This is a genomic window from Okibacterium fritillariae, assembly GCF_052783725.1.
The window spans coordinates 114,557-225,541 of sequence record NZ_CP199917.1 but is presented as its reverse complement, the minus strand read 5'-3'; the positions used below and the strand labels follow the sequence as shown (position 1 = coordinate 225,541).

The 110,985-nt window shown below is 67.4% G+C and carries 112 protein-coding genes and 1 pseudogene (2 of these 113 only partly in view); 59 read left to right on the top strand and 54 right to left on the bottom strand.

Annotated elements, in window-relative coordinates:
• Both ACUWEX_RS01110 and ACUWEX_RS01105 read right to left on the bottom strand, forming a co-directional pair.
• Positions 1-280, bottom strand: partial view of a helix-turn-helix domain-containing protein gene (locus tag ACUWEX_RS01110; protein WP_079726446.1) — the 5' portion only. The gene continues 206 nt to the left of window position 1, outside the view; only the first 280 of its 486 coding nucleotides appear in the window; the start codon lies at positions 278-280; the stop codon falls past the left edge of the window.
• Between the two features lie 178 nt (positions 281-458).
• Positions 459-1,328: an RCC1 domain-containing protein gene (locus ACUWEX_RS01105; protein WP_234990928.1), complete on the bottom strand. Its 870-nt coding sequence runs from the start codon at positions 1,326-1,328 to the stop codon at positions 459-461.
• Between the two features lie 322 nt (positions 1,329-1,650).
• Between ACUWEX_RS01105 and ACUWEX_RS01100 the strand changes: the two genes are divergently transcribed.
• The 6 genes from ACUWEX_RS01100 (at position 1,651) to eno (ending at position 5,645) form a co-directional block, all read left to right on the top strand.
• Positions 1,651-2,157 (top strand): universal stress protein, encoded by a 507-nt coding sequence (locus ACUWEX_RS01100; RefSeq protein WP_060915497.1) that lies wholly within the window; start codon positions 1,651-1,653, stop codon positions 2,155-2,157.
• Positions 2,154-2,897 (top strand): 2,3-bisphosphoglycerate-dependent phosphoglycerate mutase, encoded by a 744-nt coding sequence (locus ACUWEX_RS01095; RefSeq protein WP_055960826.1) that lies wholly within the window; start codon positions 2,154-2,156, stop codon positions 2,895-2,897. The genes ACUWEX_RS01100 and ACUWEX_RS01095 overlap by 4 nt, the downstream gene beginning before the upstream one ends.
• An 89-nt stretch (positions 2,898-2,986) precedes the next feature.
• The gene (locus ACUWEX_RS01090; RefSeq protein ID WP_445997592.1) at positions 2,987-3,397 is read left to right on the top strand and encodes a CrcB family protein; all 411 of its coding nucleotides are present in this window, start codon (positions 2,987-2,989) and stop codon (positions 3,395-3,397) included.
• Entirely contained in the window at positions 3,394-3,765 is a 372-nt protein-coding gene (locus tag ACUWEX_RS01085) for a fluoride efflux transporter FluC (protein WP_055960823.1), read from the top strand. The genes ACUWEX_RS01090 and ACUWEX_RS01085 overlap by 4 nt, the downstream gene beginning before the upstream one ends.
• A gap of 26 nt (positions 3,766-3,791) precedes the next feature.
• Entirely contained in the window at positions 3,792-4,277 is a 486-nt protein-coding gene (locus ACUWEX_RS01080; protein WP_445996821.1) for an inorganic diphosphatase, read from the top strand.
• Positions 4,278-4,310: 33 nt separating this feature from the next.
• Positions 4,311-5,645, top strand: coding sequence for a phosphopyruvate hydratase (gene eno / locus ACUWEX_RS01075; RefSeq protein WP_445996820.1), 1,335 nt, complete (start codon positions 4,311-4,313; stop codon positions 5,643-5,645).
• On the opposite strand, the gene ACUWEX_RS01070 is transcribed toward eno, so the two are convergent.
• Complete coding sequence (locus ACUWEX_RS01070; RefSeq protein ID WP_445996819.1) at positions 5,630-6,556, bottom strand: LysR family transcriptional regulator; 927 nt, start codon at positions 6,554-6,556, stop codon at positions 5,630-5,632. The genes eno and ACUWEX_RS01070 overlap by 16 nt on opposite strands.
• A gap of 69 nt (positions 6,557-6,625) precedes the next feature.
• Between ACUWEX_RS01070 and ACUWEX_RS01065 the strand changes: the two genes are divergently transcribed.
• The 5 genes from ACUWEX_RS01065 to ACUWEX_RS01045 all read left to right on the top strand — a co-directional run bounded on the left by ACUWEX_RS01065 (position 6,626) and on the right by ACUWEX_RS01045 (position 11,323).
• Positions 6,626-7,792, top strand: a complete 1,167-nt coding sequence (locus tag ACUWEX_RS01065; protein ID WP_445996818.1) for a TDT family transporter — start codon at positions 6,626-6,628, stop codon at positions 7,790-7,792.
• A gap of 140 nt (positions 7,793-7,932) precedes the next feature.
• On the top strand, positions 7,933-8,361 hold the full coding sequence (locus ACUWEX_RS01060) for a uracil-DNA glycosylase (RefSeq protein WP_228506156.1): 429 nt from the start codon (positions 7,933-7,935) through the stop codon (positions 8,359-8,361).
• Positions 8,362-8,501: 140 nt separating this feature from the next.
• Positions 8,502-9,104, top strand: coding sequence for a recombinase family protein (locus tag ACUWEX_RS01055; protein ID WP_055960814.1), 603 nt, complete (start codon positions 8,502-8,504; stop codon positions 9,102-9,104).
• Positions 9,105-9,110: 6 nt separating this feature from the next.
• Positions 9,111-10,514 carry a Mu transposase C-terminal domain-containing protein gene (locus ACUWEX_RS01050; protein ID WP_071301383.1) on the top strand — a complete coding sequence of 468 codons (1,404 nt, stop codon included), beginning with the start codon at positions 9,111-9,113 and terminating at the stop codon, positions 10,512-10,514.
• Positions 10,511-11,323 (top strand): AAA family ATPase, encoded by an 813-nt coding sequence (locus ACUWEX_RS01045; RefSeq protein WP_055960810.1) that lies wholly within the window; start codon positions 10,511-10,513, stop codon positions 11,321-11,323. Before ACUWEX_RS01050 ends, ACUWEX_RS01045 begins: the two co-directional genes overlap by 4 nt.
• A 391-nt stretch (positions 11,324-11,714) precedes the next feature.
• On the opposite strand, the gene ACUWEX_RS01040 is transcribed toward ACUWEX_RS01045, so the two are convergent.
• The gene (locus tag ACUWEX_RS01040) at positions 11,715-12,317 is read right to left on the bottom strand and encodes a TetR/AcrR family transcriptional regulator (RefSeq protein ID WP_200811459.1); all 603 of its coding nucleotides are present in this window, start codon (positions 12,315-12,317) and stop codon (positions 11,715-11,717) included.
• Between the two features lie 133 nt (positions 12,318-12,450).
• On the opposite strand from ACUWEX_RS01040, the gene ACUWEX_RS01035 reads away from it, so the two are divergent.
• Positions 12,451-13,419: an NAD(P)-dependent alcohol dehydrogenase gene (locus ACUWEX_RS01035; RefSeq protein WP_445996817.1), complete on the top strand. Its 969-nt coding sequence runs from the start codon at positions 12,451-12,453 to the stop codon at positions 13,417-13,419.
• Positions 13,420-13,729: 310 nt separating this feature from the next.
• On the opposite strand, the gene ACUWEX_RS01030 is transcribed toward ACUWEX_RS01035, so the two are convergent.
• From ACUWEX_RS01030 to ACUWEX_RS01015, 4 genes are all read right to left on the bottom strand, one after another.
• Positions 13,730-14,104, bottom strand: a complete 375-nt coding sequence (locus tag ACUWEX_RS01030) for a DUF6578 domain-containing protein (RefSeq protein WP_079726443.1) — start codon at positions 14,102-14,104, stop codon at positions 13,730-13,732.
• On the bottom strand, positions 14,101-14,823 hold the full coding sequence (locus tag ACUWEX_RS01025; RefSeq protein ID WP_445996816.1) for a hypothetical protein: 723 nt from the start codon (positions 14,821-14,823) through the stop codon (positions 14,101-14,103). Before ACUWEX_RS01025 ends, ACUWEX_RS01030 begins: the two co-directional genes overlap by 4 nt.
• The gene (locus ACUWEX_RS01020; protein WP_079726441.1) at positions 14,823-15,221 is read right to left on the bottom strand and encodes a hypothetical protein; all 399 of its coding nucleotides are present in this window, start codon (positions 15,219-15,221) and stop codon (positions 14,823-14,825) included. The genes ACUWEX_RS01025 and ACUWEX_RS01020 overlap by 1 nt, the downstream gene beginning before the upstream one ends.
• Before the next feature lie 637 nt (positions 15,222-15,858).
• The gene (locus ACUWEX_RS01015) at positions 15,859-16,470 is read right to left on the bottom strand and encodes a hypothetical protein (protein WP_159449449.1); all 612 of its coding nucleotides are present in this window, start codon (positions 16,468-16,470) and stop codon (positions 15,859-15,861) included.
• 166 nt (positions 16,471-16,636) lie between these two features.
• Here ACUWEX_RS01015 and ACUWEX_RS01010 point away from each other — a divergent pair, with 166 nt between their 5' ends.
• Positions 16,637-17,146, top strand: a complete 510-nt coding sequence (locus tag ACUWEX_RS01010; protein ID WP_079726438.1) for a hypothetical protein — start codon at positions 16,637-16,639, stop codon at positions 17,144-17,146.
• Between the two features lie 109 nt (positions 17,147-17,255).
• Entirely contained in the window at positions 17,256-17,798 is a 543-nt protein-coding gene (locus ACUWEX_RS01005) for a hypothetical protein (RefSeq protein ID WP_445996815.1), read from the top strand.
• A gap of 149 nt (positions 17,799-17,947) precedes the next feature.
• On the opposite strand, the gene ACUWEX_RS01000 is transcribed toward ACUWEX_RS01005, so the two are convergent.
• The gene (locus ACUWEX_RS01000) at positions 17,948-18,154 is read right to left on the bottom strand and encodes a hypothetical protein (protein ID WP_143785258.1); all 207 of its coding nucleotides are present in this window, start codon (positions 18,152-18,154) and stop codon (positions 17,948-17,950) included.
• Positions 18,155-18,463: 309 nt separating this feature from the next.
• Between ACUWEX_RS01000 and ACUWEX_RS00995 the strand changes: the two genes are divergently transcribed.
• Both ACUWEX_RS00995 and ACUWEX_RS00990 read left to right on the top strand, forming a co-directional pair.
• Entirely contained in the window at positions 18,464-19,162 is a 699-nt protein-coding gene (locus tag ACUWEX_RS00995) for a hypothetical protein (protein ID WP_445996814.1), read from the top strand.
• 500 nt (positions 19,163-19,662) lie between these two features.
• Positions 19,663-20,538 carry a LysR family transcriptional regulator gene (locus ACUWEX_RS00990; RefSeq protein ID WP_445996813.1) on the top strand — a complete coding sequence of 292 codons (876 nt, stop codon included), beginning with the start codon at positions 19,663-19,665 and terminating at the stop codon, positions 20,536-20,538.
• A 7-nt stretch (positions 20,539-20,545) separates the two neighbouring features.
• Here ACUWEX_RS00990 and ACUWEX_RS00985 read toward each other — a convergent pair whose 3' ends face one another.
• From ACUWEX_RS00985 to ACUWEX_RS00970, 4 genes are all read right to left on the bottom strand, one after another.
• Positions 20,546-21,262, bottom strand: coding sequence for an SDR family oxidoreductase (locus tag ACUWEX_RS00985; RefSeq protein WP_079726433.1), 717 nt, complete (start codon positions 21,260-21,262; stop codon positions 20,546-20,548).
• A gap of 511 nt (positions 21,263-21,773) precedes the next feature.
• Positions 21,774-23,873, bottom strand: a complete 2,100-nt coding sequence (locus ACUWEX_RS00980) for a serine hydrolase domain-containing protein (protein ID WP_445996812.1) — start codon at positions 23,871-23,873, stop codon at positions 21,774-21,776.
• 163 nt (positions 23,874-24,036) lie between these two features.
• Entirely contained in the window at positions 24,037-24,279 is a 243-nt protein-coding gene (locus tag ACUWEX_RS00975) for a hypothetical protein (RefSeq protein WP_445996811.1), read from the bottom strand.
• Positions 24,267-24,893 (bottom strand): TetR/AcrR family transcriptional regulator, encoded by a 627-nt coding sequence (locus ACUWEX_RS00970; protein ID WP_445996810.1) that lies wholly within the window; start codon positions 24,891-24,893, stop codon positions 24,267-24,269. The genes ACUWEX_RS00975 and ACUWEX_RS00970 overlap by 13 nt, the downstream gene beginning before the upstream one ends.
• Before the next feature lie 117 nt (positions 24,894-25,010).
• On the opposite strand from ACUWEX_RS00970, the gene ACUWEX_RS00965 reads away from it, so the two are divergent.
• Positions 25,011-25,955 (top strand): alpha/beta hydrolase family protein, encoded by a 945-nt coding sequence (locus ACUWEX_RS00965; RefSeq protein ID WP_445996809.1) that lies wholly within the window; start codon positions 25,011-25,013, stop codon positions 25,953-25,955.
• A 137-nt stretch (positions 25,956-26,092) separates the two neighbouring features.
• Here the strand turns inward: ACUWEX_RS00965 and ACUWEX_RS00960 are convergent, their stop codons facing one another.
• The 3 genes from ACUWEX_RS00960 to ACUWEX_RS00950 all read right to left on the bottom strand — a co-directional run bounded on the left by ACUWEX_RS00960 (position 26,093) and on the right by ACUWEX_RS00950 (position 27,972).
• Positions 26,093-26,716, bottom strand: coding sequence for an RNA polymerase sigma factor (locus ACUWEX_RS00960; RefSeq protein WP_445996808.1), 624 nt, complete (start codon positions 26,714-26,716; stop codon positions 26,093-26,095).
• Complete coding sequence (locus tag ACUWEX_RS00955; RefSeq protein WP_445996807.1) at positions 26,713-27,330, bottom strand: hypothetical protein; 618 nt, start codon at positions 27,328-27,330, stop codon at positions 26,713-26,715. Before ACUWEX_RS00955 ends, ACUWEX_RS00960 begins: the two co-directional genes overlap by 4 nt.
• Before the next feature lie 108 nt (positions 27,331-27,438).
• Positions 27,439-27,972, bottom strand: coding sequence for a helix-turn-helix domain-containing protein (locus tag ACUWEX_RS00950; protein WP_077054483.1), 534 nt, complete (start codon positions 27,970-27,972; stop codon positions 27,439-27,441).
• Positions 27,973-28,254: 282 nt separating this feature from the next.
• Here ACUWEX_RS00950 and ACUWEX_RS00945 point away from each other — a divergent pair, with 282 nt between their 5' ends.
• Positions 28,255-28,500: a hypothetical protein gene (locus tag ACUWEX_RS00945; RefSeq protein WP_079726426.1), complete on the top strand. Its 246-nt coding sequence runs from the start codon at positions 28,255-28,257 to the stop codon at positions 28,498-28,500.
• On the top strand, positions 28,497-29,495 hold the full coding sequence (locus tag ACUWEX_RS00940; protein ID WP_445996806.1) for a Clp protease N-terminal domain-containing protein: 999 nt from the start codon (positions 28,497-28,499) through the stop codon (positions 29,493-29,495). The genes ACUWEX_RS00945 and ACUWEX_RS00940 overlap by 4 nt, the downstream gene beginning before the upstream one ends.
• A gap of 35 nt (positions 29,496-29,530) precedes the next feature.
• Here ACUWEX_RS00940 and ACUWEX_RS00935 read toward each other — a convergent pair whose 3' ends face one another.
• The 3 genes from ACUWEX_RS00935 to ACUWEX_RS00925 all read right to left on the bottom strand — a co-directional run bounded on the left by ACUWEX_RS00935 (position 29,531) and on the right by ACUWEX_RS00925 (position 31,506).
• A complete protein-coding gene (locus ACUWEX_RS00935) occupies positions 29,531-29,905 on the bottom strand; it encodes a VOC family protein (protein ID WP_079726424.1) in 375 nt (124 codons plus the stop codon).
• Positions 29,906-29,981: 76 nt separating this feature from the next.
• Positions 29,982-30,689 carry a helix-turn-helix transcriptional regulator gene (locus ACUWEX_RS00930; RefSeq protein WP_079726423.1) on the bottom strand — a complete coding sequence of 236 codons (708 nt, stop codon included), beginning with the start codon at positions 30,687-30,689 and terminating at the stop codon, positions 29,982-29,984.
• Between the two features lie 163 nt (positions 30,690-30,852).
• Entirely contained in the window at positions 30,853-31,506 is a 654-nt protein-coding gene (locus tag ACUWEX_RS00925) for an FMN-dependent NADH-azoreductase (protein ID WP_445996805.1), read from the bottom strand.
• Between the two features lie 123 nt (positions 31,507-31,629).
• Here ACUWEX_RS00925 and ACUWEX_RS00920 point away from each other — a divergent pair, with 123 nt between their 5' ends.
• The gene (locus ACUWEX_RS00920) at positions 31,630-32,124 is read left to right on the top strand and encodes a winged helix-turn-helix transcriptional regulator (RefSeq protein ID WP_445996804.1); all 495 of its coding nucleotides are present in this window, start codon (positions 31,630-31,632) and stop codon (positions 32,122-32,124) included.
• A gap of 44 nt (positions 32,125-32,168) precedes the next feature.
• On the opposite strand, the gene ACUWEX_RS00915 is transcribed toward ACUWEX_RS00920, so the two are convergent.
• Complete coding sequence (locus ACUWEX_RS00915; RefSeq protein WP_445996803.1) at positions 32,169-32,795, bottom strand: 2'-5' RNA ligase family protein; 627 nt, start codon at positions 32,793-32,795, stop codon at positions 32,169-32,171.
• Positions 32,796-32,959: 164 nt separating this feature from the next.
• Here ACUWEX_RS00915 and ACUWEX_RS00910 point away from each other — a divergent pair, with 164 nt between their 5' ends.
• The gene (locus tag ACUWEX_RS00910) at positions 32,960-33,712 is read left to right on the top strand and encodes a cyclase family protein (protein ID WP_445996802.1); all 753 of its coding nucleotides are present in this window, start codon (positions 32,960-32,962) and stop codon (positions 33,710-33,712) included.
• Between the two features lie 10 nt (positions 33,713-33,722).
• Here ACUWEX_RS00910 and ACUWEX_RS00905 read toward each other — a convergent pair whose 3' ends face one another.
• Both ACUWEX_RS00905 and ACUWEX_RS00900 read right to left on the bottom strand, forming a co-directional pair.
• Complete coding sequence (locus tag ACUWEX_RS00905) at positions 33,723-34,049, bottom strand: hypothetical protein (protein ID WP_445996801.1); 327 nt, start codon at positions 34,047-34,049, stop codon at positions 33,723-33,725.
• A 78-nt stretch (positions 34,050-34,127) separates the two neighbouring features.
• The gene (locus tag ACUWEX_RS00900; protein ID WP_445996800.1) at positions 34,128-34,334 is read right to left on the bottom strand and encodes a type II toxin-antitoxin system HicA family toxin; all 207 of its coding nucleotides are present in this window, start codon (positions 34,332-34,334) and stop codon (positions 34,128-34,130) included.
• A 107-nt stretch (positions 34,335-34,441) separates the two neighbouring features.
• On the opposite strand from ACUWEX_RS00900, the gene ACUWEX_RS00895 reads away from it, so the two are divergent.
• Positions 34,442-35,095, top strand: coding sequence for a Pr6Pr family membrane protein (locus ACUWEX_RS00895; protein ID WP_445996799.1), 654 nt, complete (start codon positions 34,442-34,444; stop codon positions 35,093-35,095).
• On the opposite strand, the gene ACUWEX_RS00890 is transcribed toward ACUWEX_RS00895, so the two are convergent.
• A complete protein-coding gene (locus ACUWEX_RS00890) occupies positions 35,092-35,820 on the bottom strand; it encodes a LuxR C-terminal-related transcriptional regulator (RefSeq protein WP_445996798.1) in 729 nt (242 codons plus the stop codon). The genes ACUWEX_RS00895 and ACUWEX_RS00890 overlap by 4 nt on opposite strands.
• A 383-nt stretch (positions 35,821-36,203) precedes the next feature.
• Here ACUWEX_RS00890 and ACUWEX_RS00885 point away from each other — a divergent pair, with 383 nt between their 5' ends.
• The 3 genes from ACUWEX_RS00885 (at position 36,204) to ACUWEX_RS00875 (ending at position 38,017) form a co-directional block, all read left to right on the top strand.
• Positions 36,204-36,734 (top strand): hypothetical protein, encoded by a 531-nt coding sequence (locus ACUWEX_RS00885; protein ID WP_445996797.1) that lies wholly within the window; start codon positions 36,204-36,206, stop codon positions 36,732-36,734.
• 115 nt (positions 36,735-36,849) lie between these two features.
• Positions 36,850-37,284, top strand: a complete 435-nt coding sequence (locus ACUWEX_RS00880; RefSeq protein WP_445996796.1) for a DUF2510 domain-containing protein — start codon at positions 36,850-36,852, stop codon at positions 37,282-37,284.
• A 298-nt stretch (positions 37,285-37,582) separates the two neighbouring features.
• Entirely contained in the window at positions 37,583-38,017 is a 435-nt protein-coding gene (locus tag ACUWEX_RS00875; RefSeq protein WP_445996795.1) for a hypothetical protein, read from the top strand.
• Positions 38,018-38,107: 90 nt separating this feature from the next.
• Here the strand turns inward: ACUWEX_RS00875 and ACUWEX_RS00870 are convergent, their stop codons facing one another.
• A complete protein-coding gene (locus ACUWEX_RS00870) occupies positions 38,108-38,401 on the bottom strand; it encodes a hypothetical protein (RefSeq protein ID WP_445996794.1) in 294 nt (97 codons plus the stop codon).
• A 164-nt stretch (positions 38,402-38,565) separates the two neighbouring features.
• On the opposite strand from ACUWEX_RS00870, the gene ACUWEX_RS00865 reads away from it, so the two are divergent.
• The 4 genes from ACUWEX_RS00865 to ACUWEX_RS00850 all read left to right on the top strand — a co-directional run bounded on the left by ACUWEX_RS00865 (position 38,566) and on the right by ACUWEX_RS00850 (position 41,449).
• Positions 38,566-39,222, top strand: coding sequence for a hypothetical protein (locus ACUWEX_RS00865; protein ID WP_445996793.1), 657 nt, complete (start codon positions 38,566-38,568; stop codon positions 39,220-39,222).
• A complete protein-coding gene (locus ACUWEX_RS00860; RefSeq protein ID WP_445996792.1) occupies positions 39,209-39,589 on the top strand; it encodes a hypothetical protein in 381 nt (126 codons plus the stop codon). Before ACUWEX_RS00865 ends, ACUWEX_RS00860 begins: the two co-directional genes overlap by 14 nt.
• Positions 39,590-39,864: 275 nt before the next feature.
• Positions 39,865-40,404, top strand: coding sequence for a hypothetical protein (locus tag ACUWEX_RS00855; protein ID WP_445996791.1), 540 nt, complete (start codon positions 39,865-39,867; stop codon positions 40,402-40,404).
• A 196-nt stretch (positions 40,405-40,600) separates the two neighbouring features.
• Complete coding sequence (locus ACUWEX_RS00850) at positions 40,601-41,449, top strand: TetR/AcrR family transcriptional regulator (RefSeq protein ID WP_445996790.1); 849 nt, start codon at positions 40,601-40,603, stop codon at positions 41,447-41,449.
• 91 nt (positions 41,450-41,540) lie between these two features.
• Here ACUWEX_RS00850 and ACUWEX_RS00845 read toward each other — a convergent pair whose 3' ends face one another.
• Together ACUWEX_RS00845 and ACUWEX_RS00840 are read right to left on the bottom strand one after the other, a co-directional pair.
• Positions 41,541-41,867 (bottom strand): hypothetical protein, encoded by a 327-nt coding sequence (locus tag ACUWEX_RS00845; RefSeq protein WP_445996789.1) that lies wholly within the window; start codon positions 41,865-41,867, stop codon positions 41,541-41,543.
• Positions 41,868-41,974: 107 nt separating this feature from the next.
• Entirely contained in the window at positions 41,975-42,697 is a 723-nt protein-coding gene (locus ACUWEX_RS00840) for a FadR/GntR family transcriptional regulator (protein WP_159449447.1), read from the bottom strand.
• A gap of 193 nt (positions 42,698-42,890) precedes the next feature.
• On the opposite strand from ACUWEX_RS00840, the gene ACUWEX_RS00835 reads away from it, so the two are divergent.
• From ACUWEX_RS00835 to ACUWEX_RS00765, 15 genes are all read left to right on the top strand, one after another.
• A complete protein-coding gene (locus ACUWEX_RS00835) occupies positions 42,891-44,273 on the top strand; it encodes a GntP family permease (RefSeq protein WP_445996788.1) in 1,383 nt (460 codons plus the stop codon).
• Between the two features lie 73 nt (positions 44,274-44,346).
• Positions 44,347-44,934: a gluconokinase gene (locus ACUWEX_RS00830; RefSeq protein ID WP_445996787.1), complete on the top strand. Its 588-nt coding sequence runs from the start codon at positions 44,347-44,349 to the stop codon at positions 44,932-44,934.
• A gap of 115 nt (positions 44,935-45,049) precedes the next feature.
• A complete protein-coding gene (locus ACUWEX_RS00825) occupies positions 45,050-46,792 on the top strand; it encodes a cation:proton antiporter (RefSeq protein ID WP_445996786.1) in 1,743 nt (580 codons plus the stop codon).
• Between the two features lie 219 nt (positions 46,793-47,011).
• Entirely contained in the window at positions 47,012-48,034 is a 1,023-nt protein-coding gene (locus tag ACUWEX_RS00820) for an iron-siderophore ABC transporter substrate-binding protein (protein ID WP_445996785.1), read from the top strand.
• On the top strand, positions 48,034-49,077 hold the full coding sequence (locus ACUWEX_RS00815) for a FecCD family ABC transporter permease (RefSeq protein WP_445996784.1): 1,044 nt from the start codon (positions 48,034-48,036) through the stop codon (positions 49,075-49,077). The genes ACUWEX_RS00820 and ACUWEX_RS00815 overlap by 1 nt, the downstream gene beginning before the upstream one ends.
• Positions 49,074-50,165 (top strand): FecCD family ABC transporter permease, encoded by a 1,092-nt coding sequence (locus tag ACUWEX_RS00810; protein ID WP_445996783.1) that lies wholly within the window; start codon positions 49,074-49,076, stop codon positions 50,163-50,165. Before ACUWEX_RS00815 ends, ACUWEX_RS00810 begins: the two co-directional genes overlap by 4 nt.
• On the top strand, positions 50,162-50,965 hold the full coding sequence (locus ACUWEX_RS00805) for an ABC transporter ATP-binding protein (RefSeq protein WP_077054503.1): 804 nt from the start codon (positions 50,162-50,164) through the stop codon (positions 50,963-50,965). Before ACUWEX_RS00810 ends, ACUWEX_RS00805 begins: the two co-directional genes overlap by 4 nt.
• A 309-nt stretch (positions 50,966-51,274) precedes the next feature.
• Positions 51,275-51,781: a hypothetical protein gene (locus tag ACUWEX_RS00800; RefSeq protein WP_445996782.1), complete on the top strand. Its 507-nt coding sequence runs from the start codon at positions 51,275-51,277 to the stop codon at positions 51,779-51,781.
• Between the two features lie 65 nt (positions 51,782-51,846).
• On the top strand, positions 51,847-52,587 hold the full coding sequence (locus ACUWEX_RS00795) for a TetR/AcrR family transcriptional regulator (protein ID WP_079726408.1): 741 nt from the start codon (positions 51,847-51,849) through the stop codon (positions 52,585-52,587).
• A complete protein-coding gene (locus ACUWEX_RS00790) occupies positions 52,584-53,438 on the top strand; it encodes a 3-hydroxyacyl-CoA dehydrogenase (RefSeq protein WP_445996781.1) in 855 nt (284 codons plus the stop codon). The genes ACUWEX_RS00795 and ACUWEX_RS00790 overlap by 4 nt, the downstream gene beginning before the upstream one ends.
• A 408-nt stretch (positions 53,439-53,846) precedes the next feature.
• Positions 53,847-55,931 (top strand): DUF7927 domain-containing protein, encoded by a 2,085-nt coding sequence (locus ACUWEX_RS00785; RefSeq protein ID WP_445996780.1) that lies wholly within the window; start codon positions 53,847-53,849, stop codon positions 55,929-55,931.
• Between the two features lie 279 nt (positions 55,932-56,210).
• Positions 56,211-56,636 (top strand): iron chaperone, encoded by a 426-nt coding sequence (locus tag ACUWEX_RS00780; protein ID WP_445996779.1) that lies wholly within the window; start codon positions 56,211-56,213, stop codon positions 56,634-56,636.
• Between the two features lie 9 nt (positions 56,637-56,645).
• On the top strand, positions 56,646-57,518 hold the full coding sequence (locus ACUWEX_RS00775; RefSeq protein ID WP_445996778.1) for an SDR family NAD(P)-dependent oxidoreductase: 873 nt from the start codon (positions 56,646-56,648) through the stop codon (positions 57,516-57,518).
• A gap of 92 nt (positions 57,519-57,610) precedes the next feature.
• Positions 57,611-58,330, top strand: a complete 720-nt coding sequence (locus ACUWEX_RS00770; RefSeq protein ID WP_445996777.1) for a GAP family protein — start codon at positions 57,611-57,613, stop codon at positions 58,328-58,330.
• 68 nt (positions 58,331-58,398) lie between these two features.
• Entirely contained in the window at positions 58,399-59,163 is a 765-nt protein-coding gene (locus ACUWEX_RS00765; RefSeq protein WP_445996776.1) for a mechanosensitive ion channel family protein, read from the top strand.
• Here ACUWEX_RS00765 and ACUWEX_RS00760 read toward each other — a convergent pair.
• Positions 59,141-60,046 carry an EamA family transporter gene (locus tag ACUWEX_RS00760; RefSeq protein ID WP_445996775.1) on the bottom strand — a complete coding sequence of 302 codons (906 nt, stop codon included), beginning with the start codon at positions 60,044-60,046 and terminating at the stop codon, positions 59,141-59,143. The genes ACUWEX_RS00765 and ACUWEX_RS00760 overlap by 23 nt on opposite strands.
• Positions 60,047-60,114: 68 nt before the next feature.
• On the opposite strand from ACUWEX_RS00760, the gene ACUWEX_RS00755 reads away from it, so the two are divergent.
• Positions 60,115-60,990, top strand: a complete 876-nt coding sequence (locus tag ACUWEX_RS00755) for a LysR family transcriptional regulator (RefSeq protein WP_079726399.1) — start codon at positions 60,115-60,117, stop codon at positions 60,988-60,990.
• A 24-nt stretch (positions 60,991-61,014) separates the two neighbouring features.
• On the opposite strand, the gene ACUWEX_RS00750 is transcribed toward ACUWEX_RS00755, so the two are convergent.
• From ACUWEX_RS00750 to ACUWEX_RS00705, 10 genes are all read right to left on the bottom strand, one after another.
• Complete coding sequence (locus ACUWEX_RS00750; RefSeq protein ID WP_445996774.1) at positions 61,015-62,589, bottom strand: aldehyde dehydrogenase (NADP(+)); 1,575 nt, start codon at positions 62,587-62,589, stop codon at positions 61,015-61,017.
• Positions 62,580-63,722, bottom strand: coding sequence for a mandelate racemase/muconate lactonizing enzyme family protein (locus ACUWEX_RS00745; protein WP_445996773.1), 1,143 nt, complete (start codon positions 63,720-63,722; stop codon positions 62,580-62,582). The genes ACUWEX_RS00750 and ACUWEX_RS00745 overlap by 10 nt, the downstream gene beginning before the upstream one ends.
• Positions 63,719-64,735, bottom strand: a complete 1,017-nt coding sequence (locus ACUWEX_RS00740) for a dihydrodipicolinate synthase family protein (RefSeq protein WP_445996772.1) — start codon at positions 64,733-64,735, stop codon at positions 63,719-63,721. Before ACUWEX_RS00740 ends, ACUWEX_RS00745 begins: the two co-directional genes overlap by 4 nt.
• The gene (locus ACUWEX_RS00735) at positions 64,732-66,099 is read right to left on the bottom strand and encodes an MFS transporter (RefSeq protein ID WP_079726396.1); all 1,368 of its coding nucleotides are present in this window, start codon (positions 66,097-66,099) and stop codon (positions 64,732-64,734) included. Before ACUWEX_RS00735 ends, ACUWEX_RS00740 begins: the two co-directional genes overlap by 4 nt.
• 138 nt (positions 66,100-66,237) lie before the next feature.
• Positions 66,238-66,876 (bottom strand): GntR family transcriptional regulator, encoded by a 639-nt coding sequence (locus ACUWEX_RS00730; protein WP_079726395.1) that lies wholly within the window; start codon positions 66,874-66,876, stop codon positions 66,238-66,240.
• A 98-nt stretch (positions 66,877-66,974) separates the two neighbouring features.
• Complete coding sequence (locus ACUWEX_RS00725; RefSeq protein WP_445996771.1) at positions 66,975-67,436, bottom strand: hypothetical protein; 462 nt, start codon at positions 67,434-67,436, stop codon at positions 66,975-66,977.
• 837 nt (positions 67,437-68,273) lie between these two features.
• On the bottom strand, positions 68,274-69,860 hold the full coding sequence (locus ACUWEX_RS00720; RefSeq protein WP_445996770.1) for a Na+/H+ antiporter: 1,587 nt from the start codon (positions 69,858-69,860) through the stop codon (positions 68,274-68,276).
• A 167-nt stretch (positions 69,861-70,027) separates the two neighbouring features.
• Positions 70,028-70,246: a hypothetical protein gene (locus ACUWEX_RS00715; RefSeq protein ID WP_445996769.1), complete on the bottom strand. Its 219-nt coding sequence runs from the start codon at positions 70,244-70,246 to the stop codon at positions 70,028-70,030.
• 84 nt (positions 70,247-70,330) lie between these two features.
• Positions 70,331-71,773, bottom strand: coding sequence for an MATE family efflux transporter (locus tag ACUWEX_RS00710; RefSeq protein WP_445996768.1), 1,443 nt, complete (start codon positions 71,771-71,773; stop codon positions 70,331-70,333).
• A 211-nt stretch (positions 71,774-71,984) separates the two neighbouring features.
• Positions 71,985-72,431, bottom strand: a complete 447-nt coding sequence (locus ACUWEX_RS00705; protein WP_079726390.1) for a MarR family winged helix-turn-helix transcriptional regulator — start codon at positions 72,429-72,431, stop codon at positions 71,985-71,987.
• 99 nt (positions 72,432-72,530) lie between these two features.
• Between ACUWEX_RS00705 and ACUWEX_RS00700 the strand changes: the two genes are divergently transcribed.
• Positions 72,531-72,986 carry a MarR family winged helix-turn-helix transcriptional regulator gene (locus tag ACUWEX_RS00700; RefSeq protein WP_445996767.1) on the top strand — a complete coding sequence of 152 codons (456 nt, stop codon included), beginning with the start codon at positions 72,531-72,533 and terminating at the stop codon, positions 72,984-72,986.
• A gap of 77 nt (positions 72,987-73,063) precedes the next feature.
• Here ACUWEX_RS00700 and ACUWEX_RS00695 read toward each other — a convergent pair whose 3' ends face one another.
• From ACUWEX_RS00695 to ACUWEX_RS00655, 9 genes are all read right to left on the bottom strand, one after another.
• Complete coding sequence (locus ACUWEX_RS00695) at positions 73,064-75,151, bottom strand: ABC transporter ATP-binding protein (RefSeq protein WP_445997591.1); 2,088 nt, start codon at positions 75,149-75,151, stop codon at positions 73,064-73,066.
• Positions 75,151-76,887, bottom strand: a complete 1,737-nt coding sequence (locus ACUWEX_RS00690; protein ID WP_445996766.1) for an ABC transporter ATP-binding protein — start codon at positions 76,885-76,887, stop codon at positions 75,151-75,153. The genes ACUWEX_RS00695 and ACUWEX_RS00690 overlap by 1 nt, the downstream gene beginning before the upstream one ends.
• A gap of 183 nt (positions 76,888-77,070) precedes the next feature.
• Positions 77,071-78,045, bottom strand: a complete 975-nt coding sequence (locus ACUWEX_RS00685; RefSeq protein ID WP_445996765.1) for an NAD-dependent epimerase/dehydratase family protein — start codon at positions 78,043-78,045, stop codon at positions 77,071-77,073.
• The gene (locus ACUWEX_RS00680) at positions 78,042-80,969 is read right to left on the bottom strand and encodes an alpha/beta fold hydrolase (protein WP_445997590.1); all 2,928 of its coding nucleotides are present in this window, start codon (positions 80,967-80,969) and stop codon (positions 78,042-78,044) included. Before ACUWEX_RS00680 ends, ACUWEX_RS00685 begins: the two co-directional genes overlap by 4 nt.
• Positions 80,970-80,977: 8 nt before the next feature.
• Entirely contained in the window at positions 80,978-82,000 is a 1,023-nt protein-coding gene (locus ACUWEX_RS00675) for a 3-oxoacyl-ACP synthase III (RefSeq protein WP_079726385.1), read from the bottom strand.
• 176 nt (positions 82,001-82,176) lie between these two features.
• Positions 82,177-82,797, bottom strand: coding sequence for a response regulator transcription factor (locus ACUWEX_RS00670; protein WP_079727860.1), 621 nt, complete (start codon positions 82,795-82,797; stop codon positions 82,177-82,179).
• Between the two features lie 11 nt (positions 82,798-82,808).
• Positions 82,809-83,912, bottom strand: a complete 1,104-nt coding sequence (locus ACUWEX_RS00665; protein WP_445996764.1) for a sensor histidine kinase — start codon at positions 83,910-83,912, stop codon at positions 82,809-82,811.
• 433 nt (positions 83,913-84,345) lie between these two features.
• On the bottom strand, positions 84,346-85,260 hold the full coding sequence (locus tag ACUWEX_RS00660) for an aldo/keto reductase (protein ID WP_079726383.1): 915 nt from the start codon (positions 85,258-85,260) through the stop codon (positions 84,346-84,348).
• Positions 85,257-86,291, bottom strand: a complete 1,035-nt coding sequence (locus ACUWEX_RS00655) for an NADPH:quinone reductase (protein WP_445996763.1) — start codon at positions 86,289-86,291, stop codon at positions 85,257-85,259. The genes ACUWEX_RS00660 and ACUWEX_RS00655 overlap by 4 nt, the downstream gene beginning before the upstream one ends.
• Positions 86,292-86,465: 174 nt before the next feature.
• On the opposite strand from ACUWEX_RS00655, the gene ACUWEX_RS00650 reads away from it, so the two are divergent.
• From ACUWEX_RS00650 to manA, 3 genes are all read left to right on the top strand, one after another.
• Complete coding sequence (locus ACUWEX_RS00650; RefSeq protein WP_445996762.1) at positions 86,466-87,248, top strand: isocitrate lyase/PEP mutase family protein; 783 nt, start codon at positions 86,466-86,468, stop codon at positions 87,246-87,248.
• A 74-nt stretch (positions 87,249-87,322) separates the two neighbouring features.
• Positions 87,323-88,159, top strand: a complete 837-nt coding sequence (locus ACUWEX_RS00645) for an alpha/beta fold hydrolase (RefSeq protein ID WP_445996761.1) — start codon at positions 87,323-87,325, stop codon at positions 88,157-88,159.
• Between the two features lie 173 nt (positions 88,160-88,332).
• The gene (gene manA, locus ACUWEX_RS00640; RefSeq protein WP_445996760.1) at positions 88,333-89,550 is read left to right on the top strand and encodes a mannose-6-phosphate isomerase, class I; all 1,218 of its coding nucleotides are present in this window, start codon (positions 88,333-88,335) and stop codon (positions 89,548-89,550) included.
• Between the two features lie 13 nt (positions 89,551-89,563).
• Here the strand turns inward: manA and ACUWEX_RS00635 are convergent, their stop codons facing one another.
• The 3 genes from ACUWEX_RS00635 to ACUWEX_RS00625 all read right to left on the bottom strand — a co-directional run bounded on the left by ACUWEX_RS00635 (position 89,564) and on the right by ACUWEX_RS00625 (position 91,569).
• Positions 89,564-90,130 (bottom strand): TetR/AcrR family transcriptional regulator, encoded by a 567-nt coding sequence (locus tag ACUWEX_RS00635; protein WP_445996759.1) that lies wholly within the window; start codon positions 90,128-90,130, stop codon positions 89,564-89,566.
• The gene (locus tag ACUWEX_RS00630) at positions 90,123-90,974 is read right to left on the bottom strand and encodes an alpha/beta fold hydrolase (RefSeq protein ID WP_445996758.1); all 852 of its coding nucleotides are present in this window, start codon (positions 90,972-90,974) and stop codon (positions 90,123-90,125) included. The genes ACUWEX_RS00635 and ACUWEX_RS00630 overlap by 8 nt, the downstream gene beginning before the upstream one ends.
• Positions 90,975-91,071: 97 nt before the next feature.
• Positions 91,072-91,569, bottom strand: coding sequence for a DUF6328 family protein (locus ACUWEX_RS00625; protein WP_079726376.1), 498 nt, complete (start codon positions 91,567-91,569; stop codon positions 91,072-91,074).
• Between the two features lie 176 nt (positions 91,570-91,745).
• Between ACUWEX_RS00625 and ACUWEX_RS00620 the strand changes: the two genes are divergently transcribed.
• Both ACUWEX_RS00620 and crcB read left to right on the top strand, forming a co-directional pair.
• The gene (locus ACUWEX_RS00620) at positions 91,746-92,417 is read left to right on the top strand and encodes a fluoride efflux transporter FluC (protein ID WP_234990922.1); all 672 of its coding nucleotides are present in this window, start codon (positions 91,746-91,748) and stop codon (positions 92,415-92,417) included.
• Entirely contained in the window at positions 92,414-92,797 is a 384-nt protein-coding gene (gene crcB / locus ACUWEX_RS00615; protein WP_079726375.1) for a fluoride efflux transporter CrcB, read from the top strand. Before ACUWEX_RS00620 ends, crcB begins: the two co-directional genes overlap by 4 nt.
• A gap of 17 nt (positions 92,798-92,814) precedes the next feature.
• On the opposite strand, the gene ACUWEX_RS00610 is transcribed toward crcB, so the two are convergent.
• The gene (locus tag ACUWEX_RS00610) at positions 92,815-93,831 is read right to left on the bottom strand and encodes a putative RNA methyltransferase (protein WP_445996757.1); all 1,017 of its coding nucleotides are present in this window, start codon (positions 93,829-93,831) and stop codon (positions 92,815-92,817) included.
• Between ACUWEX_RS00610 and ACUWEX_RS00605 the strand changes: the two are divergent.
• A pseudogene (locus ACUWEX_RS00605) lies at positions 93,825-95,645 on the top strand (alkyl sulfatase dimerization domain-containing protein); the annotation flags it as partial. The gene ACUWEX_RS00610 and the pseudogene ACUWEX_RS00605 overlap by 7 nt on opposite strands.
• 195 nt (positions 95,646-95,840) lie before the next feature.
• On the opposite strand, the gene ACUWEX_RS00600 reads toward ACUWEX_RS00605, so the two are convergent.
• The 3 genes from ACUWEX_RS00600 to ACUWEX_RS00590 form a co-directional block, all read right to left on the bottom strand.
• On the bottom strand, positions 95,841-96,014 hold the full coding sequence (locus ACUWEX_RS00600) for a hypothetical protein (protein ID WP_445997589.1): 174 nt from the start codon (positions 96,012-96,014) through the stop codon (positions 95,841-95,843).
• Between the two features lie 84 nt (positions 96,015-96,098).
• Positions 96,099-96,986 (bottom strand): KPN_02809 family neutral zinc metallopeptidase, encoded by an 888-nt coding sequence (gene ypfJ, locus ACUWEX_RS00595; protein ID WP_445996756.1) that lies wholly within the window; start codon positions 96,984-96,986, stop codon positions 96,099-96,101.
• 204 nt (positions 96,987-97,190) lie between these two features.
• The gene (locus tag ACUWEX_RS00590) at positions 97,191-98,555 is read right to left on the bottom strand and encodes an ABC transporter substrate-binding protein (RefSeq protein ID WP_445996755.1); all 1,365 of its coding nucleotides are present in this window, start codon (positions 98,553-98,555) and stop codon (positions 97,191-97,193) included.
• A 209-nt stretch (positions 98,556-98,764) separates the two neighbouring features.
• Here ACUWEX_RS00590 and ACUWEX_RS00585 point away from each other — a divergent pair, with 209 nt between their 5' ends.
• On the top strand, positions 98,765-100,159 hold the full coding sequence (locus tag ACUWEX_RS00585; RefSeq protein ID WP_445996754.1) for an APC family permease: 1,395 nt from the start codon (positions 98,765-98,767) through the stop codon (positions 100,157-100,159).
• Between the two features lie 59 nt (positions 100,160-100,218).
• Here ACUWEX_RS00585 and ACUWEX_RS00580 read toward each other — a convergent pair whose 3' ends face one another.
• Positions 100,219-102,861 (bottom strand): LuxR C-terminal-related transcriptional regulator, encoded by a 2,643-nt coding sequence (locus tag ACUWEX_RS00580; RefSeq protein ID WP_445996753.1) that lies wholly within the window; start codon positions 102,859-102,861, stop codon positions 100,219-100,221.
• A gap of 476 nt (positions 102,862-103,337) precedes the next feature.
• On the opposite strand from ACUWEX_RS00580, the gene ACUWEX_RS00575 reads away from it, so the two are divergent.
• From ACUWEX_RS00575 to ACUWEX_RS00550, 6 genes are all read left to right on the top strand, one after another.
• On the top strand, positions 103,338-104,027 hold the full coding sequence (locus ACUWEX_RS00575; protein ID WP_079726368.1) for a SipW-dependent-type signal peptide-containing protein: 690 nt from the start codon (positions 103,338-103,340) through the stop codon (positions 104,025-104,027).
• A gap of 61 nt (positions 104,028-104,088) precedes the next feature.
• Positions 104,089-104,745 (top strand): signal peptidase I, encoded by a 657-nt coding sequence (locus ACUWEX_RS00570; protein WP_445996752.1) that lies wholly within the window; start codon positions 104,089-104,091, stop codon positions 104,743-104,745.
• A gap of 9 nt (positions 104,746-104,754) precedes the next feature.
• Positions 104,755-105,663 (top strand): collagen-like protein, encoded by a 909-nt coding sequence (locus ACUWEX_RS00565; RefSeq protein ID WP_079726366.1) that lies wholly within the window; start codon positions 104,755-104,757, stop codon positions 105,661-105,663.
• Positions 105,660-107,522, top strand: a complete 1,863-nt coding sequence (locus ACUWEX_RS00560; RefSeq protein ID WP_445996751.1) for a choice-of-anchor G family protein — start codon at positions 105,660-105,662, stop codon at positions 107,520-107,522. The genes ACUWEX_RS00565 and ACUWEX_RS00560 overlap by 4 nt, the downstream gene beginning before the upstream one ends.
• Positions 107,523-107,814: 292 nt before the next feature.
• On the top strand, positions 107,815-109,950 hold the full coding sequence (locus tag ACUWEX_RS00555) for a glucose PTS transporter subunit IIA (RefSeq protein WP_079726364.1): 2,136 nt from the start codon (positions 107,815-107,817) through the stop codon (positions 109,948-109,950).
• Positions 109,937-110,985 carry the 5' portion of a glycoside hydrolase family 1 protein gene (locus ACUWEX_RS00550; RefSeq protein ID WP_079726363.1) on the top strand. 403 nt of this gene lie beyond the right edge of the window, so the window shows 1,049 of its 1,452 coding nt (coding positions 1-1,049); the start codon lies at positions 109,937-109,939; the stop codon falls past the right edge of the window. The genes ACUWEX_RS00555 and ACUWEX_RS00550 overlap by 14 nt, the downstream gene beginning before the upstream one ends.

Here is a 110,985-nt window from a genome sequence, read left to right as displayed (position 1 = left end):
CGAGGCCCTTGGTGATCGTTCGCCGCCTTTCCTGTTGCAGCGCGGTCCGCCTGTCAAGGTTGGTGACGGCATCATCGAGCGTGGCGTCCTGGATGTCAGCGAAAAGGTCACGCACAGGCACCTGCAGGGCGCGAGCCAAGAGAGTCAGGGTCTCGAGACTGGCGTCGCTGCCGGCCTCCAACCGCTGAATGGTGCGCACCGTCACCGAACTCATCTCGGCCAACTTCTCTTGAGTCCATCCACGAGCTTTTCGCAGCTCCACGATTCGTGTCTCATTCATAGCCCCAACCCTACGAACCGAGAGGGTTTCGGGCCACGACACCAACCCGACATCTCCCCGACAGCGAACCTCCAACCCAATCCTTTGCGAAAGTGGCTGGTTCTCCGCGCCCACTATGCCCGGCCGCACGGTCGACCTCTCGCCTAATGACTTACCTCATGGATGGTACGAGCCCCGATCACATGATGCTTGCCGCGTGCCACCCCGCGACATCGCATTGTCCATCGTCGTTGTTGCCGGTGGCGAGCACCGATCCATCCGAACGAAGACCGAGGGTATGCGTCGACCCTGCCGCCACGGCCACGACCTCGGTCCATGCGGCCACGTCACACTGACCTCGACTGTTGTCCCCCGCCGCGCGCACGCGACCCGTTTTCAGAACCGCGACCGTGTGAGCACTGCCCGCAGAGATCGCGACGACATCCCGCCACGCAGTGACGTCCGAGATTCCCGCCATCCGATCGCCGACGGCAAGCACCCGATGGTCGCGAGTGAGACCAACCGTATGGAGGTAACCGGCGCTGATCGCCCGCAGCCCGCGCCATCCGTCGACTGCGCATTGCCCTCGACGGCCGTTGCCGACGGCGACGGCCGTCCCATCGCCACGAATCGCGGCAGTATGCCAGTCCCCCGCACTGATGGCGACCAGATCACTCCAATCGCCGATGGCGTTCGCGCCTTCACTCTGCCGACCGGCTGCCACAGCCGTTCCGTCGGCACGCACAGCCACGGTGCGCCGCCAGCCGGCCGCGACCTTCACGACGTCGGTCCAACCGTCGGTGTCGCACTGTCCGTCCGAGTTCCACCCGACGGCGACCACCGTGCCGTCACCACGCAGACCGACCGTATGGGAGCGCCCTGTGTTAGAGGCCGTGTGTACGTTGCCGGCCGCCACGGCGACGATGTCGCGCCACTCCGCCACGTCGCGCTCTCCCGATGACCCCCGGCCGGCCGTCAGAACCACTCCCCCTGACGCCACCGCGACGGAGTGCCGCCGGCCCGCCGCAATACGTGCCCGAGCCTGGCCCATCGCGTTATCTCCGGTCATCTCTGCATCCTCTCAAAGGGTCAGCACTGCGTGATGCCAAAGATGACGCAAGAGCAAAGCCTTGAATGAACGGGTCACCGGCCGCGGAGCGAAAACCAAGCGGCACGTGTGGGCAGCTTCGCTCCGTGTCGTCGGAATCGCTTCCTTCGGTGTCGGGACGTCGCGGGTGCGCGAGACGGCCCGCGTGACTTGGGGTTCGCGTGCATAATGGTGGTGTCTTCGGACCCGGTAGTGGGGCTTGCCGGACCCAACCTCGACAGTTGTCGACAACAGTCCCTATCTCAGCTGGTCGCGCTTCTGCGCGCCTGAGGTAGGGAGTGTCATGACAGCACCAATCGGTTCCGGACCGGTCGTCGTCGGCGTCCTGCCCGGCCTCGCTCCGGGGGTCATCGAGGTTGCGTCGTCTATCGCGCGGCGCTTCGGTACGACGCTGGTGTGCGTCAGCGTGGATGCATCGCTCTTCGATGCCGGTACGCGCTCGGACGGGTCGGTGATGGTGGAACCGATCGACCCTGACACCGCTGACACGACACCGCAGGGCTTGTCGGACAGTGACAAGGCGGCAGTACGTGCTGCCGCAACGACCTACGGCGTCGACGTCACGTTCGTCCCGGGTGTCGGGGATCCGAGCCGGGCACTGTCGCAAGTGGCCGAAGACCGCGACGCGGCGATGCTGGTCGTCGGGGCCAGGACGGGAGCGGGTCGAATCGCGGAGTTCTTCACGGGGTCGGTCGCGGTACGGCTGACCCATCAGCAGCACCGTTCAGTGCTCGTAGTGCCCGTTGATCCGGTCGGGTTCGATGCCCCACTGCCGTGGGACACCCCGTGACCGGCCAGCTTGTTCTGCTCCGCCACGGACAGAGCACTGCGAACGCTGCCGGTACCTTCACCGGCTTGCGAGACGTCGCGCTGACCGAACAGGGCAGCGCCGAAGCGAATCGGGCTGGGTTGCTACTTCTGCATGCCGGCATCCGACCGGACCTCGTGCTCACGTCGACGCTCGAGCGGGCGCTCCACACGGCGGAGCTCGTCACCGACGTCCTCGGACGTGATGCGCCGATCGAGTCGACGTGGCGGTTGAACGAGCGGAACTACGGCGCCCTCACCGGCATGTCCAAGCAGAATGCGCAAGCGGCGTTGGGGGCGGAGCAGTTCTTCGCTGTTCGTCGGACCCGCACGGGACGGCCACCACGCATGTCGATCCGCGCGTGGCTGGCGCTCCGGCGGACGCCGGCGCTTCGTGGACTGCCGTGGGCGGCACTTCGTCGAACCGAAACACTCTCCGACGTCATCCGCCGGGTCCAACCCGTCCTGTCGCACAGCATCACCCCGGCACTCCGCGACGGGCAGACAGTGCTCGTCGTCGCGCACGGCAACTCTTTGCGGGCACTGTGTGCCTGCATGGACGGCCTAACCGACGGTGAGCTCGCGGACCTGAACCTCCCCACGGGCGAACCCCTGATCTACCGGTTCGACGGCGACGGTGGGTTCTGTCCGCGGGGTGGGGAGTACCTGCATCCGGCAGCACGAGCAGCAGCGGCAGCGGTCGCTGCGGAAGGTGGAACATGACCTCCCGAACGGACACGCACCTGCCCGATGGGCAGCTCCCGCCCGACCCGGACATCGACGCCAACGACCCGGAACGTATCGACCGGCCAGTGCATCTGCGGTGGCGGTACCTCGGTGTCGTCGCACTCGGCGGCGCCATCGGTACCGCCGCACGCGACGGACTCAGCACCGCGTTCCCCGCTCAGCACGGAGTGTCCTGGGCGATCTTCTGGATCAACATCGCCGGCGCGCTCCTACTCGGTGTGCTGCTGGAACACCTCGCGCATCGCGGACCTGACGAGGGTCGCCGCCGGACACTGCGCCTGCTTCTGGGAACCGGTGTCCTCGGCGGGTTCACCACCTACAGCACCCTCGCGACCAGCACCGCGGTGTTGTTCCTCGCCGGCCGCGGGTTGGCCGGCACCGGGTACGGGCTCCTGACGGTCCTCGCCGGCGCGATCGCCACCGGTAGCGGCCTCGCGATCGCGGGCTTGGTCCGACCGAACGGAGCCACATCATGAGCGCCCTGGCCTTCCTCAGCGTCGCTGTCGCTGGCGGTGTCGGCGCGGCCGCACGGTTCTTCGTGGATGGTGCGATCAACCGGGGTCGGCAGTTCCGGCTCCCGGTCGGGACGCTGACGATCAACATCACCGGCTCGTTCCTGCTGGGCTTGATCACCGGCGCCGCCGGTCACCTCGGCGCTACCCCCGTCGCGGTGCTCGGAACAGGGCTCATGGGTGGCTACACCACGTTCAGCACCGCCAGCTTCGAGACCGTCCGCCTCGCACGCACCGGCCGCACCACCGCGGCTGCCGTGAACGGGCTCGGGATGCTCGTCGTCTCCGTCGCCGCAGCCGCCGGGGGCGTCACCCTCGGCACCCTCACTTGACCATCCGACTGGGAGAAGAACAGCTCATGCACTTCGACATCACGATCGAGATCCCCCGCGGCAGCGGCAACAAGTACGAGGTCGACCACGCCACCGGACGGATCCGCCTGGACCGGGCGGTGTTCACCAGCATGGTGTTCCCGCAGGACTACGGCTCGATCGACGACACTCTCGGCGATGACGGCGACCCCCTCGACGCGCTCGTGCTGCTGCCCCGGCCCACGTTCCCCGGCGTCGTCATCGACGTCCGCCCGGTCGGGATGCTCCGTATGGTCGACGAAAACGGCGGCGATGACAAGATCCTCACCGTCCCCGCCGGAGACGTCCGCTTCGACCACGTCCAGGACATCTCCGACGTCGCCGAGCCGGTCTTGGCGGAGATCGAGCACTTCTTCGCCCACTACAAAGAGGTCGAGCACGGCAAGCACGTCACCACCAACGGGTGGGCGAACCGTGTCGACGCCGAAGCCATCATCCGCTCCGCACAGGAACGGTTCACCCCGCACCCCTGACCCGCACGACCAACCCGAAAGGCGACAACCTCCATGAACGACTACATCAGCAACGTCCACCACACCACCCACCATCAGGGCGAGTACGTGACCCACACCAGCCGCCCCGTCACCATCAGCAGCCTGCACGGCTCCCGGATCCTCGACTCCCGCGGCTACCCAACGATCCAGGTGCGTCTCGAGCTCGAGGACGGCACCGTCGTCACCGGTGACGCCCCCGCAGGCGCATCCACTGGCGCGCATGAGGCTGTCGAGCTTCGCGACGGCGGCAGCAGCTACGGCGGCCGCGACGTGAGCCAGGCACTGCGCCTCATCACGACGGACGTCGCACCGATGATCACCGGCCAGTCGTGGACCTCGATCGGGCAGGCCGACGCCGCCCTCGCTGCCCTCGACGGCACCCCGAACTACCGCCGGCTCGGCGCGAACAGTGTCGTCGCGACCTCGATCGCGATGGCACGCGCTCTCGCCGCCGCAGCGGAGCTGCCGCTCTGGCGTTGGATCGCAGACGTCACCGGCAGCACGCCCCGCCTGCCCGTCCCGCACTTCAACGTGCTCAACGGCGGAGCGCACGCAGCGAACGCGCTCGACTTCCAGGAGTTCATGATCGCCCCGGTGAACGCCGAGACCATGACCGACGCGGTTCGGATCGGGTCGGACGTCTACCACGCACTGGCGGCACTGGTCCGGGAACGGTTCGGCAGTCTCGGTCTCGGGGACGAAGGCGGCTTCGCCCCATCGATCGCCGCGCCCGAGGAGGCCCTCGACCTCCTCGTCGCCGCGATCAGTGCCGCTGGCTACGAGCCCGGCGTGGACACCGTCGCGATCGCACTCGACCCGGCGGCGAACGAGTTCGCGCTCGGTGACGGTAGCTACCGGGTCGTGGACCGCCGGCTCGACCGCGCAGGCATGGTCGACTACTACCGCGACCTCATCAGCCGGTATCCGATCCGGAGCATCGAAGACGGCTTCTCCGAAGATGACCACGGCGGATGGAAGGCGATGTCGTTCGCGCTCGGCGACATGCTCCAGATCGTCGGCGATGATCTCTACGTCACCGATCCGCAGCGCATCCGCGACGGCGGGAAGGACGGGCTCTCGAACGCAGCGCTCATCAAGCCGAACCAGATCGGCACCGTCTCCCAGACCCTCGACGCGATCGGCGTCGCACGCTCGCTCGGGATGCGGAGCATGGTGTCGCACCGGTCCGGCGAGACCACCGACACGTTCATCGCGGACCTCGTCGTCGGCAGCGGAACCGGACAGATCAAGTCCGGCGCCCCCGCCCGCGGAGAACGCGTCTCGAAGTACAACCGGCTCACCGAGATCGCGGAGAACAATCCGGAGCTGCCCTACGGGCTGCGCTGACCCCGACCGGCCACCTCGTGGGCGACGCGCAGGAAAGCAGAACCAGCTGGCTGGGGCTCTCCCGACCAGATCGCCCGCAACGGCCGGGTAAGTGGCGGCCCAGAGAGCGGGACCCGCACCAGCGACCCGTCGTTGATGTCGGCGGCGACCGTGCGAAGGCTCATCACCGCCGGTGCAATTCCAGCCTGCGCGTTCGCCCGGATGATGCTCGTGGTCTCCAGCACCGCGGCCGGAACCGACATGCTCAAACCGGCCTCCCTGAGCCATGCGGCGAGGGTCGCGCGAGTCCCGGAACCTTCTTCCCGCAGGAGCAGAGCCGTCGCCGCCAGGACCTCCGCAGTGATCCCGGTCGACCGAGCCCAGGGATGGTCCGGCGCGACGACGACCGCGAGCTCATCGTCCGCGATCACCTGCGCGGACACACCTGCTGCCGTCACCGGGGTTTCCGTGAACCCGAGGTTCGCGCCACCCGACTGCACGAGGTCCGTCACCGCGGCGGAATTGCCCGCGATCAGACGCACCCGCACGTCGGGTTCACGGCGTCGAAATTCGAGCAGCCAGCCCGGCAGCAGCAGCTCCGCGATCGTCTGTGACGCTGCGACGACGAGCGAACCCGTGGGAGCCCGCAGCGCAGCCACTCCTGCCTCGAGGTGGCGAGACCCTTCGAGGACCGGTCCGGCCAGCCCGACGACGAGCCGGCCGGTCTCGGTCAGCACCGACCCCGTGGTCGAGCGGTGCACCAACAAGTGACCGACCATGCGCTCGGCGACCCGGATCCGAGCAGACACTGCCTGTTGCGTGACGCCGAGCGTTCCAGCGGCAGCGGAGAGGGAGCCGGTCTCGGCGACGCGTGCGAGCACGTCGAGTGTGTCGAGGTCGAGCGTTCGGTCCGTGAGTCGCCGTAGTGCCACAACCAACGATTGTACCCCGCCAAGAGGTTCCCGGTACCGCCAGAGGCAGGATTCGCGCAGGCTTGGCCCATGACAACGCTCCGCACCGACCCTGCACCCGCGAACGGTAGCCAGCCGCCCCAACGGCCGCAGACGGCGTTGTTCCGTGACCTGGAGCGGCCAGGCCTGATCGTGTCGAATCTCACACCGAACTGGTTCGCGTCGATCATGGGCACTGGGATCGTCGCTGTCGCAGCTGCGTCACTCCCACTGCAGTTCCCCGGTCTGCGCATCGCGGCGACGGTCGTGTGGGCGATCGCCGCGGTGCTCCTCGTCGCCCTCACGATCGCGACGGTGCTGCACTGGATCCGCTACCGGAGCACCGCAGCCAGGCACCACCTCAACCCGGTCATCTCCCACTTCTACGGCGCACCACCGATGGCGTTCCTCACCGTCGGCGCCGGGACACTCCTGCTCGGCAAGGACTGGGTCGGCCTGCCCGCCGCCGTAACCATCGACTGGGTCCTGTGGACCATCGGCACCATGGGAGGACTGCTCGCGGCAGTGCTCGTGCCGTACCTGGCGTTCACCCGCCACGAGAACAAGCCCGACTCCGCGTTCGGCGGCTGGCTGATGCCCACCGTCCCGCCGATGGTGTCCGCCTCCACCGGCGCCCTGCTGCTGCCGTACGCTCCCGCCGGACAGGCGCGGGAGACGCTGCTGTGGTCCTGCTACGGCTTCTTCGGGCTCAGTCTCGTGACGTCGCTGGTCGTGATCACGCTGATCTGGAACCGGCTCGCGCACCACAAGGTCGGGGCCGCCGGCATGGTACCGACCCTGTGGATCGTCCTCGGACCCGTCGGACAATCCATCACGGCGGTGAACCTCCTCGCATCGAACGCACCCACCGTCGTCGACGCATCCACCGCCCACGCGCTCCTCGTCGTGGCGCTGGTGTACGGGTTCGCGATGCTCGGCTTCGCGCTGCTGTGGACCGTCATCGCCCTCGCCGTCACCGTCCGGACCGCCCGCGAACACCTGCCGTTCAGCCTGACCTGGTGGTCGTTCACGTTCCCCGTCGGCACCTGCGTCACCGGACTGAACGGGCTCGCCCTGCACTCAGGCCTGACCGTCGTTGCCGTCCTCGCCGTCATCTACTACGCCGGCCTCGTCGCCGCATGGATCACCGTTGCCCTTCGCACCTTTCACGGATCCGTCATCCGTGGCACCCTGCTGGCACCGCCACAGCCGGCATGAGTACCCCCGAGGAACTCGCTGACGTTCGATCGCTGAACGGTCTCGCGGAGACGTGGCGGACCGCGCCCGACGGCAGCCGACGGTTCGTCCCGAGCTTCGACCCACGATCCGGCGGCAGATTCAGCCGTGTCCTGGTCCTGATGCAGTCGCCTGGCCCCCAGACCATCGCCGCAGCGCACGCAGCGATCTGCAGCGAGGACAACCCGGGCCCGACCGCGGCCGCGTTCCGAGCAGCCCGTATCGAGTCCGGACTCGCACGCGGCGAGTACGTCCGCTGGAACCTTGTCCCATGGGAACTGCCCGACCGCGTGCGACTCGAGGACATCGACGAGGGGCGGCATGCCCTCGCCACACTGCTCGCGGCCCTCCCCGCTCTCACTGCGATCGTCACGTACGGGGCCGTTGCCCTCGACGGCGTCATGCGACACTTCACCCTGGACGAGCACCCCCGACTCCTTCCGGTCATCGCAGCACCACATCCGTCTCCCGCCAACGGCCGCCACCGATCGGAACAACACCTCCGTTCCGTGCAAGCACTCCGGCTCGCCGCGCGAGCGCGGCAGACGTAACAAATACGAACGATTCCGCTACAACTATCCGTACCGGCGCTCAGTCCGGGTGCGAGGCGCCGTGTCTTGTAGCGGAACCCAGTCCCAGAATCTACGTGCCGCCACTACCCCTCCTGGTCGAGTTTCGCTACGTTCTCTTCATGGGTCACCTTCTCGGGTATGCGCGCGTGTCCACCACAGACCAGGACGCGTCGCTGCAGATCGACGCGCTCAACGCCGCTGGCTGCTACCGCGTGTTCGTCGACACCATGTCCGGGTCGCTCCAACACCGGCCCGAGCTCGACAAGCTCCTCGACCAGCTCCGCCCCGGCGACACTCTCGTCGTCTGGCGACTCGACCGGCTCGGCCGGTCCATCCGGCACCTCATCGATCAGCTGCACGCTCTCGCCGAGCGCGGCATCGGGTTCCGGTCCCTGCAGGAGACCATCGACACCACCTCGCCCGGCGGCCGGCTCGTGTTCCACGTCTTCGCCGCGTTGGCGGAGTTCGAACGGGACCTCATCAAGGAACGCACCAACGCCGGCCTCGCCGCCGCTCGAGCCCGCGGCCGCACCGGCGGCCGACCATCTCGGCTCTCCGCGGACCAGGTGCGCACCGCACGCCGGCTCTACGAACAGCAGGACATGACCGTCGCGCAGATCGGCGACGTGCTCGGCGTTAGCCGCACCACCATCTACCGTGCACTCGCGAAGCACGCCGAGCCCGTCGCGGCGCGACGAACCAAGCCTTCCCCAACGATGTAGCTGGCTATGGACGCGAGCGAGCGGTGGGGCATCCTTCGACTGCACGTCGAGGACGCCATCCCGCTCGCCACCCTGGCCCGCACCACGGGCGTCGCTGAGCGCACCCTGCAACGCTGGTTGGCCCGCTACCGAACCGGCGGATACCCGGCTCTCGCCGACGGCACCCGCACCGATCACGGCGCCCGACGGACGGCACCGGAACTGGTGCGCCTGATTGAGGGGCTCGCACTCACCAAGCCACGACCTTCGATCGCCACGATTCACCGCCAGGTCGACAATTACTGCACCAAACGAGGTCTCTCAGCGCCGTCGTACTCCGTTGTGCGGTCGATCGTGAACGGGCTTGATCCCGGGATGGTGACGCTCGCGCTTGAGGGGCCCGCGTCATATCGGGACAAGCACGAACTGCTGCTCCGACGTCGTGCGGATCGCCCCAACGCGATCTGGCAGGCGGACCACACGATGCTCGATCTGCTCATCGTCGGACCCGACGGCAAGCCCGAACGGCCGTGGTTGACGGTGATCCTCGACGACTACTCCCGCGCGGTCTGCGGGTACATGGTGTTCCTCGGCGCCCCATCCGCCGCGAACACCGCGCTCGCGCTCCGGCAAGCGATCTGGCACAAGCCGGAACCGGACTGGCCTGTCTGCGGGATCCCAGACGTGCTCTACACAGACCACGGGTCCGACTTCACCAGCCACCGAATCGGCGACACCGCCGCCGTGCTGCACCTCCGCATCATCCACTCGCAGGTCGCTCGCCCCCAGGGCCGCGGGAAGATCGAGCGGTTCTTCGGCACCATCAACACCGAGCTGCTCCCAACGCTCCCCGGCCACCTCGCACCCGGATCCTCGGCGCCGGCGCCGACGCCGGCGCTGGATCTCGCCGGTGTCGACAGTGCCATCAACACGTTCATCCGCCGCTACAACGCCCGCATCCACCGCGAGCTCCGGAAGAGCCCACTGGAAGCGTGGATCGCAGACGGGTGGCTGCCACGAATGCCGGACTCCCTCGAGCAGCTCGACGGGTTCCTGCTCACCGTCCCGACCACGCGTGTCGTGCAACGAGACGGCATCCACTTCGAAGGGCTCCGCTACACCGCAACCACTCTCGCACCCTTCGTGGGCAGCACCGTCAGCGTCCGGTACGACCCCCGCGACGTCACCGAGATCCGTGTCTTTCACCGCGACGCGTTCCTGTGCACCGCGATCAGTACCGCGCATCAGACCGAGACCATCAGTCTCAAGCAGATCCAGGCCGCCCGGAACGCGCAACGAAGAGCCCTGCGCGGGCAGATCCGCGAACGCATCGCGATCGTCCGCCCCACACCCGATGATCACACCCCACCAGCACCCGCACCGGCACCGGATCAACCGCGACTGATGACCTACGAGGAGGACCGGTCATGACGAGCCAGTTCATCATCACGAAGGAACACCGTCGGTTCGCGGAGTTCGCCGACGCCGTCCGGAAGCAGAACACCATCGGCGTCTGCTTCGGCCCCGCTGGCGTCGGCAAGACCCTCTCCGCACGCCGCTACGCCCACTGGGACAGCATCGGCCCGTTCATCGCCAGATGGGCCGCACGCAGCGAAGACGACACGAAGATCTACGCCGCCGCCCACCGAGCCCGCACCGTCTTCTACACGCCCGAGGTCTCCGCCACGATGCGCGCCCTGCAGGACGACCTCCGGCACGACATGCTCCGCACCGAACGCTGCATCGAGGAACACCTCCTGCTCCAGGGTCGCCACTTCGACCACGCACACGGCCCCAACCCGTCCCTGCTCGAGCTGATCATCATCGACGAGTCCGAACGCCTCACCGGCAACGCGATCGAGTGGCTCCGCGACCAGTACGACCGCACCGGCATAGCGATGATCCTCATCGGCATGCCCGGCATCGAGAAGCAGTTCAGCCACTACCCGCAGCTCTACAGCCGCCTCGGTTTCGCCCACCAGTACCGTCCGCTCGGCCACGACGAGCTGCTCTTCGTCCTCGAACGTCAATGGCGCAAGCTCGGCAAGACGCTCGACCCCGACGACTTCACCGACGCGCAAGCCATCGCCGCCGTCGAACGCATCACCCGCGGCAACTTCCGGCTCCTTGAGCGCCTCCTCCCTCAGATCCAACGCGTCCTGAAGATCAACGAGCTCGACGTCATCACCAACGACGTCGTCGAGGCCGCCCGCAGCACCCTCGTCATCGGCACCACCTGACCCGACACCGATCGCAGCGAAAACGACGACACAGAGCGAGGCTGCTCACAGGCACGGCTGATTCCACGTGAAAAGTGTCCGCTGGACGATCCCCTATCGGGCAGGGTCTACAGCTGAGCATGAACCCAAACGCGAAAGCCGCCTGCTTCACATAGATCGTTAACACCCGTCTTGAGATACGAATGGTGGAACTAGGCGCCTTGACTCTTGGCTGCCTCATGAACAGTCGTCCGTGAGACAACCTTTTCGATGGACCATTCACGGAAGAGTGTGGATCGCATCGCTTGATCGCGTGCTTCTGGGACCACTCATTGGCAGACGCGAAGGCTTCGTTGGCGGCATCGACGAGCTCTGGGGTGAGGGTTTGGACGCGTTCAAGCTGAGCGCTTGTCTACGACGGCACCGCGGGTGGCGTCACGCCTTGCGCCGGTGCGGAACGGATACCCCGCAGCGCCACTTCGACGTAGCGAGCAGATGCAGGTTGTTCCGAACCCGGCGAGTGAGCAATCACCCCGGCGTTTCCGTACAAGATCGCCAAGACGTCGTCCAGGGTAATGTCCGAACTCAGCACACCGGAGCCGGGTGCGTGCTGTGTGACGGCGGCGAAGATCGAGCTGATACCGCCGGTGGCATCTGTATGGGCCGCTTCGCTCACCGCATCGGCAATCGCCCCTGCAAGTCCGGGCTGCGTGGCCTGGTGCGCCGCGCATGCGCGAATCGCCTCGGTGAACGCCTCCCACGGGTGGGTTGCCGAATCGGGATCGGTTGCAGTGTCGCGTAGCTCGGCGAGTTCCTCGGCGACAATCTCGCGGATGAGGTCCGCTTTTGTGGGGAAACGGCGTTGCGCCGTCGCGAATCCGACCCCAGCCCTACGCGCGATCTCAGCCATGGAGACGTGGAGTCCGTTCTCAACGAACGCCTCGCGCGCGGCGGTGAGGATCAGTGCCCGGTTTCGTGTTGCATCCGCCCGCAGGCGGCGAGGCGCATGTGCCATGCCCCGCCCTCTCTCCTCGTCGCGAGCCATGTCAGCGGGCCGCTGCTAATAAGTGGTGAGTACTACCCAATTGATGCTACCGTGCCGTAAGTGGAGAAGCCACACCATTTATGAGTGCGATGAGGAGAACCAGATGGAAAAGAGTATGCGCGCAGTCGTGTTCGACCGCTACGGCGGCCCGGAGGTGTTGCACGAAAGACATGTGGCGATGCCAGTGGCGCGAGCGGGCGATGTCGTTGTGCGAGTCGATGCCACATCGGTTAATGGTGCCGACCTGATGCTCAGGTCGGGCAAGCTCGCGCTCGTCACCGGCCGACGCTTCCCCAAGCAGCTCGGTATCGACTTCGTCGGCACCCTGGTTGAGGCTGATCCCGATCTTGACGGTCTATCGATCGGCGACCGAGTATGGGGGGCGGTGGACCCCCGACGAGGTCCTCGCTCGCTTGCCGAATGGGTGAGCATACCTGCAACCCAGATCGCCCGGGCGCCCGGCAACCTGACTGCGGAGGAGGCTGTGACACTCATCGCGGGCGGCACAACTGCCCACACTGCTCTAGTCGATCACGCCAAGGTGCAACCCGGCGAGCGGGTGCTCGTGCGCGGTGCAGCGGGTGGCGTGGGGAGCGTGGCAGTGCAGCTCGCGAAGTCTCTCGGAGCTACGGTGACGGCACTCGCCAGCGCGTCGAGCTCGGAGTTCGTCCGCAACCTGGGAGCTGACGCGGTGATCGACTACCGGGCAACATCGCCAGCACAGCTAGGCGCGTTCGACATTGTCTTCGATGCGCACGGGAGCAGTCTCTTCTCCTTCCGGCGTCTTCTAGCACCGGGGGGCAGGATGGTCTCGATCGCGGTCGACGCGGACGCCCCGGCGCGCAGCCTACTCGCGATCACCGCCAGCGGGGTCTTCGGCTCCAGGCGCATCCGTTTCTTCCGCGGGAACCCTGGTCGGCTCGACCTCGAACTCCTCACCACTCGAGTCGAGCGCGGCGAGCTTCGGCCCGTACTAGACCGGACATTCTCGTTGTCTCGCGCCGCCGAAGCCCACACCGCGCTGGAAGCCCGTGGAGTTCATGGCAAGCTCGTCATCACGACCTCCGCCTGAGAGCCGCGCAAGCTGCGACGCCACTGAACGCTCACATCAGCACGCCACCAAGCGAATCGATCCGCACACCGTCGACGATTTTGTTTCACGTGGAAAACGTCCGGCGAACCATCCCCTATCGGACATAAGTGCGGCGGGATCGCGCCTGGGTTGTACCTGGCGCAACCAGCAGACATACGTGGGCCAGCCCACTATTTGCCGAGACTCCACTCAGTGCCTATCAAGATCCCTGCTCGGCCACGACAACTGGAATGGTTCAGAAACATAAACGTCGCGCTTTTCAGTAGTTTGTCAACCTGGATGCCAGCAGCTACGTGGACTCCTTCGAGATCTCGTTTGCTATGACCTTCACGTCGAAGTCGTCCAGCATGGCGTCGACGACCACGCCTGTGTGCTGTTCCTCGAGGTGGCCGTCGTCCCGCGGATCGAAACCACGAAGGGCCAATCCGCTCGGAACGCGGACGATTGAGCGCTGCACTCCCGCGCCATCGACGACGGAGATCTCGCTCACCCGGCCTCGAACATAGACATCCGGCTCGCTGTCATGATGAGTCTCGACAAGCTGCTCCTCGCCCGACGCCCGCCGGAGCGTGAGGCATCTGAATTCGACGATCTGATTCACCTCGACCGCCTCGCCGCAGCATTCGTGCTCCCAGTCACCAATACGGATGATGACTTCGGTCATTGGTCGACCCAGGTGAGCTGAAACAGGGTCATCGCTTCTTGAAGGGCTGGATGAGCTGCCGTGAGCGGTTCATCCGTGATGTCAGCGAGTTCGGGCGAAACGAGCGCATGGTTCGGGTATTCGAAGATCGCCCAGAGTCGTAGGTCGTCGCCGTGTCTCGAGGCGAACTCAACACCGCTATAGGCCGGCTGGCTTTCGACCGTCGTCTCGTAGAGATAGCGTGATATGGCTTGCGTGAGGGCGCGGGGTCCAGAGTCTTTCAACGCGGACGTGTCGAAATCGGTCACGCCCAGTCGCCGCGCCGGGGACACCCAGTCGGGCCGTAATGATGCGACGGCCGCGGCGTGCGTCACCTGGACGTAGGCACCCCGAAGCGTGGCGCTGCCAATCCGCCGGTTCTCGATCCAGTCCGTCGACACACTCCCGGGCGATAGGGTCGGGAACGCAATCTCGTCGACGTCATCAGATTCGATCTCGCCGAGGCCCTCCGCAACCCGCGGGTCTGGACGGAACTTAGCCAGCACCTCGATAAAGCAGGCTATGGCACTCTCCGCGACGTACAGCGTTCGGTACTGTCCTGCAGGGTCATCCCACCGTCCGTCGAAGCGGCCGTCCGTGTTGGCGAACTTCCAGTCCGTCCACTCCCACGGGTTCGGTGCGTAGCCGACCCTCCACACCGTTCCCGGTTCACGCGAGACCGGCAGCCCCTCCCCCGCCACTAGCCGACAGCCGCGAACGCGCGAGCCGCAGCGACCACCTGCGGGCCAACCACGTCAAGCGGTTCATCGCGCAGAAGACGCGCCGGCGCATTATCGTCCAGTTGCGGGTTCATGCCCTGGAACCAGGACTGGACCGTTGCTTTCCCTTCGCGCTCATACAGCAGGCCGGCAACGTGATAGGCAACGCGAAGCCGCTGGATCACCTCGGCGCCAGGCGCCCGCTCACCATCAGCCCACTCCCGCACCGATCGCGTATTCGAGACATGGCCAATGTATGCGACAAGCTTCGCCCCAACAATCTCCCGCAACCCCGAAACAACGTCGCCAGTTTCTAACCGGACCGAGTCGTTATATGCCTGCAGCCCTGGGCGGGCGGACGTCTCGCTAGCGATACTCATATACCCAGCTTACCGCCGCCACCCGATATTGCACCCAATATCGCACTGTGGGAAACAAAATCTGGCGGTGCCCGTGGGAGAGGCCTGCGTTATCGCAGCCCGACACGCTCCTGTTTTGAGCCTCGCAAAGTATGGGTCAAGTAACTATTACGTCGCGATACACCAAGAACATCCTCGATGCGAACGAGAGTTACCTCGCACCGATGGTCCTGATTTGTTACCGCCTAGCCTCAGACATGGCGCCCAGACGGATCCGCACTCCGCGGGCGGAAAAGGGTGCCCGTAGGGGCACGAGGCTGTGATGTCAGGCAGCCAATTCGCGCACCCCCGTCCGGCGGACAGCTCTTGATTGTTTGTTGACCCGGTCATATCAGAAGGAGCTTCTCGCTCGGCGAATGCGCGGCGTTGAATACCCATCGGCGGGGCGGGGCAATTTTGCTACTGTGATGGCGTGAACGCCGACCAAACGCACCGTGGACCGTCCAACCCGCACGACGCCGGGGCGCAAAACCTCGCGTATCTACAAATGAGCGTTTCACCGGCGATCGCATTTGCTGCACCACCCCGACGGCTCGAGCTCTTCCTCGAGAGACTTGACAACCAACTCCAGGCCGCTCTCTCCTTTCGCCCGCGAGAGTTACCGAGCTCGAGCGCGAATGTGCGTCTCTACCGGTTGGGTGGGCGAGGGAGGTGGTTGCGCGCGAACCTCGCGGACTTCCTCGTATCCGGAGGAGGCGGCAGGTTCAATATCAGCTACCACGTCGTCGTCGAACGTGCGCAGGCGGATCAGGCGCTGCTGAGCGTGCACGGAATCGATCAGACGCTGCGGACCCGTTACGACCCACACGAGGTGTTCGGCCCGGTCCTCACCGACTTGTCTTCGCACTTCCGCGACGTCGCCATCAGCCAGTGGTTCGACAGCAGAAACCTCCCCGCACACCTTGCGTCCTCCCCCGCCGGTTTCGCTCAGATGGTGGGCCCGGGTCGAGCATTCTGGTGGCAGTGACCGCCCTTTCGCCTGCCAGCGCGGAACCACTATCGTGATGGCATGATCATGACTGTCGTCGTTGGCGTGCAAGAGCAGCACACCGTTGTGTTCTCGTTCGATAAGGTCTGGGGTCGCCTCAGCATCACGGTCGATGGTCAGAGCGTCGTCGACACCGTGCGCGTCGTATCCCTCAGCAGAGTCGCGACGTGGGAATTCCCCGTTGGTTGGAATGAACGACACATCGTCCGGATCGAGAAGCACCGAGCGGCCTTCTTCGCGGGTTTCCGGCCGCAACCGGTGTACGCCTACGTGAACGGAGTTCTCGTCGCACAAAATAGTGCGTAATTCACGCGCGTAGAGACTGCGTCACGGACCGGCGCTCTGTCGGGCGGCCGCTGGCGTCCTAACGAGAGACCGGTAGTGATCTGTGAGTGACAGCGCCTTCGCGATTGGGAGCATCGTGCGCTTCCATCAGCTTCTCTCGCGTCAATCGCCTCAGGAAACCCAGAGTGCGGTCCTACAAGCACTGCACAACGAGGGGTTCACCATCGAGACGAACACGTACGAGTTCGAGGGATGGAATGTGCGGTATGGAGTGATCGGTAGCAACAAAGCTTCGACCCGGAACGCGTTCCTGTTGGAGGTCGTGCCCCTGCTGAGTCTCGTGGGGGTGGGACGCCCGTTTGCGCGGTGTGCCGTGCCGGTCGCCGTGCGTTCCCGAGGCGACGGCGCCCAACTGCTCGCAACGACGGTCTGGGGTCACCGCGGCGACGCCGGAACGGTCAACCTGGTCGCCAAACGCACGAAGTCCGCCATCGAGAACGCCGCTGCACACCTCGGCGCTGAACACTCCTCCTCCGTCCCACCGATCGACGTGTCAGCTCCGATCGATGGCCAAAGCTTCGAACGGCTCACCGGCTGGCGGCAACAGCAATAACAGCTGACGCCACACTGCACGCTGACGACAAACACGCGAAGGGCACACGCATGACTGAGAAAGCGGGAACATCCACCGAACGCGGCGGCGCCGTGGCCGGGAGCGACCGATGACCACCGGTGCGGCGCTGGTCGTGCGTTACGACGAGGCCCGCCGCGCATCCGCCGAGACGACGCTCCACAAGCTTGCCCGGGGCCAGGGCATCTCGATGCTGGCTCTGGGCGTGCTCCTCGGGCTCCTGATCGTGGTGCCCTTCGGCGCCGCACTCATCGAAACGAACGACACCGACGTTGTGTTGATCCTCGCCGCCATCGCGCTTCTCCTCGTTCCGATCACGCTGGGGGTGCTGGGCGTGCGGCAACTTCGGCGACAGCCGCGCCTGCCCGAGATCGCCGTCACGATCACGTCCACCGCCGTGACTTTCCCTGCCATGGATCGGCCGTCTGGGCTGGCACCTCGAATCCGTGCCGAGGAATGGGCCAGGGACGGCACAAGCGCCTCGATTATCCCCGCGTCTGGCTTGCAGGGGTCGCGCATAGAGTTCACCCGGCAAGACGCGGGCAAACGGCGCCGACGCTCGATCGCTACCGGGAACGTCGACGTCGATCCCCGGGTCATTGTCGACGCGTTGAGAGGGCCGCACACCCCATAACCCAGCGCGAAGAAGGGACCAGCGTCGCGGGGGAGGTTCCGCGCGCTGTACACGGCGCCGCCGCGATTGCCCGGATGAGCCGCACTCTCATTCCGAACCGAAAATCGCGACGAGACGCGAGTGGCAAGCCTGACGGAATACCGCCCAGACTATTTCTTGGTGCCAGAGCCGGTCAGGCCCCCTGCTATCCCAACGATGATGAGAGCAGGGCCGGTAACGAGAAGCAGAATCTGCCACCACGACGCGGCATAGTCACCGTAGATCTGCGGCAGCATGCCCATCGCGAGCACGGCCACCCCGATCGGAACAAACCACCAGGCGGAGAACCCTCTGCGTTTCGGTTGTGTCGACACCATGTGCACAGGTTAGCGCCGCACGACCTAGCCAGTCCAGGCTGCGCCGGATGGCACATGAGCACGGCGAGCAGGATGATTCCGAGCGTCGCCGCGCTCGAGGATGAGCGCACCAAACCGAGCCAACGCAACCTAGATTGGCGCACCCATCCCTAGCAACGTAGGTCGACACCATGGAGTGCTCACAGATCGCGGCAGTGGCAGCCGACATCGGCGACCCGAAAGCGGGAACGAGTATGAAGCAGATGACGGTCGACGTAACCCCAAAGGCCACTAAGGACTGGAATCTCGACCACAACTTATGCATCGCATTTGCCTGGCCCAATAAGGTCGAAAGGTGACTACGAACCTCACTCCGCCTGGGATGACCTCGCTTCTGCTCTGATTGTCTTCGCCGTTTTCGCTTGGGAATTCGTCGTTTTGCTGCTGATAGATCCGTTCCTCTTCCGGGACGAGAACGACCCCGCGGCGCCGATCTGGCATCACGCGATCACGGCCGCAGGGTGGGCTCTCGGCGCGGCACTTCTATCGCGAAGCGCCGCCCGGGTTGGCGTGTTCACCGATCGGACGAACGCGGCGCCGACCGGTTCCGTGACAACTCGCACCCTGGTCGCCGTGGCAGCCGCGTCGGCCGCTGTTCTCATCCGCGCGGCCGCGTTCGGCGAATTCAAAATCGGCGCAGAAATCGCCGACATCATCTCTGATTCAGGCAATTTGGCACCGTTGGGCATCACCGCGCTCCTGGCGTACTACGTGGCGGAGGCTGCGCTCATTGTTCTGGTGATCTTGTTCGGGCAGCGCGCGGGCGAGAAACAGTTCGGGCGGCGCGCAGCCCCGTGGGGCGGTATCGTGCTCGCCGGCACCTGGGGAATCATGCACATCTTCCTGCAGGGCCCAGCCGGTGGCGCATACGCCATCGTCGCCGCGGTGCTCTACGGCCTCATCGTCACTTACGGCCCCCGCCGTGTCACAGCGGCTGGCACGATCGCGGCGGCAGCGTTCATCATCTGACCGGCGAGCTTCTACGTAGTCAGACCAATATGGCTAGCAACGAACGTTTGATGAGTCGCATCCGGATGTACATCTTCGTCATGGTCGCATCCTTCTTTCTACAAGGAGCTTTTTTGGCGTGGGCCTTGAGGACCGATGGATCAGCAACGGCGTGGATAGTTTGGTTGGCAGTTCTTGTGTTTTGCGTGCCTGCGACCATCTTCGCCGGCGTCAACGCGTACAAGCTCTCAAAGCAGTACAGGAAGTTGAAGTGGGGAGAAGAATAAAGCGCTGGCTCGACTCCTATGTTCAATCCTGCAACCGACGCCAACTCCGAGCACGAACCTGACGACGCCCATTGGAGCGAGCACGTTGCGCTCACCGACGTTGAGGTTAGCTCTGTGGGCGGTAGGTGACCGCGCGTCAGCTCTTAGCAGCCACCCCGGGGCGCCGCACTCGTGAGGGTGCGGAGCGCGAACACATGGCCGCTTTACCCAGCCGCCGGTGCCTAAGGTAGGCCTGTGGCTGATATTGAGACGCGAGAGCTCCGTTATTTTGTTGCCGTTGCCCGTGAGTTGAACTTCGGGCGCGCCGCCCATGCGCTCGGCATCTCGCAGCCCCCGCTTTCGCGAGCAATCAAGCAGTTGGAACTGCGTCTGGGCGTGCAACTTTTCGAACGCGACCGCCGCGGAGTTGTTCTCACCAAAGCAGGGCTCGTGCTCCTCCGAGAGTCAGGGTCGACTCTTGATGCGATCGCCGCTGCCGTCCGCCGAACGCAGCGCGCAGGGCGACCGCAGAGGCCCTTCATTCTCGCGACAAAGGCGGGGGCGTCACACGCGCTGCTACAAGGTTTACTTAGTGCGGTGTCTGCTACTGCAGATCTCCCGCCCCTCGAGGTCATGCTCTGCGAGGTGGGCGAGCAGGCCATATTATTACGCGACGGCCGAGCGGACGTTGCGCTCATGCATCGGCCGGTTGACGATCTCTCCGGTTTGAAGACGCAAGACCTGATGGTCGAGGGTCAAGTCGTGATTGTGCCGGCAGGGCACCCCCTCGCACTTCGCGAGCAGCTCACTCTGGGAGAGATACAGGATGTGTCAGACCTGCCGCTTGCGCGCTGGCCTCGGCTTGACGGTACATATCCTCCGGGCCCTGGGCCCGAGGTTCGGACCCAATCTCAAATCGCCCAACTGGTCGCCCTCGGGAAAACCCTCCTAGTGATACCAGCATCCAGCCGCGCCTGGCAGTGGCCGGATCATGTTGCCGTTCCTGTCACAGACGCACTCGAAATCACCACCGTCATTGCCTGGCCCGCCTCGAGCCTCGCCCCTGAGCTCGCTGGCGTGATTCGCGTAGCCACCGAACTGAACCATTCCCCGAACGTAGGGGCGGCCTGATTGATCGTCACCAAGGCACGGGGCCGGCGTCATCCCAGAACCCGCCGCGTGGAGCATCGTCCGGCGCAAGCGCGAAACGTAAAGCGATCACCGCGCCCTGTTCCGCTGATCGCGGTGAGGCGAAACCGGTGAAATCGGTTGCAACATAGCCCGGGCAGACGGCATTGACGATCACGCTTGTGTCTTCGAGTTCACGAGCGTACTGCGCCGTGATGCTATTGACCATGGTCTTCGATGGCGCATAGGCAGCCATTTGAGGGCCGGTTTGTAGTGTTAATGACCCCATATTGCTTGAGATGTTGACGATGCGCGCCGAGTCGGCTTGGCGGAGAAGGGGCAGCATCGCATTCGTCACGCGAATGACCCCAAACACGTTCGTTTCGAGCACAGTGCGCAGCACGTCGAGGTTCAAGGTGGAGGGGATCTGTGCCCCTGCGTCAGTGCGGCCGGCAATACCTGCGTTATTGACCAGCACGTCGAGCCTGCCCGTTGTCCGCTCGATGATCTCTGCGGCAGCGGCAACGCTGACATCGGAGGAAACATCGAGGGCCACGCCAAACGCTTCAATCCCCTCCGCGTGCAGTGACCTGATAGCCGTCTCCCGTTTTTGCTCATCACGCGCACCTACGGCGACGGTGAAGCCTTCCTTCCCGAGCCCGCGTGCGATTGCGTATCCAATGCCTTTATTCGCACCCGTAACGAGCGCTGTCTGGTTTGTTATCACGCATCTAACGATTGCAAAGGGGTGCCGACGCGTCCAATACCGATCGATGCCACCGTAATACCCACGATGTATGAGGTGGGGGTCAACTAAGTCACACAACCATTACCGCGACCACCCGTCTGCTGGCCGCCAAATTGTTCTTGGTTCCCCTGTCGACACGGGAGATCACGAATGCGCCAGCGCTCGTCCTCCTCAGTGCCGCCCTTCTCAGTGCACCAGCGGTCCTGCGTCAACGGTCGCTAACTACACCGCACACCAATTGGTCGTAGGATCACCAAGCGAGCCGCCCGGTATACAGCCCCTATCAGACACGTCGACGAGGAGATGTTGGTTGGCCCAGGCACTGCGCATTCTCTCGAGCAAGCTTCCTTTCCAGCCGCCGGAGGGCCGACCAGAACGATGGGACGACGCTGGAGTGCAGCCTTGGGGCCGCCGCACGTTACTCCGCGATCAAGTGGTCGTGTGGCTTCCGGCCCAGTTACTGAAGCTGCCGCGGTAAATAACTTCTTGTTTAGTAGCTGAGGCTCGGCTGCAAGATACCGCCGACGAGGCACAGGTAGCCAAGGCCGAGGAAGGCCAGCGTGACGATGACGCGCCCGGCGAGCAGCAGCCACCACGACGCCCGGCGCGGCTCGCGCGACCGCATGGTCTCGACGACCAGCCAGGCTGACGGAACGACGCCCAGCGCCGCAATCGCCGTGAGCACCTGCGCGCCGCGGATGACGACGGGGCCCGGCGAACCCGAGTCGGTCAGGAGCGCTTCGGCCACCATCATCCACAGCGGCACGGCGGCCACGAGCGCGAGCAAGGCCACATGCACGGCCAGGCGCAGCCGCCGCACGAACGCACGCGATGTCGAAGGTCGGCGTGCAAACCGTCGGATGCCGGCACCGACCGGCCACGACACGAGCGCGATCGCCAGCACCACCAGGGTGAACGCCGCGATCAGGGGAACGGCGGCCCGGTCACCCGACATCGGCTGCAGAGTGAACGCGGGGTCGAACGAGATGGCGCGCACCTCTCCCCCGACCACGTCCGCGGCAATGCGCCGCTGACCGTCGCGCTCCTGCCACACCCACGGCTCGACCTCGACGAAGGTGAGGGGCTGACCCGCGGCATCCACGATGGCCGAAACGGTCAGGGAGCCGTCGGGCTGGGGCACGACCTCGGCCGACGACAGGATGAAGAACAGGCGGATGAAGGTGGACTCGCCGCGTCGCGAGAATTCGTAAGTTCCGGCCAGGGTCTCTGCGTGCGCGGCCGCGGTATCGATCGGGGCGGGCGCCGGGCGCGTGTCGGGGAAGTAACGGTCGGCGAAACCGGTCGTCACGGCATCGCGGATGGCGGTGGTGGCGTCACCGTTCACCCCGGTGCTGTTGAGCGAGATGAAGATTCCCGCGTCGTCGTCGGGGAAGATCTCGAGCTGCGCGTGGAACGCCGTGAGGTCGCCCGCGTGACTCAGGATGCGGTGACCGTTGCGGTCGCGTTCGAAGAAGCCGAGCGTCATGCGCGGCCCTTCGGCCAGGCCGCCCAACGTGTCGGCGCCGAGAGCCGGCTCGTGCATGAGCTCGAGCATGGCGGGCGAGAGCACCGGGGAGTGTCCGAGCTGAGCGAGCATGAAGCGACTCATATCGGTCGCGGTCGCCGAGATCGCGCCCGCGGGCGACGGGGTGACGACCTCGAAGGGCACCTCCTCCGAACCGCGGAAGTCATAGCCCCGAGACATGTTCTTCTGCTGCTCGGCGGAGAGCGGTTGGGCGTAGGTGGCGGTTGCCATGCCGGCGGGCTCGAGGATGTTCTCGGTGGCGTAGGCCTCGAAATCCTGGCCCGTCACCCGCTCGACCACGTAAGCGGCGAGCCCGTTCGAGTAGTTGGAGTAGGCGGGCGTCGTGCCCGGTTCGAAGATCTGCTCCGGCGGTTCGGAGGCGAGTGCTTCGCGCAGCGTGGGGCGACCGTTCGCGTCGCTCGTGATGAGGCCGCCGATCTCGTCCTCCAGACCCGCGGTGTGCGACAGCAGGTGTCGCAGTGTGATCGGCCGGTCGAACCGGTTCGGCACCTCGATGTCGACGTAGTTCTGCACGGGCTCGTCGAGGTCGACGCGTCCCTGGTCGACGAGCTGCATGACGGCCGTCGCGGTGACGAGCTTCGACACCGAACCGATGCGGAAGAGCGTCATGTCGGCGTCGACCGGACGCGGTTCGGTAGTCGAGGTCCCGGCTTCGGACGAGCCGTAACCCTGCTGCGTCACGACCTCGCCGTGCGACACCACCGAGATCACTGCACCCGCGATGCCCTCGCGCTGCAGCATCGAGGGAAGCAGGCCGTCGAGCCAGGCCTCGGCATCCGCGGTCGTCAGTTCGGGTGCGCGGCCGCCGAGCCCTGCCTCGCGGGGCGCCGCGGCAGCTATCCCAGTCGACGTCACGCCCGAATGTTGCCCCTCGATGGCGCTTCCGGATGCGTGAGCGACCGTTCCGGCAGTCGCGCGGACACCGGCCGATCCCAGCGGAATGACGACGATCACCGCGGCGGCCAACAGCGCTGTGGGCGCACGGCGGCCGAGGGGCCGGGCAGAGGAACGTCGGATGCGGGGCAGGCGGCGGAAGATCGGCACAATTCATACTGACAGGTTTGTTTTCCTCGCCGCACCAGAACGAGACCCCCGAACGAGCGTCACCGCGCCTGAACAACACGGGTACCGCCCGGCGCGGGTGCCATCGATGGGCCACAAAGTAATCACAGGAGGTCGCGCCCGGCCAAGCATCCGCTACCGGGCACTACGTGAACGGGACAGATGCAGGGGAATCGGGTCCCACATCGATGATTGCGACCTTGCGCCCGAGCAGTTGGCCAACGATCTGCTCCAGCGTCCGGATGTCGCGAAGCCGGCCCCAGTCGTCTCGCCCGAGCACGAATATGCGTTCGTCCTCGCTGGTGACGGGCAGCGTTCGAATCGCCCCTTCGTAGCCAGCGAGAGCGAACGCGCCCTCTACGGCGGTGCGCTGACCTACGTTGAACACCCTCCGATGGTAATACCGCGGGGCTGCCCCGACAGCACGCCCGAGATGAGCAATTGGACGAGACCAGAAGCGTCGTACCGCGCATCGCTTGCAGCACCAACGCACAGATTCCCGATGCCCTTGAGAACGTTGTAGGCATCGACGGGCGGCGCGGAACCCGCGGCTTGGAGCGCTGCTTCGAGAAGCTCGCCGCACACTGGGACGAGACGGCCAACGAAGTAGGTATGAAGAGCATCGGAGCCGGCGCTGTCTCCCTGCAGCGCGCCAGCGAGCCCATGTTTAGTGACGAGGAACTCGACAAAGAGAGCTACCCATGCGCGCAGGGCCTCTTCGGGCGTCGGGCGCTCAGCGAGGAGCCGCGGGCCGGCGTCCGCACACGCCTCAACCTGATGCCGATAGACCGCCACCACAAGCTCTGAACGCGTCGGGAAATGACGGTAGATCGTTCCCACACCGACGCCGGCCTTCGCTGCAATCTCACGCACCGGCGCCTCGACACCAGAGGTCACGAACACCGCTGCCGCAGCGTCAAGGAGTGCTTGCTGGCTTCGACGAGGGCGGCCAACGTGCTGGGTCTGTGCAGAATGCGATTCGTCGCTGTGTACCTCTGACATCTGCCCGCCCTCTTCATTTTCTAACACAAGCTTGCGTTTCGGAGCACCGTTCCGTAACGTTACGGAACGACGCTCCGATAACCAGTATTGCAGAGCGCGCTTCGAAAAGGAATTGCTATGACCTCGCTTCTCATTGACGCTCTAGACGACATCATCGGAACGGGCGCGCCGGTGGTCTCCGCCGCCCCCGTCACCCTGTCGGCGCCCGACCGGGCTGTCCCACTCGAGGTGCGTGTATCCGCGCCGGCGACCGGCACGAACCTCCCGGTGGTGCTGTTCTCGCATGGCAATGGCTGGAATCTCGACGGCTATGCCCCGCTCACCGCGTTCTGGGCGTCGCGGGGATTTGTTGTAATTCAGCCGACGCACCTCGACTCGCGCCGAAACGGCTTCGGGTTCGACTCTCCGGTATTTCCGACGATCTGGACCGAGCGCATCGCAGATCTCACGCGAATCCTCGACCAGCTCAACACCGTCGAGGATGCCATCCCAGGGCTGGCTGAACGCATCGACCGCAGCCGGATCGCTACTACCGGTCACTCCTGGGGCGGACAAACGGCGCAGTCGCTCCTGGGCGCCCGGATCTTCACCGAAGCAGGCCAGGTCGGCGAGGACCTGTCCGACAGCCGTGTCACTGCGGGCATCTTGTTGGCCGCTACAGGTATCGGCGGGGATGACCTTCACCCGTTCGCGCAGGCGAATTTCCCGTTCATGCGTCCCTCATTCCAGGAGCTCACCACACCCACCCTCGTCATCGCAGGTGACCACGACCAGTCCAAGATGTCTAGCCGCGGACCCGACTGGTTCACCGACGCGTACACGTACAGCCCCGGCGCCACCGACCTCCTCACCTTCTATGGCGCGGAACACGCCCTGGGCGGGATCGTCGGGTACGAAGTGGCCGAGACCACCGACGAGAACCCTGAGCGGGTCGCCGTCATCCAGCGGATGACTACCGCCTACCTTCAGTCCGCTCTGCATGTCGACGAGAACAGCTGGTCCGCAGCCCGCACGGCTTTCGACAGCAGCGTCGAGCCGATTGGTCGCGCCGACAGCAAGTAATACGCCGGATCACACACCCCGACACATACCGGTAACTACTGGCGGGTGAGCGGGTCTGAGCCGGACATCCGGGTGTTTCACGCTCCGGGCGTCCGGTGAAGCATCCCCTATCGGGGACATCTGATTTTTCGTTGGTTCTATCGGTCAGTAACGCCGGCGGATCGAGCGTGTAGGCGATCGATTTGGCCTGCACCGCCTCCCAATGGCGTTTCGCCTGCGTCGTCCGCGAAGGAAAGGCCGTCCAGCTCGTTGCGGAGCCGCTGCAGCGCGCGGCCGTAACGGGTGCGCGCCGTGGATGCATTCATCGACAGAAGCCGTGCCGCCTGCGCAATGCTGAAACCATCCCAATGGATCAGGATGACGAGCTCCCGAGAGCGCTCATCAAGTCGCCGAACGGCTCGCCGCACCGACTGTGCCTGCAGGTCCGAGTCGAGAACCGTGTCCGCGGATTCGCCCACAGACGCAGAATCGGCAAGGTAATCCCGCAGAGCATTCGCAATCGACGTACGTTTCGTTGCACTCCGGTAATGCTCGCGAAGCAGGTTGCGTGCGATCCCGAAGCACCACATCCGTGCCGCCTCGTCAGCCGCAGGCACTTTTCGCGCGCTTTCCCACAATGCGAGCAACGTTCGCCCCAAAAGGTCGGCGGCATCCTCCGGCTCATCGACGCGACGACGAAAATAGCGAAGAAGGTCGTCGGCGTTGGTAATGATGACCGTTTCGGCCCAGCTGTCGGGGTCTGGGGCGGCGGGTCGAGTCATCGGTGCAGCTCTCCCGTGCAATCTGTCGCCGAACTGTAGACCGTGCCCTCTTCTTCCCCCGCCCCTCGGAGAGAGGCGGGGATTTCCGCCTCGATCAGCCGGCTCGCGGCGGCCGAGAAGGATGCTTGGTCGAAACCCGGTTCCGTGCCACCGTCGCGTTCTGGGATGATCGGAGTGGCGAGGGCGTCTTCGTAGATCCGTTGGCCGATACCCGTCCAGTCATGGGTGCGCATGAATTCGGCTATGCGGGCATCCGCCTCGTCGCGTTCGCTCGGTTCGCCGAAGAAGATCTGTTCGCGACAACTCACGTTCACGCCGGTGTCTGTCGTATAGACGATCGGGATCTCGACGTCGGGTTCGACCTGCACGCCGCTGACCGACAGGGTGAGCGGGATGAGTATCGCCCCGCCCGTGAGCGCGACGATGCTCACGACACTGATCGGCAGAAGGGCACGGGGCCGCTTCCACCAGGTCGCCGCCTCCACGGACCTTTCCTCCCCGGCCTGGAGCCAAGCGGCACGCGCCATCTGCCCCACTAGCTCATGAAGCTTGTCGTCACCGTCGGCTGCGACCGGGTTTGCCGACTCGAGGTCGGACATGTCGTGTTCTTTCATCGCTGGTCCCTTCACCATGATCACTCATCGAGAACATGACAAACCCGAGCGAAAACGTCTCAGTGACCAAGAAAAACGCGACAAGCAACCCCGCTTTGTTGGGTGGCCTCAGTCCTCTGTGGAGCGGATTGTCTCAGCGTGCGCCGAGTCATCGCCTCGCGCCTTTTGACGTCGCTCTCGTCGTGTTTCCTGGCGTCGGGACAGGGGATACTTCGCGTCCAGATGGGGTTCGAGGTAGATCCTCCGTATTGCGGCCAGGATGAGATAGCCGCCGGTCCAGTAGCTCAGGAACAGAACAAAGCCCTGGGCAAATGTGAAGCTGAGCAAGGTCAGCACAATGCCGATTCCGACATAGAGCCAGCGCCAGGCAGTCGTGATCCGGTCGCGGGCCGCTTGCTGTTCATCAACGCGGCTTTGCATTGAGTCGACCCGGTTGCTGAGGTCTTCACTATCGATCGTAGAGAAGAGACTTCGCACTGGAACCATCAGCGCATCTGCGACGAGGGAAAGTGTTTCGAGGCTCGCGTCCTGCCCTGCCTCGAGTCTTTGGACGGTCCGAAGACCGACGCCGCTCTCGTTTGCGAGCCGTTCTTGGGTCCACCCCTTGGCCTGTCGGAGTTCGATTATTCGTGTTTGATTCATAGTTCAACCATTGCTTGGCCCTTCATGTCAGCGCCACGTCACCGGGCCGCCAATCGGCCGCCAGCGAGCCGCCATGGAGCCGCCATGGAGCCGCCTCCGACCCGCCACCGGTCTTGTGTTGCAGTTCGATGTGCTGAAGCATCCCATATCGATGTTGGCACAGCCGTCGGCTACTCCGTTGCACGTTGGATCGAGAGCGGGTACTTCCGGTCGAGGCTCGGCCCGACAACCCCAGAGCAACCCAGGTTGACAAATCGGCTTTTAGCAACGTAGGTTGACGACATGGAGTCTTCACAGATTGCGTCGGTGGCTGCCGACACCAGCGACCCGAAAGCAGGATTGCGGGCCGTGGCATCGTTGCGGGTTCTGGCCGACACGTTGGAGCTTCGGCAAGTCGAGGCCGCACTGCGGGCGGGGATGACCTGGCAGGACATCGCTGACGCGCTCGGGGTGACGCGGCAGGCCGCCCATAAGAAGCACTCCAAACGAGTCGACCCCACGATCCCGATCCCCAGGAGGAACGCATGAGCAAGTTCGTTCGCGCCGCTCAGACCAGTCAATCTCTGTCCCTCGCCGCTATGGAAGAAGCATCCCGAGCAGGGCTTCGCGTAGCGGACCTCGAGCACCTGTTCCTCGCCCTCGTCATCAGCGATCAACCCGCCGGAGCCTCACTGCGCAGCATGGGCATCGACATCGAGGGCGCCCGCCGTGCCGTCGAGGAAGCACATGCGGCCCAGCTGGCGTCACTCGGCATCGAGGCTTCATTCCCCGAGGCCGGACGAATCGTGTTTCACGAGACCGCCGGATATGAGTGGAGCAAACGCGCTTACGACGCCATCGCGCGCTCCGTCGAAAAAGACAAGAATGGCGATGCCGCCGCCGTGCTGCGAGAACTCGTCTCCGAGCCCAGCGGACTGATCGCCGACATCCTCAACCGCCTCGGCACGACACCTCAGGCTGTGCTCGAACATCTCGAACATCTCGAACAGTTCGACGCGACTGCCGAAAGAACGGCGACCAAGCCCACACAGGTGAAGGGACGGGCGTCAGGGTCGATCGAGGCATTCGTTTCAGCGCCGATCGACGACGTGTGGAAGTTGCTCGCGGACCCGGCACGCATCCCCGATTGGGAGATGAGTGTCGGCTGCATCGACGATGCAGCCCAGGACGTCACACCCGGCACGGCGTGGCACGGCGTTGCTCCCGCAAGCCGCCCGGATGGCAAGCCGCTGAAGGTGAAGCCCGGGTTCCGCCGCCGCGGCATCGAACTCGTCACAGCGCACCAACCGGAGAGGATCGCGTGGAGCTTCACCTACCCCGATGCCCCGCACAGCAATGCTGTTCTGACGGAGTTCACCTTGGCGACCACGACTGGCGGCACGCAGGTGAAGATCACCAAGTCATGGTCGCGACGCCCGGGGTGGAGAAGGCTCGTCGCTTTACCCCTGCGTCCCATTCAGAAGTTCATCGTGTGGATCACGCTGTTCCAGACGGGCGGTGCGGTCAGCCGTGCATTCCGCTGACTCGAGAACCCCTCTCAGCACGAGGCTCCATTCGGTCACAGCGCCGGGCGTGAGAAGAGGTTGACCAGGTTGCCGTCCGGATCGCGGAAGAGCGTGGACCTGTTACCCCACGGCATCGTTGTCGGTGGCAGAACGACGTCGTCGAGCGCGTCGCCGAGGCGTGCGAATTCGGCGTCGACATCCGTAACGAGGAATTCGATGATGATCGAGTTGTTGCTGGCCGGCCGTGGCGCGGCGTCGCCGAGCATGGCAACCGTCGCCGTGCTGGCTATCGCCACGGTGCCCGAGGTCGTTCGAAGTTCGGCGAATACCGGGGCAGGCCGCGTGGCTGCGGTTCCCGTCACCGCCTCGTAGAAGCGGGTGAGGCGGTCGACGTCGTGCGTGATGATGCGGATCGATGCGAGGTCCATGATTATCCTTCCAGCCGCGCCATTCGGCCCGACCTCATCAGTGTGCGGGTCCCGAGCGACAACGTCGTGTCGGTGTTTAGGCTGGATCCTGGCCCGGCCCGATCGCTCGGAGCCGCCCCTCGACGATGCCGAGATCCTCCGCCCGCAGGGTTCGACGCGGTGCCCGCTCAGTCAGAGGCTCGGCGTCGGCGATCCGGTCGCCCCGGAATGCGCGAAGACCATCGCGCAGCCGACACCATGCGATCAGGTACCAGTTGTCACCTTTGCCGACGAAACCCATCGGTTCGACATCGCGCTCGGTGGTGCCGCCATCCCGGTCGGTGTATGAGATGCGAAGAACCTGCCCCGTGTGCAAGGCTGCGGCGAGACCGCTGGGCGCTTCAGCCGGCTTCTCGTCGCCGAGCAGATGGATGCGCGAAGCGAGGTCGGCCGTTTCCCTCAAACTGCGATCGTCTGTGACGGCGACGATCTTGCGCAGAGCCGACGTCGCCGAATCACGAAAAGGGCTCTCGGCCAGGGTGCCCAGGGCAACCATCACGGCGAGCGCTTCGTCGACCGTGAACCCGAGCGGTGCGAGGGTGTGCGTCGTGTCGAGGCAGTATCCGCCTGTGCGGCCGGGTTCTGCCCAGATCGGCACCCCGCTCTGCTGCAGCGCCGACAGGTCCCGCTCGATGGTGCGCGAGCTCACGCCGAATCGGTCGGCGAGCCACCGAGCGCTTCTCGGTCGCGGCGCCACGGCCCGCAGCTCCTCCACGAGCGCGTAGAGCCGGTCGGTGCGAGTCATACCCTGACCCTAGTTCCCGCCCAACCTCACTGCTCCCAGCGATTCACACCGCGGATGTCTTCAGCTCAGGTACGCGACGCCGGAAAGGTGCTCAGTCTTCGACCACAGGGCTGCGGCGGGGCTGCGGCATGACCAGCTCTGCCGCAGCCCGTCGCGCTCGGGACTAGGCGGCCGCTCGGCGCGCGGCGAGTTTGCGACCGCTGTCGGCGGCGTTCCGCTCGGCCAGGTCTCTGAGCTCGTCGGCGATGTCGGTGAACTGGTCGAGGACGGGGTTCACGCCGACGAGGGTGAACGCGCGGGTGACGACCTCGAGGTCGAGCTTCCAGACATCCTCGAGGATGCGGCGCATCCAGGAGGTGGCGTGGTCCCAGCCCTCGCGGGGAGTTCCGGCAGCGTAGTTGCCACCTTGAACCGTGACGAGCACGGCGGGTTTGCCGGCGAGCGCGTCGGGAGCTCCGGGGGCGAGGCGCGGATCGGTGATGAGAAGGTCGACGTAGGCCTTGAAGTGCTGCGAAACCCCGAAGTTGTAGAGCGGCACCGCGAAGAGCAGGGTGTCGGCGCCGATCAACTCGTCGGCCAGGGTCGCGGCCAGCTGCACGGCGGCGACCTGCTGGGGGGTGCGATCGGCTTCCGGGGTCATCGACGCGGCGACGGCGTCGGCCCAGGCGGTGGCGGGGATCGGGTCGACGCCGATGTGGCGGCGGGTGATCGCGGCGTTGGGGTGGGCGGCGGTCCACTCGGCCTCCACGACGTCGCCGAGCGCGCGGCTCGTGGAGCCCTCGGTGCGGATGCTGGCGTCCAGACGGAACAAAGACATGGTTCTCCTTCTCGGTCTGCCGGACCCGTGATCCGGCATGGGTTACGATTAGTGACTATTCAGCACCGTTGCCCGTTACGGCAACTGAGGCCCTGTTACCGCGGGGTAACCGAGAGGTATGGCGTGACCGATCTGTCCCAGCGCGAGCTGACCCTCATCAGCGCCATGAACGACCGGATCGGCGACACCATGCCCGCCATGGCGCGGCTTTGCACCGGCGAGTCGCCAGACTTGTTCCGATCGCTCCTCTCTCGGATCGGCGACAAGTGGACGCTGCTCGTCATCGGCATTCTCGGAACGGACCGCCGGCGGTTCACCGAGATCGCCGAGCTGATCCCGGGCATTTCTCGCCGCATGCTCACCGTCACCCTGCGCGCCCTCGAACGCGACGGCCTCATCACGCGCACGGTCTACGCCGAGGTGCCTCCCCGGGTCGAGTACGAACTCACCGACCTCGGGCGTTCCCTGCAGGCACTCGCACTCTCGCTCGCCGAGTGGGTGAGCGACAATCAGCATCAGATTTCCGACCACCGGCGCCGGTTCGACGACGTAGCCCAGGGCACCTCCGACGAAGCCGAGCGTGGCCAGAGCGTGCCGGTACGACCGAATCGGTCTTGAAACCACTCATGCTTCTGAAGCAGCGCTGACCTGATTCGGCCGCGCTAGCCGACAAGCTCAGTGACGGTTTTGGATGCCGCATCCCACCGACGCAGCGCCGTCACCCGTCCGTGCAGCTCACCCGAGACCAGCGCCCGTGCAGCGGGGATGTCCGACACCCGCAGTCGTCGCGCGAGCGTCACGTGCGGCGTCCACTCCCCCGGTCGCGTGTGCGGGGCATCCTCATCCATAGGTGGATCGTCGCCCTCAAAAGCGCCAGTGCGATCAGAGGCCCGGAGCGGCACATCTTGGCTGCCGCGCGCACCGGCGACCTCACGCCGATCCGGGCCTTCCCCGACTGCAACGCCGGCGTGCAGCATCCGGTGCAACTCCTCCAACTCGGGCGTGAGCGCGACCGGGCGCACGAAGACGCGACGATCACCATCGCCGAACAGGATGGGTTCACCCAACGTCACCGCGAGCGGAAGGGTAGCGGCGATGCGGGCGAGCAGCGCGGCATCCAGCGGCGAGAGAGTCGGCCGCACGAGCAGCGTCACGTGGGGCCGGTTGCTCGGGGAGGTGTGCGGCGCCAGGCTCGACATGCGAGCGTCGGCGAGCGCCGACCATTCCGCGCGCACCGCGTCTTCGGTTGCCCGGTCGAGGAGGAGTTCGAGGCTGACGACGTCGCTCATAGCGGGCGAGCCTAGCGCGAAGAATCGCCGATGATCACGAACGCCAGCCGCCTCCGCCGGACACCGCAGCCTCGCGGTAGCGAAGAACGGTCGCGCTCGGACGCTTTTCCGCCAGCTCCTCCCGGCGCATCCCCGCGTGCGCCGTCCTCCTGAATAATGAGCCCATGAGCGACTACGACGGCACCACCCCGATCTCGCACCACTCCGACGATCACAAGGACGGGCCCACCACGAGCGCACGCCGCGTCATCGACCTGAGCCATGTCATCCGAGAGGGCCTCGTCACCTACCCGGGGCTGCCCGTGCCGACGTTCACCCCGCACCTCACGCGCGAGCACTCGCGCACCGTCTATGCCCCGGGCACCGAGTTCGCCATGGACATCGTCACGATGATCGGCAACACGGGAACCTACCTCGACAGCCCATTCCACCGCTACGGCGACGGCCCCGACCTGGCGGGCCTCGATCTCTCGACGCTCGTCGACCTGCCCACGGCCGTGCTGCACGTTCCGGATGCCGCGAGCCGAGGCATCCCGGCCTCTGATGTCGCCCGCCTCGTCGCCAATTGCAACCTCGACCTCGCGGGTTACGCGTTGCTCGTGCACACGGGCTGGGACACGCGCTTCGGCACCCCCGAGTATGGTTCGGGCGCGCCGTTCCTGGCCGAGGACGCCGTCGACTACCTCATCGAGGCGGGGGTGGCGCTCGTGGGCATCGACTCGCTCAACATCGACGACACCGAATCGGGCGGCGAACGGCCCGTGCACTCGAAGCTTCTGGCGGCGGGCATTCACGTGGTCGAGCACCTCACCAACCTCGGCTCGGTGCCGACGACGGGGGCCCGCTTCACGGCGGCGCCGCCCGCGGTCGAGGGTTTCGGCACGTTCCCGGTGCGCGCCTACGCCATCGTCCCCTAGCGAGGAGGGTTTAGTGCGCGAGCTGGTGCACGCGCTGTTGCGAGATGCCGAGGAGCGCGGCGGCGTCGACCTGCGTGACGCGCTGTTCTGAGACGAGCGAGCGCACGGCACGACGGCTGAGCTCGGCGGCCTGCCGGGATGCTTCATCGGCCTGCTCGCGCAATCGGCCCGCCTCTCGCCACGCTTCGGCAACCTCGGCGGGCAGCTGAACGTCGACGTGCACCTCGACGTCATGGGGCTCGACATCGAGCAACGCCGACACCAGACCGGTCGCCATGTCGTCGATCTCGCGCACCGAGCGCGCCTGCGTCACGGCCTGCAGTTCGTCGACACTCACGATCCACCACCGGCCCTCGCGCCGCGCGGTCGCCTCAAAGCGTCGCTTCGACCTCGAATTCGTCGGTCCTGCCACCATTTACCTCCAACTCTCGGGCGCGTTCGGCACGACCTTGATGATCTGCCTCACCACGCCGGGCGACACGACCCCGTGTCTCGGAATCGCCAGCGTGAGCCGACCGTCGCCACTCGACCAAACGCTGTGCCCACCTCGAACGCGAACGAGTCGCCAGCCGGCGCGGCGCAGGAAACGCTCGACCTCCCGCTGTTTCACTTCCTTCGTCATTCTCGCAAACTAGGGGGGATTGTGCGACCTCACTGCCCCCTCTTGTCAGCTGTGGAAAGGATCGCAGAAAGCTCCCTGTGGAGAACGATTCGGCCTAGAGTTCGACCATGAGTCTTCGAGTGCCCGTGATCGCGGGTCGGCTGATTCTGGCCGCCGCAGCCCTGGCCGGTGTGATCACCCAATTGGTGATCTCGGCCAGCCTCGGGTTCGACCTGGTCAGCTTCTTCAGCTATTTCACGATCCTGTCGAACCTGTTCGGCAGCGTGGTGTTCATCGTGGGGGCGGTGCGCCTGATCCGCCGGGTTCCGCCCTCGCGCACCGACGACGCCATCCGCGGGGCCTCGGTCGTCTACCTCGCCTTCGTCGGCATCGTCTTCGGCGCACTTCTCCAGGATGTCGACCTCGGCGCCTTGCAGCCTTGGATCAACGTCGTGCACCACATGATCATGCCGGCCGCGGTCATGCTCGACTGGATCGTCTGGCCGCCCCTCTCGCGCCTCTCGGTGCGCGCGGCACTCGCCTGGATGATCTTCCCGGCCGCCTATGTCGTCTACTCCCTCGTGCGCGGCGCCGCGACCGGCTTCTACGCCTACCCCTTCTTCAACCCCGACGCCAACGGCGGCTACGGCGGCGTCGCGCTCTACTGCGCGGCACTCATCGTGGTCTTCGTCGTGCTCGCCTTCGCGGTGCGCTGGATCGGCAACCTCGGCCAGCAGCGCATCGTCCGAGACCGATCGGATGCTTCCCCGCAGGCTCTCTAGGAGATCTCCGAGGTCGTCGACCCCCGCTTGCGACGCTCGCTGGGAACGTCGCCAGCGATGTCGGACGAGATATCGACGAGGTCGTACCGCGCGGCCAGAAGAAGCACCTGGGTGCGATCGCGCACCTGCCACTTGGCCATGACCCGACTGAGATGACTCTTCACGGTCGGTTCCGACAGCCGCAGGTCGCGGGAGATCTCGCTGTTCGATCGGCCGCCCGCCAACGAGACCACGACCTGTATCTCGCGCCCCGAAAGTCCGTGTCGGCGCGGATCGGGAGCGGTCTTGCGGGCCGGCTGTTCTCGAACGAACCGGATGACCTCGCGAGACGCTCGAGCGGAAAGAACCTCGCATCCGGAGGCCACGCTCCCGATGGCCGTCGTGAGTTCCTCCGGTTCGCCGTCGGCCCACACCACTCCGGCCACTCCCGCGCGCAACAACGCGACCGCGGAATCACCCCTCGAGAAGATCGCGACGATCCGAGCGTTCGAATCGCCGTCGAGAGCCTGTTCCGCCACAGCAGCGCCCTCCGAATCGACCAGGCGCGGGCCGAGCACGATGATGTCGGGGTTCAGGGCAGCCGCCTGCCGCACGACAGCCTGCCGATCACGGGCCTCTCCGACGACGGTCAATTCCGCATCCCTATCTGCGAGCTCTCGCAGGGCGCGCCGCAAAAGAGCTTCTCGCTCGGCTACGAGAACCGTGATGCGACCAGCGTCGGACATAGCCCCTCCTCGACGACTCCGAAGCTACTAGAGCGACTCAGTCACTCGAGCGCGGCTCCGAGCGCTTCGTGCGCGCTATTGCAAATGATCGATCGTCATGCACATACCCAGGTCAGGACACCTCAAAGAGCAAAGGCCCCACGGTGGGTGATTGCGAGGTTGTCGTAGCGGGGGCCCTGCCGACGTCACGGTCACATGGGAATTACGCTCAAGCCAACCCGCGAGTTGCCCAGATGCCGGCGACCTCTACCCCAGGAGTCGGCGGCATCGTTCGTTGTGCGAGAGGCCGGCAGATCACCGGGCGGGCAAAAGCGCACACAGCGGGACGCGCCAGGAACGTCAGCCGTTCCTGGTATCTATCACTTGATGATAGGAGAGCCATCATGACCCGATTGCAGACCCACGAAGACCGCGCTAACGAACTCGATCTGATGATCCGACCGTCAAATACGGGCTCCTTCAATGCCATCGCGATGATAGACCCAAGCACGTATTCACGTTGGTATGCGCGCCTCTTGTCTGCTCTCGTCGTGGTTACGGAGGGGGATACGCTGGAATTTGCCTATGCGAATGCCAACGGGAGCGCGGCAAAACCAGCACCCACGGTGACCGTATTCACCAAAAACAACGTCATCGTGGCATCGGTCGAAAGCCTGTCAGACGATGCTGTACCTCGCGTGGTCGTGGCTCCTCGGTCGTCGCTCCTATCACTGTCTATCGGCGTAAATGGACAGATCGATGCGTCGGGTCGAAACAAGTATGAGTGGCCGGGCGGCATTTCAATTTCATTGAAATATCCCGCGTTTGCCAAAGCAGTTGAGCTCGCGGGCGAAGGCTATGACTCCTTCCGACCTGATGATCCCGCCCCGCTTTGGGCTCTTGTCGCCGGGCTGAAGAGAGATCTGCGCGAGTAGCTGCCGAGCCCATCAGATGCGCGGCAGTCCCTTCACTCTGCCGTTACGGGTGATTACCCCTGGATCCTCGGCATTAGGGAGAGCCGCCACGCACGGTATTCGCTAAGGTTCAACCATGTCGGAAGCGCCGCCCCCATACTCACAATCTGGTTGGTATGGGGCACCTGACGGGAGCGCTCGTCAGCGTTGGTGGAACGGCGAGACGTGGACGAGCGACTATCGCCCCATATTCGACGGAGACGATGAGCCGGCTTCAGTCGCTTTCGTTCATAACGAAGAGCATCACCCATTGGCCTCGGCTTCTAGAGAGGTTGATCCGGAAAGTCAGTCAGCCCCCGCTCCTGTTTCGAAAAGCGGCAAGGGGTGCGGCATCGGCTGTCTCGCTGTTTTGATGGTAATTGTCATAACTTGTGTGGGGGGATGGATTATCGGGTCAACGAGCCAATCTGACGGTTCGGGTGGAAGCTATCGCGGTTGTTCGAAACTGCTGCCTTCCGACGCGTTTCACGACTGCATATACCGAGAGGGTATCTACAGCGGAATTGGCTAGTCTCGCTGTAACAACAGTGCTTCTCGTGGTCATAGAGACCTAGGAAAATATCGCCGCCGTGGACCAGTAGTTCAAGCCCATTGATACGAACTACGACAAGGTCTCGTTCTCGGTCAGGAACGATGTGGTGTTTCTTCAGACGAAACTGTGTTGCATGGGCCTGCACGGGCCTGGGCCCGTGCAGGAATTAGCGAGTCTCGTCGGAGGTCGAACATACGACGATGTCCATTTGATCCCCCATCCCAGCCAAAGCGGCCTTGTCAATGGACGGCCTGTACCTCCGAGCTATGCTCCTGTCATGACTCATAGGTATAAGACAACACTCGGCTTTGCCGGTCTTCTCGTTATTCTCTCGAGCGTTTCGGGGTGCACGCCGCAGGAGCCTTTGGCGGTGTTTAATCAGCCAAAGTCGGGGCAGGATGCCGTCAGCGGCGCGATCGTCGAGGAGGCCAAGATTGACGATCAATCGACCCGGTTTATTGGCGTGGACGGACGCGGTGTCTCGATATTTGCCGCGAAGACCAGTTCGGAACCCAAGGAGATGTGCCTTCTTACCGTCAACGTTGATGGAAATTCAGGCTGGGCTCGAGGTTGCGGGAATGAACTGCCGATCTCCTTGACTTCCGAAGATGGCTATACCGTTACGCTCACGGACTTGAAGAAAGGGCTCGAAGCTCCTGAGGGTGCCGAGATTGTCGGTGATTATGCCTATGTCCAGGGACCTTCCTCGTAGGTCTCTAGACAAGCTGGCGGGTCGCTGATACTTTCACAACAAGAGCTGGGGACTCTGGTTCTGGGGGGAAGTATCGTCGCGTGATTGGCGCTAATTGGTGTGCTCGCGTCGATTTTTTCCTTTCTGGCGATAGCCGAAAGCTATTTGAAGAGTGAAGTCAAAAAGGCAGCAATTTCTGCCGCGAGCGGTGTCTAGCCTCGCCCTCGTGTTGGCGCTGATCGCGGGATCAACTGCTTCTGCGAACGCGTCATGGAGTACGTATAAAAACGGCAATTCAGCTTCCGGCGCAATAAGAACAAGCGCAACTACCACGATGAATGGTGGCCGGATCAGCGGAAACTTTGGGGCAAAGGGGGTTTCCACAATTGCAACGAGCAGGTTCAACCAGACGCTACATTTTGCTGATGAAATTGGGACGGGGACGCAGGTCCTACATCAGTCCTATACGAATGTCGTGAGCCGATGTGGTTGGCGTGCGCCAACTGGCACATCAAGTTCCGCCATACCTATCACTTGCTCGTACAGTCACTGAGGACCTAGGGGAAATCATGAAGGATCAAAAACAGTCAAGAAATCTTCTTCGGAACTGGGGACCGGCGGGAGTGGTTGTTGGTTTCAGTTTTGCGCTCGTAATTGGGAGCACGACATTGGGAGCTACGGCGTCGCCAAATGTTTCTGTGCCCGAAAAGTCCTTTGCTGCATCGGAGTATGACTTCGATCTGCTGGCCTCGAACGAGCCGGCTGTCGCTCTCCCAGAGGTGATTGCTGCTCAGCTGGAACCGGGTGCGTACAAGCTTGAGACAGTGCGACTTCTAGACCAATCGGATTCAGGGTCCACCTATTCGGCGCTCGACGAACAAGGTCAGCTTTGTGTCATAACTTACGTATCTGGGGCGGAATGGACTGCCGGAATTGGGTGCAGCTCCCCTTCCGAGTTCAATGAGTCAGGTGCGAACATTCGCATCTCCGGACCTGAAGGTACGTCCGAGGTCTATCTGCTTTCAGACCAGGCGGCTCAGAAATTGTCTTCAAGGTCGGCCAAGCGCTCGGCCTCTGCGTTGCCGCTTGAACAAACCAGCAGCAATCTCGTAACGCTCGATCCTTCCGTGTCAGCCGACGAACGGGTCAAAATTTCTGAGTCTCTGAGCGACAGCGGAGTGAAACTTGAGATCATGCCGCAGGAGATTTCAGATGAAATCGAGTAGTCGTGCAGGCAAACTCATTTCAGGTTTTGTAGCCGGTGTCGCACTTGTGGGCGCGACAGCCGTTATCCCGGCTCAGGCGGCTTCGACGATCTATAAGGATGGAACTATGGTGCACGGACAATGGTCCGGCGTCGGAACTCAGCCTTCATTGACGGGAGGCCGGGGGTACTTCAATGGTTCATATCTGAACAAGAAGATCCAAACGTTCCGGCAGGGCGGCGCGCTTTACCAAGCTGAAGTTTCCTCGGCTGAAGCCGTTGACATGCTCCATCCTCGTATCTCTAACGCATATTCAAGGTGCGGATTCACCCGCCAGTCGGGTGCTGATACACAACCCGTCGTGGCTATCTGTAAGTTCTACTACTAGCTCGGGGCATCTGTGTGGGTCACTAGTTTCATGCTGGTGACCCATAGCAGCACCTGCGGTTTAGACCATCCGCTGGGCCAGATGCCGCCGATATTCGCTTCAGGATTTGGCGGCATCGTACGTTCTAAAAGAACGGAAGATCACCGCGAGGGCAAACGGCGCGCATGGCGCGGCGCCGGAGGATCGTTCGTATTTGCCGCAGCCACTTGAGCAGCGCTCTTCCGCCACACAGCGCAATCGTGCACCAATCGGTGCTTCATCAACGAGGGGGAAATATGTCGAGAAGCAAGATCCATACCGAGATAATCAACGATTTAGATTGGGCACTTAGGAGCGTCCGGCAGACAAGCCGATTCTCGATCAACGCACTCGAAGACCACGAGTACGACGGCTGGTATTCGAGGCTTCTCAGCAGCCTCGCGACAGCGGCAAATGGCGACTCGGTGCAATTCGGCTATGGCCACATGGACGAAGACTCTTGGACTGCCCAAGTGGTGGTGTTCACTGAGCATCGTGTGATCGTCGCAACCGTTGTCGACATCACTGACGAGGACGTGACGAGTGTAGCTAAAGTGGCACGACGGTCAGCGATCGCCAGCTACGCCGTGCGAGCTAGCGAACCTGTTGATCGCAAAGGATCATCCGCCGACGCCTGGCCAGGGATGATCGAGCTGACTGTCTGGTACGACGGCCTACCCAACCCCTTGACAGTTGAAGGAAATTCGCACGACTGGGCTAAGCCTGAGGGCGAGTCAGACCTTTGGAAGCTCTACGAGTCGTTGGTGAAGGATCTGGACAAGAGAACCTTCGTCTAATAGTCGAATCGGTTAGATGCCGTCGGCCCTCGTTTAGAGGTGCCGGCGGCCGTCTTTTAGGCGCCACAATGCGGACACCATTTTGTCAGAGTAACGGCAGAGAGGTTTTGGCCGGACAATCAGCCCCAGCATGCCCTGCGTGCGATAGTCGGTTTTCGCGTCAGTAGCGCTAACCCACGTGCGTTAACGTTTGAAGGTGGGGACGCGCGAACAGATCATCCGGGCAACGGCCGAGCTGTTGGCGGCGTCAGAGACGGGGGATGTCTCGACCCGCGAGATCTGCGAGCGCGCCGGCATCCAAGCCCCCACGCTCTACCGGCAGTTCGGCGACAAGGATCGGCTTATCGCCACGGTCGTCGACGAGGCGTTCTCGCGTCACCTCGACCCCAAGCGCGTGCCCGCAGCCGACGCTAACCCCGTGCAGGTCGTACGCGACGACTGGGATTCGCACACCGCCTGGGCCCTCGAGCATCCCGTGTTCTACCGCCTCATTTTCTCGCCGTTCGTGTCGGGCAGCCGGGCGGCGGCCGACGCGCACGCGTTCCTGCAGCGCGACCTCGAACGGGCCGCGGCGGTCGGGCTTCTGACCGTCTCGGCCTCGGTCGCCGCGCAGATGATCCTGTCGGCCAATGTCGGCACCTGCCTCATGATCATCAACCGCGGCGCCGAGTTCGACGACCCGTCACTCTCCGGCCGATTGCGCGACGCCATCCACGCGCAAGTCTTCGGCGACTCGGTCTTCACCGCGCCGACGGGCGCCAACGCCGCGCGCACGGCCGCCGACACCGAGGCTCGACTCGCGGCCGTCGCCTCAACACTGGCGGCGCTCCTGCACGACGACTCCCCCGCGGCCGAAGACACTGCACCCGCCCTGTTCGCGACTCCGACCGACACAGACGACCCCGCCACCCGGCCAGCTCGCACGGGCTCGATCACGGCGGCCGGAACGGGAACCGGAAAAATCCTCAGCGCGAACGAGCGCGCGCTCCTCCTCGACTGGCTCGAACGCCTCTCCTCGGCCGCGCCCGCCAGCAAAAGCGCCTGACCACCCCGAGCCGAGCAAGACAGTCAAGCATGCATGCATGCAGGCAGGCAGGCAGCTGAGGCAATGCCGCACGCAAAGACCGCTCAGTGCATCACGCAGTATGCAGCGCTCCGAGCAATCGGCACATTTCAGCCAGGCGCGCTTCCGTTTCCGCAAAGCCCTGCGCGGCCGCCTCTCTACGAAGCCGCTCCGCATCCGCAAGCCAGTCCGCGCGACATCGGGATCCCTCGCGGTTGATGCCCCAGAACAAGCTCCCGACGGTCTGCGTCTGCGCCCAGTCGAGGTCGATCGCCAGATCGGCGCGCTCGTCGCTCATCGTCTCGAGCGCCTCTCCGAACGACTCAACACGCAAGACGTAGAACTCGTCAAGGAGATGATCGCTGAGGCGCAGGACTCGAGGGCGAATGTAGGCGCGCACAGCGCGCTTCCGCATCCATCGCCTCATGCGCCCACCCTAGCTAGGCAGGCGCGGGTAACGAGACAGGCGAACTGGACGACTAACGACGGGCGGCCGATGCCGAACGATCACCCTTCGGCGATGAACTCCTCGAGCGTGGCCGAGAGCAGCTCGAACGACCAGCGGTAGGCGGCCTCGGGTTCGCGGCGGCCGAGGGCGGCGGCGAGCTCGTTGTGGCGGTGCGCCGACGGTGACGTGTATTCGGTGATCGTGCCGCGGCGCTCGCGCGGGCGGGTGCGCAGAAGTGCTTCGACCGTGCCCGAGAAGTGGCCCATGACGGCGTTGCCCGACCCCCGCAGGATCAGCGAGTGGAACGCGATGTCGGCCTGCAAGAAACGACGCTCGTCGCCCGCGGCGTTGGCGTCGACCATGGTGTCGGCGGCGGCCACGATGGCGGATGCCTCAGCATCCGTGATGCGGGCCGCGCACAGCCGCGCGGCCACGGGTTCGATGCCCAGCCGCAGCTCGAGCAGTTCGCGCTGCTGCACGAAGTATTCGCGCCCGCGTCCGCGCCACGAGATGATCTGGGGGTCCATCAGGTTCCAGGCGTGGCGCGGCTGAACGAGGGTGCCGACGCGCTGCCGGGGCTCGACCATCCCGAGCGATTGGAGCACACGCAGGGCTTCGCGCAGTACCGAACGCGAGACGCCGAAACGGGCCGTCAGCTCGTCTTGGTTGAGCACCTGGCCGATGGGGTAGATGCCGTCGACGATGTCTTCGCCCACGGCCGCCAGCACCTGCGCGTGCAGACCGCGCTCGGTGGGGGCCGCGCCGCCCGTGTTCAGTGCCATCGCCATTCCTTTGCCGCCGGCCGATCGGGCGCGCGTCTTGACGCACCGCGTTCGGCGTGTAACACTTCCTGAGTCTGATTAATCAGATAAATAGGATCAACCTTTTCAGTTTCTACTATGCCCGACCTCGGTCGACATGTGAGACTGCCCTGACAATGGGGTCGCATCGAAGCGTCCCCGCGGGAGGACGAAGATGTACCCCTTCATTGCACCGATGGCCGACGACGCCATCCAGCCGGCCAGCAGTGAACCGCAGCTCATCATTGCGGCGCTCGTCGGCATTGCCATCATCATCACGCTGATCACCTGGTTGAAGGTGCATCCGTTCTTCGCCCTCACCGTGGGCGCCGTGGGCGTGGGCATCGGCGCGGGTCTCGCCCCGGGCGTGGCCGTCACGAGCTACACCACGGGCTTCGGCTCGACCATGGGCGGCGTGGGCGTGCTCATCGGCCTCGGCGCGATGTTCGGCAAGCTGCTCGCCGACTCGGGCGGAGCCGACCGCATCGTCGATACCCTAATCAAGCGCGCCGGCCCCAAGTCGCTGCCGTGGATCATGGGCCTCATCGGCGCCCTAGTCGGCCTGCCGATGTTCTTCGAGGTGGGCCTCGTGCTGCTCATCCCCATCGTCATCCTGGTGGCCCGCCGCAGCGGCATCTCGCTCATCAAGGTGGCCATCCCCGCGCTGGCCGGCCTCTCGGTCATGCACGGCCTCGTTCCCCCGCACCCCGGCCCCCTCGTGGCTGTGTCCACGCTCGGCGCCGACCTCGGCCTGACGCTGGCCTTCGGCATCCTCGTCGCCATCCCCACGGTCATCATCGCCGGCCCCATCTTCGGAAACATCGCCGCCCGCTGGGTGGATGTGCCCGTGCCCGACCTGTTCGTGGCCGCGAAGGACGAGGACGAGAAGCGTCGTCGCCCGAGCTTCGCCGTGGCCGTCGGCGGAATCCTGCTGCCCGTCGTGCTCATGCTCGCGCGCAGCATCGCCGACTCGGTCGCCCCCGGAGACGAGGGTTCGTTCAAGGCATTCCTCGACTTCCTCGGCACCCCGATGGTCGCCCTGTCGATCGCGCTCGTCTACGCCATGGTCTTCTTCGGCCGCAGCATGGGCCGCGCGGGCGTGCAGAAGTCGATGGCTTCTTCGCTTCCGGATGTCGCGGGCATTCTGCTCATCGTGGGTGCGGGTGGTGGTTTCAAGCAGGTCTTGATCGACACCGGCATCGGAACCGTCATCGCCAACGCCATCAACGACACGGGGATCTCGGTCGTGCTGCTGGCCTGGGTCGTCGCGGCTCTCATCCGTGTGGCCACCGGTTCGGCCACCGTCGCGACCGTGACGGCCGCCGGCATCCTGGCCCCCGTGGCCGCCAACCTGCAGGGCGCCGAGGTCTCGCTGCTCGTGCTCGCGATCGGTGCCGGCTCGCTGTTCCTCTCGCACGTCAACGATGCGGGCTTCTGGCTGGTCAAGGAATACTTGGGCACGACCGTCGGTCAGAACCTGAAGACCTGGACCGTGATGGAGTGCATCATCTCGGTCGTGGGACTGGGCGGCGTGCTCATCCTCGACATCTTCGTCTAGCCCGCACACGCCGGCTCACACGCCGGCACGCACAGACCAGCAGCACCGCCACACGTCAGACTCGGAGGCATCCATGGAACCCATCACGCAGAACATCGACCTGAACGGTCGGCAGCCCGTGCTGGTGGTGATGGGTGTCTCCGGGTCGGGCAAGTCGACCGTGGCGGCGCTGCTCGCGGGGCAGCTGGGCTGGGACTTCGAAGAGGGCGACGACCTGCACCCCGACGCCAACGTCGAGAAGATGGCCGCCGGCACGCCCCTCACCGACGACGACCGCTGGCCCTGGCTCGACACCGTGTCGTCATGGATCATCGAACACACCATGGCGGATGTTCCCGGCATCATCACGTGCTCGGCGCTGAAGCGCGTCTACCGCGACGTGCTGAGCGAAGACAACGTCATCTTCGTGCACCTGCTGGGCTCGAAGGAGCTCATCGGAACGCGGCTGACGAAGCGTATCGACCACTTCATGCCCACGACGCTGCTCGACTCGCAGATGAACACGCTCGAGCCGCTCGAGCCCGACGAGCGCGGAATTCTGATCGACGCGGGCCGCAAACCCGCCGAGGAGGCCGCCGAGATCGTGCGCGCGCTCGGCCTGAAGCCCGCCGCCGGGTCGTCGGCGCTCGGCGCGCTCAACCCGGGGCGTTCGACCGTCTGAGCGACCCGGAAGATTGCGGATGGTCCGGCGCCGCGGGTGTAGGCCCGCCCCTCCTGTGTGTCAATCCGCGACACCGCACCCGCGCCGCCCCGACGCGCGCGATTAGGCTTGTTCCATGGAACTCGGCGTCTACGCGGTGGTCGGCATCGCCGTCATCGTGGGGGTCGCGTACTTCTCGCGTCGCCTCGGCGTGGCAGCCCCCATCATCCTCGTCATCGTGGGCGTCGTGCTGTCCTATCTGCCGGGCGTCCCCTTCATCGAGGTGCCGCACGAGATCGTGCTCGACGGCGTGCTGCCACCCATCCTCTATGCGGCCGCCATCAGCGTTCCCGTCGTCGATTTTCGCCGCAACCTCGGCACGATCACGAGTTTGTCGGTCGTGCTCGTCATCGTCACGGCCTTCGCCACCGGGTTCCTGCTCTACTCCCTGCTGCCCGACCTCAACCTCGCGGCAGCCATCGCCCTCGGCGCCATCATCAGCCCGCCGGATGCCGTGGCCGCCACCTCGATCGGCCGCCGCCTGGGTCTTCCCCCGCGCATCCTGACCATGCTCGAGGGCGAGGGGCTCGTCAACGACGCCACCGCCCTGGTGCTGCTGCGTTCGGCCACGGCGGCCGCGGCGGGCGGACTGCTCACCCCCTGGGCCACCGTGACCGACTTCCTCTACGCCGTCGTCATCGCCATCGTCGTCGGCCTCGTGGTCGGTTTCGTCACGGTGTGGGTGCGCACCAAACTGCACGACCCCGTCTTCGACACCGCGATCTCGTTCGCCGTGCCGTTCGCGGCGTTCATGCCCACCGAATACCTCAACGCCTCGGGCGTCTTGGCCGTCGTCGTCGCGGGCCTCTACACGGGGCACGCGTCGCCGCGCTCGTTCTCGGCGCAGACCCGCATCAGCGACCGCATCAACTGGCGCACCGTGCAGTTCCTGCTCGAGAACGCCGTGTTCCTGCTCATCGGCCTCGAGATCCGCACGCTCATCGAACACGTCGACCCCACCATCCTGGGCGTGTGGGACGCCGTGGGCATCGGCGCCATCGCCACCGTCGCACTCGTCGGCATCCGTTTCCTGTGGATGGGGCCGCTCGTCGCGAGCCTGCAGCGCCGCGCTCAACGGGCCGAGAAGCAGACGTATCAGATGTCGCTCGCGCTCATGTATTTCCGCACCGTGCCCCTGCGGAGTTCGTTCGAGGCGCGGCGCCTGAGGCGGGCCGAGCGGCTGTACGACCGGCGGCGCTCCGACCTCGAGCAGCTGCGGCGCGAGAGCATCGACTGGCGCGGCGGGCTCGTGCTCAGTTGGTCGGGCATGCGCGGCGTGGTCACACTGGCGGCCGCGCAATCGCTGCCCGAGGACACGCCCTATCGGGAGCAGCTCATCCTGATCGCCTTCACCGTGGCGGTGCTGACACTCGTCATTCAGGGCGGAACGTTGCCCGCGCTCATCCGCCTGCTGCGCATCGAGGGCATCGACCAGGCGCAAGACCACCGTGAGCTGGCCGAGCTGCTCGACGAGATCAGCTATGCGGGGCTGGCCGTGCTCGACGACCCGAACGAGACGCTGGGCAGCACCGAAGAGATCGACCCCGAGGTGATCGAGCGCGTGCGGCAGGCGTCTTTTCTGCGGGCTGAATCGGTGTGGGAGCGCACGCACGAGCTCGACTCCCCCGACGAGACGAGCCTGCGCTCCACGCCCCATCACCTCTATCGCACGCTGCGCTTGGCGGTCGTGGATGCCGAACGCGAACGCCTGCTCGAAGCCGCCAGCCGCGGGGCCTACCCCTCACGGGTGCTGCGCGAGGCCCAGTCGATGCTCGACCTCGAGGACACGCGGCTGCGGCCGGCCCGCCCGAGCCACTGACCCGTCGACGCTCGGGGCGCCTCGATGTGCAGGGCGCTTCCACGTGCACGACGCCTCGACTTGCACGAAGGCTCGTGTTTCCGTAACTTTGGTTAGGCAATCCTTACTGCACCTTCCATCCCCACCCTGAGGCGCCGCATCCGAGGCCCGTTCAGCCGCTCGCGCCCTTCCGTGCGACGTCGGCGCCGAGCGGGGATGCGGGCTCTTCGAGAGGAACCCATGTCTCGCGCGTCCCGCTTTCTGACCATCTCCGCCACGGCAGTCCTCGCCGTCGGCCTCAGCGCCTGCAGCTCCGGCGGCACCACCGGCTCCTCGTCGGACGGCGGTGACTTCGAGACCATCACGATCAAGCACGCCCTCGGCACCACGACGATCGACGCCAAGCCCGAGCGCGTCGCCACCGTCAACTGGGCCAACCAGGAAGTGCCGCTGGCGCTCGGCGTCGTACCCGTCGGCATGGCCGCCGCCACGTTCGGCGACGACGACGACAACGGCATGCTGCCGTGGGTCGAGGACAAGCTGAAGGACCTCGACGCCGAGACCCCCGTGCTCTTCGACGAGACCGACGGCATCGACTTCGAGGCCGTGGCCGACACCAACCCCGATGTCATCCTCGCCGCCTATTCGGGCCTGACGCAGGAGGACTACGACACGCTCAGCGAGATCGCCCCCACCGTCGCCTACCCCGAGACCGCGTGGGGCACCCCGTGGCGCGAGATGATCGAGATCAACAGCGAGGCCATGGGCATGAAGGCCGAGGGCGAGGAGCTCGTGGGCAAGCTCGAGAAGGAGATCGCCGACACCGCGGCGAAGTTCCCGCAGCTCGACGGCACGACCGCCATGTTCCTCACGCACGTCGACAGCACCGACCTCAGCGAGGTCAGCTTCTACACGACCCACGACACGCGCGTCGCCTTCTTCGACGACCTAGGCCTCAGCCAGCCGAAGAGCATCGAGGATGCCTCGGCCACGACCGACCTCTTCTCGCTCACGCAGAGCGCCGAGCAGGCGGATGCCTTCAACGACGTCGACGTCATCGTGACCTACGGCGACGACACCCTCGTCGCCGCCCTCGAGGCCGACCCCGTGCTGTCGCAGATGCCCGCCGTGAAGAACAAGGCCATCGTCGCCCTGCCGAGCACGGGCCCGCTGGGCACCGCGGCCAACCCGACGCCGCTGTCCATCTCCTACGTTCTCGGCGAATACACCGAGCTTCTCGCGCAGGCCGCAGACAAGCAGTAGTGGTCCTGACGACGCCTGATCGCGCCGAGGATGCCGCCATCGTGCGGCGTCCTCGGCGTCTTCGTGGTCTCTGGCTGCTGGTCGCGCTCGGCGTGCTGGCGCTAGCCATGTTCGCTTCGCTCACGATCGGGTCGCGCGACGTGAACGTCTCGGATGTTCTCGCCGCGCTCGGCGGCAGCACCGACGGGTTCGCCGAGGCGTCGGTGGCCAAGCGCATCCCCCGCACGCTGCTCGCGGTCGTCGCGGGTGCGGCCCTCGCCGTCTCGGGCGCCGTGATGCAGGGCGTGACGCGCAACCCGCTCGCCGACCCCGGCATCCTGGGCGTCAACATGGGCGCCTCGCTCGCCGTCGTCATCGGCATCTCCTTCTTCGGCCTCACGGCCGCGAGCGGCTACATCTGGCTCGCGCTGGCCGGCGCCGCGATCGCCGCGGTCTTCGTCTATACGATCGGCTCGCTCGGCCGCGACGGCGCCACCCCGCTCAAGCTGGCCCTCGCCGGTGCGGCCACGTCGGCCGCCCTCGCCTCGTTCGTCAGCGCCATCGTCATCCCGCGCGGCGACGTCTCGGCCAGCATCCGCTCGTGGCAGATCGGCGGCGTCGGCGGCGGCACCTTCGCGAGCCTCGAACAGGTCGCGCCCTTCCTGCTCGTGGGTTTCGCCATCTGCATCCTGTCGGCGCGCGGCCTCAACTCCCTCGCACTCGGGGATGAACTCGCCGCCGGTCTCGGGGAGCGGGTCGCCCTCGCGCGCGGGTCGGCGGCCCTCGGTGCCGTCATCCTGTGCGGGGCCACGACGGCCATCACGGGTCCGATCGCGTTCGTCGGCCTCGTCGTGCCGCACGCCGTGCGCCTCATCGTGGGCGTCGATCACCGCTGGCTCATCCCCTTCTCCGCCGTCGTCGGCGCCGTGCTGCTGACGATCGCGGATGTCGTGGGCCGCATCATCGCGCGACCGGCCGAGATCGACGTGGGCATCTTGACCGCCCTCATCGGAGCGCCGTTCTTCATCTGGATCGTGCGCCGCCAGAAGATCAGGCAGCTATGACGTCGAACGCCCTGCGCCCCTCCTCGCCGACCTCCGACCTGACCTCGGATGCCGCGGGCCGTCGTCTCGTCGACGAGGTCGCCCGCAACCGCATCCGCCGCGGGCGCCGCCGTCGCACCGTGATGATCGTGCTGGCCGCGGCCGTCGCGGCCGTCTTCCTCGTGAGCCTCATTGTGGGCCAGACCTTCTACTCTCCGCTCGACGTGTGGCACGTGCTGCTCGGCGAGCAGGTCCCGGGCGCCAGCTTCACGGTCGGCCGCCTGCGCCTGCCCCGCGCCACCCTCGCGATCGCCGCCGGCCTGTGCTTCGGCCTGGGTGGCGTCACGTTCCAGACGATGCTGCGCAACCCGTTGGCGAGCCCCGACATCATCGGCATCAGCGCCGGAGCGAGCGCCGCCGCGGCCTTCGCCATCGTCACCCTCTCGCTGGATGACGCCGAGGTCTCGGCCTTCGCCATCGTCGCCGGCCTCGTCGTCGCCCTCGTGGTTTACGGTCTCTCCTATCGCGGCGGGGTGGCCGGCACGCGCCTCATCCTCATCGGCATCGGCGTGGCCGCCATGCTCGAGAGCCTCACGACGTGGGTGCTGTCGGGCGCGGCGCAGTGGGACCTGCAGGAGGCGACCCGCTGGCTCACCGGCAGCCTCAATGGAGCGAGTTGGCCTCAGGTCATCCCCGTGCTCATCGCTCTTGCGGTGCTCGGCCCGGTGCTGCTCAGCCGCTCGCGCGACCTGTCGACCACGCAGCTGGGCGACGACACGGCCGCGGCCCTCGGCGTGCGCGTGAACGTGACGCGCCTCGTGGTGATCGTCACGGCGGTCGGCCTCATCTCGTTCGCCACGGCCGCCGCCGGACCCATCGCCTTCGTCGCCTTCCTCTCGGGCCCCATCGCGGCCCGCCTCGTCGGGCCCGGCGGCTCGCTGCTCATTCCCTCGGCCCTCGTGGGCGCGCTGCTCGTGCTGGTCGCCGATTTCGCCGGGCAGTATGCCTTCGGCTCGCGTTTCCCTGTCGGCGTCGTCACCGGCGTGCTCGGGGCGCCCTATTTGATCTGGCTCATCATCCGCTCGAACCGCTCCGGAGGCTCCCTGTGACCGAACAGCACACGCTCGTCGTCGAACGGCTCGTGTTGGGCTACGGCGACCGCGTCGTGATCGACGGCCTCGACCTCGTCATCCCGACCGGCCGCATCACAGCGATCGTCGGCGCCAACGCGTGCGGCAAGTCGACGCTGCTGCGCTCGATGTCCCGGTTGCTCACGCCCCGCGGCGGCTCGGTGCTGCTCGACGGCAAGCAGATCCACAAAATGCCGCCCAAGCAGCTGGCGCAGACGCTCGGCCTGTTGCCGCAGTCGCCCATCGCACCCGAGGGCATCACGGTGTCGGATCTCGTGGGGCGCGGCCGGCATCCGCACCAGGGCATCTTCTCGCGGTGGAGCACCGACGACGACGCGGCCGTTGCGGCGGCACTCGAGGCCACCGGCATCCTCGATCTCGCCGAGCGTTCGGTGGACGAGCTCTCGGGCGGCCAGCGCCAGCGCGTGTGGATCGCCATGGCCCTGGCCCAGCAGACCGATCTGCTGCTACTCGACGAGCCGACGACGTTTCTCGACGTGAACCACCAGGTCGAGGTGCTCGACCTCCTGACCGACCTCAACCGCGCGCGCGGCACGACCGTCGTGATGGTGCTGCACGACCTCAACCTCGCGGCCCGCTACGCCGACAACCTGGTCGCGATCGCGGATGGCGCGGTGCACGCCGCGGGCCCCGCCGCCGAGGTTCTCACCGAGGATTGCGTGCGCGCGGTCTTCGGCCTCGACAGCCGCGTGATCGTCGACCCCACGTCGGGAGCGCCGCTCATGTTACCCATCGGCAAGCACCACGTGCAGGCCTGAGGGCGCGCCTCGTCCGGCTTCGCCGCCGTGCCGTGGGGTGGCGTGGCGCGCCGTCGCGTGGCGTGGGTTGCCGCGCCCTGCCGTAGCGCGTCCGCGGTTCGCGGGCTTGAGCCCGTTTCGGTTTCGTGAGGATGTCGGCGGGTTCCGTTCGAGGGTCGTGAGGGATGCTGCATCCGCTCGTCCACGCGCGTTGACTCGCCCTATGACATCAGCACGAACCGGCGTGGGCTACGACCCCACCGCCGACCCCCGCGCGGGAGACGAACCCGCCGACAGCACTTTCGCGTCACACTGCGGACGGGCCGCCCGATGACCCTCACGACCATCATGCCGTCGCTGCGGCGCAGCATCCCGGACCCGCTCGATGTGAACGCCTGGCCAGAGGCGACCGTCGCGACCGTCGACGACGTGGCCGTAGCCGGCGTATCGCTCTGCCGACTCGTCGAACTCTGCGAGACGCCGTGTGTGCACACCGCGGCCGCTGTCATCCCGGGAACCCACGGCCGACCGTCGCCCGTGCATCAGGCGGCCGTCGTGGTGGTCTCGGTGACCTCTGTCGCGCGTCGCCCCGACGGTTCACTCGACGTGCTCGTCGACGCGTGCCTGGATGACCTCGCCGCGACGTGGCGCGAAACGCGCCTGATCGGACGGCCGTCGACCGCGGCTGTCCGCACGGCACAGGTGGCGGCCGATCCGGCTCACCACCGCGGGCCCTGCGCGACCGACGCTCTCGTCGCGCTGCCCGCCGACCTGTCCGAAGGTGATCTGCTGGCAATCCCCTGCGCCGGAACATTGAGCGTGCGTTCCCTGCGCTGACAAAACGGAGTACACTCCTTTTTAGGATCGGTTGATCGGATCGAATCGGATCAGGGAGGTGCGGCATGTCGCCAGAGCAAGGCCGGCGCGAGCGCAACAAGCTCGACAAACAGGAGCGGATTTTCGCGGCCGCCTCCGAACTCTTCGGTGCCGACGGCTATGAGGGCGTGACGACGCAGCGCATCGCCGAGCGCGCCGGCGTGACGAACGGCACGCTGTTCCGCTACGCCGCCAACAAGGCCGAGTTGCTGCTCATGGTCATGAACAGCGAGTTCGCGGCGCGCATCGCCGAGGGGCGTGAGGCAATCGCATCCGAGCCGACAGCCGAGCCCGCCACGCGCATAATGGCGCTGCTCGCCCCGATCGCCCGCGGCAGCCGCGATCCCCACGAGAACACGACCCACTACCAACGCGAGTTGCTGTTCGGCGAGCCGACCGAGCGTTATCGCGCCGAGGGTCTCGCGCTAACCGAGACACTGCAGCGGGAGATCGCAGATCTCCTCAGCGGGCGCATCTCGGGCCGCCCCGGGAACGCCGACACCAACAACCAGCCCGCACGCGCCGACGCCTCGCCGGTGGGCGAAGCGGCTGTCGGCGATGACGCCACCCTCGCTGCCCGCGCCATCAGCAACGTTCTGCACCTCGAGATCGCGCGCGCCGCCCTCGAGGGCTCTTCCCCCGACGACCTGACCGCCACGATCGCGCGGCAGGTCGACCTGATCTCGAGCGGCTACCTCCGCTCCCGGCATCCGCTCACCCCGGATGCATCCCTCACAGAATCACCCACGAAAGAGGACAACTCATGACGAAGCTTCAGCGCGTCACCGTGCTGGGAACCGGCGTTCTCGGCTCACAGATCATCTACCAGACGGCCTATCACGGCTTCGATGTCGTGGCCTACGACATCAGCGACGAGGTGCTCGAGGGCGCCCGCACGCGCACCGCCGGCCTCGCGCAGGTCTACACGCACGAGGTCCAGGGCGCCACCGAGGCCAGCACCACCGAGGCGCTCGGCCGCATCACCTACAGCTCCGACCTGGCCGCCGCCGTCGCCGACGCCGACCTCGTGATCGAGGCCGTGCCCGAGAGCCTCGACATCAAGCGCGACACCTATCAGAAGCTGGCCGCCGCGGCCCCCGAGAAAACCATCTTCGCGACCAACTCGAGCACGCTGCTGCCGAGCGACCTGCGCGCGTTCACGGGTCGCCCCGAGAAGTTCCTGGCGCTGCACTTCGCCAACCACGTGTGGGTGCAGAACACGGCCGAGGTCATGGGCACCGACCAGACCGACCCCGCGGTCTTCCAGCAGGTCGTCGAGTTCGCCGGCCAGATCGGCATGGTCCCCATCGAGATCAAGAAGGAGAAGGCCGGATACGTGCTGAACTCGCTTCTGGTGCCGCTGCTCGATGCCGCCGCCGAGCTCTATGTCGACGGCATCGCCGACCCCGAGACGGTCGACAAGACCTGGCGCATCGGCACGGGGGCGCCGCTCGGACCGTTCCAGATCTACGACATCGTCGGCCTCACCACGGCCTACAACATCGCCTCGACGCACGGCGGCAAGCAGGCCGAGTTCGCCCGCCTGTTGAAGGAGAACTTCATCGACCAGGGCAAGCTGGGCACCGCCACAGGTGAAGGTTTCTACAAGTACAACTGATCTCACGCACGACCCCGGATGCCGTCGCCCCACCTCGGGCGGCGGCATCCGTCGTTTCCTCCCGCGTTTCGACCGCAGCGACGGACTCCGACACGCCGAATCGCGGACAGAAAGTCGGGACCACTTCGGCGTGCCGATTCCGCACGAACTCGGCGCAGGCGAGGCATCCCCGTGTCTGCTTTGTATTAATACAGGGCACGGATGCATAGGGCTTGCATACTGTGGCAGGACTCGCACGGCGTTCCCGATCACCTGGCCCCACGGCCACGGCGGGCGCCACAGGCCACCACGGAGGACGACATGAACACACCGATACGAACCCATCCACGGGCACACCGCCCACGACTCGCGCGGTTCACCGCGCTTGCCACCGCCGCCTGCCTCACATCCGTCTCGTTGCTGGCAACCATGCCCGCCGCGCACGCCGCGGGCGAGGCCGCCACCACGCTGCCCGGCACGATTCTGCACGGCGGCGCCACGAACAACCACAAGACCACGGTCTTCGCCTACGTGAAGGCGGGCGAAGCGTTCGCCGCGACGTTCGGTGAACACCCCGGCATGGACTCCCGCATGACCGTGACCATCATCGATCCGCTCGGAAAAGTGCGGCAGACGAGCGCGCCGGGCGGCCCCGTGTCCCTCGACACGCGAATCGTCGCCGACGTCGACGGCGTGTGGGCGGTCACGGTCGAAGACCCCGCCGATATCGCCACCAACCGACCCCAGTTTCCCGGGGTGACGTGGAAGATCGCGGCCGAGAAGAATGGCGTCGCCATCCCCGGCCGCGTCTTCAGCGAGTCGCTCGCCTTCAACACGCCGACCGAGACCACGCTCAGCCTCTTCGCGCTCACCAAGACCGGCGGGCTCTACCGCGAGACCCTGCGCGACTACAACGGCGTCGACTCCACCATCCTGGTCACCAACAAAGGCAATGTGCGTTCCGGCGACGCCGCCTGCGACCCGGCCTACCTCTCCGTGCCGATGCCCGGGTCATCGGAATCCGATGGGTCGGGCGCCGCATACGAGCAGCCCAGCTCCTCGGCCACCTGCGCGGGCCTCGAGCGCTACCGCCTCTTCCTCGACCAGCCGGCCGCCGATCTGCCCTCCTCCAGCACCAACTGGGCGGATGGCCGCACCACCGACACCTGGGTCGGTGCCACCTACACGCCGCCCACCATCTCGGGCCTGAGCTTCGCCCGCTCGGGCACGGCCGGCAACGCCGGAACCCTGACGGGCACGCTCGACACGCAACCGGGCACCGTGAAACTCGAGATCGACGCCGACGGCGACGGCGTCTTCGACGGACCCGCCGATGTCGCACAGTCCGTGATCGTTCCTCAGACCGGGCCGTTCTCGTTCGACTGGGACGGCAAGAACGCCGCGGGCGATCCGGTCGACGCCTCGGTCGCGAGCGCCTTCCGCACGACGCTGGCCCACACCAACGAGGCGCACTTCCTGCGCGTCGACACCGAGGTCTCGCGCGGCGGCATCGAATTGCTGCGGCTCACGGGCGGCAGCACGAACCCGAGCGTCGTCTACTTCGACGACTCGCGTTTCACCGACACCTCGGCCGAGCGCTACTCGAACACGTCGCTGCACGCGTCGGGCCCGGGCGGCATCGACAGCACCGGCGGCGTGCACCGTTGGGCGGGCGACGACACGTCGGCGAACCGCTCCCCCAACGCCAACACGGGCACGACGGGCAGCTGGGGCGACCAGCGCAGCATCGACGACTGGACATTCGGGGCCGATAGCGCCGTCGCATCCGTCGCCATCGACCCGCTGACGCCGCACCTCAGCATCGAGAAGCACGGCACCGCGAGCGCGTCACCCCTGGTCGCCGGCAGCACGATCGACTACACGGTCATCCTGACGAGCGACGGCACGGGCGACTTCACGACGACCAACCCCGCCGAAGCCGTCGACCACCTCGATCAGGGCGTGCTCGACAAGGCGACGCTCGTGGACGGCAGCATCCGCACGACGACCGGTTCGGCCACGGTCGATGCCCAGGGTCGCGTGGTCTGGAACGCGGGAGCATTGCCCGTCGGCGCGACCTCGACCCTCACGTTCAGCGTGACGGTGTTGCCGAACGACGACCCTGCGCGAGCCAATATCGTGAATACGGCGTGTGTCGCCTCGGCTCCCCACCGCCCGTCGACCTCTGAGTTCGGCACCGACGAGAACCCGTGCGCCACCGTGCCGTTTACCCCGCCCGTGCCGCCGACCCCGGCCGAACCACCGCTGACGCCGCCGACGGTTCCGCCGACCACGCCCCCGGCCACTCCGCCGGCTCCGCGCACCACCCCGCCGGGCCTGGCCGCAACGGGCGCCGACAACCCGCTGGTCATGGCGGGTATCGCCACCGGAACGGTGCTGCTCGGTGCCGCCGTCGTCGGTCTCGTGGCGCTGCGTCGACGTCGATCGGATGCCGCGACCGCGGCGTCGGCATCACCGTCGGGCTCGAGCATCCCCGGGTCTGACACGCCGTAGGCCGGACGGCTCTCTGAGGCGACGACACGCGGCCGGCCCGCCATCCGCGTGAGCGATCGTCCCGCACGGCAGTCGGCGGAAGTGCCGGCAACGGCAGATGGGCTCGCGTCCGGAATCATCCGGGTGCGAGCCCATCTGTCGTCGTGTCGAGCGGTTGCCGACCGGCGTCTCGGCGAGCGCCGGACTCCTTCCGCGCGGAATTACTCGAGCAGGGGGCCGCCCCGCGGTCGTAAGGTCGTGGCAAGACGTCCGACATCCGACATCCGACGAAGGAGCGCCATGACCGAGAACTTCACGCCCGAGGAACGCGCCGCCATGAAGGAGCGCGCCGCCGAGGTGCGCAAACAGGCGAGAAAGGGCGCCAAGGCCGACCCCGAGAAGGACCTGCTCGAGAAGATCGCCGAGATGACCGACGACGACCGGGCCATCGCCGAGCGATTGCACGCCATCGTCGCCGAGCACGCGCCCGCCCTGACACCGAAGACCTGGTACGGCATGCCGGGCTACGCGCTCGACGGCAAGGTGGTCGTCTTCTTCCAGGCCGCGGCCAAGTTCAAGGTGCGCTACGCGACCATCGGGTTCAATGACAACGCGACTCTCGACGAGGGAACCATGTGGCCAACGGCCTTCGCCGTCACGAAACTCGGCCCCGACGAAGAGGCGTTCATCGGCGAACTGCTGCGCAAGGCGGTTCCGGCACCGTAGCGTGAGGGGATGACCTCCACGCCGCCGCCGCTCCCCGCCGAGCCCGCCCACCACGCACGCGAACTCCTCGGCCGCGCGACCGACGACAGCCACCGCGACCGTTCCGACGCCGCCGTCGAACGGCCCGCCGCCCTCGTCACGGGCGCCTCCCGCGGCATCGGTCGAGCGATCGCGATCGCGCTGGCCGCGCGCGGTGACCGCGTCGCCGTGCACTACGGGTCGAGCCGTGCCGACGGCGAAGAAACCCTCTCGCTCCTGGCGGGCGACGGTCACACCCTGGTCTCGGGCGATCTGGCCGACGGCGACCAGGTGCGCGCCCTGATGGATGCCGCAAGCGACGCCCTCGGCGACATCCGCACGCTCGTGAACAACGCCGCCATCGGCCCCTCCGCCACCAAGGCGCACCGCGTCGACGAGGTCTCCTACGCCGACTGGCAGCGCGTCTGGACCGACATGATCGACGTCAACCTGCGCGGCGCCGCCAACCTCACCTACTGTTTCGCGAACCACCGCATCGAGGCCGGCGGCGGCGGCACCATCGTCACCATCGGCTCGCGCGGCGTCTTCGTGGGCGAACCCGACTACCCCGCCTATGCGGCCACGAAGGGCGCTCTGCACGCTTTCGCCCAGTCGATGGCGGTCGCCCTGGCCCCGCACGACATCGCCGTCTCGACCATCGCGCCCGGCTTCGTCTCCACCGACCGCCAATCCGAGAAGCTCTCGGGCCCGGCGGGCGACGCCATCCGCGCCCAGAGCCCCTTCGGCCGCGTCGCCGCACCGCACGAGATCGCGGCCGCCGTGCTCTACCTCTCGTCCCCCGAGGCCACCTGGGCGTCGGGCACCATCCTCGACCTCAACGGGGCGTCGCACCTGCGCAGCTGACGACTTTCCCGTGATGGTTCGACGTGTCGAATTTTTGGTGGCGGAAGGCGGCCTTGAGGGCCACACTGGGACCACCGACGGGAGGAGAGGGCATGGGCGACCTCGTTCTGTCGTTGCTGCCGCTGGCGCTCGGCATCGTCATGAGCCCGCTCGCCATCATGGCGCTCGTGGCCGTTCTGCTGTCCCGGCGGGCCCGCGTGACGGGCGTGTTCTTCGCGCTCGGGTGGGCGCTCGGAATCGCGATCGGGTTGGGGGCGAGCTATGCCGTTCTGGGGTTGTTCGACCTGCAGCCGCGCAGCACTCCGCCCGATTGGGTGTCGGCCGTGCGGCTCGTCTTCGCGCTCGTGCTGATACTGGGCGCCGTCTACATCTACAGAAAGGGCCACGCGCGGGCGGTCGCCATGGCCCATGCGCGCACGCCGACCGAGGTGACCGAGGCGGCGCCGCAGCTGCCCGGATGGCTGCGGTCGGTCGAGACCTTCACGCCCACCCGCAGCCTGCTGCTCGGCGTCGGCATTTTCGTGCTCAATCCCGTCGACCTGTCTTGCGCGATCATCGCCGCGCTCGATGTGCGCCTCGCGGGTTTTGGGGGTGCGACCGACGCACTCGTCCTGATCCTCTTCGGCGTCGTCGGCATCCTGCCGATCCTCATCCCCGTGCTGCTTCTGCTCGTGCGCGGTGAGCAGGCCACACCCGTGCTCGCGTCCATCCGCGGCTGGATCGCCTCGCATACGAGCGTGCTCAACGCGGCCCTCGTGCTCGTGATCGCGCTGCTGCAACTGCAGAAGGCGGTGTCGGCATTCCTGGCATAAGCGCAGCGACCCCGCCCGACTTCGGCCAGTTCTTCACGCCGACGAGCGTCAGCGGATGGGATCTCGGGTTGGCGGCGGGCAGCGTGCTCGTCGGGTGGATCCTGTCCATCTACGCGCGCAAGGGTGTGCTCGCGGCGCTTCGGCGACTGCAAGGAATCAGCGAAGGGGCGGCCATCCTCACGGCGCGCATCGTGCGTTACGCCGTGCTGCTCCTCGGCATCGGAACGGCGTTCGCCTTCCTCGGCGCCTCTATCCAACCGTTCCTCGCCGTGGGGCTCATCGTCGCGGCCGTCATCTTCCTCGCGCTGCGCGGCATCTCGGCCAACTTCGCCGCGGGCATCGTGCTGCAGACCCGCCACCCGCTCAAGGTGGGCGACGAGATCGAGGCGGGCGACTACATCGGCCGCGTGCGCGAACTCAACGGCCGCAGCGTCGTGATCACCACGCGCGACGGGTGCACCGTGCACGTGCCCAACTCGCTGCTGCTCGAGGAGCCGCTCGTCAACCACTCCGAGTTGGGCCGGCGGCGCTCCGAGGTGCAGGTGCGCTTTCGCTCGACGACACCGCTCGCGGCGGTCACGGATGTCGCGCTCACCGCACTGGGCACGGTGGCCGGGCTGCGGCCCGAGCATCCGCCCGCCGTCATCGTGCGCACGATCGAACCCGAACGCATCAGCCTCACCGTGCAGTTCTGGCACGCGCCCGCCGACGACGTCGCGGCAACGAGCCGGGTCGTCGCGGCCCTCGGCGCGGCACTGACCGACGCTGGTGTCGATGCCGTCGTGACCAGCGAGAAACCTGTCGAGCCACTCACACCGCCGCCGCCCCTCTAGAGCCGCGCACCGTCACCCAGACGTTCACGGCGACCACGATCGCGACACCCAGCCACTCGTGCGGCGCCGGAACCTGGGCGAGCACGACGAGGCCGGCCACGGCCGCCAGCACCGGGTTCACGCTCATGAACACGCCGAAGGCGGCAGCTGGCACGAAACGCAGAGCTAACAGGTCGAGGGCATAGGGCACGACGGTGCAGAGCAGTCCCGCAACGGCCGCGGCGAGCACGGCCGGCGCGGTGAAACGCCCCTGCACCGCGAAGATCGCGATTACCGGCAGAGACATCGCTGCCGCCACCGCGCTCGACGCGGCGGCGCCCTGCAAACCCTCCGTCCGCTGGCCGATCAGCCGACTCAGAAGAATGTACGAGGCCCAGCAAGCCCCCGCCAACAAACCGCTCGCGATGCCCCACACGTCGCTCGACGGGCCCGGCAGCACCAACACGTAGACGCCGATGAGTGCGGCGATGGCGGCACCGACATCGACGAGCCGGCGGGATGCGGCGAGCGCCACGCCCAGCGGTCCGAGGAACTCGAGCGTCACCGCCAGTCCCAGGCCGATGCGATCGACGGCCGTATAGAGGCTCAGGTTCATGACGACGAAGACTCCGCCGAGCACGATCACGGGCCACCACTGGCGCCGGGTGAAGCGGCGGAGCGGCGGCCGCACCGTCGTCATGAGCACGGCCGCGCCCACGAACTGCCGAACGGCGACGACACCGAGCGGCCCGATGGTGGCGAAGGCCCCGGCCCCGACCGCGGCACCAAATTGGTTGCTCGCGGCCGAGGCAATCATCATCGCCACGCCGGTGAGGCGGCGGGCCGGCGGAGCGGGTTGCTGAGCCGATTGCCGAGCGGGTTCTTGAGCGGGTTGATTCTCCACACAGGAAGACTGCCTCGGGTTTGGCGGCGAACGTAATGCGCGAGGACGCGCTGCCATACGCTGAGTGCATGGCTCTCGACATCCGCTCGCTGCGCGTTCTCGTGGCGTGCGACGACGCCGGAACGATCACGGATGCGGCCATAGCCGTCGGGCTCTCGCAGGCAGCCGCCTCGCGCACGATTGCGGCCCTCGAACGAGAGCTCGGCGCACAATTGCTCGTGCGTCGGCCGCGCGGAGTCGAGCTGACTACTCTCGGAACCGCCGTGGTCGCGCAGGCCCGCAAGGTGCTCTCCGAACTCGAGGCCGTGCGGACGCTGGCCGACGGGCACACGACTCCGCTGCGGGTCGGCTATGCCTGGGCCGCGTTCGGCGAGCATACGGATGAGCTGCGCCGCCGGTGGGGGGTCACGCATCCGGCCCGGCGCCTCGAACTCATGAACGTGAATTCGCGCACCGCGGGGCTGGCCGAGAACCTGGTCGACGTGGCCGTGCTGCGGGTCGAGGTAGACGACCGGTTCGAGACCGCGTCGATCGGCAGCGAGCGCCGGTTCGCGGCCGTGCCGTCGGGCGACCCGTTGGCCCGGCGCCGCACGCTCACGCTCGACGACCTCGTCGGCCACGTCGTCGTGGGCAACCCCGAATGGAGCACCACGACAGCGGCGCTCTGGCCCGAGGGTGCCGTCACCATGCGCCGCATCTGGGGCACCGAGGAGTGGCTCGACGAGATCGCCACGGGCGGGGCCGTCGGCACCACGGCGGAGGCGACCGTCGCGCGACACCCCCGCCGCGGCGTGACCTACCGTCCGCTCACGGGCGCGCCGCGCATTCCGGTGTCGCTCGCTTGGCGGAGGGGCGAGGCCGGGCCCGAGGTCGAGGCGCTGGTCGAGCTGGCGCGCGAGCTCTACGGCCCGGATGATGCCGACGGCCGCAGCAGCTCGCACTGAGGCGCTAGGCCGCCGCCGAGTCGCTCACGATCGGCCGAGAACCCCGTCGACCCGGCGCACGATGCCGAGAGGGTTGCCCTCGCGCAGTTCGGGCGGGAGTGCCGCCTCGGGCGCCGTCTGATAGGTGACGGGGCGCAGCCAGCGGCGGATGGCGGTCGCACCGACCGAGGTGTGCACCGACGTGGTCGAGGGGTAAGGGCCGCCGTGGTGCTGGGCCCACGAGACGGCAACGCCCGTCGGCCATCCACCGAAAAGGATGCGGCCGGCACGGGGTCGCAGCAGGGCCACCAGGTCGCCGATCTCCTCGCTCGGTTCGGCATGGATCGTGGCCGTCAGGCTGCCGTCGAGCGCCGTGAGGGCACGGGCGAGCTCGTCGTCGTCGGCATAACGCACGAGCAGCGTCGAGGGGCCGAAACTCTCCTCGAGCAGCGTGTCGGCGTGTGCGAGAACGGTCGACACATCCGCGCTCAGGATGACCGGGGCGACCTGTCCGTCGGCGCTCGCGCCTGCGTCAGCACCCGCGCCTGGAATCCCGACGTCCGAGCCGGCAATCGCCTCCTCCGCTGCGCCCGATTTCGCACTGGAGGATCCCGCCGAAGCGCCCGCCGAACCGCCGACCGCGACAGCGCCCGCGGCGAGCTGCTCGGCCGTGCGCCGGGCGAAGCCCTCGGCGATCGACGGCGTCAGCAGCGTCCAGGTCGTGTCGGGCAGCGACTGAGCGACCGCAGCGGCGAAGGCATCCGAAGCCCGTTCACCCCCGGGCACGAAGACGACACCCGGTTTGGTGCAGAACTGCCCGGCGCCCAGCGTGACCGATTCGGAGAGCCCGCGCGCAAGTTCCGCGCCGCGCTGGCGCAACGCGTCGGGCGTGACGACGACGGGGTTCAGGCTGCCCAACTCGCCATAGAACGGGATGGGCGAGGGGCGACGGGCCGCGATGTCGAACAACGCGCGGCCACCCGGAACAGACCCCGTGAAACCCACGGCGGCCGTGTCCGGATGCTCGACCAACAGGGGGCCCACATCGAAACCGCTGACGAGCGCGAACAGTCCGTCGGGGGCACCCGCCTCGGCAAGGGCCGCGGTGACCGTGCGAGCCGTGCGCTCCGACAGCTCGGGATGCCCGGGGTGCGCCTTCACGACCACCGCATTACCGGCCGCGAGCGCCGACGCCGTGTCGCCGCCCGCCACCGAGAACGCGAACGGAAAGTTCGAGGCCGAGAACACCGCGACCACGCCGAGCGGCACGAGCATGCGCCGCAGGTCGGGCACGGGCGGCGTGGCCGACGGGTCGGGGTGGTCGATCGTCGCCTCGAGATATGAACCCTCGTCGAGCACGCGGTCGAACAGCCGCAGCTGCGCGGTCGTGCGCGCGAGTTCGCCCGTCAGGCGGGCCTCGGGCAAGTGGCTCTCGCGAGCAGCGATCCGCACCAGCTCGGCGGCGTCGGCGTCGATCGCGTCGGCCGCCGCGACCAGCCAGCGCCGGCGCTCGACAGCGGGCACACCCTCGGCTACCCGCGCGGCCGCAACGGCGCGAGCCATGATCACGTCGAGTTCCGCGGCGGATGTCTCACCCACCTGTTCGCGTCCTACATCCATGCTGTCGATCCATCCGTCTTCGTCGGCACCACGCGCTGCCAGTGCACCCAGTCGTCCTCGACGAGCGCGCTTTCGTCGATCTCGATCCCCCAGCCGGGTCGGTCGGGCCGCAACTCGAGGTGCCCGTCGACGGGCTCATAGGGGTCGTGGCACCACGACACCGGGTCGGGCTTGAACTCGAGAATCCCGAAGTTCACGGTCGCCGCCGCGAAGTGCACATTGGCGGCGGTCGCCAGCGGCCCGAGCGGGTTGTGCGGCGACACGGGCACGTAGTGCGCCTCGGCGAGCGCCGCGATCTTCACCATCTGCGTGAGCCCGCCGACGACACAGATATCGGGCTGGATGATGTCGGCCCCCTGCGCCGTGAGCAGCGTCAGGAACTCGTTGGGCGAGTAGAGCGATTCCCCGGTGGCCAGCGGCACAGCCAGCTCCTGTCGAATGCGCGCCCACGCCGGAATGTACTCGGGACGAATCGGCTCCTCGAGGAACAGCGGCTCCGAGGGCGCCAACGCGGCCCCGAGCTCGACGGCCTGGCGCGGCTCCCACAGGCAGGCGTGCGCGTCGAACGCGAACTCCCACACATCCGGATGACCTGCCCGCACGCTCGCGAAATAGTCGCCCAATTCGCGCGCCGCCAGCCCGAAACGCGTGCGGTGGATGTCGCTGCGATACGGGCTGAGCTTGAACGCCGTGAACCCGTTCCGCTCGTTGAGGGCCGCCGTCTGGTCCTGCAGGTCGGGCAGGTCGGGCGCCGAATACAGGCCGGCGTAGACGCGCACGCGGTCGCGAACCGAACCGCCGAGCAGTCGGTAGACGGGCAGCCCGGCGGCCTTGCCCGCGATGTCCCAGAGCGCGTGGTCGATAGCCGCGATAGCCGCAAGACCCATGGCGCCCGGAGGGAAACGCGAGGACTGGAGTAGGTATTGGTTGATGAAGCTCGTGCGCGAGGCATCCATGCCCCTGATCTGGGCGAAGAGGTAGTCGAGCATGGGCGGGAACGCCAGGTCGGGGCCGTGGTTGTAGACCTCTGACCACCCCTCGAGCCCGCCGTCGGTCGTGATCTTGACGAGCACGCGCGGCCGGTTGCCCACGCGCTGCAGGAAGGTCTGCAGCCGGTCGATGCGCAGGCTCATGCGCGCACCCCCGTAAGGGCGGGCCAGGCGGCGATCGACCGGGCGACCTCGGCGGCCCCCTCGGTGGTCAGGGCCCGGCTCGGCGGCCGGACGCTGGGCAGGCAGAGACCCAGCTGATGCATGGCCTCCTTCACCACCGACACGTTGTCGGCCGAGCGGTTGCGCGCGCGCAGCTCCTCGAAGAGGCGGATGTCGCGCCACACATCGTTGGCCGCCTCGGCGTCGCCGCGGGCCAGGGCGTCGAACATGTCGAGCGAGACTCGGGGCGACACGTTCACGAGGCCGGACGTGAAGGCCCGGGCCCCGGCCGACCAGTAGGCGGGGGCGTAGGACTCGGCGAGACCCGCGATCCATAGCAGGTCGCCGCCCGCGTGGAAGCGGGTGGTGGCGAAGAAGGCCGGGTCGGGCACCGAGTACTTCAGCCCGATCACGTTGGGGGCGCGGTCGGCGAGGCTCGCGACATCCGCCCCCGTGATGAGCGTCGAACTCACGTAGGGCAGCACGCCCAGCTCGGGCACCGCCTGGGCGACCGTGGTCACGTAGTCGACCCAGCCGCCCGGCGACAGGTAGGGCAGCACGGGTTGGTGCACCATGATCGCGTGGGCGCCGGCGTCCCGCGCGAATCGGGCGTCCGAGACCGCGGTGTCGAGGTCGAAACCGACACCTGCGATGATGACCGTCTCGGGTTGTGCGGCGCCGATGACGACCGCGAGCACGTCTCGGCGTTCGCGCGGCGAGAGGGCATAGAACTCGCCCGTGTTGCCGTTCGGAGTGAGGGCCGTGACGCCGTTCTGCACGAGGCGTCGCGTGAGCGCGGCCGTGAGGTCGAGATCGACGGCGCCGTCTTCGTCATAGGGCACGACGGGGATGCCGATCACGGTGTTGAGGCGTCGTCGCAGGTCGGCGAGCTCGGGGTTGGCCGTCTCGTCGGCGGGTGTGCGGTCGGCGGCCGTGCGGTCGGCGGGCAGCGAGGCTCGAGCCGCGTTGCCGGGGTTGGCGTTCGTCAGGGTCATGCGTGGTTCTCCGTGTTCTCGGGTCGCAGCGCGGCGACCTCGTCGAGCGTCTTGACGGGTTTGATGCGCACCCAGAAGGCATAGATCGAGGCGCTGATCAGGCAACTCACGGCGGCGAAGATCATGGGGCCGACGTAGGAGTTGTTGCTGAAGGTGAGAAACAGTCCGATCGCGATGGGGCTGATCAGGTTTCCCACCTGCGAGCCGAAGTTCTGGAAGCCCGCGATCGAGCCCACCGTGTCGGGTGAGTCGGCGACCTCGCCGGGAAGGCTCAGGATGGCCGCACCCGCGAAGGAGTGAGCGGCACTCGACACCGTGAGCACGATCATGAGCACCAGGTTGCTGTCGATGAACGGGCTGAACCCGATGCACGCGCTCAGCACGAGACCCGAGATGATGGGCACCTTGCGCGCCACGTTGGTCGAGAGCCCCGCCGCCAGCATGCGGTCCGAGACGATGCCGCCCAGCACGGTGGCGCCGATGGCGATGATCGCCGGAATCGCACCCACGAGACCGAAGTCTTCTTCGCTGAAGTTGCGGTCGTTCAGAAGATAGCTCGGATACCAGGTGAGGAAGAACGCGCCGGCCAGCGAGCGGAAGATGTAACCGAACGTGAGCGCCCACACCTGGTTGTTCTTCAGCAGGTCGCGCCACGGCTTCTTCTCGCCCGACAGCTCCTGCTCGACCATCTCGCCCTGATCCGAGCGGATGTAATCGAGCTCCGCCTGCGACACGCGCGGGTGGGTCTCGGGGGACCGATAGACGGCCACCCAGCCGATGATCCACAGCACACCCACCGCGGCGATGAGCACGAAGGCGAACCGCCAGCCGAACGTGATCGCGAAGAACGTGACGAGCGGAACAGACACCGCGGTGCCGATCTGCTGCCCCATGTCGAACAGGCTCGAGGCGAAGGCGCGCTCCTTGCGCGGGAACCACTTCGAGACGACCTTCACGTTGGCGGGCTGCACGGGCGCCTCGCCGATGCCGAGCCCCAGGCGGAACACGATGACGCTTACGACGCCGGTCGAGAAGACGGTCAGAGCGGTCCAGATCGACCACCACCCGACCGCGATCGGATAGATCACGCGCGGGCCGAACTTGTCGAGCAGCCATCCCGAGGGAATCTGGAAGAGGGCGTAGGTCCAGAAGAAGGAGGAGAGGAGCAGACCCTGGATGGCGGGGCTGATCTCGAATTCCTTCGACATGAAGGGCAGGGCCACGCTGAGGGCGGCCCGGTCGAGGTAGGCGATGGCGAGGCCGAGGGCCGAGAATCCGACGATCGTCCAGCGCATATTGCTGCGCTGCGGGCGGGGCCGGGACGGCCGGTCGGTGGCCTGAGGCCGTGTGTCATGATGAAGCATCGTTGCTCCTAGCTAGTAACGGTGAGCGCTCCCGTCAGGGAACGTGGTGAAGGGGTGCGGCCCGCTTACTTGCCGGTGACCGGGCCGCATCCTGACGCGTGTGCGTGTGCGTGTGGTGCTGGTGTTCTGGGGCTGGCGCTACGGCTCCTCTCGGCTCTGCCGACGCGAGAAATCGTCGATATGCGCGGCCACGAGCGCGGCGGCTTCGTCGGCTCGGCCCGCCTCGGCGGCCTCGAGGATGCGCGCGTGCTCGTCGGCCTCTTTCTGCCACGAGGCCGTGCGCGCCCACGCCGACACCGAGACGAGCGCGATCTGGTCGCGCAGGTCGTCGAGCGTCTTCGTGAGGATCGGGTTGCCGCAGGCCGCGAAGAGGATGCGGTGGAAGTCGCGGTTGGCCGTGCTGCGCCCCGAGGCATCCGGTGCCGAAGCAGCCCGGTCGAGGGCAGCCCGTGCGGCTCCGACATCCACCCCGTTTCGGATGCTGCGGCGCACCGCCTCGGGCTCGATCAAGAGGCGCATGTCATAGATCGCCTCGACTTCGGCCTCGGTGAGCGAGCGCACGGAGGCGCCGGCGTAGGGGCGGATGACGACGAGTCCCGCGCCCTCGAGCGTCTTGAGCGCCTCGCGCACGGGCGTCTTCGACACCCCGAGTTCGACCGCCAGCTCGCTTTCGACGAGCGCGCGACCCGCTGGGAAATCGCCGTTCAGGATGCCGGAGCGCAAGAGTTCGAGCACGAACGTCGTTCGTGACGGGGGTGCCGCCGTGGGGAGCGCCATCGCTCACCGCCCTTCATCGGATCGTATATGAGATACGACCGTAGCAGGCGTGGCGGCGTAGGTCTACACCGTGCGTCTGGATTCCGGGGGCGGGTGAGTCAGCAGATGCCGACGAGCTGCTTGATCTGAGCCTCGCTCTGCTCCTGCAGATCGGCCAGCGCCTGCGGGTCGACCGACGTGCCATCGACGGCGTCGTTGGCCAGGGCGATCAGGTCGTCGACCGTGGACCGCAACCCCGCGATGGCGTCGGCCGTCTCGGATCCTTCGACGGCGGTGGCGCCGGCAGCCGCGAGGGTCGCGCGCGCGGTCTCGAGCGTGTTGAGGGCACCCGACGGGTCAACCTGGATCTGCGCGATCGCATCGGAGACGTTCGTCGACACCTGGTCGATGACACCCGACCCGATCGCACACGTGGCTTTGTCGACCTGCTCGGCGACGATGCCCTCGACGGTGGAGCACCCGGTCAGGGCACCGGCCGCCAGCATCCCGCCCGCCAGAGTGGCCGCCAGCCGAGGGCTGACACGAAAACGAGAAGGGCGCGGGTTCTGAACGAGCGTCATGCCCCCAAACCTAGAGCCCCCTCCTCGACAAACACTGTGCCCGCGGCCGCTCGCGCCACTCAGTCGGCGCGCAGCCAGCGCACTTTCGGCCACCTCAGCTACTCAATGAGAGCGGCCAAATACTCAGCGCGCCGGCCCTGAATACTCAACTTGCTGCACACGCCACTCAAATGATGCGTGCGGTCTTTACCGACCACCCCCCAGATGTCTTAATTCCAACATGAAAAATATCAGAAGACGAATCGTGATCGCGGCGATCGTATGTGGACTAACGCTGGCCTCAGCAACACCTGTCGCAGCGCGAGAATCCTTCTGGAGTCCTGCGGAGTATTGCAACTCTTCTTCGGGATGCATCGGCCAGCAGAACGGTAAGAACATCTACGCTCCAACGCCGAAGTTGAGCGCTCGCGAGCGCAATCTCCTCTTGCAGTGCAACCTCACCCTCGCAGGCGCACTGGTTGGGGGCGCCTCGCGTAGTTGGCAGGCAATCGGCGCAGCGATCTTCGGCGGTGCCGCCGGACTGTCTGGGCCCTGTCGCGATCTGTGGCGCTCGACAGCCAGGTTTCGATAGGAACAGGAGATCTACGATGTCAACCAAACTCGATTTGCCCGCAGTCCTGGCTGGTTCCGTTATCGGCACGACCAGCCTTGCTTACCTCCCAATCGCAGACGTCCCCTTAGTCGGAATAGCCGGGGTCGCCGGCGGGATCGCGCTCATCGCGCTCGGGATCAGAGGGCATTCAGGCCGCCGTCACAATTGAAGCGCCCAAGGCTCCTTGCTATGTTCCGTCCGGCCACGCGCGTCGCAACCTCTCGAGTGCCGACGATCGGTCTGCACTACTCCGCGTGCCCGCGGCCGACGATGCGCACCTCTTCGATGTCGAGGCGGTCCTGGATGTCGCGCAGCACGATGTCGTCGATGCGGCCCTCGTCGCGCAGCTGCACGACGGCCGCTCGTTTGCGTCCGATGAGGGCGAGGCGCAACTGGCTGTAGTGGTCGTGGCGGGCGAGCGTCTCGGTGCCCTCGGCCTCGTCAGGTTCGGCGCGCAGCACGTCGAGGTGGTCGGCGTATTCCGTGCGCAGGCGTTCGATCACGTCATCCGTCGCCCCGCTCTCTCGCCCGAGGTCGGGCAGAGCTTCGAGCGCCTTCTCGTTGGCGTAGACCTCGGCGAGCCGGCGCTCGGCGTCGACACCGGTGTCGGTCGGCAGGTTCGCCCAGCGCACGATGGCCGGCAGCAGCAGACCGGGGATGACCAGCAACACCACGATGACGCCCGTCGTGACGAAGACGATCATGTCGCGGTCGGGGAACGGTGCACCCGACGCGACCGTGCGCGGGACGGCCAGCGCGGCGGCCAGCGACACGGCACCGCGGAAACCCGACATGCCGCTGATCACGCTGGCGCCGTGCGTCTGTCGGCGGGCGCGCTGCGAGGGCCGGCGGTCGACGAGCCGGATGAGGTAGGCGCTGCCGAAGAGGAACGCGAACCGCACGGCCACGAGCAGCACCGACACGGCGCCGACCGCCAGAAGCCCGTCGCCGAGTTGAGACATGCTGAGGCCCCGCACAGCCGCCTGCACCTCGATGCCGACGAGCACGAAGAGGGAGGCGTTCAGCAGGAAGGTCGACAATCCCCAGAAGGACTCGGAGATTTGCCGGCTGTCGGCGCGACCCACGCGCGGCCCCGCCTGGCTCATGATGAGTCCCGCGACGACAACCGCCAGCACGCCCGATGCGCCGATCAGGTCGGCGACAAGGAAGGCCGCGAAGGGCGTGAGCACGATCACGATGTTCTCGGTGAGGGCATCCCCCGTGCGTCGGCGCAGCAGGATCACGATGCCGGCCACGAGCGCCCCGGCGAGAGCACCGCCGCCGTAGGAGAGAGCGAGTGATCCGGCGAGGTAGCCGGGCGACAACGTGATCTCGCCGACCGTCACCGCGACGGCGATCGAATAGAGCACGAGCGCGGTGCCGTCGTTGATGAGGCTCTCGGCACGCAAGAGTGTGACGTTGCGGCGCGGCAACGATTTGGTGAGCGCGGCGACGGCCGTGGCATCCGTGGGCGCGACGGCCGCACCGAGCACCCAGGCCGGACCCCACGCGAGCCCGAGCTGGTGGGCCACGACGGCGACCGCCGCGGCCGTGACGATCACGAGCAGCGTGGACATGAGCATGATGCCGCGCAGGTTTTTGCGAATCTCGCGCAGCGACGTGGTGATGCTCTCCCAGTAGAGCAGCGCCGGCAGGAAGAGGAGGAGCACGGCCTCGGGCGGCAACTGCACGCCGCGCAGCGCGGGGATGAAGCCGAGCAACACTCCACACACGAGCAGCAGAATGGGCGGGGCGACTCGGGCGCGGCGGGCCACGACGGTGCAGATCAAAATGGTGATGCCCAGGATGACGACCATCTCGAGTGCGAGCACGGTGGCACCTTTCTGCGAGGGTGGAACACGAACAACGCCGTGTGGGAAGGCTAACGCGCGTCGCCGCATTCGCCATTCCCCCGCCGCATCCGCCATCGCACGTCGGGGCCTGGGGGTTGTCCCCCAGCGGGACGGGCGCTCGCACCATGCCGTGCGCGAGCGGCCGCTCATAGCGTCGAAACATGAGCTTCAAAACAGCATTGAACGCCGATGTCGGCACGGCCGATCGCTCGGCAACCCGTGGTCGCGACGGCGCCGTCGATCTCGTGCGGGCAGCCTGCCTCGTCCTCATCGTGGCGCTGCACGCCCTCATGGTGGGTGTCAGTGATGATCTCAGCCAACGCGCTCGGCATCGTCGGCGTGGTCTCGCTGCTCGTCGTCGGCATCACACCTCTCACCGCCCTGATCAGCGTGACCCTCCTGGCCGCGGCCCTCGTCTTGACGCGTGGGCCCGCCGATTCGCGCGTCGGTCAGACGGCGGCTTCCTCCAGCATCCGCTCGGCGCGTTCGGCGCTGCCCTCGGCGAGCCCGCGGTCGATGGACCGGTGCGACCCCACGAGCAGCCCGATGCCGACCAGCAGCATCACGCCCTCGGTCACGGTCAGCGCCCAGATGATGCCGGGCAGGCCGAACCACAGGTTGCCGAGCAGCACGACGGGGATGAAGAGCAGGCCCTGCGTGAGCGACATGGTCGTCGCGGCCACGGCTCGACCCGTCGCCTGGAACGTCGACGTCAGCAGTCCCGTGAACCCGTTCGCGATCATGGCCACGAGCTGCGCGGTCAGGACGGTGGCGCCGAGGGCTAGCACTGAGGCATCCGACACGAACGCACCGAAGAGTTGCTCACGGAACACGAAGGCCAGGCTCGCCGCGACCAGCCCGATCGCGCCCACCGTCACGGCCGAGGTGCGCACCGCCGCCGCGAATCGCGCGCGGTCACCCTTGCCGTAGGCGTAGGCGAGCAGCGGCAGCACGCCCAGCGTCACGCCCATCAGCAGGAACTCGGGCACCTGGGCGATGCGCACCGCGACCCCCATGGCCGCGAGCGCGCCGTCGCCATAGTTCGCGGCGAGGTTGTTGAGCACGAGCGCCGTCACGATGAGGAACGACGCCTGGAACAGCTCGCTCACCCCCACCGCGAACACGGGCTTCACCACGGCGGGCGACAGCGTGAACCAGCGCGGCGCCAGGCTCAGGTGCTCGCTGTTGCGGTGCAGCCACACGGCGAAGTAGCCGATCACGACGAAGTTCGCGAGCCCCACCGCCAGCGCCGCCCCCGCCACACCCCAGTGCAGCACCAGGATGAACAGCACGTCGAAGACGACGTTCGCAATCGTGGATGCGATGAGCCCCACCATCACCTGACGCGAGGCGCCCTCGGCCCGCACGAGCTGTTCGAGACAGAACGCGGCGGCGAGAACGGGCACGAACGCCAGCGTGACGGCGACGAATCCGGCCGTGGCGGGGGCGGATGCGGCATCCGCACCGAGCAGCGCGACGAGCGGGTTGAGCAGCAGCAACCCGATGCCACCCAGCACGGCGCCCACGATCACGGCGCCCCACACCGAGAACGCGGACACGTGCTTGATCTCGGATGCTTTCGCGGGATCGTGTTCGGCGGCCCCGAGCAAGCGTGAGATGAGCGCGCCGCCTCCCGTTCCGAAGACGCCGCCGACCGCCATGACGAGCGCGAGCAGCGGCGAACCGAGAGTGACGGCCGCGAGCAGCGTCGTGTCGTGCAGCGAGCCGATAAACCCGGCGTTGATCACGTTGTAGACGGCGCCGACGATCATGGCGGCCGCCATGGGGATGCAGAGATGGATGAGGGCGCGCACGATGGGCGCCGAGGAGAGGTACCAGCGGTTGGAGCCGACCGTGTCGGCGGACGGGTTGGACGGGTTCTGAATGCTCATGACTGCTCCTTTCTGGGCAGGTCAGAGCGCGCGCCGACGAACGCCGGCACGGCGAGGATGGGTGTGTGGGCGCGCCGAACACCGCCTTGAGACGGCGGTCGTCTGCGCGGTGCGTGCCCCTGATGGGCATGACGAAGGTCGAGCTGTCGGTGGCGCTACTCCGACAGCGAGCGGATGTTCGAGCTACACGGCCGGGGCCGCGTATCGCCGGCTACGGCCGGGTCGGTTGGGGCAGTTTCGCGGTGATCTTGAGTAGGAGCGCGTCGAGTGCGGCGCGCTCGTCGGCGGTCAGCGGTTCGAGAATGGTCTCGTCGACCGCGGCGACCGCGTCGGCAAACCCGGCGACCAGTTCGGCGCCGGCCGGGGTGGCATAGACCCGTTTGCGGCGTTCGTCACCGTTCTCGGTGCGCCGCTCGATGAGCTCGCGTCGCTCGAGACCCTGCAGAAGGCTCGAGACGCTGGCCGGTGCCGTGCGACTCACCTGGGCGATGTCTCGCTGAATAGAACCGGGGTTCTGCACCAGATAGCCCAGCACGAAACCCTGTTCGTGGCTGAGCCCGCGCGTGCGGATCCAGTCTTCGGCAGCCTTGCGCTGCGCCAACCCGATCCACCTCACGAGCCCCAACGTTCCGCCGGGTCCGGTCCATTCTTCGCTCATGGTTAGAACTCTAACAGTTAGATCCCTAACATTCAACGACGAACCTCGAATCGGGCGAAAGCGTGCGCATCACCCAGCCCGATCGGGCATCCTTAACCCATGACCGACGCCACTCCCAGCCGGCAAGACGCCATCAGTTCGCTCGAACAGGATGTCGGGCGCCTCGTGCGCACGGCGCGCCGGGTCGTGGCCAAGAACGCCGACGCGTTCGACGCCGGCATGCAGCCGACCACCTACCTGGTGCTGCGGACGATCGTGCGACGACAGCCCGTGCGCCCCGCCGACATCGCGACCGAGACCGGCATGGACAAGAGCTTCGTGAGCCGCCAGCTGAAGCTGCTCGCCGAGGCCGGTTTCGTCGTCAGCGTCGCCAACGATTCGGATGGCCGCGTGCGCGCGTTCAGCGCCACCCCCGAGGCCCAGGCCCGCCTCACCGCCATCCGCTCGGCCACGCACGAACGCTTCGGCCGCGCCCTCGACGCCTGGTCGGACGACGATGTCGTGCGCTTCGCCCAACTGCTCTCGACCTTCAACGACGAAGTCACCATCCTCTGACGCACGGCGCAGCCCACTCGGGGCTACGACTCCGCCCGTCGGACGAAACGTCGCGCACGCGCGCAGCAGCGCACGCGTCAGCTGTGCAGCCCCGCCGCCTCGGCATCGGCCACGAGCTCGTCCTGACCGCCGCGGAACTGCGTGCGATAGAGCTCGGCATAGGACCCGTTCGCGGCGAGCAGCACGTCGTGCGACCCCTGCTCGACGATGCGCCCGTTTTCCATCACGAGGATGGTGTCGGCATCGCGGATCGTGGACAACCGGTGCGCGATCACGAACGACGTGCGGTCGGTGCGCAGCGCGGCCATGGCGTGCTGCACGAGCAGCTCGGTGCGGGTGTCGACCGACGAGGTCGCCTCGTCGAGGATGAGCAGCTTGGGCTGCGCGATGAACGCGCGCGCGATGGTGATGAGCTGCCGCTCGCCCGCCGAGATGCTGCCACCGTCGGCGTCGATGACGGTGTCGTAGCCGTCGGGAAGCTGGCGCACGAACCGGTCGACCATGGTGGCTTCGGCGGCCGCCGTCACCTCGTCGTCGGTGGCATCGAGGCGCCCATAGCGGATGTTCTCGCGAATCGACCCCTCGAACAGCCACGCGTCTTGCAGCACCATGCCCACCTGCGAGCGCAGCTCGGCCCGCGACAGGGCCGTCACGTCGACACCATCCAGCAGGATGCGCCCGCCGGTCAGCTCGTAGAACCGCATGACCAGGTTGACGAGCGTGGTCTTGCCGGCGCCGGTCGGCCCGACGATGGCCACCGTCTCGCCCGGTTTGGCCGAGAACGACAGATCCTCGATGAGCGGCTTCTCGGGCGTGTAGCTGAACGAGACGCCGTCGAATTCGACGTGCCCGTCGGCGCTCTCGGGCAGATGCGCCGTGACGGTGTCGGGGTCTTGTTCGTCGGCGTCGAGCAGCTCGAAGGTGCGCTCGGCCGACGCCACGCCGGATTGCAGCTGGTTGGCCATGCCGGCGATCTGGCCGAGCGGCTGCGAGAACTCGCGCGAGTACTGGATGAAGGCCGTCGCGTCGCCGAGCGTCATCTGGCCCGAGGCCACGCGCAGCCCGCCGACCACGGCGATGAGTACGTAGGACAGGTAGGACACGAACGTCATGGCTGGCATGATCATGCCCGAGACGAACTGGGCGCCGAACGCGGCGTTGTAGAGCTTGTCGTTGCGCTCGTCGAACTCCTTCAGCATCTCTTTGTCGCGGCCGAAGACGCGCACGAGTTCGAGCCCGGAGAACGACTCTTCGATGTGCCCGTTGAGCGAACCGGTGTTCTTCCATTGCGCCGAGAACAGCTTTTGCGAGCGCGAACCGATCACACCGGCCACGAGCGCCGAGAGCGGCAGGGCGATGAGCGCGATCAGGGCCAGCTGCCACGACACGATGAACATCATGGCGATGATGCCGATCACGGTGAGGGCCGATTGCACGAGCTGCGAGAACGCCTGCTGCAGCGCGGTCTGGATGTTGTCGACGTCGTTCGTCACGCGCGACATGAGGTCGCCGCGCTGGCGGGTGTCGAAGTAGCTGAGCGGCAGGCGGTTGAGCTTCGTCTCGATGTCCTTGCGCAGCTTGTAGACGACGCGCATGACGAGGCCGTTGAGCACATAGCCCTGCGCCCAGTTGAGCGTCGAGGCGATGACATACATGCCGAGCACGATGATGATGAGGCGGCCGAGCACCATGAAGTCGATGCCCTGACCCGGCACGACACCGGATGCCTCGATCATGTCGGCGTATTGACCGTTGCCGTTTGCACGGGCCGCCGACGCGACCTGGTCGAGCGTGGCGCCCGCTGGCAGCTGCGCGCCGAGCACACCCTTGAAGATGGTGTCCATGGCCTGGCCGAGGATCTTGGGCGCGATCACGGTGAGCACGACCGACACGACCACCAGGGCCACGACGAGCGTCATCTTCGCCTTCTCGGGCCCGAGCAGTCCCATCAGCCGTTTGGCCGACGGCCAGAACTGCTGCGCCTTCTTGGCCGGGGCACCGCCGAACATGTCGCCGTCGGCCTCGCTCGGCACGAATTCGGGGTCGAGTAGCTCGTCTTCGGTGGCCGTGATCTCGGTCGCCTGCCGGGTGTCGGCCGAGCCGGTGTCGGCGGAGCGGGCGTCGGATGCGGCGCCGCGACGATCCTTGCGCGGTGAACGGGCCATCATGCCACCCCTTCCGTGGTCAGCTGCGATTCGACGATCTCACGGTAGGTGTCGTTGGTCTCGAGCAGTTCGTCGTGCGTCCCGCGGCCCACGATGGCGCCGTTGTCGAGCACGAGGATGTGGTCGGCTTCGCGGATGGTGGCGATGCGCTGGGCCACGATGATGACGGTCGCGTCGCTCGTGTCTTTCGCGAGCGCCGCACGCAGCCGGGCGTCGGTCGCGACATCCAACGCCGAGAAGGAGTCGTCGAAGAGGTAGACGCGCGGGCGGGCCACGAGGGCGCGCGCGATGCACAACCGCTGCCGCTGGCCGCCCGAGACGTTGGTGCCGCCCTGGGCCACCCGGTCGTCGAGCTGTTTCGGCTTGGCGCGCACGAAGTCGTCGGCTTGCGCGGTGTGCAGCGCGGCCCAGATCTCGGTCTCGTCGGCGTCGGGCCGCCCGAAGCGCAGGTTCGACCCGATGGTGCCCGAGAAGAGGTAGGGCTTCTGCGGCACGATGCCCACGACGCCCGCCATCTGCTGGCGGGTGAGCGCCGACACGGGCACGCCGTCGATGGTGACCTGACCCTCTTGCGGGTCGTAGAGGCGCGGGATGAGCGATAGCAACGTCGTCTTGCCCGAACCCGTCGAGCCGACGATCGCGGTGGTCTTGCCCGGCTCGGCCGTGAACGTGACGTCGTCGAGCACGGGACGCTCGGCGCCCGGGTAGCCGAACGTGACATGGCTGAACTCGACGCGACCGGCCGTGGGGATGCGCACATCGGCGTTCGTGGGCACCTCGAGGCTGGGCGTCGTTTCGAGCACCTCGGTGATGCGCTCGGCGCAGACCACGGCGCGCGGGATCATCATGGCCATGAAGACGCCCATCATGACGGCCGTGAGGATCTGCAGCAGGTATTGCAGGAACGCGGTCAACGAGCCGACCTGCATCTCGCCGGCCTCGACACGCTGGCCGCCGAACCACAGCACGGCCGCGGTGGCCAGGTGCAGCACCATCATGATGACGGGGAACATGAGCACGAAGATGTTGCCGACCTTGACCGAGACGCGCGTGAGCGCCTCGTTGGCCCGGTCGTAGCGCTCGGATTCGAACGGCTCGCGCACGAAGGCCCGCACCACGCGGATGCCGACGATCTGCTCGCGCAGCACGCTGTTGATGCCGTCGATGCGGTCTTGCATGAGGCGGAAGAGGGGCAGCAGCAGGTAGACCAGGAACCCGACGATGATGAAGAGCAGCGGAACACTCACCCACACGAGCCACGACAGCCCGGCGTCTTCGCGCAGCGCCATGATGATGCCGCCGACGCACATGATGGGCGCCGAGACCATGAAGTTGAGCGCCATGAGCACGAGCATCTGCACCTGCTGCACGTCGTTGGTACCGCGCGTGATGAGGGTGGCGCTGCCGAAGCCGCCCACCTCGAGGGCGCCGAGCGAATCGACCTTGCGGTAGACCTCGCGTCGCAGGTCTCGGCCGATGGCCATGGCCGCCTTGGCGCCGAAGTAGACGCCGCCGATGGCCGCGGCGACCTGCACGAGGCAGACCGTGAGCATGGTCATGCCCGTGGCCCAGATGAAGTCGGTATTGCCCGTGGAGACACCCTCGTCGATGATCTGGGCGTTGAGGCTCGGCAGGTAGAGCGCCGCGATGGTCGAGATGAGCTGCAGCGCAAAAACCGCGACCAACCAGCCCTTATAGGGCTTGGCTGTGCGCCATGTGAGGGCTAGGAGAGCCACCTGTGCTCCTTCGGGGGTGTCGGCCGGGCGCGCAGTCGGGAGGCTGCCAGCCGGGCCGTTTCATTCTCCCCCCGCGGGGCGCGATGCACCATCAAAACATTCCGAGGGCGCAGTGTGGGGATGCCAGAATGTTACTACAGACCGCCGACACCGGTGCTCGCGAGACGTGCGGGCACCGCTTCCCTACCGGTAATACGCGGCGAGTCGCCGGAAACCCTCGTCGAGCGACACCTCGGGTGTCCACTCGAGGTCGCGCCGCGTGCGCCGCTGGTCGAACCAGTGCGCGGTCGACAGCTGCTCGGCGAGGAAGCGCGTCATGGGCGGTTCGTCGACACCGGGTTTGACCGACCACAGCGCCTCGACGGCCGAACCCGCCGCGCGCGCCACCGACGCGGGAACCCGCCAGGCGGGAACCGGGGCACCCGCGGCCTCGCAGATCGACGCCAGGATGTCGGCGACCGGACGGGGCTCGCCATTCGTCACCACATACGAGTTGCCGTGCACGGCATCGACGCGGCGCAGGGCGGCGGCGATGGCGGAGGCGGCGTTGTCGACGTAGACGCTGTCGATGAGTGCGGCGCCGTTGTCGAGGATGGGCAGTCGGCCCGAACGCGCACGGTCGACGACGCGCTCGATGAGTTGCGTGTCCCCCGGGCCCCAGACGAGGTGGGGGCGCACGACGACGACGCGCAAGGCATCCGAGTCGCGGGAGAGGGCGAGCAGTTCGGCCTCGGCCTTGGTGCGCGCATAGTCGCCGTGGGCCCGCTCGGGGTCGGCGGGCCGGGCGTCGTCGCCCACGATCGACGATCCGGAGTGCGCCACCGACGGCGACGACACGAAGACGAAGCGCTCGACGCCGGCGATGCGGGCGGCGTTCAGGAGCATGCCCGTGCCTCCCACGTTGACGCGGTGGAAGTCGGCCGGGTCGCCCGCGAGCGAGACCTTGGCCGCCAGGTGCACGATGGCATCGACACCGTCGACGGAGCGGGCGGTGGCCGCGGCATCCGTCACCGAGCCGAGGTGGTCTTCGAAACCCGGCTCACCCGCCAGGCCCGAGGGTCGACGCTGGAACGTGCGCACCGTGTGGCCCTGCGCGGCGATCGCGCGGGCCGTGGCACCGCCGAGCAGACCGGATGCTCCCGTGACGAGAACCTTCACGGCTGACGCATCCGTCCGCCCGCGAGCACGTCGGCGGCCCAGCGCGACAGGCCGCTGCGGTCGATCTTCGAGTTGTGGCGAATGTCGGTGGGCAGGCGCGGCACCTCGAGCACGGCCGCGACCGGCACACCGGCTACTCCGCGAATGGATGAGGTGAGCTCGCGATCTGCCAACGCCACCCGCCGCGCGGGCGAGGCCGTCTCGACGATCACGACGATCTGCTGCGTGCCGCGCGGACCGACCCCGACGACGGCGGCGCGGGCCACCCGGTCGAGCGATTCGACGCGCTGCTCGGGCGCGACGGGTGTGACGACACCGTCGGGCGTGGCGATGACGTGGGGCAGGCGACCCTCGACCCACAGGCGGCCGGCCTCGTCGAGGTGTCCGACATCGCCCGTGCGGTGCCAGCGGGTGCGCGTGGATGCCGCGGCGGCAGCGGCCGAGACGGCCCCGGGTGAGCCATCCCCAGTGTCGCGGCGGTCGGCGAACGCGGAGTCGGTGCCCACGCGGGAGGCGCGATCCGTCATCCAGAGCCGGTCGTAGTTGCTCTTGAGGTGCGGGGCCGAGACGACGATCTCGCCCGTGACACCGGCTTCGGTCGTGGGCTCGCCGACGGGTTGCCCGAGGTCGTCGAGCGCGCTGATGCGCACCTGCACGGACGCCGCGGGCGTTCCCACGCACACGCCGCCGACCGCTCGGGATGCTGCGGCCTCGCGGATGCCGTCGAGCGAGATGTCCGTCATCAGCAGGCCCTCGGTCATGCCGTAGGGGGTGTGGGCGCTGGCGTTCGGCATGAGGTCGGCCGCGGCGGCGAGCAACGATTCCGAGACGGGGGCGCCGGCCGACAGGAACGTCTGCACACCGGCGAGGGCGTCGTGCTGGGCGTCGGTCAGGGCATCCGCGGTGGCGACGACGTTGGTGACGGCGGCGGGCGACAGGAAGACGACGGTCGCATCGACGGCCGCGGCGGCCTGGGCTACGGCCGTCGCAGTGAGGGTTTTGGGCGAGGTGACGTCCATATCGGGCGTGACCGAGCGGGCGCCGAGAGCCGGGCCGAGCAGCGCGAACGGCGCGAAACCGGCGACCAGGCCCGTTCCCACCCCGACGCCGTACTGGGCGGCCAGGGTGTCACGGATGGCGCCGAGCTGAGCGTGGCTATATACGACGCCCTTCGCGGGGCCCGTCGAACCCGACGTGAACAGGATGGCGGCGGTGTCGCTCGGAGCGGGCGCTTCGGGCAGCGTCGCGCCGCGCCCGTCGCGCACCAGCTCGGCGAGCGTGTGCGAGATGCCGAGCGCACGGGCGACCGCGCGCGGGAACGTCGCGACCGAGATCTTCTGGCCCGGCCAGCCGAGGGCGCGTGCGGCCGCGAGCCCGGGGGCCGCTCCGATCACGTGGTCGGCCTGGGCGCCACGCACGGCGCGCGTCAGACCGGGCAGGCCGAGGCCCGCGTCGGCGACGACCACCACCGCGCCGAGGCGCAGGCAGGCATAGAGAACGGCGGTCAGGTCGGCGCCGGGCTGCACGAGCAGCGACACGCGGTCGCCCTTCTTCACGCCCACGCCGGCCAGGCCGGCGGCGATCTCGCGCACGCGCCGCGACAGCAGTTTCCAGCTGACGACGCGCGGTTCGGCGCCGTTTCCGGGGTTCATCTCCACCAGGGCCGTCTCGCCGCTGTCGCTCAGCTCGTCGAGATAGTGCCAGAGCGGCCGATCGGATGCCGCGGCACCCGTTTCGGCGTCATCCGAGGCCTTCTCGACCAAAGCCGCCTTCGAGCCCTGCGCGACCGACGCGTCAGACCCGTCGGCCAAGCCTCCAGAAGGAGCGGTCGAGCGAGAGGAGCGGGACGAGCCATCGATATCCGACGCAGCCGCCTTCGAACCGGTCGCGACGGTATCGGCGTAGTCCTCGGTCGGTTGTTCAGAGCGAGCAGCGCCGGTCGTGACGCGCGCGGCGTTGTCGCCGAGCCACGTGAGCAGGGCACCGGCGTAGTCGACGTCCTCGGCGATCAGGTGCCCGGCACCCTCGAAGCGGTGCACATCGGCGTGCGGCAGGCGGTCGATCAGGTCGTCGAGGTAGCGGTCGCTGAAGATCGGGTCGCGCGGGCCCCACAGCATGACGGCGGGCACCGTCAGGCGGCGCAGGGCCGACGAGATGCGGGTCAGCTCGGCAAAGCTCTGGTGTGAGGCATCCACCGGGATGTCGGCGACGAAACCACCGATGCCCCCGCGCCGGGCCGCGCCGCGATAGGGCGCCCGATAGGCATCCTTCACCGCGCGGGAGACGGCCGGGTGGCCGAGCGCCAATGTGGTCTCGAGGAAAGCGGGGGTGGCCACGGTGGCCTGACCGAGCACGCCGCGCGCCAACGCGAGCCGCAGCGGCGCCGGGATGGGCGCGTCGGACGGCTGGTGGATCGCGGTGTTCAGCAGCATCAGGCCGCTGAGCAGCTCGGGATGATCGACCGCCCAGCCCATCGAGACGACGCCGCCCCAGTCGTGGCCCAGCGTGACGACGGGGCCCTCGAGCCCGATCGCGAGCGTGAAGTCGGCGAGGTCGCGCACGCGCTGCGCGAGCGGACGGTGCACGCCCGTGCGCTCCGAGAAGCCCATGTCGAGCTGGTCGACGGCGATGACGCGCCAGGCGTCGCCCGAGCCCGTCGCCGCGAGATCCGTGGCCTGCTGCACGAGCTCGCGCCAGAGGTAGGACCAGGTGGGGTTGCCGTGCACGCACAGGATGGTGCCGACGGGCGTGACGCCCAGGCGATCGAGTTCGGCGCCGTTGTCGAGCGCATGCCATCCGCGGGTGGTGCCGATGGCGTCGCCCGAGTCGGGGACGAGGGCGATGCGGGAGAAGCGGGAGTCGAGCCCCGGCAGGCCCTGGGGTGGCATCGACGCGGGCGCCGGGGTGCGTGCGGCACCCGGCATCCGGTCTGTCACCACGCGATTTCCATCATGGCGGTGTTGAGGCCGGAGCCCACGCCCATGAGCAGAACGCGGTCGCCCTTCTTCAGGGTCTCTTTCTCGGCCTCGAGCGTGATGGGGATGGAGGCGGGCCCGACGTTGCCGTAGTGCGGGTAGGTGACGGGAACCTTGCTGCGGTCGATGTGCGCGGCCTTGACGATGGCGTTGGTGTGCACCTCGCTGACCTGGTGCAGGATGTAGCGGTCCATGCTGGACCAGTTCCAGTCGCGTTTGGCCTCTTTCCAGGCCGAGACGACGAGTTCCATGCCGCCCTTGAGCAGGGCCTTGGCGTCGGTGAACATGCCGTCGACGCTGCCCACGCACAGTTCGTTGAACTGCGTGGCCGCGCGCGTGACGCCGCCCAGGATGCGGTGACCCTCGGGATGCAGGTCGGCGGGGCCGATGACGGCCGCCGCGGCACCCGAGCCGAGCGTGAGGCTGGCGAACTCGCTCATGAATTCTTTGCGGCCGATGCCGCCCTTGCTGAGGCGCTCGATGGTGTTGACCTGGATCTCGTCGGCGTCTTCGCCGTCGACGATCATGGCGTATTTGATCTGGCCCGACTCGATGAGCTGGGCGGCGAGCGACATGCCGTTGACGAAGCCGAGGCACGCGTTGGCGATGTCGAAGTTGATGGCCGACGACGGCAGGCCGAGCCCGTTGTGGATGCGCACGGCAACCGACGGCTCGAGGTGCTTGCGCGTGACCGACGTGTTGATGATCAGGCCGATCTGCGACGGCTCGATGCCGGCCTCGGCCAGCGCCTTCTTGCCCGCTTCGACCGCGGCGTCGTCGAAGTTCTGACCCTCGTCCCAGTTGCGGCGCTCGAGCACTCCCGCGACCCGCTGCAAAAGACCCTGAGGCAGCTTCAGCTTCTTCAGAACCGGCTGCAAGCGACTGTCGATGTCTTCACTCGTCGTGATGCGGGGGGCGATCGTGGTCGCCACCGACAGCAATGCGACGTTGCTGTGAGTCGTCGTTGCGTTTCCGTCCAACGGGTAGTCCTATCGAGTTATTGGTCTGGTCGCGGGTGAAAACACACACCACCGGTCAATTGTTCCGTATTTCCCATGCACCGAGAGGAATGAGGGGTTACTCGGGCATCCGCTCATTTTCCCACGTTTCCCTGGGCACTGGATGCTCACTGCCTGGGGGCTTGCGCCCGCCCCTTCTAGGCGTCGTGGCCGAGCACGCCGAGCAACAGGGCGCGGCGCACGGCGTCGATGCGCGACGTGGCGCCCAACTTGGCATAGAGGTTGCTCGTGTGCCGCTTGACGGTGCCCTCGGTGATCGACAGTTCGCTCGCGATCTCGGCATTGGAGCGCGCCAGTGCGATGAGGCGCAGAACCTCGTATTCGCGCGGCGAGACGAGCCCCACGTCGACACCCACGGCGGTCTGGTCGGTGCGCGCGGCGACCGCGTGCACGGCGCGCAACAGGTCGGCGCTCGGCATGGTCTTCGTCAGGTAGGCGGCCGCGCCGGCCTGACGCAGCGACTCGGTGAGCATGGCGTCGCGGTGCATGGTGAGCACGACGATGCGGGTCTCGGGGGCCTGGCGGCGGATGCGGCGCACCGTGGTGGCCGCACCGGGGCCCGGCATCTCGACGTCAAGCAGCAGCACGTCGGGCCGGTGCGCGATGGCCACGCGCAGGGCGTCGTGCCCGTCCGAGGCCTCGGCGACCACGTCGACGAGTGGGTCGTGTCCGAGAATCGCGACGATCCCGTCGCGGAACAGATCGTGGTCGTCGGCGATGGCGAGGCGGATGACGGGGGCGACGGGCTTCGTGGGCATCGGCATCGGCATCAGCCGCGGCTCGCAGCGGCGGCGCCGGAAACGGCGGGGACGGTCGGAACGTCGAGGCGAATGCGGGTGCCGGCCGAACAGCTGTCGATCTCTAGCGTGGCGCCGACGGCATCCGCTCGCTCTTGCATGCCGACGAGGCCGAGCGAGCCGCCGCGGCGCACGGTGGGGTCGAACCCGGGGCCGTTGTCGGTCACGCGCACGACCACGCTCTCGTCGAGCCACTCGGTCGACACGTGCATGCGGGTGGCGCCGCGCGCGTGTTTGCGCACGTTGCGAATCGCCTCGAGCACGATCGTGAACGTCTCTTCGCCCACGTCGAGCGCGAGCCGCACGGGCGTTCCCGCGGTCGTGAACTCGGGCGCCGGCGGGATCGACCGCGATTGGTCGAGGTAGTTCTTGATCGCCTCGTCGAGGAAGGCCGCGCCCACGAGCTGGCGGATGTCGAAAGCCATGCCCTGCACGTCTTCGAGCGTCGTGCGCAAGATCTCGACGGCGTCGTCGAGGTGGCCCACGTCGCCCGCGATCGAGCTGAGTTCGACGCGCTGCAAACCCGCCGCGATGCCGTGGGCCACGCGGTCGTGCAGCGCGCGCGAGATGCGTTTGCGCGAATCTTGGTCGGCCTGCGCCAGCTGCACGCGCAGACCCTCGACGTAGGCGATGGCTCCGGGCGGGAAGCGACGCCACAGGGCGTGATGCAGGGTGTTGGCGATGCGCTGGGTGAGGGCGACGGCATCCGCGGCGGGTGCCGTGGTGTCGACGTAGAGCTCGACGAGAACGGGCAGCGCGACGAAGTAGATCACCTCGGCGGCCATGAGATTCTCGGCGGGGTCGGCGTTCTGGGTCGCCCGCAGGCGGCCGACGCGATCGAGGTCGGCGGGGCTGGAATAGTCGACGGCGACGGGTGAGGTGACGCGAGTGCCGTCATCCGGATGCGTGAGCACCAGCGACTCGGTCAGGATCGAGCGCGCCTGCTGCTCGAAGATCGGGTCGAGGGCGCCGCCCGAGGCGTGAGAACTGCCCCGCTCCTCGAGCGCGGTGACCAGATCGGCGATGATACGGTCGATCGTCTCGCGGTGCGGCGGACGCGTGGCCCCGTCACTCATCTCGCCTCCCCCGATCGTGATCCGTGGGGTACGACACCGTCCCCTCCGTCGATCATGTCTCAGTCCCGGGAGAAGTGCACATCGAGCGGCGAGGGCCACTACATCTAAAGTCACATTTTGTGAGACGAACGCCCTACTTCTGGCCGGAAACCGCGCCAAATCGGGACATTCTGCTGCCTGTCGGCACCGACGCGGTGTTATGTTTCCAGCGCTAGCACCGCCCCGGCCCTGTTCGGGCGCGAGACGGCGCCGGCCGTCGGAGATCTATCGATGGGGAATCGATGGGGGGAGCCTCCGATGTGCCGGAACAGCTCCGACTTTGTCGTTGAGCACAGAGAGAGCGGGATCGCCTGGGGAGGCGGCCCCGCTCTCTCTGCGTCTGCGGACGTCTCGGCGCGCGGTGCCGCGTAGACACCCGCCGATGCGTCAGCGTTTAGACGACGGCATCCAGCGTCTGGTATTCGTCGTCGCTCAGCTCGATGAGGGCGCCCTGCAGGTTGTCCTCGAGGTGCGAGACGCTCGACGTGCCCGGAATGGGCAGCATGGCGGGCGAACGGCGCAGCAGCCACGCGAGGGCCAGCTGGCTCGGCGTCGAACCGTGCGAGGCGGCGATCTCGGTGAGCGGGCCGTCTTCCTTGGTGAGCTCGCCCGTGGCCAGCGGGAACCACGGGATGAATCCGATGCCGTTCTCGGTGGCGTAGTCGAGCAGCGCCTCGGACTTGCGGTTGGTCAGGTTGAACAGGTTCTGCACCGACACGATGTCGACGATCTTCTGGGCCGCCTGCAACTCGTCCACGCTCACCTCGGACAGGCCGATGTGGCGCACCTTGCCCTCATCCTGAAGCTTCTTCAGCTCGCCGAGCTGCTCCTCGAGCGGCACCTTCGGGTCGATGCGGTGCAGCTGCAGCAGGTCGATGCGCTCGACGCCGAGGTGGCGCAGGTTGAGCTCGGTCTGCTGACGCAGGTACTCGGGGCGTCCGACGGGGATCCACTCGCCCGGGCCCTGGCGCGTGAAGCCCACCTTCGTGGCGATGACGAGGTCGTCGGTGTAGGGATGGAGCGCCTCGCGGATGAGAGCATCCGTCACATAAGGGCCGTAGGCGTCGGCCGTGTCGATGAGGTTCACGCCGAGTTCGACGGCGCGACGCAGCACGCGGATGGCCTCGTCGCGGTCGCGCGGTTCGCCCCAGACGCCGTCACCCGTGAGCTGCATGGTGCCGTAGCCCAGGCGGTTGACCGTGAGGTCGCCGCCGAGGGTGAAGGTGCCGGATGCCTCGGCGGGGCGTTCGGTGCCGTTCGCGTTCGTGCCGGTGGTGGCGTTGTTCGTGGTGTTCGAGGTGTCGGTCATCGGTTCTCCTTCTGGGTCACGTCGATCAGCACCTTGCCGACCGTGTTGTTCTCGACGGCGTCGTGCGCCTGGGCGGTCTCGGCGAGCGCGAAACGGTGCAGCGGCAGGCCGGCTTCCTCGCCCACCGCGAGCGCACCGTCGGCGATGGCATCCGAAACGGCGTCGACGGCGTTCTGCTTCTGCGTGCTCGTCGTCGTGTAGGTGAGGATGAATTGGAAGCGGATGTTCTTCACCATGCTCTCCCGGAACGGCACCGCGAGCGGTTCGCTCGAGTCGGTGGCATAGAGGGAGAGGGTGCCGGAGGGCGCGATGACGGCGAGGTCGGCCTCGAGGTTGGCATAGGGGTTCACGTCGACGATCACGTCGACGCCACCCGCGGCGATGTCGCGCACGCGGGCTGCGACATCCTCGGTGCGGTAGTTGATGATGTGGTGAGCGCCGGCCGCACGCGCCAGGGCGGCCTTGTCGTCGCTCGACACCGTAGTGATGACGGTGGCCCCGGCCCAGACAGCGAGCTGGATGGCGGCGTGACCGACGGCCCCGGCGCCTCCCGTGACCAGGATGGTGCGGCCGTGCAGGCTCGCGGGCGTGAGTCGATCGGGCAGGGTCTCGGATGCCGTGAGCGCGCGGTGTGCGGTCAGCGCGGGAATCCCGACCGAGGCGCCCACATCGAGCAAGGCCTCGTCGGGCAGCGGAACGACCTGGTATTCGGGCAGCACCACATACTCCTGCGCGGTGCCGTCGTCGCGCTGCCAGGCGGCATCCCACACCCACACGGGGTCGCCCACGCGCACGTGCTCGACGTCGTCGCCGATCGCGTCGACGAAGCCTGCCCCGTCTTGATTGGGCACCTTCGGGGTGTCGAACTCGTCGCTCGAACCCGAGCCGGCGCGCGACTTCCAGTCGGTGGGGTTCACGCCCGAGACGACGATGCGCACGCGCACTTCGCCCTTCGAGACCTCGGGCACCGGCTTATCGACCAGCTCGAGAACGCTCGAATCACCCGTGCGTCGGTACTGAACAGCCTTCACGTCTTCCTCCTCGACAAAAACGATGGGCGGGCGACGGGCCCGTCAGTGTCGGCAACGCGGCGGGCCCGGTCACAATTCCGAGCGCCGCGATGTGCACCGCTTCTGTCTTAGCCCAGGAAGCTGAAGGTTGCTCAGCCCGTTGCCCGCCGAGGCATCCGGGTGTAACGCTGGAGCATGACTACTGAACAGGTGACCAAAGACCGTGCGCTCGCGTTGCAGGCGCTGCACCAGGACTCGAAGATTCTGAGCGTCGTGAACGTGTGGGATGCCGTGAGCGCGAAGGCCGTCGCGGCGCTGCCCCAGACATCCGCCATCGCCACCGCCGGGCACTCCATCGCCGCGAGCTACGGCTATGAAGACGGCGGCATGCCGCTCGACGTGGCCCTGGCCGGCGTGAAGACCGTGGTGGATGCCGTCGACCTGCCCGTGACCGCCGACCTCGACGACGGCTACTCCGACCCCGCCGAGACCATTCGCCGTGCCATTGCGCTCGGTGTCGTCGGCGCCAACGTGGAAGATCGCCTGCGCCCCTTCGACGAGTCGGTGCAGCGCGTCAGCGCCATCATGCGCGCGGCCGAGCAGGAGGGTGTGGCCTTCCAGCTGAACGCCCGCACCGACGCCATCGTGCGCGGCGGCGACCGCCCGGCCCACGAGAGCATCGAGGATGCCATCGCCCGAGGTAAGGCGTTCCTGGACCAGGGTGCGGCCCTCGTCTTCGTGCCCGGCGCACTCGACCGCGAGGCCATCGAGCGTCTCGTCGAGGGCCTCGGAGCGAACAAGCTGTCGGTCATCGGCGCCCCCGGTGCCCTGCCGGCCCCGGAGCTCGAGGCGCTCGGCGTGGCCCGCGTCTCTTACGGCCCGTTCACCCAGCGCGTAGCACTGCGGGCGCTGCAGAACCTCGCCAGCGACCTCTACGGCGGCGGCGTCATCCCCACCGACACGCCGGCCCTTAACTGACCAATCCGAAGCGGCGGATGACGCCGAAACACCTCTGAGCAGCGTCGCCGCGAGTGGCGCAGAAAAGGACTGTCATGACCGAGATCACCGCACACCACGGACTTCTGAAAGACATCAACCTGCACGTCGACGACACCGGGGGAAACGGCCGACCCGTCGTGCTGATCCACGGTTGGCCGCTCTCGGGTGAGTCCTGGGCGCACCAGGTGGCCGCCTTCGAGGCAGCCGGGCACCGCGTCGTCACGTACGACCGCCGCGGTTTCGGCCGCAGCGACAAGCCGCTCACCGGCTACAGCTACGACACGCTGACCGAAGACCTGCACGCCGTGCTCGAAGCCCTCGACCTGAACGACGTCACGCTCGTCGGATTCTCGATGGGCGGCGGCGAGGTGGCGCGGTACTTCACAAAGTACGGTGCCGAGCGCTTGCGCAGCGTCGTCTTCGCGGCCGCGGTTCCTCCGTATCTCTTGAAGACGCCCGGCAACCCCGACGGCCCCCTCGAGGCCACGGAAGCCGCCAAGATGACGGCCGGTCTGACCGCCAACCAGGACACGTTCTACGACGATTTCACGAAGAACTTCTTCTCGGTCGACGGCCAGCTGGTCGTGAGCGAAGAGGAGCGCCAGACAGCGCTCACCCTCGCGCACCAGGCCTTCAAGCCGGCCGCGCTCGAGGCCATGGCGTCGTTCGCGAACACCGACTTCCGCGAGGACCTCGAGAAGGTCACCGTCCCGACTCTCGTCATCCATGGCGACGGCGACGCGGTCGTGCCCTTCGAAGGATCGGGTGCCCGCACGCACGCCGCCATCCCCGGCAGCGAACTGCACGTCATCGCCGGTGGGCCGCACGGCATCAACGCGAGCCACCCCGAGGAGTTCAACCGCGTGATCCTCGAGTTCCTGGCACGCTAGTTCCGGGGCGAGTGGCGGGGCGTTCGTCGATCGCTCCGCCACTCGTGCGTTCGGCACGGCGTCGGGCAGGTCCTGTATCGTGCTGAGAAGTGGCCGCAATGGACCGCCCTCCCCGGGGCAGCGACCGTTGCGGTGTCCGCGTGAGCGCAGCTCCCCTGAGAGGACCGCAAAACATGTTCGTCCCCCTCGACGCCACACCCCGCGACTATGCGTGGGGGTCGACCACGGCGATGGCCGAGCTGCTCGGCACGACGCCATCCGGTGCGCCCGAGGCGGAACTGTGGTTGGGCGCTCACTCGGGTCGACCGACGCCGATCGCAGCGGGGGCGCCCGTGAGCGAACACGCCGACCTCGCCGACTGGTTCGCGAGCGACCCGCGCACGGCACTCGGCAAGCTCGACGAGCTGCCGTTCCTGCTGAAGATCCTCGCCGCGGCGCACCCGCTGTCGCTGCAGGCGCACCCGTCAATGGCGCGCGCCGGGGAAGGTTTCGACGAGGAGGAGCGGCGCGGCGTCCCCCTCGATGCCGCCCACCGCAACTACAAGGACCGCCTGCACAAACCCGAGCTCATCGTCGCGTTGCGCGACGGTTTCCAGGCGCTGTGCGGTTTTCGCGAGCTATCGGGCACCGACGCCCTGCTGGCCGATCTCGCGTCGACCGCGCCCACGGCCGAGCAGGGTGCGCAGGTCGAGGGTTTGCGCGAGAGCCTGGCCGCCCCGGATGGTTTGCGCACGACGGTTGCACGCGTGCTCGGTGAGCCGGCACAGGGACTCGTGAGCGCGGTCGTGGCTGCGGCCGCGGGCGGCGACACATCCTCCGATTTCGCGGCCGAGCGGGCCCTCGTGGCGCGACTGGCCGAGGAGTACCCGGGCGACCCGGGCATCGTCGTGGCGACGCTCGTCAACCTGGTGACGCTGAGCGCGGGCGAGGCCCTGTTCCTACCCGCCGGCAACATCCACGCCTATTTGGATGGCATCGGCATCGAGCTCATGGCCGCGAGCGACAACGTGCTGCGCGGCGGGCTCACCCCGAAGCACGTCGATGTGCCCGAGTTGCTCGACGTGCTCGACTTCGAGCCCCGCCCCGTGCCGCGCCTCGAACCGACCCACCTCGCCGAGGGCCTCGACCTCTTCGTGCCGGGGGATGTGCCGGACTTCGAGCTGCTGCGGGCCGACGTGAGTGCTGCCGACGTCGACTCCGACGCGGCATCCGAGTTCGACCTGCCCGGCCCAGCCATCGCGATCGTCACCGATGGCCAGGTCACGCTCACCGGCAAGCACGGATCGACAACCCTCGACCGCGGGCAATACGCCTTCGTCACACCGGATGAGGGGCGGCTGATCTTCACGGGCAGCGGAACGGTTTTCGTCGCCACGACGCAGGGACGCTAGCGCTCCCGACGCTTTAGCTCTGCGAGCGCAGGCCGCGGTCGACGAGGTCGATGAGCCACTCGAAGCTGTCGTCGACGTCTTCGGCCCAGCGGAATCCGCCTGTCGACTGGATGCTCGCGAACCCGTGGAACATGCTGCGCACGGCGCGCAACGCGTGGGTCGACTGCTCGGGCGCCACGTCGTACCCCTGCAGCACGGCTCTCAGGGGTCGCAGGCCCTCCGCCGCGGCGAGCGCCAGAGGGTCGTCGGGGCTGAGCGGCTCGAAACTCACGGTTGCGGCGTAGCGACCCGGATGCTCGAGCGCGAAGCTCCGGAGCGCGTGCGCCGCAGCGGCGAGCGCATCCCGGCCCGCGAGCCCCTGGATGGCGGCACCCATCGCCTCGCCCGCCTCGGTGAGCGCCAGCGTCGCGATCGCACGGTTGAGGTCGGCCTGGTTCTCGACGTGCTTGTAGAGCGACGGAGTGCGCACACCGACACGCTGGGCGAGCGCCCCCATGCTGAGCGCCGCGAAGCCGATCTCGTCGGCCAGGTCGGCGCCCGCGGCGACGACGGATGCCCGGTCGAGGCCCGCCCTAGGCATGCGAACCGTTGCGGGTGGGGGCGATCGTGCTGAGGAAGGGGAGCATCGCCTCGAGTGTCTCATGCGGCGCCTCGACGTGCGGGTAGTGCCCGGCGCCCTCGATCACGGTCAGCTGGCCGAGGCCGGCGGGCAGATCGGCGAGAATCGCCTCGCCTTCCGCGCGGGGCGACACCCAGTCGGGGTCGTCGGAGCCCTGGATGACGAGCACGGGGCGCGTGACGCGTGGCAGCGCCTGGCCGGCGTCGACGGGCGGGAGCGAGCCCATCTTCTGCAGCACCTTCATGCGGCCCGGCTGCTCGAGCGAGGTGGTGATCTCGGCGAGGCGCCCCGACCAGTCGGCGGGTTTGGCGCCGGGGTAGGCGCCGTCGAGGTATTTCGACCACTGGCGGGTGCTGCCGAGCATGGTCGTCGCGATGAGGTGCAGCGCGCCACGGCGGTAACGAGCCACACCGAAGTCGCCGAGGCGGATCTTCTGCTTGCGCGTGAACGGGCCGAGTTCGACGACCGCGGTGACGAGCTCGGGCGCGTCGGCTGCGGCGATGCTGACGGCGCCGCCCGCGATGGAGTGCCCGACCAGCACCGCCGGGCCACCGAGGTGACGCACGAGGGCGAGCAGATCGCCCGCGATGGCCGTGCGGGTATAGGTGGGCCACTCGACGCTCGATTCACCGCAGCCGCGCAGGTCGACCGAGGCGACGCGGTAGCCCGCCGCCACGAGCGCGGGGGCGATGAAGCGGAACGCCTCGCGACTGTCCCCCATGCCGTGAGCGAGCACGACGAGCGGGCCGGAGCCGACGATGTCGTAAGCGAGGGTGCCTTCATCGAGGGCGAGGAACTCGGTCATGGTGGACTCCTGTCAGTTTCGGCTAACGCCGTTAGCTAAAAACTAACAGCATTAGCTTTGGGTGTCAACCAGCCGGCAGGCCCGCCGAGCTCCCCGGTCAGACAGACTCGTCTTTCGCGCGTCGCAGGATGAGCGGCACGACCACCCAGATGACCGCGACGACCACGAGGATGCCGGCGCCCGCGACGATTCCGGCGGTGCGCCCGATCACGAAATCGCACACGAACATGGCGACGCCGCCGAACAGCAACGAGCCAAGAGCGAGACACACGATCAGGATGCGGCTGGCCGCCGTCACGAGCACGACCTTCGCCCCGCGGCGGAACAGCAAGCGGTGCAGAGCCACGGGTGCGAGAGCGAGCAGGGTGACCGCGGCCGCCAGAAAGACGAGCACGAGGTAGGTCGTCACCTCGAACGCGTCGAGCTTCGTGAAGCGCGCCTGGAACGGGAGGGTGACGAGAAAGCCTGCGAGGATCTGCGTGCCCGTCTGCACCACCCGGAACTCCTGCATGAGTTCGTCCCAGTTGCGGTCGGAACGCTCGTTGGGTGTCTCGTCGCGGCCGTCGTTCGGCGCGGCATCCCTGATCTGCTGCACGTTGCGCCTCCCTCGGCGTGTCGGGCGGTGATCGAGTGCGTGTCTCGCCGCCGCTCGGCCAGAAGTTTAGTCCCGTGGCACGGCACTCGCGCGGGCCTGGCGGCACGATTGTCGCGCCCGTGCGAAGGTGGGAGGATCGACGGGTCGCGTGTGTGCGGCCGTGGGTTGGGAGACACGTGGACGAGCGGGAATCGACATCCGGTGTACACGGCCTGCCCATCGATAGCGATCTCGTCGCCGATGAAGCGCGCCGCCCGCTCAAGCCGCCCTCGTCGAAGCGAACCGGGCTCGCCGGCGCCGAGAAGCCCGCGCATCTGCGATGGTTCCTCATCGCGCTGGTCGCGGTCGGCGGGGCCGTCGGAACGGCCGCGCGCGAGGCGTTGACCCTGGCGTTTCCCGTGCAGACATCCGCCACCGACGGGGCGATCGGTGCCATCGCCCCCGGCCTTCCCCTCACCGTCGGCGCGATCAACGTGGGCGGCGGCTTCGTGCTCGGCATATTGCTGGCCGCTCTCGCCGCGCGCGGGCCGGATGTCGGACGCCGCCGCACCCTGCGCGTGACCTTCGGAACGGGTGTACTCGGCGGCTTCACCACTTATAGCGCCCTCGCCGCCGACACGGCGGGTCTACTCACGAGCGGTTCGCCCGGGCAGCAACTCACCGGCGCCGCCTACGCGGTGGCCAGCATCGTCATCGGCGGGGCGGCGAGCGCCCTGGGCATGTGGGTCGGCGGTCGCGGCGCACGGCTTTCGGACACCCCTACGGTCGGCAACCCCACCCCTCAGGCGGGCAACCGCACTCGAGGCTCCCGCCCGACCACACGATCCGAGAGCGCAGGCGACTCGTGACCCCTGTTCTCTTCGTCGCAATCGCGGTCGCCGGCGGTCTCGGCGCCGCAGCCCGGTTCGTGCTCGACGGGGTTGTGCGTGCGCGCACGACACAGCGCACCACGTTCCCCGTCGGCACCTTCGTCATCAACGCGACGGGCTCGCTCCTCCTCGGACTCGTCGTCGGCCTCACCTCGGCGCAGCTCCTCCCCGAGACGCTGCACGCCGTCGTGGGAGCGGGCTTCCTCGGCGGGTACACCACGTTCAGCACGGCGAGTTTCGAGACGGTGCGGCTGCTGCAGGAGCGGCGTCTCGGCGCGGCCGCCCTGAACGGCTTCGGGATGCTTGCACTCTGCGTGGTGCTCGCCACCGCCGGGCTCATCCTCGGCTCGGCCCTCTGACCGATGCGAGCGGTCGCTCAGCCCTGGTCGGCCGAAGGCTCGCGCGGCGCGAAAGCGGTGGTCACGGTCACCGACACGGTCACGGCAACCGGGTCGGGCAGCTCGGCGACGCGCGCCGCGAGCCTATCGGCATCGACATGGTGGGCGCTCGGCCCCATGAGCACGTCGTTCACGACATCCGCGTGACTCATCGATGTTTCGTATTCGACCGAGGTTGACGACAGGTCGACGAAACCGTCGAGCTGGGCCGCGAGGCGCTCCTGTTTGCGATCGTCGACACCGATCATGCCCAGAGGCCCGATGAGCTCGCGCAGGTGACGAGCGGTGGGCGTGACGACGACGAGCCGGCCGCCGGGCTGCAGCACGCGCAGGATCTCGGGTCGATTGCGCGGCCCGAAAATGCTCAGGATGGCGGCCGCGACGCCCGTCTGCAGGGGCAGCGGTTGCCACACATCCGCCACGACCGCGGCCAGCGTCGGAGCCGGGTCGAGCGTGGAAAGCTGCGCTCCCACGGCCGTCTGCGTCTGGTTGTCCGCGAGGGTCTGCGGTTGCGGCAGGGCGACGGGTGCGCCGCGGCGGGCGGCACGGCGCGCGGCGAATTTCGACAGATCGACGTCGATGCCGCGCAGACGGGGATGCGAGCGCAAGACCCGTTCGAGGTAATAGCCGGTACCGCCAGCCAGGTCGACGACGAGCCCCTGTGGCTTCGCGGTCTCGACGGCATCCGCAACGGCATCCGCGATGCGTGCGTAGTGGCCTCGCTCCAGAAGGGCATCCCGCGCCGCGACCATCTCGGCGTTATCGCCGGTCGACGCGTTGCCACCGCCGCGGAGAAGCGACACATAGCCCTGCTTCGCGATATCGAACCCGTGTCCGCCGTGGCACGTCAGGGCTGCCGCATCCGCATCGAGTTCGACCGGCAGGCCGCACACCGGACAGGCCAGGGCGTCGACCACGGTCGCGAGTGCCGGCAGGCGGCCGGGGCACGTGGACCGTGCGGCCCCGTGCGGATCGCGTGCGGTGTCGGATGTCACGGTTGAAACCCCCTCGAAGGAACCCCAATTCTTCCACGGGAGCATCGCCAGCGACGGGCGAACGGACCGACACGCCGTCAGACGCGAGATCGGCGGCACCCTCCAAACGCTGCAAACTCGGCCCACTCTCGCTTTTCCCGCAGATCGCTCCACTCGTGCTCTATCAGCGGCACGGCGCCGCGAGTACCGTGAGCGCCATGGACAAATACTGGCTGGGCGCAGATGCGGGGATCACGTTCACTCCATCGGGCGAGAACACCGCTTACACCGACAACGCGGACACCGTTCCGCCCGAGATGACGCAGCATTCACGCACCATGAACCCCGGGGTCTTCGAGATCACGGGCAAGGGTGTTTACCAGATCTTCGGCTATGCGCTGTCGGCGTTGACCGTGGTCGAGGGTGACGACGGGCTCATCCTGATCGATCCTCCCGAAGACGTCGAGAAGGGCAAACGCCAGCTCGTCGAGCTGCGCAAGATCAGCGACAAGCCGATCAAGGCCGTCCTCTACTCCCACTGGCACACCGACCATAATGCGGGCGTCAAGGCGTTCATCACGCAGGAACAGGCCGACTCGGGCGAGGTGCTCGTCATTGCGCACCGCGACTTCATGTCGAACATCATCTCGAACTCGATCTCGGGCGACGGCCCGATCATCGCCGTGCGCGCCGACTACTCGCTCGGTGGCCTGCTCGAGGTCGGGCCGAAGGGGCGCGTCAACGGCGGCCTCGGCCCCGACTTCATCATGGAGACGATGTCTCTCGTGACACCCAACACCCTCGTCGACGATCGCCTCGAGCTGACCGTTGCCGGTGTGCGCATGGAAATCTTCTGGGCGCCCTCTGAAGCCATCGACGAGATCGTGACCTGGTTCCCCGACCTTGGCGTGCTGCAATCGGCCGAGGTCATCCAGGGTGAATCGTTCCCCAACCTGCACTCCATCCGGGGCAGCCGCTACCGCGACCCGCAAGCCTGGTTCACGTCGATCGACAAGAACCTCCGCCCGCTGCCCGCCGAGGTCATGATCCCCTCGCACGGGCGGCCCCTCGCCGGTCGCGCCGAGGTCGCCAAGGTGCTCACCGACTACCGCGATGCCATCTCCTACGTCTACGACCAGACACTGCGCTGGATCAACAAGGGCTACCTGCCCGACGACCTGGTCGAGCGCGTGACGCTTCCTGCAGCCCTCGCCGAGAGCGAGTGGCTCGGCAACTTCTACGGCGGAGTGCCCCACTCGGTGCGGCAGATCTATGTGGGCGAACTCGGCTGGTTCAACGCCGACCCGACGACGCTCGCCCCGCTGAACATCCGCGAATCATCGAAGCGCTATGTCGCCTTGCTCGGCGGGCGCGACGCCGTCTTCGCCATCGCGAGCGACGCAACGCGCGACGGCGACCACCAGTGGGCGGCCGAACTCGTCAGCCACCTCGTGCGCATCAATCGGGACGACACCGAGGCGCGGCTTCTCAAAGCCGACGCGTTGCGCGCACTCGGCTATCAGACGCCGAACTCGAACTGGCGCAACTTCTATCTCACGGCGGCGCGCGAACTCGACGGCACCATCGACTACTCGCTCAGCATCGAGATCAACGCGCCCGACCAGATCGCGGCGATGCCCGGTTCCGCCCTGCTCGCGAGTCTGCGTTTCCGCATCGACCCCGAGGTGGCCGGCACGACGACATTCGCCGCGGGCGTTCACGTCCTCGACACCGACGAAACGGTCGGGCTCATCGTGCGCAACGGCGTGCTCGAGGTGACAGATTCCGTCCCGGCCGACGCGCGTTTCGTGCTGAGCGTGCCCAAGCAGGTCGTCGTGGGCATGATCTTCCTCGATGCGCTCGGCGTGCTGAAGAAGGCCGTCGACGGGGCGCCGCCCACTTCACGATGGGCGGGCTCGACGAGGCCGCAACCTTCTTCGGGTTCTTCGAAGCCCACAGCGGGGAGCACATCACACTCGCCGACCGCTAGGAACTGTTCCGCTCGGGCCGGGGCCTCGCAGCGCAGCGACTCAGCGCTGCGAGGCACTCCACTCGAGCGAGTGTTGCACCTGCTCGGCGCTCAATTGCGTCTCGGCGCCGCAATTGGTGCACCGGTTGACGTGCTTCTTCGAGAACGAGAACAGGGGGACGAAGAACAGTGTGAAGCGGTTGGCGCGTTTGATGACCTGCTGCGGGGCCCGCACATTGCACACGGCGCAGACGAACGTGACGACGTTGACGATGCTCTCGGTCACGCGGCTGCCGAAGATGAGTAACACGGGCGCGCCCTACAGTTCCGAGGCCGAGACGGCGAACGTGTCGCACGCCTGCGGGCCGCCGTCGAGGCCCGCGGTGAACCACTTCTGGCGCGAGGCGCTCGAGCCGTGCGTCCAGGTGTCGGGGTCGACCTGACCCGAGGACTGTTCCTGAATGCGGTCGTCGCCGATGACGGACGCAGCATTCAGGGCATCCGCGATCTGCTCGTCGGTGAAGGGTTTGAGCAGGGCCTGACCCGAAGCATCCTCGGTGGTCGACGCGAACTTGGCCCAGGCGCCCGCGTAGCAATCGGCCTGCAACTCGGTGCGTACCGAATCGGATGCCGGGCCGGATCCTCCGCGGTCGGTGCGGTCGAAAACGCCCGTGACCTTCTGGATGTGGTGACCCCACTCGTGCGCGATCACGTACATCTGCGCGAGCGAACCGCCAGAGGCACCGAACTGGGTGCGCAGCTGCTCGAAGAACGACGGGTCGACGTAGATCTGCTCGTCGGCCGGGCAGTAGAACGGGCCCGTGGCGCTGGACGCCTGGCCGCAGCCCGTGGAGATGCCCTGGCTGAACAGGTTGACATCGGCGGGCGAGCGATAGGCGGCCCCGAGCACGGCGGGCGACGCCTCGGCCCAGTAGTCGTCGAGCGAGTTCGAGGCGCCGACCACCAGGCAGTCGGTGCGCTCATTGGCGTCGGCCCCGGTCTCGCAGTCGAGCGCGACCTCTTGCGAGGAGCTGCCCCCGCCGACTCCGCCCCCGCCCACGAGCCCCGTGAGGTCGACGCCCAGCAGCTGCGACAGGATGAACAGGCCCACCACCACGACCGCGCCGCCACCGCCGGCGATCGCGGTGTTGCGGCCGCGCTTCGACACCTTGGACGTGTCGAGGCGCGCGTTGTCGTTGAAAGTCATCCCCCGAAGTTACCTGCTTCCCGAATCGCGCGGGGAGGGGTTGCGCGGCCGGTGCGGCACAGTTGCGCGGCCCGCCGGCACGGTTGCGTCGCCGCGCAGGCATGATTGCGCGGCAGCGGCGGCGCACGGATTCGGCCACACGAACGAGGGGTGGGATGCCGCAGCCCGCGCATCATCCCACCCCTCGTGTTCGAGCGTGATCGGCTATTGCCCGCCCGCCTGCGTGTAGGCCGTCATGGCGGCGGCCTGCGCGTCTTCGAGCGCCTTCTCGGGCGTCTTGTCGCCCAGCAGCGCCGACGTGATGGCGTTGTTCAGCTCGCTCTTGATGGCCTGACCGGCCGGCGAGGAGCCGAACGAACGGCCCTCGGCGGCGACGTCGTAGAACGTCGAGATCGTCTGGTCGAAGCCCGCGTTACCGCTGTCTCCGACGAACTTCTCGCGCACGGCCTTGTCGGCCTCGGGCGATCCGGTGAAGAGGCCCGTGTTGATGGCGCCGGGTTTCGCAGCGATGGTGTCGGCTCGAGCCTCACCCGCGGCCATCCAGGCGTCCTGCGAGGTCAGGTCGAGGGCCCACTGGCACGCGGCCGACGGGTTCTTGGCGCCCGTCGGGATGACGAACGCCGTGCCGCCGGTGACCGAGAAGGGCTCGCCGTCCTGGTCGCGGAAGGGCACGGCCTCGATCTCGACCTGGTCGGCATAGGGCGAGAGCACGTTCACGTACCACTGCGCGTTCAGCTGCGCACCGACCTGGTCGGCCACGAACTGGTTGTTGTCGCCGAACGTGTCGAAGGAGTCGGAGAAGCTCTTCATCTTGGCGAAGCCGCCCTGCGCGTCGGCCAGCTCGGTCAAGAATTCGATGGCCTTGACGTTGTTGGGGTCGTCGAGCGCGGGCTTGCCGTCGTCGTCGATGACCTGGCCGCCGTAGCCCAGCATCCACAGTTCGCCTTGGCCGGTCGCGACCGGGTCGAAGCCGATGGTGGTGGGGTTGCCGCCCGATTCCTTGTACATCTTCTTGGCGGCCTCGATGAGGACATCGGGTTTCGAGGTGTCGATCTGGTCGGCCGTGACGCCGGCGGCATCCATGACCTTCTTGTTCAGGATGATTGCGGGCGGCTGGTAGAACTGCGGAACACCCCACATCTGGTCGTCGTAAGTGACATCGTCGACCACGTTCTCGTACCAGCGCTCGTCGGCATCGACGCCGCCCGCCGCGAAGCACTTGTCGAGGGGCTGGATGAGGCCCTGCGCGGCGTAGGTGCCCACGAATTGGCGGTCCATCTGCACGATGTCGGGCACCGAACCGCTGGCGGCGCGCGTGGTGAACTTCTGCGCGTCGAAGGCGGTCTGGTCGATCTTGATGTCGACGCCCTTCAGCTGCGCCTTCGCGTAGTCGAGGCGGCTGGTGCCCACGTCGTCGGCGTTGTCGAAGCCCCAGGCGTTGAGCGTGCCCGTCGGCGTGGTGGTGAAATCGGCGGCGGCGGTGTCGTTGCCCCCGCCGGAGCATCCCGCGAGTGCGACCATGGCGGTCGCGACCCCGACGGCGAGCAGAGTCTTCTGTGACTTCTTCACGTGTGTTCCTCACTTCCTTGGGAAAACTACTTCCCAGTAACCACAGCCGAGAAGCGCTGGTCAATCCCTTCCCTTGCTCGGCCTTCTCTGTATTCGAGTCGCGCCGATAGCCCATCGCCGAAGATTTCTCGCCCCCTTTCGTGGGTCGCGGCGAGCGCAGTACCGTCTAACCGGCCTCGAGGCCACGCCCCATCAGAAAGTCAGAGATCATGAGCGACAAGACACGACCCGCCACGGGCCCCGGTTCATCCGGCGCGGCCGCCGACACCGATTCGGGTTCCGGCTCGAACTCCGGCTCCAAGCTCAAGCAGGGCATCACAGGCCCGCTCCTCTTCCTGTTCATCCTGGGCGATGTGCTCGGCGCGGGCATCTACGCCCTCATGGGCAGCCTGTCGGCGGATGTCGGAGGTGCCCTCTGGGCCCCGCTCGCCGTCGCACTCCTCCTCGCTCTCCTGACGGCGGGCTCCTACGCCGAGCTCGTCACGAAGTACCCGAAGGCCGGCGGAGCCGCCATCTTCGCCGAGCGCGCCTATAAACAGCCCCTCATCTCGTTCCTCGTGGGCTTCAGCATGCTGTCCGCGGGGGTCGTCTCGGCGGCGGGCCTCGCGCTCGCCTTCGCGGGCGACTACCTCTCGGTCTTCATCGACCTGCCGCCCATCCCGACGGCCATGGTGTTCCTGCTGCTCATCGGCGCCCTCAACGCGCGCGGCATCTCGGAGTCGATGAAGAGCAACCTCGTGATGACGATCATCGAGCTCAGCGGCCTCGTCATCGTGATCGTCGTCGTGGCGGTCATGTTGGGGCGCGGCGACGGCGACGTCAGCCGCATCGGCGAGTTCCCCGAGGGTTCGGTGCCGGCCCTCGCCACACTCAGCGCGGCCATCGTGGCGTACTACTCGTTCGTCGGCTTCGAGACCTCGGCCAATGTGGCCGAAGAGGTCAAGAACCCGAGCAAGGTCTACCCCCGGGCGCTCTTCGGCTCGCTGGCGACGGCCGGTGTCGTGTACATCCTCGTGGGCCTGGCCAGCGCCATCGCCCTGCCGCCCGCCGACCTCGAGGGTTCCTCGAGCCCGTTGCTCGACGTCGTGGCCGCGACCGGCGTGGGCATCCCCAACTGGATTTTCAGCCTCATCGCCCTCGTCGCCGTCGCCAACGGCGCGCTCCTCACCATGATCATGGCGAGCCGCGTGACCTACGGCATGGCCGAGCAGGGCCTTCTGCCGAGCGTTCTGGGCAAGGTGCTGTCGAAGCGCAAGACGCCGTGGACCGCCATCCTGTCGACCACGCTCGTGGCCATGCTGCTCACGCTCGTCGGGGATGTCTCGACCCTCGCCGAGACCGTCGTGCTGCTGCTGCTCTTCGTGTTCATCAGCACCAATGTGGCCGTGCTCGTGCTGCGCCGCGACCCGGTCGAGCACGACCACTTCCGCGTGTGGACCTTCGTGCCCGTGCTAGGCGTCGCCTCGTGCATCCTGTTGCTCACTCAGCAGAGCCCGCAGGTGTGGCTGTTCGGGGCGATCCTGCTGGCCGTTGGCGTGGTGCTGTACTTCGTGGCCCGGTTCACCCGCAACCGCCAGGATGCCGCGGCGCGACGCGACGTCTGAGCCGAGGAGCGCCTGGGCAGCGGGGCCGCCTGCGCCGCGGGCGCCGCGGTGGAGCGGGCCTAAGCGGAGGGTTCGACCCCGAGCGCCGCGGCCAGCCCGCGCCGTGACGCCACCCCGAGCTTCAGGCGCGCCTGGTAGAGGTGCGACTCGACGGTGCGCACCGACAGGAAAAGCGTCTGCGCGATCTCGCGGTCGCTGCGCCCCGTGGCCGCGAGCGTGGCGACCTCGAGCTCGCGCCGCGTAAGCGTCGCCGCCGTCTCGACTTCGACGATCGGCGCGGGTGCGGAGCCCTGGTCGCTCGCGCGCCGCCACTCCTGTCGTTCGGCGTGCGCACGGCTCTGCTGGGCGGCCGCGTGGTCGCCGAGCGAGGCATGGATGACGGCGGCGTGACGGGACGCATCGGCGGCCAGCCCGAACGCATTCATGCGGGCAAATCGGCACGCCGCGGCATCCAGTCGACCCCCATCGGTGTCGATAAGCGCCCGGGCATAGGCCGCCTTGGCATGCAGGAGCGGTGCGTCGGTGAGGGATGCGACGCGCTCGAGACGATCGACGATGCGGTCGGTCTGCGCGCCGAGCCGGAACAGCTCGAACATTCCCCAGGCCCCGACGGCGCTCCCCATGGGATCGTCCTGGTCGAGCATGAGCGTGACGGCGCGATCGCGTTCGGTGCGCGTGTCGGCCCCTTCGCCCGGGATGAAGGCCAGGACGGCGGCGAACCAGGCGTGTTGCCCCTCGAGCGTGATGCGTCCGACCGATGCGGCGAGTTTGCGACGCGTCGCGGAGGCGTCGCCCCGGCGCGCCGAGACCAGGGCAAGCTGCACGAGCATCCAGGGTCGCCATCCCGCGATGTCGTAGGGGTCGAGACGCTGCTGGGCGCTCCGCAACTCGACGGTGGCGCGGGCATCGTCGCCCTCGTGCAGCGCCACGAGCGCCGCGACCATGCTGATGGCGGCGAGCAAATAGCGATCGTCGAGAGCATCCGGGCGGGCCAGCAATTCGACCATGCTGTCGGCCGCGAGGCCCACGTCGAAACCGGCGGTGCAGCGGATGACGGCCTCGGTGCCGCGCACCTTCGCCCGATAGTCCACCGAACCGAAGGCGACGGTAGCGGGCGAGATGTCGTCGATCAGGGAGTCGAGCACGTCGATAGCGTCGAGCGCGCGACCGCAGCGGCCCGTGTGGCAGAGCAACAGGGCGGTCAGACATCCGGCGACGATGCGCGTGGCGAGATCGGCCGTGGGGTCGCGCAGCAGCGTCTCGCCCAGGTGGATGGCCGTCTCAGGGTCGCCCATCACATTGGCACGCACCACGGCGACACCGGCGGCGAGGCAGGGGCCCGCCTGGCCCGCATCGACCCAGGCCGTGACCGTGTCGAAGAGACGGTCGAGTTCGGCATCCGCGTCGGGCAGAGAAACGGCCAGCTCGGCCCACCAGATGACCAGGCGGGCCAACTCGGGTGCGGACGCCCCGCGCACGTCGGCCTCGCCGAGCACGGTCAGGGCCGAGCGCTGACGGCCGCGTTGCGCAAGCGACCGCGAGCGTTCGACATCGGCCAGGACCGACGGATGCAGACGGCGGCTGCGCAGGGCGAACCGTTCGGCGCGCACATACTCACCCAAGCGGTTGCTTCCCGAAGCGGCAGCCAACAGCACCTCGGCAACGCGCTCCTCGCCCCATTCTGCGAGCGCCGTCGGCTCTTCGTCGTACCCCCACTGCCCCGCGATCGCCATGGCTTGGGCGGGGCTCGGCAGGTGGTCGACATCGCGCAGGATGGCTTCACCGAATGCGCCCGTGACCTGGTGCACCCGGTCGGGGTCGGCGATCTCGAAGGCCGCGCCCGCGAAGAGAGCGCCCGGCACCACGAGTTGGGTCGAGGCGTAATCCGAAGCGATGAATCCGTGTTGCGACAGCACCCGCAGGTCGCCGCGGGTGGCCGCCGCACCGAGCACGCCGAGCGGGATCGGCCCGGTCACGTGCAGCGTGGCGAGCGCGGTCAGCTGCCGCTCGGTCAACACGCGCAGCTGGTGCTGCAGCAGGTCGAGGATGCGGGGCGACTGGGCCGGTAGGTTCGAGAACGCCGCAATGGGCGATTCGTTCGGGTCGAGCGCGTGCACCGCGGCCGCGAGTTCTTTGATGAGCTGGGGCGAACCGCCGCTGTTGGCGAAGATCAGCGCCCGCGACACGGTGTCGAAGACCGCGTCGGGCATCACCTGGCTCAGCAACTCGTCGGCCTCGCGGGCGGTGAGCGGCGCGACGTCCACGCGTTCGGCGCCGCGTTCGATCCACAGCTCGTTGATCGCCCGAACGGTGTCGGGGTCGTAACGGTGATCGCCGTCGGATGCGCTTCCGAGGGCAACGGGGGTCGAGGTCAGCAGAAGCGTCGCCGTTCCCGACTCGGCGATGCCGGTCAGGCGGCGCATGATGCGCGGGTGCAGGGTCTGCGCGTCGTCGACCTGCACGATGAGCGGCGGGGCGGATGCAGGGTGCCCGGCCTCGATGCGTTCGTCGATGAAGCTGAGCGCATCGTCGAGCCCTCCGGCCATGGGCGATCCGCCGAGGGCCGTCGTACCGTCGCGGTGGAGCCCGAGCAGCGTGACGGGTTCGATGCCCTCGGCGCGCAGCAGTTCGGCCACGGCCGACGCCAGATAGCTCTTGCCGAAGCCGAATTCGCCGACGATGACGACGCTGCGACCCGCCATCAGACACTCGGAGAGCCGCCTCGGGTTTTTCCCCCGGCCCACCATGCGATGGCTCCCCGGCCACCGTTTGACAGCTATCGATGCCGTCCCACGCTCTGCGTCATTCATCGCACTCGTCCCCCAAAGACTCGCACTCGGGTAGTGCTCGGGCGCGGCGACGCTGCTGCTCCTGAGCCTGCTTCTTCCCTCCCAGTATGCCGAGAATCTATCCCGATTACGTCGCCCGAGTACTGAGTTCGGCCACTGACTTGTCCCAGTACCGCGTGTCGAACTCGGAGGGGACGGGCCCCCGAGGCACCAGAACTGCGGGGGCGAGAGGCCCGGACACGGGGGTAATCACGGAGAACGCGGGGCCAGTGTGGTCGCCTGCGCGCCAAAACCCGAAGCTTTCCTCAGCTACCCCGTCCGGGGTGGCACACGTGATGTGACGCAGCTCGACGACGGGCACGTCACCGTGCATCAGCAAGGGGAAAACCATGGCTCAACACGTTTCCGCACCGCGCAGCTCCCGTCGAGGAAAGGTCATGGCCATCGCGGCCGGCGGCCTCGTCATCGGGCTCGCGACCGCCGCCACCCTGGCCGCCTGGACCGACACCGAATGGGTGTTCGGCGGCAACGCCGCGGGCGACGGACCCGGCGTCGGCACCAGCGCCTTCGAGGTCGAACAGAACGTCACCGCACCGTTCGACGCGGCCGGTTTCGTGCAGGACGAGGAGAACCCGGGCTCGCCACTCACCTTCGGCCTCGACGCGCTGAGCCTCAGCCCCGGCGATTCGGTCTATGCCCCGGTCGCCCTGCGCACGGTCGACGGCTCCGTCGCCGGCTCCATCGACCTGCAGTCAGCCGTTGCCGCCGACGGCATCACCGTGACCGACGCCGATGGCGTCCTCTTCGGTGCGCTCGAGCTGCGCGTCGCCGTGAACACGACCGCCGTCGCCTGCGACGCCGCCGCCTTCACACCCACCAGCACCATCGCCGACGGCACGCTCGCCGACGCCGAGGGTAACGCCGCGCAGGCACTGAACGCGGACAGCGGCAACACCCAGTACTACTGCTTCGAGCTGACTCTGCCCGACGCGCCCACGCTGCCCGCCGGCACGACGCTCGACGATCTGCAGGGCCGCACCGTTGCGCCCGCGTGGGAGTTCGCCGCGGAGTCCGAGTAGCCCGCATCATCCGCTGAGGCACATCACGCACGAGAACGACGAGACGGTCGGGACGGACACCATGAACACGGTCAGCACCACTCCCACGCACGACCGTGACGGATCGGATGTGGGCGGCGACACCCCCGTCGCCCCCGCATCCACCCCCGTCCCGACCCGTCGCTCGCTCTCGGGTCGCGAACCACGTCGGCGCCCCCGCGCCAACGGATCGCGCGCCACCCGCCTCATCAAAGAAGTCCTGCTCCTCATCGCCGGGATCGGCGGCATCCTGTCGATCCTCTGGCTCGTCGCCTCGCTCGTCTTCGGCCTCTCCATCGTGATCTTCATGACGGGTTCGATGTCGCCGACGCTGCCGACGGGCGCGGCCGCCATCGTGAAGGATGCCGTGCCCGCCGCCGAGCTGCGCGTCGGGGACGTCGTCACTGTGCCCCGCGAGGGCCAGCCGCTGCCCGTCACCCACCGCATCGTCGACATCGCCCCCGTCGACCCGCTGTCGGGTGCCGGACCGGAGGCCCGCGAGCTCACGCTGCGCGGCGACGACAACGACACCAACGACCGCGAAACCTACATCGTCGCCGCGGCCGACCGCGTCATCGTCGGGGCTCCGTTCATCGGTCACGCGCTCACCATCATGCAGACACCGATCTTCTTCGGCGCCCTCACCCTCGGGGTCATGCTGCTCGTCATCTGGGCCTTCTGGCCCGTCCGTACATCCTGAGGAGGATTCGTGCACACCATCGGCGCATCGACGAAGCTGCACCGAGCGTGGAGCCCATTGCGGCTCGTGCTCGCCAGCGTCGCCACCCTCGTGCTCGTCGCGGGGGCCAGCCTGTTCTCGGTCCGCGCGTTCGCTGTGCTGAACGACGTTCCCGAGACCGGCACCCCCGGCTATCTCTCCCTGCGATCGGATCCCTATCCCGCGCAGTTCCTCGAACTCTCGCCCGGCTCGCCCGCCCGCTGGCAGATCGCCGCCGACCTGCAGGATGCCGAGACCGCCCGCCTCACGCTCGAGATGCGCAAGGACGGCGAACTCGTCGACCACCCGCGCGGCCTCGAGGTCACGGTCGAGCGCTGCGATGCCGAATGGACCGGTCTCCCGGATGCCCCCACGTGCGCCGCCAACCCGGTGCTCGTCACCGAAGCCACACCGCTCGACGACTACTCGTCCACGAGCCCCGTCTTCGACCTGGATGGCCTCACCGCCGCCTCGGGCAAATTCCTGCTCGTGACGCTCGCCGTCGAAGACTCGCCCGAGGCCGCGGCCGACGAGAGCCTCATGAACCTCACGGGAGACATCGGATTCGCCCTCACGGCGACCGGTGACAGCATCGGGGCCACGCCGACTCCGACCCCGTCGCCCAGCACGCCCGCGACGCCCGGCCCGAGCGCCACCCCCGGAGCCCCGGGCCAGCCCGGCCAACCGGCGCAGCCCGGCCAGGGCGGCCAACCCGGCGCCACCGGCCGCTCGCCCCTCGCGGCAACGGGCGTCGACATCGTCGCCCTCGTGGCTCTGGGCGCGGGAGCCATCGGCCTCGGCCTCGTGGTCTCGTCGGCCCGCGCGGCCGGCCGACGCAACGCCGCCGCTGCCACTACCGGCACCCCCCTCATCACCGACGACCGAGGAGACCTGCGATGACCCGCACCACACCGTCCCGGCACGGGCTCGCCCCGCACCCGCGTTCCCTGCGCGGCCTGCTGCGCAGGGTCACGGACAACAACCGCCTGCTGGGCTCGCTCGCCGGGGTGGCCGCGGCGGCACTCGTCGTTGCCACCGTGCCCGCCACCGTCGGCCAGACCGTCGCGTCGTGGGGTGACAGCGAGTGGGTGCACGCCCCCGCCGTCGGCACCTCGGCTTTCGACTGCGGCACCGACACGAACTACCGCACCACGTCGTCCGGCACGTTCCTGAGCGGTCAGCTGCTCGGCATCGACCTCGACGACATCGCCGAGCTGAGAGACATCCGCACCGTGCGCGAGCCCGGCCAGCCCGTCGTCGTCGACCCGCCGAACGCCGTCGACCTGGGTGGCACCAACCCCGAGGTCAGCACCTACGCCAACCCGCTCGCCGTGAGCGTGCTCGACGACCTCGCCGTGCTCGACCTCACGGGCCTCAGCGTCGGCCTGCCCGCCGGTTCGACGGGTGCCGTCAACCAGTACAGCCAGTCATCCACGCTCGGCACCTCGGCGGGCGCGGCGGGCCTCGTGACCAACTCGGGCGGCGTCGGCGTCACGTCGACCACGCCCGACTCCGAGCTGCCCGAACCCGCAACACTGCAGCTCTCGAACGTGCTCGGCCCCCTCACGGGCGTCGGGGATGTCTCGCTCGAGGTCGGTGCGGTCGCGGCGTCATCGGCCCTCGACTGGTGCGCCGCCCGCGAAAGCGACGAATGGGGCGACGGCAGCGTCACGGGTGTCACGCGCGACTACGGCATCGCCGGCCTCGACCTCGTCGTCGACAGCCCCCTCGTCTCGGGGCTCGTCACCGAGGTCAACGACACCGTCACCGACCTGAACACCGCCGTCACGGCGCTCTCGGGTGTGAACGGCGGCATCGCCAATCTCGTGCGCACTCAGGTCGCCGCCAACCTCCCTGGGCTGCTGGGCGTCAACCTCGGCGGCAACGTGACCATCAGCAACCTCGACCTCACGGGCGCCGTGCAGAATCTGCTGACCACGCCGCTCACCGACGGGACCGTCACGATCGATCTGAGCGCGGGCACCGTGTCGGTCGATCTCGCCTCGCTGCTGGGCGACGGTGCGAACGGGCTGAACGATCTCGCCCCCAACACCGAGCTGCTCATCAACAACGCCGTGCTCAACCCGCTCGTCGACCGGGTCGGCGACCTGCTGGATGCCTGGACCACCCAGGTCACACAGGCCCTCACCACGGCCCTCGACAACGCCACGGTCACCATCGACCTCTCGGGCGCGATCAGCATCCTGGGCTCGGGCCCGAACAGCGGGCTGCAGGTGGCGACGCTCGATGTCGACGTGAACGCGAGCATCGCCTCCATCCGCGCCGGCACGGCCCCCGTCACGATCGATACGGATGTCGTGGGCGTCGTCACGGTGGTCAACATCATCCTCGGCGGGCTCGGCCTCCCGACGATCACGACCATCCTGAGCACCCTCACCTCGGGCCTCACCACGGGCCTCCTCGCCCCGATCGCGGCCACGTTGAGCACGAACCTCTTCGGTCTCGTCACGACGCTCGGGTCGACGCTGGCCACCGCGGTGAACCCGGTCCTGACGGCCGTCGGCGGTGTCTTCAACGCCCTGCCGAGCGTGCTGTCGGTGGGCGTCAACGTGCAGCCCGACCAACCGAACCCGCTGCCGGGCAGCACCTTCGACCCGGGAGCTGCGCCCCTCGAGAGCCCCGAGTACGCGGTCTCGGCCCTGCGCATCGGACTCGTCGACGCGGTCGCTCCGACCAACGGGTTCGTGTACTTCTCTCTCGCCACGGCCACCGCCGGGCCCACTGTCGCACTCCCCTAGCGCGTCGGGCGCGGGGCACGCGATTGAGAGAAGATCGGCGGGCCGGATGCCGGGCGAACAGCCCCGCACCCGGCCCGCCGTTTTTTCGCGGCCGCGCAGATCCGCGCATCTCGACCCGCCGCGCCTCTCCAGACAGGTGTCGATTTGGCCCCGTCGCGGCCGCGTGTTAGTTTTCTCGCGGACATGTGACTGGTCATGCAGGCAGGATCCGACAATTCGTGCACGTTGCGCGAGGTCGGGTCCTTTTTTTGTGCCCGGAACGGTCCTGACAACCCCGGTTCAAGGAGGATCCATGACGACCACAGAGAGCGCGCAAGCGATTTTCGACAATGTCGGCGGTGCCGCCAACATCTCGAAACTGCAGCACTGCTCCACCCGACTGCGCTTCGCGCTGGTCGACGACACCCTGGCCGACGAGGCCGCGCTGAAGGCCGTTCCCGGCGTCATCGGCGTGGTCAAGGGCCCGCAGACGCAGGTCATCGTCGGCAGCAAGGTCGCCGAGATGTACACGGCGGTCGAGAAGCTGCGCACCTCGGGCGGCTCCGGCGCGGCTGCCGGCGCTGCGGCGGATGGCTCGGGCGCGGGTGGCTCGGCCACCACGGGCGGCGCGGCATCCGGTGGCCCCGGCGGCCGCAAGCCGTTCTCGTGGAAGCGCACCGGTTCGGTCTTCATGGACTTCGTGGTGAGCGTCTTCACGCCCATCATCCCCGCCATCGCCGGCGCGGGAATCTTCAAGTCGCTGCTCGTGCTCGCGTCGGCCCTCGGCTGGCTCGACCCCACCACCGACAACTTCAAGCTGCTGAGCGCCATCCCCGACGCCGTCTTCGGCTTCCTGCCGCTGCTCGTGGCCTACACGACCGCCAAGAAGCTCGACGTGAACCGGCCCGTGGCCCTCGGACTCGTCGGCCTGCTGCTCTTCCCCGCGTTCACGGCGCTCGTGGCGCAGGAGGGCGGCGTCGCGCTCTTCGGCCTAACCGTGCCCAACGTCAACTACAACGCACAGGTGTTCCCCGCGATCATCTCGGTCGTCGTGCTGTGGGGTGTCGAGCGCCTCTTCACGAAGATCACGTGGGCGCCGATCCGCACGTTCTTCGTGCCGCTCATGGGCTTCATCATCGTCGCGCCGCTCATGATCTTCGTGCTCGGCCCGCTCGGCTACGGCCTCGGCACGCTGCTCACGGGCGCCATGCTGGGCCTCTACAACACGCTCGGATGGGTGGCCGTGATGCTGCTCGCCGGTGTGCTGCCGCTCATCATCTCGGTCGGCATGCACAAGGCGTTCATCCCGCCGACGCTCGCCACGGTCGCGGCTTCCGGCAAGGACTCGTTCTACCTCGTCGCGTCGCTGGCCCACAACATGAGTGAGGCCGGCTCGAGCTTCGCGGTCGCGCTGCGCACCAAGAACCGCACGCTGCGCGCCACGGCTATCTCGGCCGGTGTCTCGGCGCTCTTCGGCATCACCGAGCCTGCCCTCTACGGTGTCACCCTGCAGAACCGACGCGCCCTCATCTCGGTGGTCGCGGGAAGCATGACCGCCGGCGCCTACCTCGGCCTCACGCAGGTCTCGGCCTTCGCCGTGGTCAGCCCCGGTGCCGCGAGCATCTCGATGTTCATCGACGGCGCCAACCCGTGGAACTTCCTCAATGCGCTCATCGGCCTCGTCATCGCCATCGCGGTCTCGTTCACGGTGTCGGCCATCCTGTGGCGCGACTCCGACTCGGGCACCGTGCGCGCCCTCGAGAACGCCAACGGCGGGCGGGATGCTGCAGCCACCGGCACTTCGACCGCAGCCGTCCCCGCCGCATCCGTCGTCGCCGGCACGGCAGCACCGCGCCACGCCGCATCGGATGCCGCCGTCTCGGGCACCCCCTCGTCGGCCAGCGTCGACGCCGACGCCGACGCTGAGGCCCCCGCGGCCGACGCCTCGGCCGCCGCGGCCGGCACCACCATGACGGCCCTGCTCAGCCCCCTCACGGGCGAGGTCGTGCCGCTCGACAGCGTCGACGACGCGGTCTTCTCGGCCGGCATCCTCGGCCAGGGTGCGGCCGTGCGACCCACCGACGGCGCCGTGCGCGCCCCGCTCGGCGGCACCGTCACGGCGCTCATGGACTCGAAGCACGCCGTGGGCATCCGCGGCGACAACGGCGTCGAGGTGCTCGTGCACGTCGGCCTCGACACCGTGCAGCTCGAGGGCGCCCCGTTCACCGCGCACGTCTCGATCGGCGATCGCGTCGATGCGGGCCAGCTGCTCGTCACGGCCGACCTCGACGCCATCCGCGCGGCCGGCTACGACACCATCACACCGGTCGTCGTCGTCAACAGCGACGACTACACCGTCACGGTCGACCAGACCGGGGCCGTTCAGGCGGGCGAACCGCTCGTCTCGGTCACAGCGAAAGAAAAGGAGAACGCCCATGGCGCTGCCTAAAGGTTTCCGTTGGGGCGGCGCACTCGCCGCCAACCAGGTCGAGGGCGCGTGGCGCGAAGGGGGCCGCGGGCCGGCCGTCTCGGATGTCGCCACCTACAAGCCCAAGGCCGACCCCAAGGAGTACGCGCTCCACCACGTCAACACGGTCGCGAGCATCACGGCGGCTCTCGAGGACGACGACACGGTCTACTACCCCAAGCGCCGCGGCATCGACTTCTACCACCGCTACCCCGAAGACCTGGCGCTGTTCGCCGAGATGGGCTTCACCACCCTGCGCGTCTCGATCGCGTGGACCCGCCTCTACCCGACGGGCGAAGAACTCGAGCCCAACGAGGAGGGCGTCGCCTACTACCTCGCGCTGTTCGAAGAGATGCAGCGCGTCGGCATCGAGCCGCTCGTCACCCTGTCGCACTACGACCCGCCCATCGCCCTGGCCCTGAAGCACAACGGCTGGGTCGAGCGCCGCACGATCGAGCTCTTCGAGCGGTTCTCGCGCACGTGCTTCGAGCGCTTCGGTCACCTCGTGAAGATGTGGCTCACGTTCAACGAGATCGACGGCATGATCCGCCACCCGTTCACGTCAGGCGGCATCATCGAGGAGACCGTCGAGGGCAGCGTGCTGCAGGCGTCGTACACGGCCCTGCACCACCAGTTCGTGGCATCCGCGTCGGTCACCCGCATGCTCAAGGAGCTGTGGCCCGAGGCGCAGATCGGATGCATGCTCACCATGTTGACGACCTACCCCAACACCTGCCACCCCGACGACGTGGCCGCCACCCAGGCCAAGGAGCGCCTGCTCTACCTGTGCACCGACGTGCAGGCCGCGGGCGCCTACCCCTCGCTCGCGCTCAACGCGCTGGGCCGCATGGGCGTCGAGATCCCGTTCGTCGAGGGCGACGTCGAGCTGTTGCGCGAGCATCCCGTCGACTTCATCTCGTTCAGCTACTACATGACCATGACCGAGTCGGTGAACCCCGACGCCGAGCGCACGCCCGGCAACACGGTCTTAGGTGTGAAGAACCCGTTCCTCGAGTC

Excerpts from the sequence above, each read along its gene's own strand:
- ACUWEX_RS00695 (WP_445997591.1), bottom strand. The coding sequence starts at position 75,151 with ATGGCCCGTTCACCGCGCAAGGATCGTCGCGGCGCCGCATCCGACGCC.
- ACUWEX_RS01000 (WP_143785258.1), bottom strand. The coding sequence starts at position 18,154 with ATGGTGTCGACACAACCGAAACGCAGAGGGTTCTCCGCCTGGTGGTTT.
- ACUWEX_RS00585 (WP_445996754.1), top strand. The coding sequence starts at position 98,765 with ATGAGCGACAAGACACGACCCGCCACGGGCCCCGGTTCATCCGGCGCG.
- ACUWEX_RS00895 (WP_445996799.1), top strand. The coding sequence starts at position 34,442 with ATGAGTCTTCGAGTGCCCGTGATCGCGGGTCGGCTGATTCTGGCCGCC.
- ACUWEX_RS00960 (WP_445996808.1), bottom strand. The coding sequence starts at position 26,716 with ATGACTCGACCCGCCGCCCCAGACCCCGACAGCTGGGCCGAAACGGTC.
- ACUWEX_RS00820 (WP_445996785.1), top strand. The coding sequence starts at position 47,012 with ATGTCTCGCGCGTCCCGCTTTCTGACCATCTCCGCCACGGCAGTCCTC.
- ACUWEX_RS00700 (WP_445996767.1), top strand. The coding sequence starts at position 72,531 with ATGACCGACGCCACTCCCAGCCGGCAAGACGCCATCAGTTCGCTCGAA.
- ACUWEX_RS00875 (WP_445996795.1), top strand. The coding sequence starts at position 37,583 with ATGACTCATAGGTATAAGACAACACTCGGCTTTGCCGGTCTTCTCGTT.
- ACUWEX_RS01080 (WP_445996821.1), top strand. The coding sequence starts at position 3,792 with ATGCACTTCGACATCACGATCGAGATCCCCCGCGGCAGCGGCAACAAG.
- ACUWEX_RS00925 (WP_445996805.1), bottom strand. The coding sequence starts at position 31,506 with ATGTCTTTGTTCCGTCTGGACGCCAGCATCCGCACCGAGGGCTCCACG.
- ACUWEX_RS00570 (WP_445996752.1), top strand. The coding sequence starts at position 104,089 with ATGAACACGGTCAGCACCACTCCCACGCACGACCGTGACGGATCGGAT.
- ACUWEX_RS00810 (WP_445996783.1), top strand. The coding sequence starts at position 49,074 with ATGACGTCGAACGCCCTGCGCCCCTCCTCGCCGACCTCCGACCTGACC.
- ACUWEX_RS00900 (WP_445996800.1), bottom strand. The coding sequence starts at position 34,334 with ATGACGAAGGAAGTGAAACAGCGGGAGGTCGAGCGTTTCCTGCGCCGC.
- ACUWEX_RS00825 (WP_445996786.1), top strand. The coding sequence starts at position 45,050 with ATGGAACTCGGCGTCTACGCGGTGGTCGGCATCGCCGTCATCGTGGGG.
- ACUWEX_RS01020 (WP_079726441.1), bottom strand. The coding sequence starts at position 15,221 with ATGAGTATCGCTAGCGAGACGTCCGCCCGCCCAGGGCTGCAGGCATAT.
- ACUWEX_RS00910 (WP_445996802.1), top strand. The coding sequence starts at position 32,960 with ATGAGCGACTACGACGGCACCACCCCGATCTCGCACCACTCCGACGAT.
- ACUWEX_RS01065 (WP_445996818.1), top strand. The coding sequence starts at position 6,626 with ATGACAACGCTCCGCACCGACCCTGCACCCGCGAACGGTAGCCAGCCG.
- ACUWEX_RS00755 (WP_079726399.1), top strand. The coding sequence starts at position 60,115 with ATGGCTCTCGACATCCGCTCGCTGCGCGTTCTCGTGGCGTGCGACGAC.
- ACUWEX_RS00830 (WP_445996787.1), top strand. The coding sequence starts at position 44,347 with ATGGAACCCATCACGCAGAACATCGACCTGAACGGTCGGCAGCCCGTG.
- ACUWEX_RS00680 (WP_445997590.1), bottom strand. The coding sequence starts at position 80,969 with ATGCCGGGTGCCGCACGCACCCCGGCGCCCGCGTCGATGCCACCCCAG.
- ACUWEX_RS00635 (WP_445996759.1), bottom strand. The coding sequence starts at position 90,130 with ATGCCTAGGGCGGGCCTCGACCGGGCATCCGTCGTCGCCGCGGGCGCC.
- ACUWEX_RS00710 (WP_445996768.1), bottom strand. The coding sequence starts at position 71,773 with ATGAGCATTCAGAACCCGTCCAACCCGTCCGCCGACACGGTCGGCTCC.
- ACUWEX_RS01055 (WP_055960814.1), top strand. The coding sequence starts at position 8,502 with ATGGGTCACCTTCTCGGGTATGCGCGCGTGTCCACCACAGACCAGGAC.
- ACUWEX_RS01030 (WP_079726443.1), bottom strand. The coding sequence starts at position 14,104 with ATGACCGAAGTCATCATCCGTATTGGTGACTGGGAGCACGAATGCTGC.
- ACUWEX_RS00650 (WP_445996762.1), top strand. The coding sequence starts at position 86,466 with ATGACTACTGAACAGGTGACCAAAGACCGTGCGCTCGCGTTGCAGGCG.
- ACUWEX_RS00930 (WP_079726423.1), bottom strand. The coding sequence starts at position 30,689 with ATGACTCGCACCGACCGGCTCTACGCGCTCGTGGAGGAGCTGCGGGCC.
- ACUWEX_RS00945 (WP_079726426.1), top strand. The coding sequence starts at position 28,255 with ATGGAGTCTTCACAGATTGCGTCGGTGGCTGCCGACACCAGCGACCCG.
- ACUWEX_RS00670 (WP_079727860.1), bottom strand. The coding sequence starts at position 82,797 with ATGCCCACGAAGCCCGTCGCCCCCGTCATCCGCCTCGCCATCGCCGAC.
- ACUWEX_RS00630 (WP_445996758.1), bottom strand. The coding sequence starts at position 90,974 with ATGACCGAGTTCCTCGCCCTCGATGAAGGCACCCTCGCTTACGACATC.
- ACUWEX_RS00915 (WP_445996803.1), bottom strand. The coding sequence starts at position 32,795 with ATGAGCGACGTCGTCAGCCTCGAACTCCTCCTCGACCGGGCAACCGAA.
- ACUWEX_RS00860 (WP_445996792.1), top strand. The coding sequence starts at position 39,209 with ATGAAATCGAGTAGTCGTGCAGGCAAACTCATTTCAGGTTTTGTAGCC.
- ACUWEX_RS00965 (WP_445996809.1), top strand. The coding sequence starts at position 25,011 with ATGACCTCGCTTCTCATTGACGCTCTAGACGACATCATCGGAACGGGC.
- ACUWEX_RS01045 (WP_055960810.1), top strand. The coding sequence starts at position 10,511 with ATGACGAGCCAGTTCATCATCACGAAGGAACACCGTCGGTTCGCGGAG.
- ACUWEX_RS01105 (WP_234990928.1), bottom strand. The coding sequence starts at position 1,328 with ATGACCGGAGATAACGCGATGGGCCAGGCTCGGGCACGTATTGCGGCG.
- ypfJ (WP_445996756.1), bottom strand. The coding sequence starts at position 96,986 with ATGACTTTCAACGACAACGCGCGCCTCGACACGTCCAAGGTGTCGAAG.
- ACUWEX_RS00855 (WP_445996791.1), top strand. The coding sequence starts at position 39,865 with ATGTCGAGAAGCAAGATCCATACCGAGATAATCAACGATTTAGATTGG.
- ACUWEX_RS01050 (WP_071301383.1), top strand. The coding sequence starts at position 9,111 with ATGGACGCGAGCGAGCGGTGGGGCATCCTTCGACTGCACGTCGAGGAC.
- ACUWEX_RS00560 (WP_445996751.1), top strand. The coding sequence starts at position 105,660 with ATGACCCGCACCACACCGTCCCGGCACGGGCTCGCCCCGCACCCGCGT.
- ACUWEX_RS00775 (WP_445996778.1), top strand. The coding sequence starts at position 56,646 with ATGACCTCCACGCCGCCGCCGCTCCCCGCCGAGCCCGCCCACCACGCA.
- ACUWEX_RS00955 (WP_445996807.1), bottom strand. The coding sequence starts at position 27,330 with ATGAAAGAACACGACATGTCCGACCTCGAGTCGGCAAACCCGGTCGCA.
- ACUWEX_RS00780 (WP_445996779.1), top strand. The coding sequence starts at position 56,211 with ATGACCGAGAACTTCACGCCCGAGGAACGCGCCGCCATGAAGGAGCGC.
- ACUWEX_RS00865 (WP_445996793.1), top strand. The coding sequence starts at position 38,566 with ATGAAGGATCAAAAACAGTCAAGAAATCTTCTTCGGAACTGGGGACCG.
- ACUWEX_RS00660 (WP_079726383.1), bottom strand. The coding sequence starts at position 85,260 with ATGACCGACACCTCGAACACCACGAACAACGCCACCACCGGCACGAAC.
- ACUWEX_RS01035 (WP_445996817.1), top strand. The coding sequence starts at position 12,451 with ATGGAAAAGAGTATGCGCGCAGTCGTGTTCGACCGCTACGGCGGCCCG.
- ACUWEX_RS00950 (WP_077054483.1), bottom strand. The coding sequence starts at position 27,972 with ATGAATCAAACACGAATAATCGAACTCCGACAGGCCAAGGGGTGGACC.
- ACUWEX_RS00705 (WP_079726390.1), bottom strand. The coding sequence starts at position 72,431 with ATGAGCGAAGAATGGACCGGACCCGGCGGAACGTTGGGGCTCGTGAGG.
- ACUWEX_RS00555 (WP_079726364.1), top strand. The coding sequence starts at position 107,815 with ATGACGACCACAGAGAGCGCGCAAGCGATTTTCGACAATGTCGGCGGT.
- ACUWEX_RS00835 (WP_445996788.1), top strand. The coding sequence starts at position 42,891 with ATGTACCCCTTCATTGCACCGATGGCCGACGACGCCATCCAGCCGGCC.
- ACUWEX_RS01005 (WP_445996815.1), top strand. The coding sequence starts at position 17,256 with ATGACCACCGGTGCGGCGCTGGTCGTGCGTTACGACGAGGCCCGCCGC.
- ACUWEX_RS00715 (WP_445996769.1), bottom strand. The coding sequence starts at position 70,246 with ATGCCGACGACGAGCAGCGAGACCACGCCGACGATGCCGAGCGCGTTG.
- ACUWEX_RS00735 (WP_079726396.1), bottom strand. The coding sequence starts at position 66,099 with ATGCTTCATCATGACACACGGCCTCAGGCCACCGACCGGCCGTCCCGG.
- ACUWEX_RS00745 (WP_445996773.1), bottom strand. The coding sequence starts at position 63,722 with ATGAGCCTGCGCATCGACCGGCTGCAGACCTTCCTGCAGCGCGTGGGC.
- eno (WP_445996820.1), top strand. The coding sequence starts at position 4,311 with ATGAACGACTACATCAGCAACGTCCACCACACCACCCACCATCAGGGC.
- manA (WP_445996760.1), top strand. The coding sequence starts at position 88,333 with ATGTTCGTCCCCCTCGACGCCACACCCCGCGACTATGCGTGGGGGTCG.
- ACUWEX_RS00645 (WP_445996761.1), top strand. The coding sequence starts at position 87,323 with ATGACCGAGATCACCGCACACCACGGACTTCTGAAAGACATCAACCTG.
- ACUWEX_RS00935 (WP_079726424.1), bottom strand. The coding sequence starts at position 29,905 with ATGGACCTCGCATCGATCCGCATCATCACGCACGACGTCGACCGCCTC.
- ACUWEX_RS00940 (WP_445996806.1), top strand. The coding sequence starts at position 28,497 with ATGAGCAAGTTCGTTCGCGCCGCTCAGACCAGTCAATCTCTGTCCCTC.
- ACUWEX_RS00795 (WP_079726408.1), top strand. The coding sequence starts at position 51,847 with ATGTCGCCAGAGCAAGGCCGGCGCGAGCGCAACAAGCTCGACAAACAG.
- ACUWEX_RS00580 (WP_445996753.1), bottom strand. The coding sequence starts at position 102,861 with ATGGCGGGTCGCAGCGTCGTCATCGTCGGCGAATTCGGCTTCGGCAAG.
- ACUWEX_RS00880 (WP_445996796.1), top strand. The coding sequence starts at position 36,850 with ATGTCGGAAGCGCCGCCCCCATACTCACAATCTGGTTGGTATGGGGCA.
- ACUWEX_RS00575 (WP_079726368.1), top strand. The coding sequence starts at position 103,338 with ATGGCTCAACACGTTTCCGCACCGCGCAGCTCCCGTCGAGGAAAGGTC.
- ACUWEX_RS00665 (WP_445996764.1), bottom strand. The coding sequence starts at position 83,912 with ATGAGTGACGGGGCCACGCGTCCGCCGCACCGCGAGACGATCGACCGT.
- ACUWEX_RS00785 (WP_445996780.1), top strand. The coding sequence starts at position 53,847 with ATGCCCGCCGCGCACGCCGCGGGCGAGGCCGCCACCACGCTGCCCGGC.
- ACUWEX_RS00885 (WP_445996797.1), top strand. The coding sequence starts at position 36,204 with ATGACCCGATTGCAGACCCACGAAGACCGCGCTAACGAACTCGATCTG.
- ACUWEX_RS01060 (WP_228506156.1), top strand. The coding sequence starts at position 7,933 with ATGCAGTCGCCTGGCCCCCAGACCATCGCCGCAGCGCACGCAGCGATC.
- ACUWEX_RS00770 (WP_445996777.1), top strand. The coding sequence starts at position 57,611 with ATGGGCGACCTCGTTCTGTCGTTGCTGCCGCTGGCGCTCGGCATCGTC.
- ACUWEX_RS00890 (WP_445996798.1), bottom strand. The coding sequence starts at position 35,820 with ATGTCCGACGCTGGTCGCATCACGGTTCTCGTAGCCGAGCGAGAAGCT.
- ACUWEX_RS01100 (WP_060915497.1), top strand. The coding sequence starts at position 1,651 with ATGACAGCACCAATCGGTTCCGGACCGGTCGTCGTCGGCGTCCTGCCC.
- ACUWEX_RS00750 (WP_445996774.1), bottom strand. The coding sequence starts at position 62,589 with ATGGATGTAGGACGCGAACAGGTGGGTGAGACATCCGCCGCGGAACTC.
- ACUWEX_RS00790 (WP_445996781.1), top strand. The coding sequence starts at position 52,584 with ATGACGAAGCTTCAGCGCGTCACCGTGCTGGGAACCGGCGTTCTCGGC.
- ACUWEX_RS00730 (WP_079726395.1), bottom strand. The coding sequence starts at position 66,876 with ATGGCGCTCCCCACGGCGGCACCCCCGTCACGAACGACGTTCGTGCTC.
- ACUWEX_RS00840 (WP_159449447.1), bottom strand. The coding sequence starts at position 42,697 with ATGGCACTGAACACGGGCGGCGCGGCCCCCACCGAGCGCGGTCTGCAC.
- ACUWEX_RS00725 (WP_445996771.1), bottom strand. The coding sequence starts at position 67,436 with ATGACGCTCGTTCAGAACCCGCGCCCTTCTCGTTTTCGTGTCAGCCCT.
- ACUWEX_RS01085 (WP_055960823.1), top strand. The coding sequence starts at position 3,394 with ATGAGCGCCCTGGCCTTCCTCAGCGTCGCTGTCGCTGGCGGTGTCGGC.
- ACUWEX_RS00740 (WP_445996772.1), bottom strand. The coding sequence starts at position 64,735 with ATGACCCTGACGAACGCCAACCCCGGCAACGCGGCTCGAGCCTCGCTG.
- ACUWEX_RS00800 (WP_445996782.1), top strand. The coding sequence starts at position 51,275 with ATGACCCTCACGACCATCATGCCGTCGCTGCGGCGCAGCATCCCGGAC.
- ACUWEX_RS00970 (WP_445996810.1), bottom strand. The coding sequence starts at position 24,893 with ATGTCAGAGGTACACAGCGACGAATCGCATTCTGCACAGACCCAGCAC.
- ACUWEX_RS01040 (WP_200811459.1), bottom strand. The coding sequence starts at position 12,317 with ATGGCACATGCGCCTCGCCGCCTGCGGGCGGATGCAACACGAAACCGG.